Annotated in this window: 109 protein-coding genes and 1 pseudogene (2 of these 110 cut by a window edge); 74 read left to right on the top strand and 36 right to left on the bottom strand. The window is 69.3% G+C overall.

Annotated features, from left to right (window positions below; all coding sequences use genetic code 11):
- Both ABZU72_RS06555 and ABZU72_RS06550 read left to right on the top strand, forming a co-directional pair.
- Positions 1-954: the 3' portion of a bifunctional DNA primase/polymerase gene (locus tag ABZU72_RS06555; RefSeq protein WP_355018053.1), read on the top strand. 57 nt of this gene lie to the left of the window's left edge; the window shows 954 of its 1,011 coding nt (coding positions 58-1,011); its start codon lies off the left edge, out of view; it ends in the stop codon at positions 952-954.
- A 47-nt stretch (positions 955-1,001) separates the two neighbouring features.
- Positions 1,002-2,714, top strand: a complete 1,713-nt coding sequence (locus tag ABZU72_RS06550) for a hypothetical protein (RefSeq protein WP_355018052.1) — start codon at positions 1,002-1,004, stop codon at positions 2,712-2,714.
- Between the two features lie 392 nt (positions 2,715-3,106).
- Here the strand turns inward: ABZU72_RS06550 and ABZU72_RS06545 are convergent, their stop codons facing one another.
- On the bottom strand, positions 3,107-4,582 hold the full coding sequence (locus ABZU72_RS06545; RefSeq protein WP_355018051.1) for a recombinase family protein: 1,476 nt from the start codon (positions 4,580-4,582) through the stop codon (positions 3,107-3,109).
- Between the two features lie 71 nt (positions 4,583-4,653).
- On the opposite strand from ABZU72_RS06545, the gene ABZU72_RS06540 reads away from it, so the two are divergent.
- On the top strand, positions 4,654-5,391 hold the full coding sequence (locus ABZU72_RS06540) for a hypothetical protein (RefSeq protein WP_355018050.1): 738 nt from the start codon (positions 4,654-4,656) through the stop codon (positions 5,389-5,391).
- A gap of 79 nt (positions 5,392-5,470) precedes the next feature.
- On the opposite strand, the gene ABZU72_RS06535 is transcribed toward ABZU72_RS06540, so the two are convergent.
- The gene (locus tag ABZU72_RS06535; protein WP_355018049.1) at positions 5,471-6,649 is read right to left on the bottom strand and encodes an ATP-binding protein; all 1,179 of its coding nucleotides are present in this window, start codon (positions 6,647-6,649) and stop codon (positions 5,471-5,473) included.
- Positions 6,650-6,757: 108 nt separating this feature from the next.
- Here ABZU72_RS06535 and ABZU72_RS06530 point away from each other — a divergent pair.
- Positions 6,758-6,937 (top strand): annotated as a pseudogene (locus ABZU72_RS06530) (23S rRNA (adenine(2503)-C(2))-methyltransferase RlmN); the annotation flags it as partial.
- 27 nt (positions 6,938-6,964) lie between these two features.
- Here the strand turns inward: ABZU72_RS06530 and ABZU72_RS06525 are convergent.
- A complete protein-coding gene (locus tag ABZU72_RS06525; protein WP_355018048.1) occupies positions 6,965-7,399 on the bottom strand; it encodes a hypothetical protein in 435 nt (144 codons plus the stop codon).
- 187 nt (positions 7,400-7,586) lie between these two features.
- Between ABZU72_RS06525 and ABZU72_RS06520 the strand changes: the two genes are divergently transcribed.
- On the top strand, positions 7,587-8,747 hold the full coding sequence (locus ABZU72_RS06520; RefSeq protein WP_355018047.1) for a glycosyltransferase family 1 protein: 1,161 nt from the start codon (positions 7,587-7,589) through the stop codon (positions 8,745-8,747).
- Here ABZU72_RS06520 and ABZU72_RS06515 read toward each other — a convergent pair.
- Together ABZU72_RS06515 and ABZU72_RS06510 are read right to left on the bottom strand one after the other, a co-directional pair.
- Positions 8,722-9,834 (bottom strand): Rossmann fold nucleotide-binding protein, encoded by a 1,113-nt coding sequence (locus ABZU72_RS06515; protein WP_355018046.1) that lies wholly within the window; start codon positions 9,832-9,834, stop codon positions 8,722-8,724. The two genes, ABZU72_RS06520 and ABZU72_RS06515, sit on opposite strands and share 26 nt — an antisense overlap.
- Before the next feature lie 18 nt (positions 9,835-9,852).
- Positions 9,853-10,731, bottom strand: coding sequence for an oxidoreductase (locus ABZU72_RS06510; protein WP_355018045.1), 879 nt, complete (start codon positions 10,729-10,731; stop codon positions 9,853-9,855).
- A gap of 71 nt (positions 10,732-10,802) precedes the next feature.
- On the opposite strand from ABZU72_RS06510, the gene ABZU72_RS06505 reads away from it, so the two are divergent.
- Both ABZU72_RS06505 and ABZU72_RS06500 read left to right on the top strand, forming a co-directional pair.
- On the top strand, positions 10,803-11,396 hold the full coding sequence (locus tag ABZU72_RS06505) for a TetR/AcrR family transcriptional regulator (RefSeq protein ID WP_355018044.1): 594 nt from the start codon (positions 10,803-10,805) through the stop codon (positions 11,394-11,396).
- Positions 11,397-11,987, top strand: coding sequence for a hypothetical protein (locus tag ABZU72_RS06500; RefSeq protein WP_355018043.1), 591 nt, complete (start codon positions 11,397-11,399; stop codon positions 11,985-11,987). It abuts the gene before it with no gap.
- Between the two features lie 60 nt (positions 11,988-12,047).
- On the opposite strand, the gene ABZU72_RS06495 is transcribed toward ABZU72_RS06500, so the two are convergent.
- From ABZU72_RS06495 to ABZU72_RS06480, 4 genes are all read right to left on the bottom strand, one after another.
- Positions 12,048-12,920, bottom strand: a complete 873-nt coding sequence (locus ABZU72_RS06495) for an RIO1 family regulatory kinase/ATPase (protein ID WP_355018042.1) — start codon at positions 12,918-12,920, stop codon at positions 12,048-12,050.
- A 151-nt stretch (positions 12,921-13,071) separates the two neighbouring features.
- Positions 13,072-14,385: a hypothetical protein gene (locus ABZU72_RS06490; RefSeq protein ID WP_355018041.1), complete on the bottom strand. Its 1,314-nt coding sequence runs from the start codon at positions 14,383-14,385 to the stop codon at positions 13,072-13,074.
- 56 nt (positions 14,386-14,441) lie between these two features.
- A complete protein-coding gene (locus ABZU72_RS06485; protein ID WP_355018040.1) occupies positions 14,442-15,821 on the bottom strand; it encodes an FAD-dependent oxidoreductase in 1,380 nt (459 codons plus the stop codon).
- A complete protein-coding gene (locus tag ABZU72_RS06480) occupies positions 15,818-16,291 on the bottom strand; it encodes an Lrp/AsnC family transcriptional regulator (protein WP_008363265.1) in 474 nt (157 codons plus the stop codon). The genes ABZU72_RS06485 and ABZU72_RS06480 overlap by 4 nt, the downstream gene beginning before the upstream one ends.
- Before the next feature lie 124 nt (positions 16,292-16,415).
- Between ABZU72_RS06480 and ABZU72_RS06475 the strand changes: the two genes are divergently transcribed.
- Positions 16,416-17,804, top strand: coding sequence for an FAD-dependent oxidoreductase (locus ABZU72_RS06475; protein WP_355018039.1), 1,389 nt, complete (start codon positions 16,416-16,418; stop codon positions 17,802-17,804).
- 118 nt (positions 17,805-17,922) lie between these two features.
- On the opposite strand, the gene ABZU72_RS06470 is transcribed toward ABZU72_RS06475, so the two are convergent.
- Positions 17,923-18,096 carry a hypothetical protein gene (locus tag ABZU72_RS06470; protein ID WP_355018038.1) on the bottom strand — a complete coding sequence of 58 codons (174 nt, stop codon included), beginning with the start codon at positions 18,094-18,096 and terminating at the stop codon, positions 17,923-17,925.
- Positions 18,097-18,113: 17 nt separating this feature from the next.
- On the opposite strand from ABZU72_RS06470, the gene ABZU72_RS06465 reads away from it, so the two are divergent.
- Positions 18,114-18,728, top strand: a complete 615-nt coding sequence (locus ABZU72_RS06465; protein WP_355018037.1) for a hypothetical protein — start codon at positions 18,114-18,116, stop codon at positions 18,726-18,728.
- On the opposite strand, the gene ABZU72_RS06460 is transcribed toward ABZU72_RS06465, so the two are convergent.
- Positions 18,699-19,343 carry a TetR family transcriptional regulator gene (locus ABZU72_RS06460; protein ID WP_355018036.1) on the bottom strand — a complete coding sequence of 215 codons (645 nt, stop codon included), beginning with the start codon at positions 19,341-19,343 and terminating at the stop codon, positions 18,699-18,701. The two genes, ABZU72_RS06465 and ABZU72_RS06460, sit on opposite strands and share 30 nt — an antisense overlap.
- A gap of 82 nt (positions 19,344-19,425) precedes the next feature.
- Here ABZU72_RS06460 and ABZU72_RS06455 point away from each other — a divergent pair, with 82 nt between their 5' ends.
- On the top strand, positions 19,426-20,853 hold the full coding sequence (locus ABZU72_RS06455) for an amidase (protein ID WP_355018035.1): 1,428 nt from the start codon (positions 19,426-19,428) through the stop codon (positions 20,851-20,853).
- Here the strand turns inward: ABZU72_RS06455 and ABZU72_RS06450 are convergent.
- Positions 20,840-22,228, bottom strand: coding sequence for an aspartate aminotransferase family protein (locus tag ABZU72_RS06450; protein WP_355018034.1), 1,389 nt, complete (start codon positions 22,226-22,228; stop codon positions 20,840-20,842). The genes ABZU72_RS06455 and ABZU72_RS06450 overlap by 14 nt on opposite strands.
- 117 nt (positions 22,229-22,345) lie before the next feature.
- Here ABZU72_RS06450 and ABZU72_RS06445 point away from each other — a divergent pair, with 117 nt between their 5' ends.
- The 6 genes from ABZU72_RS06445 to ispG all read left to right on the top strand — a co-directional run bounded on the left by ABZU72_RS06445 (position 22,346) and on the right by ispG (position 32,544).
- The gene (locus ABZU72_RS06445; RefSeq protein WP_355018033.1) at positions 22,346-23,788 is read left to right on the top strand and encodes a gamma-aminobutyraldehyde dehydrogenase; all 1,443 of its coding nucleotides are present in this window, start codon (positions 22,346-22,348) and stop codon (positions 23,786-23,788) included.
- 141 nt (positions 23,789-23,929) lie between these two features.
- Positions 23,930-25,966, top strand: a complete 2,037-nt coding sequence (locus ABZU72_RS06440) for an acyltransferase family protein (protein WP_355018032.1) — start codon at positions 23,930-23,932, stop codon at positions 25,964-25,966.
- A gap of 247 nt (positions 25,967-26,213) precedes the next feature.
- Positions 26,214-28,835 carry a substrate-binding and VWA domain-containing protein gene (locus ABZU72_RS06435; protein WP_355018031.1) on the top strand — a complete coding sequence of 874 codons (2,622 nt, stop codon included), beginning with the start codon at positions 26,214-26,216 and terminating at the stop codon, positions 28,833-28,835.
- Between the two features lie 52 nt (positions 28,836-28,887).
- Positions 28,888-30,012: a 1-deoxy-D-xylulose-5-phosphate reductoisomerase gene (dxr, locus tag ABZU72_RS06430; protein WP_355018030.1), complete on the top strand. Its 1,125-nt coding sequence runs from the start codon at positions 28,888-28,890 to the stop codon at positions 30,010-30,012.
- Positions 30,009-31,367 carry a site-2 protease family protein gene (locus ABZU72_RS06425; protein WP_355018029.1) on the top strand — a complete coding sequence of 453 codons (1,359 nt, stop codon included), beginning with the start codon at positions 30,009-30,011 and terminating at the stop codon, positions 31,365-31,367. Before dxr ends, ABZU72_RS06425 begins: the two co-directional genes overlap by 4 nt.
- Before the next feature lie 22 nt (positions 31,368-31,389).
- Positions 31,390-32,544 (top strand): flavodoxin-dependent (E)-4-hydroxy-3-methylbut-2-enyl-diphosphate synthase, encoded by a 1,155-nt coding sequence (gene ispG / locus ABZU72_RS06420; RefSeq protein ID WP_355018028.1) that lies wholly within the window; start codon positions 31,390-31,392, stop codon positions 32,542-32,544.
- A gap of 8 nt (positions 32,545-32,552) precedes the next feature.
- On the opposite strand, the gene ABZU72_RS06415 is transcribed toward ispG, so the two are convergent.
- The 3 genes from ABZU72_RS06415 to ABZU72_RS06405 all read right to left on the bottom strand — a co-directional run bounded on the left by ABZU72_RS06415 (position 32,553) and on the right by ABZU72_RS06405 (position 34,309).
- Positions 32,553-33,392 (bottom strand): hypothetical protein, encoded by an 840-nt coding sequence (locus ABZU72_RS06415; protein WP_355018027.1) that lies wholly within the window; start codon positions 33,390-33,392, stop codon positions 32,553-32,555.
- 351 nt (positions 33,393-33,743) lie between these two features.
- The gene (locus tag ABZU72_RS06410; protein ID WP_355018026.1) at positions 33,744-34,157 is read right to left on the bottom strand and encodes a hypothetical protein; all 414 of its coding nucleotides are present in this window, start codon (positions 34,155-34,157) and stop codon (positions 33,744-33,746) included.
- Entirely contained in the window at positions 34,154-34,309 is a 156-nt protein-coding gene (locus ABZU72_RS06405) for a hypothetical protein (protein ID WP_355018025.1), read from the bottom strand. The genes ABZU72_RS06410 and ABZU72_RS06405 overlap by 4 nt, the downstream gene beginning before the upstream one ends.
- A gap of 221 nt (positions 34,310-34,530) precedes the next feature.
- Here ABZU72_RS06405 and ABZU72_RS06400 point away from each other — a divergent pair, with 221 nt between their 5' ends.
- From ABZU72_RS06400 to ABZU72_RS06385, 4 genes are all read left to right on the top strand, one after another.
- A complete protein-coding gene (locus ABZU72_RS06400) occupies positions 34,531-36,531 on the top strand; it encodes a hypothetical protein (RefSeq protein ID WP_355018024.1) in 2,001 nt (666 codons plus the stop codon).
- On the top strand, positions 36,515-37,297 hold the full coding sequence (locus ABZU72_RS06395) for an SDR family oxidoreductase (protein WP_355018023.1): 783 nt from the start codon (positions 36,515-36,517) through the stop codon (positions 37,295-37,297). Before ABZU72_RS06400 ends, ABZU72_RS06395 begins: the two co-directional genes overlap by 17 nt.
- 118 nt (positions 37,298-37,415) lie before the next feature.
- Positions 37,416-38,075: a hypothetical protein gene (locus ABZU72_RS06390; RefSeq protein ID WP_355018022.1), complete on the top strand. Its 660-nt coding sequence runs from the start codon at positions 37,416-37,418 to the stop codon at positions 38,073-38,075.
- 56 nt (positions 38,076-38,131) lie between these two features.
- Positions 38,132-38,977, top strand: a complete 846-nt coding sequence (locus ABZU72_RS06385) for a GNAT family N-acetyltransferase (protein WP_355018021.1) — start codon at positions 38,132-38,134, stop codon at positions 38,975-38,977.
- 12 nt (positions 38,978-38,989) lie between these two features.
- Here the strand turns inward: ABZU72_RS06385 and ABZU72_RS06380 are convergent, their stop codons facing one another.
- Entirely contained in the window at positions 38,990-39,997 is a 1,008-nt protein-coding gene (locus tag ABZU72_RS06380; RefSeq protein WP_355018020.1) for a hypothetical protein, read from the bottom strand.
- Positions 39,998-40,086: 89 nt separating this feature from the next.
- Here ABZU72_RS06380 and ABZU72_RS06375 point away from each other — a divergent pair, with 89 nt between their 5' ends.
- The 3 genes from ABZU72_RS06375 (at position 40,087) to ABZU72_RS06365 (ending at position 43,961) form a co-directional block, all read left to right on the top strand.
- Positions 40,087-41,847, top strand: a complete 1,761-nt coding sequence (locus tag ABZU72_RS06375) for a proline--tRNA ligase (protein WP_355018019.1) — start codon at positions 40,087-40,089, stop codon at positions 41,845-41,847.
- Positions 41,848-41,966: 119 nt separating this feature from the next.
- Complete coding sequence (locus ABZU72_RS06370; protein ID WP_355018018.1) at positions 41,967-43,211, top strand: acetyl-CoA hydrolase/transferase C-terminal domain-containing protein; 1,245 nt, start codon at positions 41,967-41,969, stop codon at positions 43,209-43,211.
- Between the two features lie 45 nt (positions 43,212-43,256).
- Positions 43,257-43,961 carry an HAD family hydrolase gene (locus tag ABZU72_RS06365; protein WP_355018017.1) on the top strand — a complete coding sequence of 235 codons (705 nt, stop codon included), beginning with the start codon at positions 43,257-43,259 and terminating at the stop codon, positions 43,959-43,961.
- A 215-nt stretch (positions 43,962-44,176) separates the two neighbouring features.
- Here the strand turns inward: ABZU72_RS06365 and ABZU72_RS06360 are convergent, their stop codons facing one another.
- Positions 44,177-44,608, bottom strand: a complete 432-nt coding sequence (locus ABZU72_RS06360) for a DUF4439 domain-containing protein (RefSeq protein ID WP_355018016.1) — start codon at positions 44,606-44,608, stop codon at positions 44,177-44,179.
- 76 nt (positions 44,609-44,684) lie between these two features.
- Positions 44,685-45,122: a hypothetical protein gene (locus tag ABZU72_RS06355; RefSeq protein ID WP_355018015.1), complete on the bottom strand. Its 438-nt coding sequence runs from the start codon at positions 45,120-45,122 to the stop codon at positions 44,685-44,687.
- A 178-nt stretch (positions 45,123-45,300) separates the two neighbouring features.
- Here ABZU72_RS06355 and rimP point away from each other — a divergent pair, with 178 nt between their 5' ends.
- The 16 genes from rimP to ABZU72_RS06275 all read left to right on the top strand — a co-directional run bounded on the left by rimP (position 45,301) and on the right by ABZU72_RS06275 (position 63,993).
- The gene (gene rimP, locus ABZU72_RS06350) at positions 45,301-45,783 is read left to right on the top strand and encodes a ribosome maturation factor RimP (RefSeq protein ID WP_355018014.1); all 483 of its coding nucleotides are present in this window, start codon (positions 45,301-45,303) and stop codon (positions 45,781-45,783) included.
- Between the two features lie 3 nt (positions 45,784-45,786).
- Positions 45,787-46,764, top strand: a complete 978-nt coding sequence (nusA, locus tag ABZU72_RS06345) for a transcription termination factor NusA (protein WP_355018013.1) — start codon at positions 45,787-45,789, stop codon at positions 46,762-46,764.
- A gap of 27 nt (positions 46,765-46,791) precedes the next feature.
- On the top strand, positions 46,792-47,625 hold the full coding sequence (locus tag ABZU72_RS06340) for an alpha/beta fold hydrolase (protein WP_355018012.1): 834 nt from the start codon (positions 46,792-46,794) through the stop codon (positions 47,623-47,625).
- A 94-nt stretch (positions 47,626-47,719) separates the two neighbouring features.
- Positions 47,720-48,082: a YlxR family protein gene (locus ABZU72_RS06335; protein WP_355018011.1), complete on the top strand. Its 363-nt coding sequence runs from the start codon at positions 47,720-47,722 to the stop codon at positions 48,080-48,082.
- Positions 48,083-48,175: 93 nt separating this feature from the next.
- The gene (gene infB / locus ABZU72_RS06330; RefSeq protein WP_355018010.1) at positions 48,176-51,106 is read left to right on the top strand and encodes a translation initiation factor IF-2; all 2,931 of its coding nucleotides are present in this window, start codon (positions 48,176-48,178) and stop codon (positions 51,104-51,106) included.
- Between the two features lie 78 nt (positions 51,107-51,184).
- Entirely contained in the window at positions 51,185-51,646 is a 462-nt protein-coding gene (gene rbfA, locus ABZU72_RS06325) for a 30S ribosome-binding factor RbfA (protein ID WP_355018009.1), read from the top strand.
- Positions 51,643-52,515, top strand: a complete 873-nt coding sequence (gene truB, locus ABZU72_RS06320) for a tRNA pseudouridine(55) synthase TruB (protein ID WP_355018008.1) — start codon at positions 51,643-51,645, stop codon at positions 52,513-52,515. The genes rbfA and truB overlap by 4 nt, the downstream gene beginning before the upstream one ends.
- Before the next feature lie 108 nt (positions 52,516-52,623).
- Positions 52,624-53,571, top strand: a complete 948-nt coding sequence (locus tag ABZU72_RS06315; RefSeq protein ID WP_355018007.1) for a bifunctional riboflavin kinase/FAD synthetase — start codon at positions 52,624-52,626, stop codon at positions 53,569-53,571.
- Positions 53,572-53,619: 48 nt separating this feature from the next.
- Positions 53,620-54,507, top strand: a complete 888-nt coding sequence (locus tag ABZU72_RS06310) for a hypothetical protein (protein WP_355018006.1) — start codon at positions 53,620-53,622, stop codon at positions 54,505-54,507.
- A gap of 104 nt (positions 54,508-54,611) precedes the next feature.
- Positions 54,612-54,938, top strand: coding sequence for a PadR family transcriptional regulator (locus ABZU72_RS06305; RefSeq protein WP_045548854.1), 327 nt, complete (start codon positions 54,612-54,614; stop codon positions 54,936-54,938).
- Positions 54,935-56,098 carry a hypothetical protein gene (locus ABZU72_RS06300; RefSeq protein ID WP_355018005.1) on the top strand — a complete coding sequence of 388 codons (1,164 nt, stop codon included), beginning with the start codon at positions 54,935-54,937 and terminating at the stop codon, positions 56,096-56,098. The genes ABZU72_RS06305 and ABZU72_RS06300 overlap by 4 nt, the downstream gene beginning before the upstream one ends.
- Before the next feature lie 300 nt (positions 56,099-56,398).
- Positions 56,399-56,674, top strand: a complete 276-nt coding sequence (gene rpsO, locus ABZU72_RS06295; protein WP_008363208.1) for a 30S ribosomal protein S15 — start codon at positions 56,399-56,401, stop codon at positions 56,672-56,674.
- Between the two features lie 126 nt (positions 56,675-56,800).
- Positions 56,801-58,888 (top strand): MMPL family transporter, encoded by a 2,088-nt coding sequence (locus tag ABZU72_RS06290; RefSeq protein ID WP_355018004.1) that lies wholly within the window; start codon positions 56,801-56,803, stop codon positions 58,886-58,888.
- 23 nt (positions 58,889-58,911) lie between these two features.
- A complete protein-coding gene (locus ABZU72_RS06285; protein ID WP_355018003.1) occupies positions 58,912-60,096 on the top strand; it encodes a molybdopterin-dependent oxidoreductase in 1,185 nt (394 codons plus the stop codon).
- Positions 60,097-60,364: 268 nt separating this feature from the next.
- Entirely contained in the window at positions 60,365-62,626 is a 2,262-nt protein-coding gene (locus ABZU72_RS06280) for a polyribonucleotide nucleotidyltransferase (RefSeq protein ID WP_355018002.1), read from the top strand.
- 5 nt (positions 62,627-62,631) lie between these two features.
- Positions 62,632-63,993: a pitrilysin family protein gene (locus tag ABZU72_RS06275; RefSeq protein WP_355018001.1), complete on the top strand. Its 1,362-nt coding sequence runs from the start codon at positions 62,632-62,634 to the stop codon at positions 63,991-63,993.
- 123 nt (positions 63,994-64,116) lie between these two features.
- On the opposite strand, the gene ABZU72_RS06270 is transcribed toward ABZU72_RS06275, so the two are convergent.
- Positions 64,117-64,584, bottom strand: coding sequence for a class I SAM-dependent methyltransferase (locus ABZU72_RS06270; RefSeq protein ID WP_336738557.1), 468 nt, complete (start codon positions 64,582-64,584; stop codon positions 64,117-64,119).
- A gap of 179 nt (positions 64,585-64,763) precedes the next feature.
- On the opposite strand from ABZU72_RS06270, the gene dapB reads away from it, so the two are divergent.
- Positions 64,764-65,510 carry a 4-hydroxy-tetrahydrodipicolinate reductase gene (dapB, locus tag ABZU72_RS06265; protein WP_355018000.1) on the top strand — a complete coding sequence of 249 codons (747 nt, stop codon included), beginning with the start codon at positions 64,764-64,766 and terminating at the stop codon, positions 65,508-65,510.
- Between the two features lie 18 nt (positions 65,511-65,528).
- On the opposite strand, the gene ABZU72_RS06260 is transcribed toward dapB, so the two are convergent.
- The 3 genes from ABZU72_RS06260 to ABZU72_RS06250 are packed head-to-tail and all read right to left on the bottom strand — an operon-like array spanning position 65,529 to position 68,298.
- Positions 65,529-66,179, bottom strand: a complete 651-nt coding sequence (locus ABZU72_RS06260) for a GerMN domain-containing protein (RefSeq protein ID WP_355017999.1) — start codon at positions 66,177-66,179, stop codon at positions 65,529-65,531.
- Positions 66,176-67,567: an ATP-binding protein gene (locus ABZU72_RS06255; RefSeq protein WP_355017998.1), complete on the bottom strand. Its 1,392-nt coding sequence runs from the start codon at positions 67,565-67,567 to the stop codon at positions 66,176-66,178. The genes ABZU72_RS06260 and ABZU72_RS06255 overlap by 4 nt, the downstream gene beginning before the upstream one ends.
- Positions 67,564-68,298, bottom strand: coding sequence for a response regulator transcription factor (locus ABZU72_RS06250; protein ID WP_355017997.1), 735 nt, complete (start codon positions 68,296-68,298; stop codon positions 67,564-67,566). The genes ABZU72_RS06255 and ABZU72_RS06250 overlap by 4 nt, the downstream gene beginning before the upstream one ends.
- 115 nt (positions 68,299-68,413) lie before the next feature.
- Between ABZU72_RS06250 and ABZU72_RS06245 the strand changes: the two genes are divergently transcribed.
- Positions 68,414-68,758 (top strand): STAS domain-containing protein, encoded by a 345-nt coding sequence (locus tag ABZU72_RS06245; protein ID WP_355017996.1) that lies wholly within the window; start codon positions 68,414-68,416, stop codon positions 68,756-68,758.
- Complete coding sequence (locus tag ABZU72_RS06240; protein WP_355017995.1) at positions 68,758-69,150, top strand: hypothetical protein; 393 nt, start codon at positions 68,758-68,760, stop codon at positions 69,148-69,150. The genes ABZU72_RS06245 and ABZU72_RS06240 overlap by 1 nt, the downstream gene beginning before the upstream one ends.
- Here the strand turns inward: ABZU72_RS06240 and ABZU72_RS06235 are convergent.
- The gene (locus ABZU72_RS06235; protein ID WP_355017994.1) at positions 69,141-69,725 is read right to left on the bottom strand and encodes a DUF3043 domain-containing protein; all 585 of its coding nucleotides are present in this window, start codon (positions 69,723-69,725) and stop codon (positions 69,141-69,143) included. The two genes, ABZU72_RS06240 and ABZU72_RS06235, sit on opposite strands and share 10 nt — an antisense overlap.
- 184 nt (positions 69,726-69,909) lie before the next feature.
- Between ABZU72_RS06235 and ABZU72_RS06230 the strand changes: the two genes are divergently transcribed.
- The 16 genes from ABZU72_RS06230 (at position 69,910) to ABZU72_RS06155 (ending at position 85,825) form a co-directional block, all read left to right on the top strand.
- Positions 69,910-70,692, top strand: a complete 783-nt coding sequence (locus ABZU72_RS06230; protein ID WP_355017993.1) for a PspA/IM30 family protein — start codon at positions 69,910-69,912, stop codon at positions 70,690-70,692.
- A complete protein-coding gene (locus tag ABZU72_RS06225) occupies positions 70,689-70,967 on the top strand; it encodes a hypothetical protein (protein ID WP_355017992.1) in 279 nt (92 codons plus the stop codon). The genes ABZU72_RS06230 and ABZU72_RS06225 overlap by 4 nt, the downstream gene beginning before the upstream one ends.
- A gap of 4 nt (positions 70,968-70,971) precedes the next feature.
- On the top strand, positions 70,972-71,880 hold the full coding sequence (gene htpX / locus ABZU72_RS06220) for a zinc metalloprotease HtpX (RefSeq protein ID WP_355017991.1): 909 nt from the start codon (positions 70,972-70,974) through the stop codon (positions 71,878-71,880).
- A gap of 175 nt (positions 71,881-72,055) precedes the next feature.
- A complete protein-coding gene (locus ABZU72_RS06215) occupies positions 72,056-72,652 on the top strand; it encodes a hypothetical protein (RefSeq protein WP_355017990.1) in 597 nt (198 codons plus the stop codon).
- 5 nt (positions 72,653-72,657) lie between these two features.
- Positions 72,658-73,437, top strand: a complete 780-nt coding sequence (locus ABZU72_RS06210; RefSeq protein ID WP_355017989.1) for a class I SAM-dependent methyltransferase — start codon at positions 72,658-72,660, stop codon at positions 73,435-73,437.
- A gap of 99 nt (positions 73,438-73,536) precedes the next feature.
- Positions 73,537-74,808: an efflux RND transporter periplasmic adaptor subunit gene (locus ABZU72_RS06205; RefSeq protein WP_355017988.1), complete on the top strand. Its 1,272-nt coding sequence runs from the start codon at positions 73,537-73,539 to the stop codon at positions 74,806-74,808.
- On the top strand, positions 74,805-75,515 hold the full coding sequence (locus tag ABZU72_RS06200) for an ABC transporter ATP-binding protein (RefSeq protein WP_355017987.1): 711 nt from the start codon (positions 74,805-74,807) through the stop codon (positions 75,513-75,515). Before ABZU72_RS06205 ends, ABZU72_RS06200 begins: the two co-directional genes overlap by 4 nt.
- On the top strand, positions 75,512-76,741 hold the full coding sequence (locus ABZU72_RS06195) for an ABC transporter permease (protein ID WP_355017986.1): 1,230 nt from the start codon (positions 75,512-75,514) through the stop codon (positions 76,739-76,741). The genes ABZU72_RS06200 and ABZU72_RS06195 overlap by 4 nt, the downstream gene beginning before the upstream one ends.
- A 31-nt stretch (positions 76,742-76,772) precedes the next feature.
- A complete protein-coding gene (locus tag ABZU72_RS06190; protein WP_355017985.1) occupies positions 76,773-77,654 on the top strand; it encodes a hypothetical protein in 882 nt (293 codons plus the stop codon).
- Positions 77,651-79,507, top strand: a complete 1,857-nt coding sequence (locus tag ABZU72_RS06185) for an efflux RND transporter periplasmic adaptor subunit (RefSeq protein WP_355017984.1) — start codon at positions 77,651-77,653, stop codon at positions 79,505-79,507. Before ABZU72_RS06190 ends, ABZU72_RS06185 begins: the two co-directional genes overlap by 4 nt.
- Before the next feature lie 60 nt (positions 79,508-79,567).
- On the top strand, positions 79,568-80,293 hold the full coding sequence (locus ABZU72_RS06180; protein WP_355017983.1) for a response regulator transcription factor: 726 nt from the start codon (positions 79,568-79,570) through the stop codon (positions 80,291-80,293).
- On the top strand, positions 80,290-81,711 hold the full coding sequence (locus ABZU72_RS06175; protein WP_355017982.1) for an ATP-binding protein: 1,422 nt from the start codon (positions 80,290-80,292) through the stop codon (positions 81,709-81,711). Before ABZU72_RS06180 ends, ABZU72_RS06175 begins: the two co-directional genes overlap by 4 nt.
- Before the next feature lie 109 nt (positions 81,712-81,820).
- Complete coding sequence (locus tag ABZU72_RS06170) at positions 81,821-82,588, top strand: ABC transporter ATP-binding protein (protein WP_355017981.1); 768 nt, start codon at positions 81,821-81,823, stop codon at positions 82,586-82,588.
- Positions 82,588-83,937 (top strand): FtsX-like permease family protein, encoded by a 1,350-nt coding sequence (locus ABZU72_RS06165; protein WP_355017980.1) that lies wholly within the window; start codon positions 82,588-82,590, stop codon positions 83,935-83,937. Before ABZU72_RS06170 ends, ABZU72_RS06165 begins: the two co-directional genes overlap by 1 nt.
- 17 nt (positions 83,938-83,954) lie before the next feature.
- The gene (locus ABZU72_RS06160) at positions 83,955-85,187 is read left to right on the top strand and encodes a histidine kinase (RefSeq protein ID WP_355017979.1); all 1,233 of its coding nucleotides are present in this window, start codon (positions 83,955-83,957) and stop codon (positions 85,185-85,187) included.
- Positions 85,184-85,825 (top strand): response regulator transcription factor, encoded by a 642-nt coding sequence (locus ABZU72_RS06155; protein ID WP_350718968.1) that lies wholly within the window; start codon positions 85,184-85,186, stop codon positions 85,823-85,825. Before ABZU72_RS06160 ends, ABZU72_RS06155 begins: the two co-directional genes overlap by 4 nt.
- 32 nt (positions 85,826-85,857) lie before the next feature.
- Here the strand turns inward: ABZU72_RS06155 and nadA are convergent, their stop codons facing one another.
- A complete protein-coding gene (nadA, locus tag ABZU72_RS06150; protein ID WP_355017978.1) occupies positions 85,858-87,030 on the bottom strand; it encodes a quinolinate synthase NadA in 1,173 nt (390 codons plus the stop codon).
- Between the two features lie 63 nt (positions 87,031-87,093).
- Complete coding sequence (locus ABZU72_RS06145; protein WP_355017977.1) at positions 87,094-88,143, bottom strand: DUF695 domain-containing protein; 1,050 nt, start codon at positions 88,141-88,143, stop codon at positions 87,094-87,096.
- Between the two features lie 94 nt (positions 88,144-88,237).
- On the opposite strand from ABZU72_RS06145, the gene ABZU72_RS06140 reads away from it, so the two are divergent.
- The gene (locus ABZU72_RS06140) at positions 88,238-89,323 is read left to right on the top strand and encodes a glycerate kinase (protein WP_355017976.1); all 1,086 of its coding nucleotides are present in this window, start codon (positions 88,238-88,240) and stop codon (positions 89,321-89,323) included.
- A gap of 64 nt (positions 89,324-89,387) precedes the next feature.
- A complete protein-coding gene (gene erpA, locus ABZU72_RS06135) occupies positions 89,388-89,741 on the top strand; it encodes an iron-sulfur cluster insertion protein ErpA (protein ID WP_350661565.1) in 354 nt (117 codons plus the stop codon).
- Between the two features lie 83 nt (positions 89,742-89,824).
- Here erpA and ABZU72_RS06130 read toward each other — a convergent pair whose 3' ends face one another.
- Positions 89,825-90,040 (bottom strand): hypothetical protein, encoded by a 216-nt coding sequence (locus ABZU72_RS06130; RefSeq protein WP_355017975.1) that lies wholly within the window; start codon positions 90,038-90,040, stop codon positions 89,825-89,827.
- A gap of 119 nt (positions 90,041-90,159) precedes the next feature.
- On the opposite strand from ABZU72_RS06130, the gene ABZU72_RS06125 reads away from it, so the two are divergent.
- Entirely contained in the window at positions 90,160-91,143 is a 984-nt protein-coding gene (locus ABZU72_RS06125; protein ID WP_350843680.1) for a carbohydrate kinase family protein, read from the top strand.
- An 85-nt stretch (positions 91,144-91,228) separates the two neighbouring features.
- Here the strand turns inward: ABZU72_RS06125 and ABZU72_RS06120 are convergent, their stop codons facing one another.
- Positions 91,229-91,465, bottom strand: a complete 237-nt coding sequence (locus ABZU72_RS06120) for a sulfurtransferase TusA family protein (protein ID WP_355017974.1) — start codon at positions 91,463-91,465, stop codon at positions 91,229-91,231.
- Positions 91,462-92,571 (bottom strand): aminotransferase class V-fold PLP-dependent enzyme, encoded by a 1,110-nt coding sequence (locus ABZU72_RS06115; RefSeq protein ID WP_355017973.1) that lies wholly within the window; start codon positions 92,569-92,571, stop codon positions 91,462-91,464. The genes ABZU72_RS06120 and ABZU72_RS06115 overlap by 4 nt, the downstream gene beginning before the upstream one ends.
- 175 nt (positions 92,572-92,746) lie before the next feature.
- Here ABZU72_RS06115 and ABZU72_RS06110 point away from each other — a divergent pair, with 175 nt between their 5' ends.
- From ABZU72_RS06110 to ABZU72_RS06065, 10 genes are all read left to right on the top strand, one after another.
- Positions 92,747-93,637: a cytochrome c oxidase subunit II gene (locus tag ABZU72_RS06110; protein WP_355017972.1), complete on the top strand. Its 891-nt coding sequence runs from the start codon at positions 92,747-92,749 to the stop codon at positions 93,635-93,637.
- Entirely contained in the window at positions 93,634-95,316 is a 1,683-nt protein-coding gene (ctaD, locus tag ABZU72_RS06105) for a cytochrome c oxidase subunit I (RefSeq protein ID WP_350661549.1), read from the top strand. Before ABZU72_RS06110 ends, ctaD begins: the two co-directional genes overlap by 4 nt.
- Before the next feature lie 5 nt (positions 95,317-95,321).
- On the top strand, positions 95,322-95,738 hold the full coding sequence (locus ABZU72_RS06100) for a cytochrome c oxidase subunit 4 (protein ID WP_355017971.1): 417 nt from the start codon (positions 95,322-95,324) through the stop codon (positions 95,736-95,738).
- 150 nt (positions 95,739-95,888) lie between these two features.
- Positions 95,889-97,097: an Ig-like domain-containing protein gene (locus ABZU72_RS06095; RefSeq protein WP_355017970.1), complete on the top strand. Its 1,209-nt coding sequence runs from the start codon at positions 95,889-95,891 to the stop codon at positions 97,095-97,097.
- 150 nt (positions 97,098-97,247) lie between these two features.
- Positions 97,248-97,985, top strand: coding sequence for a hypothetical protein (locus ABZU72_RS06090; protein WP_355017969.1), 738 nt, complete (start codon positions 97,248-97,250; stop codon positions 97,983-97,985).
- Complete coding sequence (phnD, locus tag ABZU72_RS06085) at positions 97,979-98,953, top strand: phosphate/phosphite/phosphonate ABC transporter substrate-binding protein (RefSeq protein WP_355017968.1); 975 nt, start codon at positions 97,979-97,981, stop codon at positions 98,951-98,953. The genes ABZU72_RS06090 and phnD overlap by 7 nt, the downstream gene beginning before the upstream one ends.
- Positions 98,950-99,753 carry a phosphonate ABC transporter ATP-binding protein gene (phnC, locus tag ABZU72_RS06080; protein ID WP_355017967.1) on the top strand — a complete coding sequence of 268 codons (804 nt, stop codon included), beginning with the start codon at positions 98,950-98,952 and terminating at the stop codon, positions 99,751-99,753. The genes phnD and phnC overlap by 4 nt, the downstream gene beginning before the upstream one ends.
- On the top strand, positions 99,750-100,583 hold the full coding sequence (gene phnE / locus ABZU72_RS06075; protein ID WP_355017966.1) for a phosphonate ABC transporter, permease protein PhnE: 834 nt from the start codon (positions 99,750-99,752) through the stop codon (positions 100,581-100,583). The genes phnC and phnE (ABZU72_RS06075) overlap by 4 nt, the downstream gene beginning before the upstream one ends.
- Complete coding sequence (gene phnE / locus ABZU72_RS06070; RefSeq protein ID WP_355017965.1) at positions 100,580-101,458, top strand: phosphonate ABC transporter, permease protein PhnE; 879 nt, start codon at positions 100,580-100,582, stop codon at positions 101,456-101,458. The genes phnE (ABZU72_RS06075) and phnE (ABZU72_RS06070) overlap by 4 nt, the downstream gene beginning before the upstream one ends.
- Positions 101,455-102,306: a MurR/RpiR family transcriptional regulator gene (locus ABZU72_RS06065; protein WP_091049949.1), complete on the top strand. Its 852-nt coding sequence runs from the start codon at positions 101,455-101,457 to the stop codon at positions 102,304-102,306. Before phnE (ABZU72_RS06070) ends, ABZU72_RS06065 begins: the two co-directional genes overlap by 4 nt.
- Here the strand turns inward: ABZU72_RS06065 and ABZU72_RS06060 are convergent.
- From ABZU72_RS06060 to ABZU72_RS06040, 5 genes are all read right to left on the bottom strand, one after another.
- The gene (locus tag ABZU72_RS06060) at positions 102,303-102,653 is read right to left on the bottom strand and encodes a hypothetical protein (protein WP_355017964.1); all 351 of its coding nucleotides are present in this window, start codon (positions 102,651-102,653) and stop codon (positions 102,303-102,305) included. The two genes, ABZU72_RS06065 and ABZU72_RS06060, sit on opposite strands and share 4 nt — an antisense overlap.
- Positions 102,654-102,772: 119 nt before the next feature.
- Complete coding sequence (locus ABZU72_RS06055; RefSeq protein WP_355017963.1) at positions 102,773-104,500, bottom strand: ubiquinol-cytochrome c reductase cytochrome b subunit; 1,728 nt, start codon at positions 104,498-104,500, stop codon at positions 102,773-102,775.
- The gene (locus tag ABZU72_RS06050) at positions 104,497-105,660 is read right to left on the bottom strand and encodes a Rieske 2Fe-2S domain-containing protein (RefSeq protein ID WP_355017962.1); all 1,164 of its coding nucleotides are present in this window, start codon (positions 105,658-105,660) and stop codon (positions 104,497-104,499) included. The genes ABZU72_RS06055 and ABZU72_RS06050 overlap by 4 nt, the downstream gene beginning before the upstream one ends.
- Complete coding sequence (locus tag ABZU72_RS06045) at positions 105,657-106,538, bottom strand: cytochrome c (protein ID WP_355017961.1); 882 nt, start codon at positions 106,536-106,538, stop codon at positions 105,657-105,659. Before ABZU72_RS06045 ends, ABZU72_RS06050 begins: the two co-directional genes overlap by 4 nt.
- A 13-nt stretch (positions 106,539-106,551) precedes the next feature.
- Complete coding sequence (locus ABZU72_RS06040; RefSeq protein ID WP_355017960.1) at positions 106,552-107,217, bottom strand: heme-copper oxidase subunit III; 666 nt, start codon at positions 107,215-107,217, stop codon at positions 106,552-106,554.
- 138 nt (positions 107,218-107,355) lie between these two features.
- Here ABZU72_RS06040 and ABZU72_RS06035 point away from each other — a divergent pair, with 138 nt between their 5' ends.
- Both ABZU72_RS06035 and trpD read left to right on the top strand, forming a co-directional pair.
- Positions 107,356-107,766 carry a hypothetical protein gene (locus tag ABZU72_RS06035; RefSeq protein WP_355017959.1) on the top strand — a complete coding sequence of 137 codons (411 nt, stop codon included), beginning with the start codon at positions 107,356-107,358 and terminating at the stop codon, positions 107,764-107,766.
- On the top strand, positions 107,763-108,800 hold the full coding sequence (gene trpD / locus ABZU72_RS06030; protein ID WP_355017958.1) for an anthranilate phosphoribosyltransferase: 1,038 nt from the start codon (positions 107,763-107,765) through the stop codon (positions 108,798-108,800). Before ABZU72_RS06035 ends, trpD begins: the two co-directional genes overlap by 4 nt.
- A 33-nt stretch (positions 108,801-108,833) precedes the next feature.
- Here trpD and ABZU72_RS06025 read toward each other — a convergent pair whose 3' ends face one another.
- Together ABZU72_RS06025 and ABZU72_RS06020 are read right to left on the bottom strand one after the other, a co-directional pair.
- Positions 108,834-109,112: an Lrp/AsnC ligand binding domain-containing protein gene (locus tag ABZU72_RS06025; RefSeq protein WP_141803873.1), complete on the bottom strand. Its 279-nt coding sequence runs from the start codon at positions 109,110-109,112 to the stop codon at positions 108,834-108,836.
- Positions 109,113-109,135: 23 nt separating this feature from the next.
- Positions 109,136-110,890, bottom strand: a complete 1,755-nt coding sequence (locus tag ABZU72_RS06020) for a DEDD exonuclease domain-containing protein (RefSeq protein ID WP_355017957.1) — start codon at positions 110,888-110,890, stop codon at positions 109,136-109,138.
- Between the two features lie 65 nt (positions 110,891-110,955).
- Between ABZU72_RS06020 and ABZU72_RS06015 the strand changes: the two genes are divergently transcribed.
- Positions 110,956-112,833 (top strand): hypothetical protein, encoded by a 1,878-nt coding sequence (locus ABZU72_RS06015; protein ID WP_355017956.1) that lies wholly within the window; start codon positions 110,956-110,958, stop codon positions 112,831-112,833.
- On the opposite strand, the gene ABZU72_RS06010 is transcribed toward ABZU72_RS06015, so the two are convergent.
- Positions 112,814-113,308: the 3' portion of an APC family permease gene (locus ABZU72_RS06010; RefSeq protein ID WP_355017955.1), read on the bottom strand. It continues 1,416 nt past the right edge of the window; only the last 495 of its 1,911 coding nucleotides appear in the window; its start codon lies off the right edge, out of view; the stop codon is at positions 112,814-112,816. The two genes, ABZU72_RS06015 and ABZU72_RS06010, sit on opposite strands and share 20 nt — an antisense overlap.

Here is a 113,308-nt window from a genome sequence, read left to right as displayed (position 1 = left end):
GTCTTCCCCCTCCAGCCCGACACCAAGCGGCCCGCGACCCCCGGCCACCGCGCCACTGACTGCGACGGCACCGACCCGTGGTGCCGCACCGGTCACACCGGCTGGGAACAACGCGCGACCACACGCCCCGACTGGATCACCCGAGCATGGTCCAGCAACCCCACCTACGGAGTCGGGATCGCCTGCGGCCCCTCGCGCCTGGTCGTGGTCGACCTCGACACCCACAAGCCCCGTACCGAGATCCCCGAGCCGTGGAAGTCATTCGAGATCACCACGGGCGAGGACGTGCTCGACCACCTCGCCGGAGTCCACGGAGGCACCATCGCCCCGACCTACACCGTGCGCACCGTTTCCGGTGGAATCCACCTCTACTACGCTGCGCCGGCCGATGCCGCGTACGGCAACACGGCCGGAAAGATCGGCTGGCTGATCGACACCCGCGCCCACGGTGGCTACGTCGTAGCTCCGCCAACCAGCATCGGCCCGAACGCGTACGAGATCACCAACGACCGCCCGGCCGCACCGCTCCCGATGTTCCTGGTCGACCTGCTCACCCACGACCGCCGACCCGTCGCCAGCACGTCACAGGACCGCTCTCAGGGCGGTCCTAGGACCCCGGCCCAGCCGCTGCGCCCGATCGGGTCTGGTGACTCACTGCGCAAACCGGATGCGTACGTCAACCGGGTCTTCGACATCGCGATTAACGGCGACATCACGAACGGTGTGGCGGGACTCGAGGACGCGACCGAAGGTGGCCGAAACGCCGCGCTCTACGTCGCCGCCGCCACGGTCGGGAAGTTGGTCGCACGCGGACTGATCACCGAGCACGCCGCACTCGATCGCCTCATGTCCGCCGCCGCTGGGCACATCGCCGCTGGCGCGTACACGCCCCACGACGCCGAGAACACGATCCTGTCCGGCTTCCGCCGCGCCGCCACCCGGAGCGCCGCATGAGTCCGGCCGCGTCACCTCTCAGGCCACCCGAGACGAAGGAGATCACCTTGACTACCGCCGCCAACCACGACGACGTCGACCAGGGGCACACCAACGAGCACACCGGCCCGAAGCTGCGGGCGGTCGCGGGCGGCCGGAGTCACCGGATCAAGGTCGGCTCCGACCCGCACACCATCCGCGAGCTGGCCCGCGAGATCGACGCCGGGTGCCTGCCCGAGACCTACGTCCACGAAGGGTCCCCGGTCGTCCTGGAACGTGTCTCTGGGACTGCCGAGGTCGCCGCCGGAGACGAGGACGTGACCCTCCCCGTCCGGCCGACCACGCTCCGGCCGCCGCTGCTGGCCCGGCTACTGGCCGAAGAGGTCGAGGTCTACGCCACGCGCATGGAACGCGGTGGCAGTGGGACCTATGACGAGGAAGTCACCCCCTCGGCCGCCGTCCTCGGCGCGGTCCTGGCCCGCCAGACCTGGGCCGGGCTCCCGGTGCTACGCAAGGTCATCTCCACCCCGGTCCTGCGCCCCGATGGGACCCTGCTGCAAGAGCCCGGCTACGACCCCGCGACCGGCTACTACCTCGCGGGCCGGATCCAGTGCGGGCCGATCCCTGAGGCCCCCACCCCTGAGCAGGTCGCCGAGTCGCGCGAGTTTCTGCTGAACACGTTCCTGCGTGACTTCCCCTGGCGTACGCCCGCCGACAAAGCCAACTACCTAGCCCTGCTCGCGACGCCGATCCTGCGGCCGATGAACCGCGCCCTGTGCCCGTTCGGCGTGGTCGACGCGACCATGCCCGGATCCGGCAAGACCATCCTCACTTCCTGTGTCGGCCTGCTGGTCGGGCAGCGGGTGTTGACTTGGACCGACTCCGAGGAAGAGCTGCGCAAGTCGATCACTACCGTCCTGGGCGATCAGGCCGGAGTCGTCGTCTTCGACAACCTGGTCGAGGGCTGCACGATCGACTCCGCCGTGCTCGCCCGCCTGGTCACCGAACGCACCTGGACCGACCGCCGTCTGGGCACCAACTCCGCCACCATCGCCGAGAACGACCGTCTCTGGCTGGCCACCGGCAACAACCTCCGCACCGGTGGCGACATGGCCTCGCGTGCCGTGTGGGTGCGCCTGGACCCCGACTGCCCGCGCCCTGAGGCGCGCACCGGGTTCGGGATCCCGCACCTCGACTCCTGGATCCTCGACCCCGCCAATCAGGCTACCGTGCTGCGCCATCTGCTCATCCTGATCCTCGACTGGACCCACGCGGGCGCGAAACCCTCCTACGACGTGCCCGCCATGCGGCAGTTCACCAAGTGGGCCCAACACCTCGGCGGATTCCTCGCCCACCACGGCGTGCCCGGATTCCTGGCCAACGCCGAGGAATCCCGCGACCTCGACGACGACCACGCCGAATGGCGCGCTTTCCTGCTCCAGTGGGAAAACGTCGTGCCCAAGGTGCACGTACCAGGTGAGGGCCCGACGCCTCAGCCTGTCGGCGCGACCATGCTCCGGAGAAGCGCTGAACCAGATGTAGGACCGGATCCCTGGGACGGCACATTCCCCACCACCAGCACCGGACGACCGCTCTCGGTCAAAGCCCTCGGAAAGCGACTCTCCGGACAGATCGGCAGGTGGCGCGGAGACATCGTCCTGCGCTCCGAGATCGACCCGGCCTCCAACTCCCGCACCTACTGGATCGAGCGCGAAGGAGACCAGAAGAAGCCCGCCAACCAGTCCGACAGCGAGCCCGACGAGGAACCAAAACTTCTCTGAGACCTCAGAACCAAACCCGGCAAACCCGGAAACCCGGGAAACCGCCTCTGACCAGGGGATTTAACTTCCGGGTTTGCCCTCCGGGTTAACGGTTGCAAACCCGGAAACCCGGCAAATCACCGGGTTTCCGGGTTTGGAGCCAAGGTGAACGATCACTAACCCGGCGATGTTTCCCCAGGTCAGATCCACAACTCCGGGTTTCCGGGTTTCCGGGTTTGATTCCCGCCCTCGCCCTATAGAGCAACACCCACTGGTCCAGCCCCTGAATCCAGACCGCCGTTCAATGAGAGGTCGAGCCGAGATGAGCAACGACGCCGCCGCAGCCCGGGAGGAGTGGGTGCGCAAGCAGCTCGCCGCCGCGCCCGCTCCCTCGCGGTCGCTGATCGCGTCGCTCAGTGCACTTCGCGCCACACCGGACGAAGCCGGTCGGGGTCGAACCGAGGTTGACCAGTTGCCTGAGAGCGCGTGACGACGATGGCAGAAAACAGGCGCTCGATGTACCCGCGCTGCTTGTGTGGAGGTAGCGCGTCCCACTCGGCCCGCGACATCTGCTCTGGCTTTGGCCCCGAGGTCTCGGCGAGCCACTGCCTGCGCTCCCGCTTCAAGACGGCGATCTCGGCGTCGAGGCGCTCGACCACGGGGAAGACTCGGGCTTCGGACATCTGCCCGCGCTCGAACGCGGCGAGCAGCGCTTTGGCGCGTTCGTCCTTGGCTTTCAGTTCGGCCTCGCGTGGCCATGCGGCCAGTGCTGGCTGGGTTGCAAGGCTGATCTGCGACATGTAACCCAGGGCAAGATCGACGACCGTCTCCTCAGTCTGCGCGCGATCGATGACCATGTAGTGCCTGTTTTCGGCTCCCAGGCTGCTCGTCATCAGTCCGCATCGATAAGCGGCGTTGTATCGCTTGGTCCGTGAACCATCAGGGCGGAGCTTCCCTCCGCGGCCCGAGACGGCGTGCATGCGGGAGTTGCAGATACCGCATCGAAGTACGCCGCTCAGCAGCGCCTTGTTGTCTCGGTCGCGCACCTGGGTGCCAGCCGCCTTATTGCGGTCGAGTCGCGCGCAAAGCCTCTCGAATACGTCCAGGCTGATGAGAGGCTCCCATTGCCCGCGCACCGGCTCCCCGGTGAGCGAGTGCAGGTAGAAGTCGCCGGCCTGGCCGACGTAGCCCGCGAGCCGCGGGTTGTGGAAGTACGTGAACGCGGTCTGGTAGGTCCACCTGTTGCCCCGGGTGGTCTGGAGACCAGCAGCGTTGAAGTTGCGGCAGATCTCGTGAAGGGACGCGCCCTCGATGAGCATCGCGACAGCGTCGCGCGCGTGCTGCGCTTCCTCGGGGTCGAGTGTCGCTCGATCCTCTTGCCAGCCGAACGGCCGAAATGCCGAGTGCGCCTCGCCCTTGTCGCGCTTCGCCTTTCGGGCCCGGGCGATTCGCTCGGCGGTGCGCTCTGCCTCGCCTGCATCGGCGGCGGCCTTGAAGCGCGCGACCATTCGGCCATCCGCCGTCGCGAGGTCGTCCTCACCCGACACCATCGTGATGATGCGCAGCGGCCGCTCCATGCGGATGCGGTGGTTGAAGAGATTGATGAAGTTCTCGAGCTCCAACGGCCGCCGGGTCAGCCGTGAGTTGGAGTACGCGATGATCGCGTCAAACTCACCCTTCCAGGCACGCTCCATCATCTCTTCGAAGGCGGGTCGCTTCTTCTTGCTAAGAGTCGACGCGCCAATGTCGTTGTCTTCGTACGACTGGACCAGCTCGAAGCCCTCGCGCTTGGCAAGGGTTGCGTTGTCCTGCCGCTGTCGACCGACGCCAATTGCCTGCCCCTCGGGGTCCTCGCTAATTCGGCAGTATCCGACCGCAACTTTCGCCATGGGTTTAAGGTACATCTGAATTCAGGTTGTGCTCTATCAATCTGACGCCGCCCGCTCGGCGCCGAGCACGTGTGCCGGTTCTGGCGCAGCAAATTGTCGGTGGTGCCCTCTACCCTCAGATCTGGGGGTACTTTCAAGAAGGGATCCAGAGCGTGTCAGATCTTCTCGCCAAGGTGCTCGAGCACCGCTATACCTACGTGCCACGTGGCGAGGTCAAGGACACCTTGGCACTTGGCAAGAAGCTCGGCCTGGCTGTCGCCCGAGCGCACGGGGTTCCGCTCACGGTGCTTTCGCCCCTGAAGAGTGGTGCGAGCCACCATGCCGAACTCGCCAAGCTGACCATCGTCACCGAGCGGAGTGGTCGCATCCGTGATGGCGGTGTCGTGCTTGCCTGGTGCCCGCGGTTTAAGACGATGGAGCAGCTCCAGCACGTCGAGAACTGCACCATCGTGCTGGTCGAGTGGATCCCCGGAGAGATGGAGGCTTGGGCGAAGGTCGCGGGTGCGTACAACGTCGTGACCGATGAAGTGATGACCGCCCAGCTCGATGCCAATGCCCGGAGGGCACTGGAGGGCATCGTTCACGAGGGCTACAAGGGCTGGACAGACAACATCTCCGATCGAGTCGTCCGCGGTTACCTCGACGACCTCCAGGCGGCCGACGCGTACGACCGTGATCTGGTGCTGGCGTACGCCCGCCAGACCAAATGGGAGCGGGCTATCGAGCGCCTCGAGAAAATCATCGACAAGTACGAGGCTTCGAGTGTCCCCAGCGCGACCACAGGAACGCCCCGTAGGCGGGTGCTGTAGCAACCATTTCGGCCCAGGCTGCGAAGGCTATCGTCAAGTCGCCCCTTACGATTCCCGTGCGGCGCATGGGATTTAGCCATCATTGAATGAGAGCCCGGAACTGGTTCGTCACACTTTCGGGATCGTCGACCTCTTGATCGATGTTGGTCTGGAGCGCTGTCCGGAGGTCAGGCAAGGTTGGTGGCCGATACGTCGGGCTCTCCAACAGTTCACGCACTTCCTTCACCACGCCGTCCCACCACTTTTGCGTTCCACGGCCCTTGTTTCTGGCTTTGCGGCTATCGAGGTAATCCTCCCAGAGGCAAAGCTCCCATGCGTTGCGAGCTGCGTCGATGGCGACGTCGCCCTGAAGGAGATCGCGCAGTTGCTCTGCGATGCGCGTCGCGCGCGGGGAGGTGTGGTCGAAGGTATCCACGGTGAATGCCCACCAAACCTGCCGGCGCGATCGGATAACGCGGGAAGCGAGGCTCTGAGGTTCCTCGTCGTGGATCTGCTCGACCACGTCGTGGAGATCCTTGACCAGGCGCTGGACATCCTGGACCTCGTATGACGCCCAGTCTGCTGCGGTCGCGGCCGAGTCGGCGGAGGAAGCCGCATAGTGAGCGGCATCCGTGGCTTCGACCGTGGTCGCAGTCATTCGTGCGATCGGATCGGCGATGTTCTTCTCAATGGCATCGGCGATCTGATCGATCTGGCTACCGACCGAGCCGACCGCCGACTGCAACTCCGTCGTGGTTTGTCGGAAACGCGTCGCGAAACTTCCCGCCTCCCGATCAAGGTAGATGCCGAGTAGCTCGTCATCGGTAAGTGCACGCGTCGACCGACCTTGCCTCGTTTGGCGCCGCCCTTCGTCGTCGAAGTGCGGCGCCATGGTCGGACGGATCTCGATGCGAAGGAATGGTTTGGGTTCTTCGACGCCCTCCTCGACGATGTGGACGTCGACTGGGATCGGCCGGGTCTTGCTCGCCATGTCCTGGATACGCGCGACGGCCCTGTCGAGTCCCTTCGGCAGCCCGAAGGGCACGCCGTAGACGAGCCCAGTGGACTTGTCTTCGACTTCGGCGACCCCGACCAGGAGGTGAGCGGCATCGCGCGTCGGATCGAGCGACACCCAGTTCGCCAGAGCCGCGAGCAACTTCGGCGTAACTGCATCGATGTCGCGCTTGAACTCGTAACGATCCGACTCTCCGACAGCTAGGATTCGCATCGCCTCAGGGCTCACCTGCATGAACCGGGAAGGCTGGGGATCCTCGCTCATGCAACTGTTCTAGCAGTCACTGGACGTGATCGTTGCGGAAGTTTCAGGGCCGGCGCCGTTGGTGACGTCGTGAGGCGAGAGGGCAGCGGCGGCGAGGGTGCACCTGAACTAATGTTGTGCCCCCTGAACCCGACCCCCGGCTCCAAGTGGACCGCCTCCGACCCGGAGGACGAGCGCGAGTTCGTACGCCGCCTCGAGGCCAAGGGCATCTCCACCACCGTCCGCGACACCCGCGGCCGCGAGATCGACGGGGCCTGCGGCCAGCTCGCCGCTCAGTCGGTGTCCTAGCGCGAGGCGGCTGTACGATCGGCCGGCTCAAGCCCCTGTCGCGGGCCGCTGCTCGTGGCCGTGTCGGCCTTGGGTGCGGCGTACTTCCTTCATCTCCGACTCGTAGAGGTGCCGCTTGCCCTCGACGAGAGTGTCGCGAGCCTCCTTCTCGAGCCGCTTGAAAGTGGCGTAGTAGCCGTCGTCGTACTCCTCGACGATCTGGAACGTCCACCTGCCATAGAGCACGTTGCGTCCGACGAGCTCCCGCTCGAACCTGTCCGCCAGGTCGGTGTGGCCGGCCTCGCGCAGCTGCTGGACACCCTTGCCGAGGGTGAGGTCGGCCGTGCCGGTGATGCGATGCATTGCGTACAGATGACCGCGGGCGATCTCGATCGCTTCGAGTGCCTCGCTGATGGAGCCGAGCGCCTCGACGGTGAGGTCGTCGACGCCTTCGGGCCGGATGTGCTCCTCATCGGTGGTCATGCCGCGATCGTGGCAAAGTGAGCGGGCGGGCGGCAAGCCCGAAATTTCTGAGAGTCACGCCACGTTTCCGCTGATGACACCGCCCGGACCAGCTGTCGCCCGGTACGGAGTTCTGGCCACGGGAGGTTCACCGACCCGTCAACCAAGTCGGGGGTCACGTTGCCGGACGGCGCTCACGATCAGGAACATGAGCATCAGCCTCGATCGGGTCCCGCTGGTCGCCGCCAACTCAGAGCCGCTCCGCGTCCTCATCGTCACGGAGTCGTTTCTGCCCCAGGTCAACGGCGTGACCAACTCCGTACGCCGCGTGCTGGAGCATCTTGCGGTCGACGGCCACACCGTCGAGGTCGTGGCCCCCACCGGGCCCACCGAGTACGCCGGGTTCCCGGTGACCCGCACCCGTGGTGCGACGTTCTGGGTCTACAAGGACTTCCGCGTCGGCCTGGAGACGCGGCGCAAGCTGCGCGCGGTGATGCGCCGGTTCAGCCCCGATGTCATCCACGTCGCCTCACCCGCGCTGCTCGGGCGGCAGGCGGTGCTGGTGGCCAAGGAGCTCGGGATCCCGAGCGTGGCGATCTACCAGACCGACCTGGTCGGCTTCTGGGACAAGTACAAGGCAGTCGGCGGCCCGCAGGCCGCGGCGATGCTCACCCGTCAGGCGCACTCGGCCGCCGACCGCACCCTGGCGCCGAGCTCGTCGGCCCTCACCCAGCTCGAGGGTCTCGGCGTACAGCGCACCGGGCTGTGGCCGCGAGGCGTCGACGTCGAGCTGTTCCACCCGAGCCGCATCGACCACGACCTGCGCGCCCAGCTCGCGCCCAACGGGGAGACCATCGTCGGGTACGTCGGCCGCCTCGCCCAGGAGAAGGAGCTGCACCTGCTGGCTCCGCTCGCGCACAACCCGGCGTACAAGGTCGTGCTCGTCGGTGGCGGCCCGCAGGAGCGCGAACTGCGGCACCTGCTCCCGAACGCGACCTTCATGGGCGTGCTGCAGGGGGAGGAGCTCGGGGCTGCGTACGCCTCTCTCGACGTGTTCGCGCACACCGGCTCTCACGAGACGTTCTGCCAGGCGGTCCAGGAGGCTCTCGCCTCCGGGGTCCCGGTCGTCGCGCCACGCTCGGGCGGGCCGCTGGACCTGGTCGCCGACGGTGTCACCGGGTTCTTCTACGAGCCCGGCAGCCGCGACGACCTCGCCTCTCACGTCGCGCTGCTCCACAACGACCCGCAGCTGCGGCTGCGGATGGGGCGCGCGGCCCGCAAGAGCGTCGCGCACAAGTCCTGGGGCGCGGTGAACGCCGCCCTGGTCGACCACTACCGCGACGTCATCCGGGCGCGCCGACTGCGATGACGTCGAGGACCTCCTCGTCGGTGTCGACGAGGTGGACGTGGCCCTCCATCGCGCGGCCACGGGCCAGGGCCTGCAGGAGCGGCCAGACCGGCAGCTCCTCGGTCCAGTAGCTGCGCCCGACCAGCACCATCGGCGCGACCGCGCTCGCGTCGGCGTAGTAGTTCTCGCAGGCGTCCTGGAAGACCTCCTGCACGGTGCCGCCGGCACCGGGGAGGAAGACGATCCCGCCGTCGCAGACCTCCAGCAGCACCGCCTCGCGGGTGGCGTTGCGGAAGTACTTCGCGATCGCCCCGGCGAACACGTTGGGCGGCTCGTGCCCGTAGTGCCAGGTCGGGATCCCCAGCGACCTTCCGGGCTTGCCGTCGAACTGGTTTCGTACGTCCAGAGCCACCTGCGCCCAAGACCGGATCGAGGGCCGGAACGACGGCACCGTGGCCAGCGCCGCGAGCGCGTCGTCGAGCGCCGTCTTCGGCGCACCCGCGAGGAAGGCGCCCAGGTTGGCGGCCTCCATGGCTCCCGGGCCGCCGCCGGTGGCGACGACATGGCGGTTCGCCAGGTGCTGGGCGAGGCGGGCGGCGGTCGCGTAGCCCTCCTCGCCGCGCCGCAGCGCGTGCCCGCCCATCATCCCGACGATCCGCGTCCCCTCGTCGCGTCGCGCCCGCACCCATGCCTCGAGCGCGGCGTCGATCGCGTGGTCGTGGAGGGTGATCGCGAGCTCGTCGTCGGCGTCGAGCGGCTGCTGCAGCCAGGCGTACGCCCTCGCATCCAGGCTCCGCGCATAGACCGGGTCGTCGTAGAGGTCCTCGGCGGTGTAGAGCCGGGACCGGTAGACGTCGACGGGTGTCTCGGGGATCACCGGCATCACCAGCGCGCCCTCGTCCTCGGCGTAGTCGCCGTCCCCGGGTGCGAAGGTGCACCCGAGGAAGGTGGCGCCGGCCAGCTCGGTCTCCCGCAGGGTCTCCGAACGCGAGCTCAGGTCCAGCGACCGCAGCCGCCATCCCTTGAGGCTCCCCGCCCCCGCCGCCAGATGCCCGTCGAGCTCCTCCACCGACTCGATGTCGACATGCCGTCCGCGGTGATGCTTCATACCGAGAAACCTACCGACTCACAGTGGCCAGGAGACTCCGGTCAGGCTCTCGGACTCGGTCCACAGCTTGCGGGCGAGCTCGGGGTCGGAGGCGACCGCGGTGCGGCCGACGAGCGTCGGGCTGCCGCGGTACTCGCCGAGCCCGTCCGGTCCGACGTAGCTTCCCGACGGCAGGTCCTGGCTGGCTGCGTACAGGGTCGGGAGGGCGCCCGCCTCCGCGGACTGCGCGACGACCCGGTTGCCGATCGCCATGAGAGCGTGCTTGACCAGGTTGCCGGTGTGGCCCTGCAGGTTGGTCGCGGCGTAGCCCGGGTGGGCGGCGTACGCGCGGAGCCCGGTGCCCTCCAGGCGCCGCTGGAGCTCGAGGGTGAAGAGCAGGTTGGAGATCTTCGACTGCCCGTAAGCCCGCTCCGTCCGGTAGTCGCGCCGCTCCCAGTTGAGGTCGTCGAGGTCGAAGCCGCCCCAGCGGTGGGCCGAGGAGGCGACGGTCACGACGCGGTCGGTGATGTGGGGGAGCAGCAGGTTGGTGAGCGCGAAGTGTCCCAGGTGGTTGGTGGCGAACTGGCTCTCGTAGCCGTCGGTCGTGAGGCGCTTGGGCACCATCATGATCCCGGCGTTGTTGATGAGTACGTCGATCTCACCCTCCCACTCCTCGGCGAAGTGCCGCACCGAGCTGAGGTCGGCCAGGTCGAGCGCCCGCACCTCGGCCCTGCCGCCGATCGTCGCGGCCACCTCCTCGCCGGCGGCGACGTTGCGTACGGCCAGGACGACGCGGGCGCCCTTCGCGCCCAGCTGGGTGGCGACGACGCGGCCCAGGCCGCTGGTCGCGCCGGTGACGATGATGGTGCGGCCGTCGAAGGACGGCAGCCATTCGGAAGTCCACTTCTGTTCGGTCATGACTCCAATCTAGGCGGTGCCAAGAATCTTGACAATGCCAATATCGGTCAAATCTCGATAAGGTGTGCCTGATGACCGAGACGATGACCCGCTACCACCACGGCGACCTGCGCGCCGCGGTGCTCCGCCGTGCGGAGGAGGTGCTGCGCGAGTCGGGCACCGACGCGCTCTCGCTGCGCGGCATCGCCCGCGATCTGGGCGTGAGCCATGCTGCGCCGAGCGCCCACTTCCGCGACAAGAACGCGCTCTTCGACGCGCTCGCGGTCGCCGGATTCCGGCGGCTGGGCGAGGTGATGGACACCGCGTTGGCCACCCGCGGCTCGCTGACCGATGACCTGGTGACCTTCGCCTCGGCCTACCTGGAGTTCGCCACCGACAACCCGGCACTGCTCTCGGTGATGTTCGCACGCAAGCACAGCGAGACCTCCGGCGCCGAGATCGCCGAGGCCGTCGCCGCCGCCTTCGCCCACCCCACCGCCCTGCTCACCGAGGGCCAGGCCCGTGGCGAGGTCGTCGACGGTGACCCCGAGGTCATCGGCGTCACCGTCCTGGCCGCGATCCAGGGCCTGGCCACCTTCGTCGGCTCCGGTTTCGTGACGCCCGAGCAGTCCCAGCGAATGCTGGAGGACGTCGTCGCCACCCTGATGCGCGGCCTGGCCCGCTAGATGCGCCTTCTTCGCGCGGTGGCGGCGCGCGGCGTGCTCGTGGAAGTGGGGATCGGCATCGCGATCCTCTGCACCCTCCTACTGCTCGCAGGGCTTGTCATCCGGGCGAGCGTGGATGAGAGCAGACAAGCGGAGGGCGCGGTCGTCACGGACCAGAAGGCGCTCGAGGTCTGGCGTGACAAGCTCGAACCCCACCTCGAACAGGTCAACTCCATCCCGACGCCTGACGGGCTCCGCTGGCCGCAGGATGCCGCGGTGGACGAGTGCCGCGTCGACGAGTCGGACCACCATCTGGTCCAGGTTGGTGCCTGGTTCGTGTGGGAGGCGACCGAGGAGGTTGCTTACGATGAGGTGAGCGAGGCGGGAGCCGCCGGATATGTCGAGATCCTCGACTACCTCGCCGACCACGGATGGCGGATCAGCAAGCGGGAGAATCGGAACGGCATGGTCTCCGGCGCCAACCGCGACTTCGACTCCGCCGATCTGGAGCATCCCTCGGGCGTCACGATGCGTACGCAGTTTCTCGGCAACTCGATCCTGGGTCACCTCTTCTTCAAAGGAGCCCCCAAGGTCTGCTCCTTCAGTGGCTGAACCGCCGCGCTGTGCTGCCAGGAGTGCGTCATCGCGTACTCTTGGCAGCACACGGCGGGCTCAGAAGGCGTGCGCCATCAGGTCGGCGTAGACCTCCTGCTCGTCGACCTCCAGGCCACGGGCCTGGAACCACTTCGCGACGTTGGTGATGTCGCGGAGCAGGAAGTCGAAACCCAGCGGGTTGCCGACCAGGTCGATGATCTGGGGGAGATCGATAATCACGAGCCGGTCCTGCTGGGCCAGGATGTTGTACGGCGAGAGGTCACCGTGGACCAGGCCGGCCTGCACCATCGTGGCCAGTGCGTCGACGAGCCCGTCCCACCACATCTCGAGGACGTGGTGCTCCGGCCGGGTCTGGGCGAGCCGCGGCGCCGTCTCGAGCTCGCCGTTGCCGTCGTCGACCGCGATCCACTCCATCAGGATCTCGGTCCCGTCGATCTGCACCGGATAGGGGACCGGGAGGCCGAGGTTCCAGCAGCGTACGAGGGCGTTCCACTCGGCGTTGGCCCACTCGGCCTTGGCGACCTCGCGGCCGAAGGTCGAGCCCTTCTTCAGCGCACGCTCGTCACGAGAGCGCTTGACCGAACGGCCCTCGGTGTAGCTCGCGGCCCGGTGGAAGGTGCGATGGTCGGCGTCGCGGTAGCGCTTGGCGACCATCAGCGCCTCTAGCTCCGGGAAGAGCGGGTCGCCCCGTACGACCAGGAAGGCGTCGGCCTCCTTGCCGGTCTTGAGGATGCCGAGCTCGGTGTCGATGGCGCCCTGAGAGGTCACCACCCAGTCCGGGCGAGGCTCCGGTCCACGGGAGAGCGGCTCCACGGAGAGCCAGGTGGACCAGCGTTGTCCGTCGTCCAGGTCGTCGTAGGCCTGGAAGTCGAAGACGAAATTGGGGTCGATCCTCTGGAGAGGATCAGCGGAGATGTTCTCCTGAGTCACTTCGGGTGCTCCTGATACGAGAGATGTGGTCTGTGGGCAGGCACAGGACAACGACAGTCATGGTCTGCTCCTCTCGATCAGGGGCGCCTCGTGGACGAGGACGCCGGTCGCGCTCCATGGTGGAGGACCGCGACCGGCGTATGCAACAGGTTTATTCGGGATCTGACGAGACGAGCCACACGTCGTCCCGCCCGAGGACGAGGACCCGGCCGTCCTCGAGACCGTGGGCGACAGAGCCGTACGGTGCGGCGAGCTTCGCCGACTCCTTGCCGGACTCGGAGTCGATGAAGGTGTGCGTGTAGGCCGGCAGGTCCCGCCCGACCGCGAGCTGCGCCACCGGTCGCGGGTCGTTCCCAAAGCGATCGATGACCGGGCCGCTGACCTCGACGCCGGGGTAGACCTTCTTCGTCTTCTCGAGGACATCGTGGGACGCTCGGTTCAGGTCCTCGGTCCACAGGCGCTTCCCGGTCGTCGGGGAGTACGCCGAGATCTGGTCGGTCACCGTGAGCACGACTGCGGCCGGGGTCGGCGACAGTTGGGTTCTGTCCGACTCCTCGATCGGTCCGGTACTGACCCGGAAGCTGGAGGCTCGCCGCCCCTCGAGGTCCGTGGTGACGATGTCATAGGCGTCGCCGGAGCGACTGTTGAGATAGATGCGGTCCGCGAACACGTCGACCTCGGGGAAGCCGAGCTCCGGGCACGGCGTGGTGCTCGTCCAAGCCCGGGTGCCTGCTCTGGTTGCGGTGAAGGTGCAGGTGCCGTTCTCGCGAGAGACGCCGACGAGGAGATCGCCGACCTGCGCCGCCGTGTGGTCATCGAGGAGCGTGATCGGAGCGCCCAAGGGTTTGCCGTCACGTAGCTGCCGAACGGAGTGGGTCTTCGGGTCGATGTCGGTCGCGATCGTCGGGACTCGCCGCACGTGCGTGTCCTCGAAGGTGCCGGAGCCTACGTACACGGGGGTAGCGAGGTCCGGCGAGAGCCGCGGAGTGCGAGTGGTCTCCTGTCCCGAGGCGTCGAAGTGAACCGTGGAGCACGCCTTCTCTTCGCATACGACGGCGTCGAGCTGCCCGTCGAGGCTGATGGCGATCGGATGGTAGAGGTCGTCCGTGGCCTGCTGCCACGCCAGCTTGCCGTTGCGGTCGTACATCGCGATCTGCTCGACCCCGACAGTTGCTACGTGGCCGCCATCCCCGACGTGAGCCCAGTTCCCGTCCTGGAGTTCCTCGGCGATGACCTTCCCGGTCCCCAGGTCGCGAATCATGAGCTGGTCGTCTTCGTAGGTGTAGATCCGGCCGCGTACGACAACTGCCTCGCCGGCCGCGCGGTCGACCTCCGTGTGCCACACGACGTCGCCGGCGACCAGATCGTGGGCTCGCCAGTGGCCGATCCCGACGAGCAGCACCCCAGCGACGGTCAATACACCAACAGCGATGAGCGCCTTCTTGGCACCGGGCGAGACAGCCATGATTCCTCCGAGATCCCGAGACCGACAGCCGCAGCCTAAGCCTCGCCCAGAACGAGTCAGTGACCGCCGACGAGCGGAGCGACGGCCCGGGCGACCAGGGAGCCCTTGCCTGTGGCGGTCTCCTCGGCGTCGGCCATGGTCATCGCGCGCAGGCCGGCGTTGACGCCGAGCCAGCGCAGCGGCTCCGGCTCCCAGCGCGGTGAGACGTGACCGACCCAGGGGAGTGCGGTGAGATCGGTCTCGGTGCCGAGGACCAGGTCGCGCAGCGTACGGCCGGCGAGGTTGGTGGTCGCGACGCCGTCGCCGACGTAGCCGCCGGCGTGCGCGAGGCCGCTGGCGGGGTCGTAGCCGACCGAGGCGTGCCAGTCGCGCGAGATGCCGAGAACGCCGCCCCATCGGTGGGTGACCTTGTGGCCGCGTACGGCCGGGAACATCTCGATCAGGGTCGCCAGCAGGCGACGGTGGGTGCGCATGTCGGAGGCGTCCGCGTGAGTGATCTTCGACCCGAAGGAGTACGGGGCGCCCCGGCCGCCGAAGACCAGCCGGTCGTCCGCGGTGCGCTGCCCATAGATCAGCAAGTGCCGGCCGTCGGAGAACGTCTCGCGCTCCTCCAAGCCGATGCTCGACCAGACCAGGTCCGAGAGCGGTTCGGTGGCGATGATGAGGGAGCGCACCGGGATGACCTCGCGCTCGAGGCCGGCCAGCGTCGGGGTGTAGCCCTCGGTGGCGCGTACGACGACATCGGCGGTGACCACGTCGCTGTCCGTCCTCACCTGGTGCGGACCGATCGACGTGACCCGGGTCTGCTCGTAGATCGTGACGCCGCGGGCCTCGACGGCGCGGGCCAGGCCGCGGACGAGCTTGGCGGGGTGGAGTGCGGCGCAGTCGGGGGTGTAGGTCGCACCGAGGGTGCTGGTCGCGGCGAGCCGCTTCTGGGCAGCGGGCTGGTCCAGCAGGGAGATCTCGGCGTCACCGAGCCCCCAGGAGCGGGCGTGCTCGACCTCGTCGCGGGCGCGCTCGAGCTGGGCGGGCGTACGGGCCACGACGACCGTGCCGCCCTTGGCGATGTCGGCCTCGATGCCCTCGGCATCGGCGACCCGGATGACCTCGTCGACGGTCGCCCGCATCGCCCGGTCCTGGGCGAGAGCGGCCTCCCGGCTCGAGCCCGCGGCCACCTTGTCGAGCGAGGCGGGGAAGAGGGCCGAGCACCAGCCGCCGTTGCGGCCCGAGGCTCCGAACCCGGCGACCTCGGCCTCGAGGATCGCGATCTTCAGGTCGGGCCTCGCCTCGGCCAGGTAGTAGGCCGTCCACAGGCCGGTGTAGCCCGCACCCACGATGGCGACATCGACCTCGATGTCGCCCATCAGCGCCGGCCGCGGCTCCCAGGTGTCGCCGGCGGTCTCGTGCCACAGGCTGATCTCGGGATACTCGCTCACCTGACGCCCCAGGCGTAGGTCTGCTTGTGCAGGTGGAGGTACATGAACGTCTCGGTGCTCACCACGCCCTCGATGGCGCGGATCTTGCTGGAGACGAGGTTGAGCAGGGCCTCGTCGCTCTCGGCGACGACCTCCACGAGCAGGTCGTAGGAGCCGGCGGTGATGACGATGTAGTCGACCTCGTCGAGCTTGCCGAGCTCGTCGGCGATCCCCTCGATCGGTCCCGAGGTGCGTACGCCGATCATGGCCTGCCGCGCGAAGCCGAGCTCGAGCGGGTCAGTGACCGCGACGACCTGCATGACGCCGCTGTCGACGAGGCGCTGCACGCGCTGCCGCACCGCGGCCTCGCTCAGACCGACCTCCTTGCCGATCGCGGCATAGCTGCGCCGCCCGTCCTGCTGGAGCTGCTCGATGATCAGCTTGTTGACCTCGTCGAGGTGAGCGCCCCCGTTGCGCTTGCGAGTGGTCATGGCGCCCAGTCAACCTGTTTGCCGTGGCCAGATGCAACGAAATCCGTCGTGTGTAACGAACAATTTCCATGATTCCGTACATTGTGTGTGGCTGAAGGGCTTTGAAGTTGTCATAGTGGGCGTCGTGAACCATGTCTCGCTGACCGATGCGAAGCCCGCCGTCTACTGGCTGGACGACCCTGCGAAGCCAGCGCCGCTGCCGCCTCTGCTCGGGGTGGCGTCGGCGGATCTGGTGGTAGTCGGAGGCGGATACTCGGGGCTGTGGACAGCGCTGTTGGCCCGTGAGCGGTTTCCGTCGTGGTCGGTGGTGCTGCTGGAGGCCGGCCAGTGCGGGGACCAGGCATCGGGCCGCAACGGCGGCTTCGCCGAGGCGTCGTTGACCCATGGCTTCTGGAACGGTCTGGAGCGCTGGCCCGACGAGCTCGCGACACTGGACCGGCTCGGCCAGCAGAATCTCGACGAGATGGCGGCGACTGTCCAGGATCACGGCATCGACTGCGACTGGCAGCTCACTGGTGCGCTGAACGTCGCCACCCGCCCGCACGAGGTCAACGACCTCGCCGAGTGGTCGACCGCGCTGACCGAGCACGGCATCAAGCACCGAATGCTGGACGAGACCGCGGTGCGGGACGAGCTCCGCTCGCCGACCTACCTCGGTGGCCTGGAGGTGGTCGGTGACACGGCCACGATCGAGCCGGCGCGGCTGGCCTGGGGATTGCGGCAGGCCTGTCTGGACGCCGGTGTGGTGATCCACGAGGGCTCCGCGGTCACAGGTCTCGAGCGTGACGGTTCGGGGATGCGGGTCTCGACGATCGCGGGGTCGGTCCGGGCCGGGCGGGTGGCATTGGCCACCAACGCCTTCCCGCCGCTGCTGCGGCGGCTGCGGATGATGACCGTGCCGGTCTACGACTACGTACTCATGACCGAGCCGCTCTCCGCCGCGCAGATGGACGCCATCGGCTGGGCGAACCGGCAGGGCGTCAGCGACTCGGCCAACCACTTCCACTACTACCGCCTGACCAGGGACAACCGCATCCTGTGGGGCGGCTACGATGCGATCTACCACTTCGGCTCGAAGATCTCCCCGGAGCTGGAGACCGGTGCCACCCACGACAAGCTGGCTGGCCACTTCTTCGAGACCTTCCCGCAGCTCGAGGGACTGCGCTTCACCCACCGCTGGGCCGGGATCATCGACACCTGCACCCGCTTCTCGGCCTTCTTCGGCAAGGCGTACGCCGGCCGCGTCGCCTACGCCCTCGGCTACACCGGTCTCGGCGTCGGAGCCACCCGCTTCGGCGCCCAGGTCATGCTCGACCTCCTCAGCGGCGAGCAGACGGAACGTACGTCGCTGGAGATGGTGCGCTCGAAGCCGCTGCCGTTCCCTCCTGAGCCTGCCCGGTACGCCGGCATCTCGATGATGGTCCGCTCGCTAGGGAAGGCCGACGCCAACGGCGGGCGCCGCGACCTGTTCCTGCGGACGATGGACCGGCTCGGGCTCGGCTTCGACTCCTAGCGGCGAGTCACTCGAACCTCATCCGTCACGGTGTACAGGCAATTCCTGCGCTTCTCGGGTGTTGCATTGCCTGATAAGTGCAGGGATACCCGGTTAACCGGGTATCCCTGCACCGGGCTCAAGCAGCGTCCTGCGCCGCCGCGACCCGCTCGCGGAGCTTCGCATGGATCTCCTCCGGCGTGCGCTGCGTACGCTGGCGGTGGTTGCGCGCGATGATGACGCCTGTCGCGGTGACCCCGGCCAGGCCGGCCATTCCCACGATCTTCCACACGCGTGCACTGCCGAAACTCATAGGACCCCCTGCTCACGATGTCTGATGACACCACTATCTCCCTTGCCGACGCCGTGGACCAGACCCGGACCGGTGATCTGTGGCTCTTCCGCGGGCGTTCGGTCGCCGACCGGGCGATCCGGATGCTCAGCAACGCCCCGGTCAACCATGTCGGGATGGCGGTGGTGCTCGATGACCTGCCGCCGCTGATGTGGCATGCCGAGCTCGGCAAGGGGCTGCTCGATCTCTATACCGGCACCCACCACCGTGGCGTACAGCTCCACGATCTGCGTGCCGCGGTCGAGCAGTGGGCCGGCCGCTACGAGCAGCAGGTCTGGCTGCGCCAGCTGACCGCCGACATCGACCGCCCGCGCGAGGACGCGCTGCTGCGGACGATCGCCCGGCTCGACGGCACCCCGTTCCCCTCAACCGCTGCCCTGGCCGGACGCTGGGCGCGGGGGAGGGTGCGCTCGAAGGCCGGGCTCGAACAGGTCTTCTGTGCCGAGGTCGTCGCTGCCACCTACCAGGAGATGGGTCTGCTCGACGACGAGCGCCCGACCAACTACTACGACCCGGGTCGCTTCTGGTCCGGCGACCACCTGACCCTGCAGGACGGGGCGGTCCTAGGTAGCGAGGTACGCGTCCTCGGCTGAGCCGCGGCCTGCGAGGCGGAGGGCGACGGAGACCTCGCCGCTCTCGACCAGGGTGCCGATGACGAGCGCACGGAGCCCACGGAGCAGGGCATCGGGGTCGACCAGGTCGGGCGCCGCGAGGGCGTGCAGCAGGTAGCCGTGCACGAGGGCGAGCAGGGAGTCGGGGTCGGTCCGGGTCGCGCCCGCCACGGTCGCCGCGCGGTCCGCGACGGCACGGCCGGTGGTGAGCGCCTCGGCCACCACCGGGCGGAACTGCGGCTCGCGGGCGGCATGGAGCAACCCCTCGAGGAAGGCGAGTGAGTCGGCCGGCGGGGACATCAGCGCCGCGGCGAACGCCTCGGCCATCGCGTCGGTGCCGGACTCCGTCGCGGCGAGCTCGTCGGCGAGCGTACGCAGCCGGGCGACGTCCTCGGCCACGCCCGTGCGCATCGCTTCGGCCGCCAGGTCCGTGATCGAGTCGAAGAAGTAGCCGACGGTGGCCAGCGGCAGCCCGGCGCGCTCGGTCACGGCCCGATGGGAGACCCCGGCCATGCCCTTCTCGGCGGCCACCTCGATCGTGGCGCGGACGAGGGCGTCGCGTCGCTGCCTGGCGCTGTCACCGTGCCGTCGCTTCATGGGCAGAGTGTTTCACGCGAGCCGGCAAGAAGTCTGGAAGATCTTCTAGACTTTTGGGAGCCGATCCAGCACGCTGTCCGACATGACCGCACCGGCCCGCGTACACGCCTTCACCGACGACGCCCTCGGCGACCACGACGCCGTCGAGCTCGCCCACCTCATCCGGGCGGGGGAGCTGAGCACGGCTGAGGTCGAGGCGGCGGCGGTCGCCCGGCTGCGACAGGTGGCCCCGGGGCTGCACGCGCTGGCGTACGAGGCCTACGACGCGCCCCGTCGCGCGGGGGCCGACACCGGCCTGCTCCATGGTGTGCCGACCCTGCTCAAGGACAACACCGACCTGCTCGGGATGCCGACGAACCACGGGTCGGAGGCGTTCCGCGCGCGTCCGGCCGCACACGACGGGCGCTACACGACCCAGTTCCTCAGTGCCGGGGTGACGGTGCTGGGCAAGAGCCGGATGCCCGAGTTCGGGCTGAACGCGACCACCGAGTTCCGAAGCGGGCCGCCGACTCCCAACCCCTGGAACACGCGCCACTCCGTCGGCGCATCCTCCGGCGGCGCAGCGGCGCTGGTCGCCGCCGGCGCCGTGCCGCTCGCGCACGCCAACGACGGCGGTGGCTCCATCCGGATCCCGGCCGCGGCCGCCGGACTGGTCGGGCTCAAGCCCAGCCGCGGCCGGCACATCGACGGCGAGATGGCCCGCACCCTCCCGATCAACATGGTCAGCGAAGGGGTGGTGACGCGTACGGTCCGCGACACCGCGACCTTCCACGCCGCGCTCGAGCGGCACTGGCGCAACCCGGCGCTGCCGCCCCTCGGGCTCGTCGAGGGCCCCGCGCGTCGGCGGCTCCGGGTCGCGTTGATCATGGAGTCGGTGACCGATGCCGTTGTGGACACGCCGACGAAGGCGGCCGTGGAACGCACTGCGACCCTGCTGGAGGAGCAGGGCCACAGCGTCGAGCCGGTCCCGATCCCCGTCGACGCGCGCTTCGGCGACGACTTCCTCAGCTACTGGGGTCTGCTCGCCTTCCTCGCCGGCAACCTGGGCCGCCTGACCATCGACCGTACGCTCGACCAGGGCCGCCTCGACGGCCTCACCGACGGCCTGCGTCGCGCCTTCGCCTCCGGCGGCTGGCGCCGGACGCCGACCGCACTGCTCCGCCTGCGGCGGGCCGCGGCGGCGTACGCCTCCGTCTTCGACCACCACGACGTGGTCCTGTGCCCGGTCGTCGCCGGTGTCACCCCGCCGCTGGGTCATCTGTCCCCGAACGTGCCGTTCGAGGACCTCGTCGACCGGCTCCTTCGCCACGTCGCGTTCACCCCGCTGCAGAACATCACCGGTGCACCGGCGATCTCGCTGCCGATGGGGCTCAGCGAGGAGGGGCTGCCGATCGGGGTCCAACTCTCCGCGGCGTACGGCGACGAGCGGACGCTTCTCGAGCTCGCCTATGCCCTCGAGGAGCAGTCGCCGTGGCCCCGGATCCACGACGGGCAGATCACAGCATCGTAGAGGCCTTCTCCAGCACCCGGCGCAGGATCTGCTCCATCTCGTCGAACTCGGCCTGGCCCACCGTGAGGGGCGGCGAGAGCTGGATGACCGGCTCGCCGCGGTCGTCGGCGCGGCAGTAAAGGCCCTCGGACCACAGCGCCTTGGAGACGAACCCGTAGAGGATCCGCTCGCACTCCTCCTCGGTGAAGGTCTCCTTGGTCGCGCGGTTCTTGACCAGCTCGATGCCGTAGAAGTAGCCGGTGCCGCGTACGTCGCCGACGACCGGCAGGTCCTTCAGCTTCGACAGCGTGGCCAGGAAGGCGTCCTCGTTGCGGCGTACGTTGCCGAGCAGGTCCTCGGCCTCGAAGAGGTCGAGGTTGGCCATCGCCACCGCGGTGGAGACGGGGTGACCGCCGAAGGTGTAGCCGTGGTAGAAGGTCTCCTCACCGGTCAGGAACGGCTCCATCAGCCGGTCGGAGATGATCGTGGCACCCAGGGGCGCGTACCCCGAGGTCAGCCCCTTGGCCGTGGTGATCATGTCGGGCACGTAGTCGAACCGCTCGCAGCCGAACATCGTGCCCAGCCGCCCGTAGGCGCAGATGACCTCGTCGGAGACGAGCAGCACGTCGTACTCGTCGCAGATCTCCCGCACCCGCTGGAAGTAGCCAGGGGGAGGCGGGAAGCAGCCGCCCGAGTTCTGCACCGGCTCCAGGAAGACCGCGGCGACGGTGTCGGGGCCCTCGGCGCGGATCACGACCTCGATCTGGTCGGCGCACCAGCGTCCGAACGCCTCCGGGTCGCTCCCGTCCATCAGCCCGCCGGTGATCTCCGAGGCCCGGTAGATGTTGGTGTTCGGCACCCGGAAGGTCGAGGGGACCAGCGGCTCGAACGGCGCCTTGATGTCGGCCAGGCCGGTGATCGACAGCGCCCCGTGGGTGGTGCCGTGGTAGGCGATGTTGCGCCCGATCACCTTGTGCTTGCCCGGCTTTCCCTTGAGCTTGAAGTAGTTCTTGGCGAGTTTCCACGCGGTCTCGACGGCCTCGGAGCCGGAGTTGGTGAAGAAGACCCGGTTCAGGTCGCCGGGGGCGAGTGAGGCCAGCCGGGCAGCGAGCTCGATCGCCGGCTCGTGCGCGTAGGACCACAGCGGGTGGAAGGCCAGCTGCTTGGCCTGCTCCGCGCCGGCGTCGGCGAGCTCCGCGCGCCCGTGGCCGACCTGGGAGACGAAGAGCCCCGCGAGACCGTCGAGGTAGCGGTTGCCCTCGATGTCGTAGATGTAGGCGCCCTCACCCCTGGCGATGATCGGCACGTCGGCCTCTGCATAGCTCGAATGCCGCGTGAAGTGCATCCAGAGATGGTCCTTGGCGTCGCGCTGCAGCTGCTCGTAGTTGCCGGTCATGACTCAATGGTCACCCAACGCCTCTCGCTTTCGCAAGCGAATCCGTTTCAAAGTGCGATTATCACTTCGGATTCAGTTGTGACATCCCTGTTACGGGAAGGAGTTAGTCTCTACCGCATGGCTGACCAGACCTTCAGGAACGTGATTGGCGGCGAGCTGCGTGAGGCCGCCGACGCCGCGACGTACGACGTCGTAGACCCCGCCACCGGCGAGGTCTACGCGCAGGCCGCGATGTCGGGGGAGGCCGACGTCGACCAGGCGTACGCCGCGGCCGCATCGGCCTTCGAGACCTGGGGCGAGACCACACCCCAGGAGCGCAGCCTGGCGCTGCTCCGGCTCGCCGATGCAATGGAGGCCCGGGCCGCGGAGCTGACTGCCGTGGAGGTCAAGGACACGGGTAAGCCGTTCCAGCTGACCCTGGAGGAGGAGCTGCCGCCGACGATCGACCACTTCCGCTTCTTCGCGGGCGCGGCGCGGACCCTGGAGGGGAAGAGCGCAGGCGAATACCTACCGGACCACACCTCCTGGATCCGCCGCGAGCCGATCGGCGTGATCGGGCAGGTCACGCCGTGGAACTACCCGCTCGCGATGATGTCGTGGAAGATCGCCCCGGCGCTGGCTGCCGGCAACACGGTCGTGCTCAAGCCCTCCGACACCACCCCGGCCAGCTCCGCGCTCCTGGCCGAGATCGCCCAGGAGTTCCTGCCGCCGGGCGTGCTCAACCTCGTCACCGGCGACCGCGACACCGGGCGCGCGCTGATCCGGCACAAGACGCCCCAGATGGTCGCCATCACCGGCTCGGTGCGCGCCGGGATGGAGGTCGCCGCGACCGCGGCGCAGGACGTCAAGCGTGTCCACCTCGAGCTCGGCGGCAAGGCGCCGGTCATCGTCTTCGACGACGCCGACATCGACAAGGCGGTCGCCGGTATCGCCGCGGCGGGCTACTTCAACGCCGGTCAGGACTGCACCGCCGCGACCCGGGTGCTGGTGCAGGAGGGCATCCACGACGAGTTCGTCGCGGCTCTCGCCGAGGCGGCCCGCAACACCACCGTCGGCCTCCCCGCCGACAACACCGATGTCGGCGCGCTCAACAACCCCGGCCAGCTCGCCCGGGTCGCGGGCATGGTCGACCGCCTCCCGGACCACGCCACGATCGCAGCCGGCGGCGCGCCGGCACGAGTCGTTGGCGGCGAGAACGGCTACTTCTACCAGCCCACGGTCCTGGCCGGCCTGCGCCAGGACGACGAGCAGATCCAGCACGAGATCTTCGGCCCGGTGATCACGGTGCAGCGGTTCGCCGACGAAACCGAGGCGCTCAGATGTGCCAACGACGTCGACTACGGCCTCGGGTCGAGCGTATGGACCAAGGACCACGCCACCGCGCTGCGGGTCAGCAAGCGCCTCGACTTCGGTGTGGTGTGGATCAACACCCACATCCCCTACATCTCCGAGATGCCCCACGGCGGCTTCAAGCACTCCGGATACGGCAAGGACCTCTCCGTCTACGGGTTCGAGGACTACACCCGGATCAAGCACGTGATGTCCTACTTCGGAGGCTGACACCAAAGGAACAGGTCGACCGGCGACCCTCGATACGCGAACAGACCATGTCCGTGAAAGCATCGAGGGCCGTTTCGCGCACCTCCGCGACACGGACCCAGCAATGGAAGCAGCCGAACCCCCACACGAGGTGCACCCCACATGTCAGCCAAGCAATGGCGGACAGATGTCCAAGGTCTCCGGGCCGTTGCCGTAGGTCTGGTCGTCGCTGCCCACGCGGGCGTCCCGCACACCGAGGGCGGGTTCGTCGGCGTCGACGTCTTCTTCGTCCTCTCCGGCTTCCTGATCACCACCCTGCTGCTGCGCGAGGCCGACACATCAGGCACGGTCAGCATCCCGCAGTTCTACGCGCGCCGCGCCCGCCGGATCCTGCCGGCAGCCACTCTCGTGATCCTGGTCGTCCTGGCGTACGCCGCCTGGCAGCTGCCCACCACCCGGCTCACCGACGCGGCCGCTGACGGCACCTGGGCGGCGTTCTTCCTGGCCAACGTGCACTTCGCGGCCGAGGGGGTGCAGTACTTCCAGCCCAGCGAGCCATCGCCCTTCCAGCACTACTGGTCGCTCTCGGTGGAGGAGCAGTTCTACCTCGTCTGGCCGGTCCTGGCGCTCCTGCTCATCCCCAAGCTCGGGCGCAAGGGCTTCACGATCGTCGCCGCGGTGATCGCGGTCGCGAGCCTGGCCTGGTCGATCCATGCCACCGGCGAGAACCCGACAGCCGCTTACTTCTCCACCCCGGCTCGCGCCTACGAGCTCGCCGCCGGCGCGCTGCTGGCCTGCTGGGGCGGCCGGCTCAGGGGAGCCGCCAGCGTCGCCGCCGGACTCGGCGGAGCCGCGGCGATCCTCGTCTCCACGGTCGCGTTCAGCGAGGCCACCCCGTTCCCGGGCTGGCAGGCGCTGGTGCCCACCCTCGGCACGGTCGCGCTGCTCGCCTCCGGCGCCAACGCCCCGACCGCGAGGCTGCTCGCGATCCGCCCGCTGCGCTACGTCGGCGACATCTCATACTCCCTCTACCTGTGGCACTGGCCACTGATCGTGCTCGCTCCCGAGTTCCTCGATCTCGGCAACGGCGCGCTCGAGATGACGGTCGCGGTCGCCGCCGCGCTGCTCCTCTCCGCGCTGAGTCACCGCTTCATCGAGCTCCCGTTCCAGCGCAAGCAGGTGCCCGTGCTCTCCCACGGGCTGCGCTCGCTGGCCCTGTGGCCGGCGGCGCTCGTGCTGGCGGTCGGCAGCGGCTGGCTGACGACCGGCTATGCCGCGTACGCCGAGAAGGAGCGGGCCGCCGAGGCGCAGGCGTGGTTCGCGGCCAACGAGGTCCCCGACACCGCCGCCGAGACTGGCGGGCCGCCGCAGGTGCAGCGCGAGCTCCGCGCCGCCCTCGACATCGCCGACCGCGGTGGCCCGATCCCGCCGGCCGTGCTCGGCGAGGAGATCACCGAGGACCGGTGGCAGAAGACGTACGGCGACTGCTACGCCAACTACGGAGACACCCGCGGCGCCGACTGCACCCTCGGCGACACCGACGCGAAGAAGACCGTCGCCGTCGTCGGCGACTCCCACGCCGGCATGTGGCTGACCGCCTTCGACGACCTCGGCAAGGAGAACGGCTTCCGGGTCGTGCCGGTCGTGAAGGTCGGCTGCGCCCCCTACCCGGTCCAGCACCGCGGCAAGAAGATGAGCCAGGCCGAGTGCGACGACTTCCGCGACTGGTCTGCGGACCAGCTCGAGCGCCTCGACCCCGACACGATCGTCTCGACGGCTCGCGGCCAGCTCTTCATGCCGAAGACGTACGACGGGATGGACCGTGACGAGCAGTGGTCGCAGGCGGTTCGCAGCACGGTGAAGGCGTATCGGGAGATCTCCCGCAGGGTCGTCGTCCTCGGCGACGTACCCGCCGTCGACCACAACCCCGCCGACTGCATCAGCGCCCCCGACGCCGACCAGAGCTCCTGCCTCAGCGACCGCGACTCGCGCGAGACCAGCAGCAACGAGATCACCGAGGCGGCGCTGGAAGGCACCAAGGCGGCGTACGTCGACACCCAGCGATTCGTTTGCGCCGAGGACCGCTGCCCGCTGGTCGTGGGGGAGAAGGTCACCTATTACGACAGCTCGCACCTGACCGAGTCGTGGGTCCGCCACGTCACGCCGCGGCTCGGCGTCATCCTCGCGCCGCTGATCTGACGCAAATTTAACTGGGACGCGCATTTCGGGATTTGCCTTTGCGTGCATCTTTGTGGCTTAATTGTGGGCAGACGTTGCAAAACGTTTCATGCGCAGCCCTGGACCCGTGGGGGAGTCCGGGGCTGTTGCTATTTCCTGGGTCGTCTGCCCTGTCGTCCTTCAGGCAATCGGGCTCTTTTCGCCGTGCGATTCGAATAGCCTTCACTAGACTCCGCGCGATCGGATCGATGCCCGCTAGGAGACTCGGATGGCGCAACACCCGGACCTGTCGTCCGCCAAGCCGTGGGCATTGACGTCGGTGGTGGGCGCCGTGACGATGGCAGCGCTCGCCTACCTCCAGTCCGTCTTCCAAGGTCAGGCCGGGATCTTCGCCGTCGTCGCGGGCATCGGCTGCGTCGTCGTCGCGGTCGTGCTCAACGCGCTGCTCGCCTGGGACGCGGCGAGGAAGCGCGCCATCCCGGCCACGTCAGCGGCCCTGATGATGACCGCAGCGGTCTATGACAAGGCTGAGGAGCTCGTCGGCTACGCGTTCCCGGTGACCAAGCGCCACCTGATGACCTCGGCGGCCGTCGTCCTCGCGGCGAGCGAGGCGACGACGGTCACCGACGGGATGTTCGTGCGGGTCCACTGGAAGTTTCCGGCGGAGTCTCGCGACGTCGCTGTGACCGCGCTGCCCGGTGGCTATGCGCTGCTCACCCTGATGCCCGAGGACAAGCTGCCCCGGCAGGTGAAGAGTGCCTCGCTGGTCCGGCGACACGTCGAGAACGCGTTGGTGGTCGCCGAGGCCTGGCACGGGGACGGCAACCGTGAGCTCGGCGGACGTGCGCACGCGGTGGGCGAGCACAACCGAGTCGTCAACCTCGACGCCGAGAAGACCGCGACCGGCGAGGAGTTGATCGGGGCGCCGCTGCTGCAGACGGGCAACCGGAAGGTCGTCGGACTGCTCGACGGCACCGACGACCGCGGTCCGCGCTACCTGCCGTTGACCCGCGACAAGGCGCGGGCCCTGGTGGGCGGTGCCTCCTGGTGGCGCAGCACCGGGTGGCTGGTCCCGGTCGCGGTCGCCGCGGTGATCGCCCTGCTGGCGGCGGTCCAGCCGATCCTCGGCTCCGGCGGTGGTGGTCTGGTTCCGGCAGCAGCCTGCGAAGGAGACGCGACCAGGCTGAGCGTCGTGGTCAGCACCGAGAAGGACGGTCTCATCGATCAGCTGGCCACCGACTTCAACGAGGAGTACCGAGGCGATGACGGCGCGTGCGCCGATGTCGAGGTGTTCGGAGTCAACTCGGGTGACGCCGCCGAGGCGATCGCCACCGGCTGGGCCGCGGCCCCCGACGACCGGCTGGAGTGCGCGGTCGACGACCCGGATGACTGCGAGGTCGTCGAGGCGCGCAAGCCGGACCTCTGGCTGCCGACGGAGTCGGTCTGGCCGGAGCTCCTGGGTGCGGGCGAGCTCGGTGAGGACGGCGGCGACGAGCTGGCCGACAACGACGGCGAGTGGACTTCGGTCGCCTCCTCCGTCCTGTCGATCCTGATGCCCGCGGCGAGGCGGGAGAAGCTCTCGGGCTCGCCCGACTGGGACGAGCTCCTCACCAAGGCCGCCGGTGGTGAGCTGTCGATCGCTATCGACGACCCGATCGGCTCGACCTCGGGGATGGCGACCTCGGTGGCCCTCAACGAGGCGCTGGTCGCCGACCACGACGAGGAGGACGCGGTCGGGCTGCTGCGCGACGCGATCGCCTCGGTGCCCGACGAGATGGCCGGCGAGGACATCACTCGGCTGATGAACCGCGTCTACCAGAACCCGGACCTCCTCGCCCAGATGGATGCCGTGGTGGCCCAGGAGCAGACCGCGTACCTCTACAACTGCCAGGACCCGCTCGGCTCCGACGACTTCTCCTGCCGCGACACGGTGGACGATGACCGCCGGATGGTCGCGGTGAGCCCGGACGACACGATCTACGCGTTTGACCACCCCGCGGTCCCGATGGCCTCCCTCGACTCCGACGAGGCCAAACGGTCGGTGTCGGAGGCCTTCGTCGACTACCTGAGGACGAAGAAGGCGCAGAAGGAGTTTCGTGCCTGGGGCTTCCGAGCCGCTGGTGAGCCGGAGAAGGTCACCGATCAGCTCCGGGAGGTGATCGACGCCGACGACGTCGAGACCGTGACTCCATGGCCGGAACCGAAGACGGTCAACCAGTGGCGGCACCAGTGGCAGAACGTACGCCTTCCCGTACGCGTGCTGCTCTCCGTCGACACCTCGGGCTCGATGGAGCAGATCGACGGTCAGGACCGCCGTGTCCGCCTCGACGGCTTCACCGACGCCTGCACCGAGGAGACGACCGACAACCCGACGTACCTCCAGGTTGCGAAGAGCGCGGCCCTCAATGCCATCGGGGAGCTCAAGGACGGCCGCGACTCGGTGGGCCTGGACTGGTTCCCGCCTGCCGGGAAGGACACCTCCACCGAGATCAAGCCACTGAGCGGTACGACCCGTGCGCAGCTCGAGCGCGAGATCTGTGACCTGAGGGCCTTGGGCGAGACGCCGTTGTACGACGCGATCCGCGACGCAAGCGCCTCGATCGACGCCTCCGAGACCGAGGTCTCGGACCGTACCGTGATCGTCCTCCTCTCCGACGGTGGCCAGAACCCGCCGCAGAGCCTCGACGCCCTGATGGACGAGATCGGCGGCGAAGGCGCGATCCCGGTCATCGCCGTCGGGATCGGGGACCAGGCACCCATCGGCGTGCTCGGCAGGCTGACGGAGGAGACCGGGGGAGCGCTGCGCAACCTGAGCGAGCCCGCGGACGTCGCCAACCTCGACCGCGTCCTGGTCGACGTCTTCCAGGGCCTCGCCGGAAAGGTCTCCTGACGAGGCCGCCCGCTTTTGGTGCCTTCTCAGCCTCTGCTGGGAGGATGGGTGGGTGAATGAGCAGCGACCACGCGACGTGGTGATCCTCGGCTCGACCGGGTCCATCGGCACGCAGGCCCTCGACCTGGTGCGGGCCAACCCGGACCGGTTCCGGGTCGTGGCGTTGACCGCGGGCGGGGCCAACAAGGAGCTGTTCGAGGCGCAGGTGGCCGAGTTCGCGCCCAAGCTCTCCGGGCTGGGGGAGGAAGCCTCGGTCGAGGCCGCCGCCCAGGCCGCCGACGTGGTGCTCAACGGGATCACCGGCGCCGTCGGTCTCCGCCCGACTTTGGCCGCGCTGGAGGCGGGCAACACGCTCGCCCTGGCCAACAAGGAGTCGCTGATCATCGGCGGCCCGCTGGTCAAGCGGGTGGTCTCGACAAGCTCGACCTCCGGCGGAACGATCGTCCCCGTCGACTCCGAGCACTCCGCGATCGCCCAGAGCCTGCGCGCCGGGCGTGCCGAGGAGGTACGCAAGCTGGTGCTGACCGCGTCCGGTGGCCCGTTCCGCGGCCGCACCCGCGACGAGCTCGCCCAGGTCACCCCGGCGCAGGCGCTCAAGCACCCCAACTTCGCGATGGGGCGGGTGATCACGACCAACTCCGCCACCCTGGTCAACAAGGGTCTCGAGGTCATCGAGGCGCATCTGCTCTTCGACGTACCCTTCGACCGGATCGAGGTCGTCGTCCATCCGCAGCAGTACATCCACTCGATGGTCGAGTTCACCGACGGCGCGGTGGTCGCCCAGCTCGGGCTGCCCACGATGCTGGTGCCGATCTCGATGGGGATGGCCTGGCCCGACCGGGTGCCGGACGCCGAGACGCCGATCGACTGGACCAAGGCCGCCGACTGGCGCTTCGAGCCGCTCGACGACTCCGCTTTTCCTGCGGTACGCCTCGCCCGCGAGGCCGGCACCCGCGGCGGCACCCACCCCGCGGTCTACAACGCTGCCAACGAGGTCTGCGTGGACGCCTTCCACGACGGCCGGATCCCGTTCCCCGGCATCGTGGACACGATTGCGGAGGTGATGGCGCGGCATCACGGCGTACGCTCTGAAAGCACCCTCACCATCGAGGACGTGCTCGCCGCCGACGCCTGGGCGCGCGAGGAGACCACTCGGATCCTGGAGACCCGTCCATGAGCTATTTGCTCTACACCTTGGCCGTGATCGGCTTCATTCTCGCGATCCTGGTCTCGATCGGGCTCCACGAGCTCGGCCACATGATCCCGGCGAAGGCGTTCGGCGGGAAGGTGACCCAGTACTTCATCGGCTTCGGGCCGACGGTGTGGTCCAAGCAGGTCGGCGAGACCGAGTACGGCCTCAAGGCGATCCCGCTCGGTGGCTACGTCAAGATCCTCGGGATGCTGCCGCCCGGTGCCGACCAGCTGGGGGAGCGCACCGAGGACGGTGCGCTCAAGGTGCGCAAGTCCAACACCGGCATGTTCACCCAGCTGATCAGCGACGCGCGCTCGGCCGAGTGGGAGCTGATCCGTCCCGAGGACGAGCCGCGGCTGTTCTACAAGATGTCGTGGTGGAAGAAGGTCATCGTGATGGCCGGCGGGCCCACGGTGAACATCGCGATCGCGTTCTTCGTGCTGTGGGGCGTCTTCGGGATCTACGGGGTCCGCGAGAACGTCGTCGACAAGGGACATCCGGTCGTCTCGAGCCTGCAGGAGTGCCTGCTGACCTGGGAGGACCAGGGCCGCGAGTGCCGCGCGAGCGACAAGCCGACCCCGGCCGCCGACGCCGGACTCAAGCCCGGCGACGAGCTGGTCTCGTTCAACGGCACCGAGCTGACCTCGTGGTCGGTCGCCCAGGAGCTGATCCGCGACAACATGGACGGCGAGGCCACCATCGTGATCGAGCGCGACGGTGAGCGGATGACGCTGCACACCCAGACCGTCGTGCAGGAGCGGGTCAAGGACCTCGACGACACCAGCGCCGACCCGGAGACCGCGAAGGTCGGCTTCTTCGGGATGTCTCCCGAGTCGCACGTGGTCACCACCAAGGAAGGGCCGGTCTATGCGCTGAAGGAGATGGGTGTGATGGCGGAGAACGCCGTCCACTCGCTGCTGAGGCTGCCGGTCAAGGTCTGGCACGTCGCGCTCGCGATCGTCGGTGTCGAGGAGCGCTCGGCCGACAGCCCGGTCAGCATCGTCGGCGGCGGCCGCATCGCCGGTGAGATCGCGGCCCACGAGGGCCTCGACGTCGGCGAGAAGGTCGCCAGCTTCGCGTTCCTGGTCGGTGGGTTCAACCTGTTCATCGGCATCTTCAACTTCGTCCCGCTCCTGCCCCTCGACGGCGGTCACATCGCGACCGCGCTGTGGGAGGGCATACGCCGCGCCTTCGCCAAGGTCTTCCGGCGGCCCGACCCGGGCCATGCCGACCCGGCGAAGCTGCTGCCGGTGGCGTACGTCGTGGCCTCGGCGCTCCTGGTGATGGGTGTTGTCCTGATCGTCGCCGACCTCGTCGTCCCACTTCATCTCCAAGCCTGACCCGCCCGTAAGATTGGTAGACATGACGTCGATCCCCCTCGGTATGCCGGAGGCTCCCGCCCCGGTGCTCGCCCCTCGCCGCAAGACCCGCCAGATCAAGGTCGGGTCGGTGGGCGTGGGCAGCGAGAGCCCCATCTCCGTGCAGTCGATGACGACCACGCTCACCTCCGACGTCAACTCCACGCTGCAGCAGATCGCCGAGCTCACCGCGTCGGGCTGCGACATCGTCCGGGTGGCCTGCCCGAGCCAGGACGACGCCGACGCGCTGCCCGCGATCGCGAAGAAGTCGCAGATCCCGGTGATCGCCGACATCCACTTCCAGCCGAAGTACGTCTTCGCCGCCATCGAGGCCGGCTGCGCGGCGGTCCGGGTCAACCCGGGCAACATCCGCAAGTTCGACGACCAGGTCAAGGAGATCGCTGCGGCCGCGAAGGACCACGGCACCTCGATCCGGATCGGTGTCAACGCCGGCTCGCTCGACAAGCGGCTGCTGGAGAAGTACGGCAAGGCCACCCCCGAGGCGCTGGTCGAGTCGGCGATCTGGGAGGCCTCGCTCTTCGAGGAGCACGGCTTCAACGACTTCAAGATCTCGGTCAAGCACAACGACCCGGTCGTGATGGTGCGCGCCTACGAGCTGCTCGCCGAGGCCGGCGACTGGCCGCTCCACCTCGGCGTCACCGAGGCCGGCCCGGCCTTCCAGGGCACGATCAAGTCCTCGGTCGCCTTCGGCCACCTGCTCAGCCAGGGCATCGGAGACACCATCCGCGTCTCGCTCTCCGCGCCGCCGGTCGAGGAGGTCAAGGTCGGCATCCAGATCCTGGAGTCGCTCAACCTCAAGCCGCGCCGCCTCGAGATCGTCTCCTGCCCGTCCTGCGGCCGCGCCCAGGTGGACGTCTACACGCTCGCCGAGCAGGTCACCGCGGGTCTCGACGGCCTCGAGGTCCCGCTGCGCGTCGCGGTCATGGGCTGCGTCGTCAACGGCCCCGGTGAGGCCCGCGAGGCCGACCTCGGCGTCGCCTCCGGCAACGGCAAGGGCCAGATCTTCGTCAAGGGCGAGGTCATCAAGACCGTCCCCGAGGCCGCCATCGTCGAGACCCTGATCGAGGAGGCGATGAAGATCGCCGAGGGCATGGAGCCTGTCGAGGGCGCTGGCGCGCAGGTCTCGGTCAGCGGCTGATCAACCAGCTAGTCGTACTGATCGAAGGTACGCCGAAGCGCAGCGATCAAGCCGTCGTCGATGACGTACGCCGCGTCGAGACGGACGTCCGCGTCAGCGACGGTGCCGCGTGCGCCGACGTCGGCACGCTCGAAGATGCTGACGCAGCGCCGGGTTGCGAGACCCGCGTGCGTCCGCAGCAGGTTGGCAGTGCGCGGGATCAGCGTGCCCATGACGAGGTCGTCGACGAGCAGTGCCTCGTGCCCCTCGGCGAAGGTGCCCTCTACCGGGAACCCGAAACGTGGCCGACTGAAGGTGCGCACCATCAGGAACACAACGCCGCACAGTTCGGCAACTCTGCTGGTGACCAGTGTGTTGCCCTCCCGCGGGGTGGCGATCACCGTCTTCGCGGCCTCGAGCCGGCCGACCGCGCGCTCGACCTGTCCAGCGAGGAACTGGGCAAGGGTCTCTCGGTTCCGTGGATCGCACGATGCGGTGTGCAGGTCGAGGTAGACCCCGATGGAGGTTTGCTCATGGTGGCCGATCAGGACCGGCTCACGCGCGATGTATACGTGCCTGGATGCGATCTCCCGCACTGCGTCGTCCGTGATCGGGGCCAACGCGGCCAGGGCGATCTCCGGCGCAAGGCGGCCGATCGTGTTCGGGACGGCCGGCGGAGCCGATGCGTGCTCGATGACCGGTGCCGGGGGGCGTGGTCGAGGCTGCTCACCGCGAGTGGCTGCCTCGGCAGCCTCCCAACGTCGGTCCCATTCCTGGGCCCATTCGCCGATCCAAGCTTGGCGCTGTCCGTCGTTCAAGGAAGGCGGTGCGGCGGCACGCACGACGGCACGCAGGAGGTCACGTGGCACGAGGTTCGATTCGGCCGTTGCGGCGTATGCGCGACTGTGGCTGATGTTTGCGCGCTTCGCGATCTGCCCGATCCCTTGGCCTGTCCAGTTCCGCACCCACGTACGTAGGTCCCGGTTGAGAGCGGCGGGGGCGTCGGGCTCCTCAGCCATCTCGTCCTCCCGGTCGGACCTGGTCGGTTCAGTTCCGGTCCTGGATCAGTCCTGCGCGGGTCCTGCTGGAGTCCCACAAATGTATCGCCAGTCTCCGGACAGCGTGTCCGGTTCACTGAAAAGGCCCGGTCCGTTCGGACCGGGCCTTTGCCCTTCTGCTCCGAGACGTCCCCCTGCGTACGTCTCGAAGATCTTGTGGTCTCACCAGTGCATCAGCCTGGAGACCACGCCGAGGAACCCGAGGTGGAGCAGTGCTCCGAGAGGGTCCGTGGTGATCAGGTGGCCCCAGGCGACCGCCGCCTGGCCCATCTGATTTCCGAGAGCCGTGGCGAACCCGTCCAAGCCGCCGTGGGTCCACAGGTGGACGACGACGAACCGGATGCCCGGCACGACCAGGAACAGGACGAGTGCGGCCTTGACCGGCAGGATCCAGGACAGCGAGCCGCTGCCGGTGGAGGTCAGGTTGCCGGTGCGCACCCAGCGAGTGCCGCTGCTGCCGTTGAAGCGGACCTTGGTGCGGCCTGCGGCGGTGGCGACGACGACACCGCGCTTTCCGGAGCGGGTGCCGCCGCGGGCCCGGACGGTTTCGCCGGGGCGCAGGAAGAAGCTGTTCATGACAGCACTCCTTCCGTGAGGACGACGGACACGGACGAGGTGCCGGCGGCTGCCTCGCACTTGGGCGGCTCGGCGCTGAGCAGCTGGTTGAAGCCGAACACGACAAGAAGCGTGACGGCGAAGGTGGCGATGCTGAACTTGTGGTTCCTCATGGTCATCATCTCCTTCAGCGGTGGGGCCCGTAGGTGGGGCCGGCGCTGTCCCGGTGGGGACATCTCCACGGTGGCGGAGGCCACATCCGTCCCACCAGAGGGCGGGTGGGAGTGGGGACGAAGTAAAGACAGTCCCAGGTCAGTTGGGACGTTTCTGGGACAGAATTGGGACGCCTGCGAGATACTCTCAACCGCGAACGCGGGCGACTCGGCGAGGGGCAATGACCGACGAATCTCTCTCACCAGAGCAGTTCAACGGCGAATTGCGCGCCTGGGTCCGGCAGGTGACCGGAAAAGCTGACGGTGGCGCCGGTGTGGCGATGGCCCGGAGCACCTTCTACCGGCGTACGTCCGGCTCGAAGCTGATGCCGCTCGACGAGCTCATCCGCGTGGTCGGCGGGGCGGTGCCACGCACCCTCGACCCGGCCCATCGGGGCGAGTGGATCCGGAAGAACACCGGCATCTGGCAGGCGAAGTGGTGGAAGGCGTACGCCTGGCGTGGCGAGGGCACCGCGGTGCCCGGGCCCGTGCTGGAACCTGCCATACCGGCGGCACCGGCCGCCACCGGCTCGCGGCTGACCTTCCCGCGGGCTCGGGTGGCTGCGCTGGGCGGACTGACGACGGAGCAGCCCACGATCCCGCTCATCGAGGCGCTGGTCCGGTGGCTGGATGACCCCGATTCCAACCTCTTCTTCCTCACCGGCCCCTCCGGCTCGGGAAAGACGGTGGAGACCCGCGAGTGGACCGCCTCGCAGGAGCCGGTGCGCTACATCAGCCTGCGCGACGGCGCGGTCGACTACGGCGCTCTCGTCGACGAGGACCGTTCGCCGATCGTGATCGACGACTTCGACCTGATCTCCTCCAGCGCCGAGGAGCACGGCGTCACCCGCCCCGATCTGAGCGAGCTGCGCTCGGCCTTCGGCCGCGGTGGACGGTTCGTGGTGATCAGCAAGCGCAACCTGCAGACGGAGCGCGACGAGCTCGCCGAACAGCTGCGCAGCCCGGCCCGGCTGGAGGACCTCGGGGTCGAGTCGGCGATGGTCGTACGCGTCGAGCCGATCTCCCCGGTCGAGGTGCGCGCTCTCGGCGAAGAGCGCGGGGGCGATGAGAAGCTGAGCAACCTGGCCGCCGAGATGGAGCGCGGCGGCGGTTTCTTCCCGGCGACGCCGTTGGTCCTCAAGCAGCTCTACGCCTCCATCGAGGAAGGCGCTCCTGCTCCCCGGACGCTGTGGGACGGCTACACCGTCCACCTCAAGCACATCTGCGGGCAGCCCTGGGACCGGAAGAGCTCACGCATCCCCAGCAGGGTGAGGTTCCAGACCTACCGCGACATCGCCTGGGACCTGTTCACAGGGATGGACGAACCGGGCTCGCAGGAGCAGGACCTGATCCCGGTCCCGCGCGTCTCGGAATGGCTCTTCGCCAACCTGCAGCGTGACCTCGACATCACCAGGCAACGTGACTTCCTGACGTACGAATGGATCGCCGACCTGCTCGACCACCCCGAGGTCTTCGGGGTGAGCGGGCGGACCAAGGACTCGGTGGAGTCCGCCGAGTTCGCCCACGAGACCTTCTACCGCTACTTCGTGGCCGAGAGCATCCGCGACCGGCTGCGCGACGGACGCGCGATGGCGCTCGACGGTGCCCGCTTCGTCCACATGCACCTCGGCGGGATGGTGATGAGCTTCCTCAAGGCCGGGTTCCAGCCCGGAGACCTGGATGCCGTGGCCCGGCTGAGCGTACGCGAGAGCCTGTCCTGGATGGACCGGCTGATCTGTCTCTACCTGACCGAGGAGCGCGAGGACTACGGCGATCTCCTCGGCCAGGCGCCGGAGCGCTACTGGGACGAGCTGGAGTTCGTGCTGGAGGCCTTCGAGTCGCTGTTCCTGCGGAAGGCGGCGATGTATCAGTTGATCCTGCGCGGTCGGGTACCGGTCGACGGCTACCTCCAGATCCTCGACCGTGAAGAGGATCCACGGACCGTCGGCCGAGAGCGCGACGCGCTCCGCGTGGACACCGACATCACCGAGGCGCTGGTCCGTAGGCTGGATCACCCGGTGCTCACGCCGGCGATTCCGATAACCGCATATCGGCTCGGGCAAATGGGTGATATCTCTTGCCTGAGCCATCTTGAAGCTCTCACTGGTCTGCCGCCCAGCCACGAGGAAGTGGTGAGGACGGCGATCCAACGGATCAAGGAGCGCCATGAGCACACTGCCTGAGTCGCCGGGCGCACAGCCTCGGCCACCAGTGCTTGTCCTCGGAGCCACCGGCGACCTCGGCAGCGCCGTCACGCGCCGGCTGAACGCCGAAGGCACCCCTGTGATCGTGCACGGCTACAGCCGCACCACCGAGCTCGCCTACCTCGCCGACGAGACCGGTGCGGTCGCGCGGGTGGAGGGTGACCTGACCACCGACGACGGTGTGGACGCCCTGGCCGAGACGCTCGCCGGGTTCGAGACCCTGTCGGGGCTCATCAACTGCTCCGGCATCAACCCCAGCCCCGACACGGTCGCCGAGATCGACCGGTCCGAGTGGCGGCACACCCTCGATCTCAACCTGACCTCGGTGTGGCGCACGGCCTCGCTCGCGCTGCCGAAGCTTCGGGCGGCCAGGTCCGGGGCGGTCGTCCTGGTCAGTTCCGTCTTCGGGATCCGTACGCCGTCACGACGGGCCGCCTACGGCGTGTCCAAGCACGCGCTGACGGGCCTCGCCCAGGCGATCGCGCAGGAGGAGGAGGGCATCGTCCGGGCCAACGTCGTCGCGCCCGGCCCGATGTGGAGCGAGTCGTCGCGGCAGGTCTTCGTCAAGCACGCCCGCAAGGAGGGGGTGACGGTCGATCAGTACATCTCCTACCGGGCCGCGCGCATCCCCGGACACCGGTTCGTCACCGCCGACGCCGTCGCGAAGGTCTGCGTCTTCCTCGCCTCCGACATGGCCAGCGCCATCAACGGCCAGTGTGTCGTCGCAGACGGCGGCGAGTACTGACCCCGCGGCGCGAAATCTGCAATTTACCCGAGATGCAACTGATGCGCCGCCGGGCTGTTTAGGCTTCGCCTAGCGCCTCCACACGTCTTTGTTTCCCCTCTTCAGACTGGCGACAACGTTGACCAATTTCTGGCTTGCCATCGATCACGCAGACGATGCGCTGTTCCGCACCCCGGACTCCTCCGACATCCGGCCCGACATCCTCGATCTGGTGGCCGACACCCCCGGTTGGGGCATCGTCGTGCGTCCCACGCAGGGCCACGGCGACGTACGCCGCGAGCTCGCCTGCGCCGGGCTCCCGGACATCGAGACCGTCGATGAGCTCGTCGTCCCGTCGAGGTCGACGGACGCGGTGAAGGTCGGGTTCGACGACCACCAGACCGAGTGCGCGCGGATGGCCCTCGACATCCTGGAGAGTCTCCCCGGCTATGACCGGGTCTTCCTCGAGCCGTACTGCACGACGCCGGGCTGTCTCGAGGATCTGGCCGCCCTCGCCACGCGGTCACGGTGCGGCGGCATCGTGCTCAAGCTCAAGGTCAACGACGATGGCCTGGAGAGCATCGAGCGTGCCGACCTCGGACGAGCCTCCTGGGTCGCGCGGTCCGACGGGATGGACTGGGACGACTTCAGCGATCGTCTGCCGCGGGTCAAAGCGCTCGGCGCCGGCGGCGTGATGGTGGGCCGGGCGGTCTGGGGAGACACCGGCGAGGCCGGCCAGGACGTACGTCTCAAGACCATCCGCGAGCGAATGCACACGATCGAACGCGTCTTTGGCTGACTCGGTCCGCGAGCCGCAGGGCGACGTACAACCGGATTGGCCCTAGGCTCGGTGACATGCTGACGACGCGCCAGGGGATCCGCCCGCTGCACGCGGGTGATCTCAGCGCGTTCCTCGACCTGACCGCGCAGGATCCGGTGGTCAACGTGTTCGCGGAGTACCGGGCGCGCACCACCAACCTCGAGCCGCGCTGGCTCGGCGGTGAGATCTGGGGCCGATGGGACGGCGGCGACCTGGTTGCGGCCTGTCATGTCGGCGCCAACCTGGTCCCCATCCAGGCCACCGAGGAGGATGCGTACGCCTTCGGCGAGCGGGCCCGCAGCCGGGTCCGCACGGTCTCGACGGTCGTCGGGCGGCAGGCCGCGGTGCGGGCGCTGTGGGGCTCGATCGGCGAGTCCTGGGGCACGCCGCGCGACCAGCGCTGGGAGCAGCCTCATCTCGAGCAGCAGCTGCAGAGTCTCGTCGAGCCGGACCCGTTCGTACGCCGCACCGTCCGCGCCGACATGGACGCCCTCTATCCGGCGTGCGTGGCGATGTACACCGAGGAGGTCGGGATCTCGCCGGAGACCGGCGGCGGCCGCGACCTCTACCGTGCCCGGGTGCTCCAGCTGATCTCGCGCGGGTGGTCCTTCGCCCGGATCGAGGACGACGAGGTCGTCTTCAAGGCCGAGGTCGCCTGCGCGACCCCCGAAGCCGCGCAGATCCAGGGGGTCTGGGTGCCCGAGCACCGCCGCGGCGAGGGCCTCGCCGCCCGCGGGATGGCCGCGGTCTGCGACATCGTCCGCGGCGAGATCGCTCCGCGCGTCTCGCTCTACGTCAACGAGTGGAACGCCCCCGCGCGCCGCGCCTACGAGCGGGCCGGCTTCCTCGAGACAGCCCGCTTCTCCACCATCATGTTCTGATCTGGCTCTGTTCTAGGAGTACGCCCGCCAGGCTCGCTCGCAGTCGGTGGCCTCGCAGCGCACCAGCCAGGGCGTGCCGCTGCTCGGGTGGGACCGCATCAGGATCCGGGTGTTGGTCTCCCAGCCGTACATCCACAGCCCGTTGGGGTTGCGGTAGGTGGTGAGCAACGTGCCGCGGAGGCTGCGGCGGCGGACCACGTCGGCGTGGTTCTCGTGCTCGATCGCGTTGGTCGCGAAGCGGGCGCCGTCGGGTGAGAACGACGCGACCGCCTCCAAGCACCCGCGCCAGAGAGTCGTCGCGGGCGCGGTGACGGTCGAGACCACCGAACAGGCGTCGAGGTTCGACGGGTCCTTCGTGTACGTGGCCAGCCGGTTGATGGCGAAGCTGCCCGCGTACGCCGCCCGGGAGGCGATCGTCTTGACCGTGCTGGCCTTCCAGTCCCACACCAGGGTGCGCGGGGTGCTGTAGGCGCCGAGGAGCACACGGGTGCCGCTCACGTCGATCGGATCGGGCCTGGTGGCTGCCCTGAAGGTGTGGCGGGCGACGACCGCGCCGGTGGTGGCGCTGCGAACCTGGGCCTGGATTCCGCCGCTGCTCAGGGTGGCCGTCTTGAGCAGGTAGCGGCCGTCGGCCGACAGCCTGGCCTTGTCCGCGTAGTACATGTCGGTGAGGGACCTCTGCGCGACATCGAGCTGCACCCGGATGATCCGGTCGATGTTGCGGTTGCGGACCCGCAGCACGAACCCGCTCCCTGAGCGGCCCAGAAGGGCGAACTCGTCGAGGTCGTCGCCGACGAGGGCGACCGGCGTCTTCATGCCGGTCGCCGGGTCGACCACCGAGACCGACTCGGACGACGGACGGTGCAGATAGGGAACGGTCGGGCTGTCGCCGATGGGCAGCGGAAGGGGACGTACGTCGACGGTCGGAGCCGCCGCAGAAGCCGGTGTCGTCAGGGAGACCGGGAGCATGAGAGCAACGAGGATGGCCGTGGCCAGTGCCGGGATTCGGATACGTCTCATGGAGGGACGACGTGTGCGGGAGGGGGTCGGTTGCAACACGCTCCTAACCGGTTCGCGGGAGGGGTGAGGTGCGCCGTACGCTTGCCCGCATGATCGCCCGTATGTCGACCCTGTTCGTGCGGACCCTGCGTGAGGATCCCGCCGACGCCGAGGTCGCGAGCCACAAGCTGCTTGTCCGTGCCGGCTACATCCGCCGCGCCGCTCCGGGGATCTACTCGTGGCTGCCGTTGGGCCTGCGCGTGCTCGGCAAGGTCGAGGGGATCATCCGCGAGGAGATGGCCGCGATCGGCGCCCAGGAGGTGCACTTCCCGGCGCTGCTGCCGCGCGAGCCCTACGAGGCGACCGGCCGCTGGACGGAGTACGGCGACGGCATCTTCCGGCTCAAGGACCGCAAGGAGGCCGACTACCTGCTCGGTCCCACGCACGAGGAGATGTTCACGCTCCTGGTCAAGGACCTCTACGGCTCCTACAAGGACCTGCCGCTGGCCATCTACCAGATCCAGACGAAGTACCGCGACGAGGCGCGTCCCCGCGCGGGGCTGCTGCGCGGCCGCGAGTTCATCATGAAGGACTCCTACTCCTTCGACTACACCGACGAGGGGCTGTCGGCGGCCTACGACGCCCACCGCGCGGCGTACGTCAAGGTCTTCGACCGCCTCGGGTTCGAGTACGTCATCGTCAAGGCCACCTCCGGCGCGATGGGCGGCTCGGCCTCCGAGGAGTTCCTGGCCGTCTCCGAGGCCGGCGAGGACACGTTCGTACGCTCGCCCGGCGGGTACGCCGCCAACGTCGAGGCGGTCACGACGCTGGCCCCCGAGCCGCTCTCCTACGAGGACGTGCCGGCCGCCCACGCCGAGGACACCCCCGAGACCCCGACGATCCAGACGCTCGTCGACCACCTCAATTCCGCATTCCCGCGTGACGACCGCCCCTGGGAGGCCGGCGACACGCTGAAGAACGTGCTGGTGACGCTGCGTCACCCCGACGGCACCGTCGAGCCGCTCGCCATCGGCCTGCCCGGTGACCGCGATGTCGACATCAAGCGCCTCGAGGGCCAGTTGGAGCCGATCGAGGTCGAGCCCATGGACGATGTCGAGCTGAAGAAGCACCCCGAGCTGATCAAGGGATACATCGGTCCCGAGGTGCTGGGGGAGTCGTCCGCATCGGGGATCCGGTATCTCGTGGACCCGCGCGTGGTCACCGGCACCCGCTGGGTGACCGGAGCCAACATCGAGGGCAAGCACGTCATCGATCTGGTCGCCGGCCGGGACTTCACCCCCGACGGCACCATCGAGGCCGCCGAGGTCCGTGAGGGCGACCCGGCTCCCGACGGCTCCGGACCGCTGACGCTTGCCCGCGGGATCGAGATGGGCCACGTCTTCCAGCTCGGCCGCAAGTACGCCGAGGCGCTGGGGCTTCAGGTGCTCGACGAGAACGGCAAGCTCGTCACCGTCACCATGGGCTCCTACGGCATCGGCGTCACCCGCGCCGTGGCCGCCGTCGCCGAGGGCACCCTCGACGACATCGGCCTCGCCTGGCCCCGCAACGTCGCTCCGTACGACATCCACCTCGTCGCGACCGGCAAGGACGCCGCCGTCTTCGAGGCCGCAGCGAAGCTGGCCGGTGAGCTCGAGGCCGCCGGCATCGACGTGCTCTACGACGACCGCCCCAAGGTCTCGCCTGGCGTGAAGTTCAAGGACGCCGAGCTCATCGGCGTCCCGACCATCGTCACCGTCGGCAAGGGCCTGGTCGAGGGCAAGGTCGAGGTCAAGGACCGCAAGAGCGGCGAGAGGACCGAGGTCGCTCTCGACGCCGCCGTCGCCCACCTCACCGAGATCGTCCGCGGCTGACATAACGGGAACTTCTCGGGTGTTTCCTGCGCTTCTCGGGTGTTGCAACGCCTGAGAAGCGCAGGAATACCCGGTTAACCGGGGATTCCAACCGCCGGGAATGCGGCAAGATCGACCCCATGACGGGGGACAGGATTCTTGACCGTACGCTCGCCTGGCGGGTGGCGAGCGCCGCGGAGGCGGCTGCGGGGATCGGGCCGGGGAAGACGGTGGCGTTCTCCGGGTTCGCCGGAAGCGGGCGACCGAAGGCGGTGCCTGAGGCCCTGGGGCTGGTCCGGGAGTGGCCGGAGGGCGTCGACGTACGTCACTCGCGGGTCGCCCAGCACGCGGCCTCCGGGTTCTACGGCGCTCTCGACGTCGCGGTGGTCGAGGTGGCGGCGATCCTGCCCAACGGGCTGCTCGTCCCGGGAAGCAGCGTCGGCAACAACCAGACGTGGCTCGATGTCGCCGACGCCGTGATCCTCGAGGTCAACAGCTGGCATCCGCGCGGGTTCGAGGGCTTCCACGACATCCATCACGGCTCCCAGCTGCCGCCGGCGCGGGCGCCGATCCAGCTGACGACGCCGATGCAGAGGATCGGTGACCCTTTCCTGCTCGTCGATCCGGCCAAGGTCGTCGCCGTAGTCGAGACCGATCGCCCCGACCGAGGCTCACCGCCGCGCGTGATCGACGAGGAGAGCCGGGCGATCGCCGAGCTCGTCGTGGACTTCCTCCGCTATGAGGTACGCCACGGCCGCCTGCACCACAGCCTGCTTCCGCTCCACGCCGGTGCGGGTCCCGTCGCCGACGCGGTTCTCACCGGGCTCCAGGACGCCGAGTTCGAGCACCTGACGGCCTACACCGACACCGTCCGGGACGGTCTCCTCGACCTGCTCGACTCCGGAAAGCTGATCGGAGTCTCGGCTACCTCCTTCGGCCTCTCCGAGGCGGGCGCGCGCCGGTTCAACGACGACGTCCACCACTACAAGGGCCGGGTCCTGCTGCGCACGCAGGACATATCGAACCACCCCGAGGTCATCCGGCGGCTCGGCCTCATCGCGATCGACTCGATGGCCGAGGCCGACATCCACGGCAACGTGAACGCCCTCGGTGGCTCGGGTGACTTCGCGAGCAACGCCCATCTCAACGTCTTCGCCGCCCCCTCCACCGCCGAGCGAGGCACCATCTCGCGCATCGTGCCGTTCGTCGGCCACGTCGACCACACCGCGCACGATGTGCAGGTCATCATCACCGAGCAGGGCGTGGCCGACCTGCGCGGCATCTCTCCCGCAGCCCGCGCTCGGCGGATCATCGACCGCTGCGCACATCCCGACTTCCGCGCGCAGCTCACCGACCTGGTCGACTCGGCGCAGCTGACCCGCTGAAAATCACGATGAGTCGGCGGGTGTCGCACCGCTAGGGTCGTGGCCATGGCGATCGACGCGGTGATCTTCGACTGGGGCGGCACGCTGACGAAGTGGCACGACATCGACTTCCACGCGGAGTCGCTGGCGCTCGCGCAGGCGGTGAGCGGTGCCTGCGACGACGACCACCCGGTCAACGCGACCAGGCTCCACCAGGCCGGCGAGACGATCTGGGCCCGCAGCCGCGACCACCAGCAGAGCTCGGCGATCGGCGACCTCTTCGACGAGGCCGGCCTCGAGCACGACCCGGACCTGCTCGACGCCTACTACGAGTTCTGGGAGCCGCACACCCTGACCGACCCCGAGGTCGGGCCGCTGTGGGAGGCGCTCCGCGCCGACGGCGTACGTGTCGGGGTGCTGTCCAACACGATCTGGCCGCGTGCGTGGCACCGCGGGTTCTTCGAGCGCGACGGGGTGCTCGACCTTCTCGACGGAGACGTCTACACCTCCGAGGTTCCCTGGACGAAGCCTGCCGCGGAGGCGTTCCACGCGGCGATGGAGGCCGTGAAGGTCTCGGATCCGTCTCGATGCGTGTACGTGGGCGACAGGCTCTTCGACGATGTGTACGGTGCTCAGAAGGCCGGTCTGCGGGCGATCCACATCCCGCACAGCAACATCCCGAGCAGCCAGGTGGGCCACAGCGAGGGCTCTCCGGAGGCCGTCGCACAACGACTGAGCGACATACACCAGATCGTTCGCTCCTGGGAATGACGCCGGGAAAAGTTGCAAGTTCTTGCAATGCGCTTTTGCGGGTCTGGGCCATTCTGAGCGGGGATTGCATACTTCTGCAAGAGAGGTTCAGCCCCAGGCGACTTCTCAGGCCTCGTGTCCAGGCCAAAACCTGGCCCGCGAGCCGCCCGGTCTCGGGAGACATCTCGGGAGTCTCCCGCGCCGGACGGTTCGCGGGCCATCTCGGCTTTTAGGGATCAGGTACCCGGGAACGCGCGCGGTTTCGCGCCCAGATCGAGCTGCCGCGCGGCCGCCCGGCAGAGCAGTTGGATGAGCAGCGTCCGGTCGGTGCCGGTCGCCTTCGGGGCCAACGAGAGATAGGTCGCGGTGGTGTCCTGCTCCAGCCGCAGCGCCGCGGCGCCGATGCCCGTCTCCGACCCGATCCGGCCGGGCAGGTCGTAGACGGCGGAGGGCGCGACCGGCTCGATCCCGGCGGCCACCACGTGCGCGGCCAGCGCCTCCCGGGCGTTCACGTGGTCGTCGTACGCATCGGTGAGCGCCCGCGCCAGAGCCGGCGAGGACGCCGCCGAGGTGCGCCCGCCCAGGGCGCCCAGGACATAGATCGCGGAGTGCTCGACCGCGAGCGCCGCCTGGACCGCTTCGGTCGAGGCCGAGGTCGCGGTCGTCATGCCGCCGCCTCCGTCGAGGAAGGGAGAGCATACGGAGTCGGCGGCCTGACCTCTGATGTCGCTCGCTGGCGCTCGCTCATGCGAGACCTCGTCCGTGCAGGAGCTGCTGCTGGCCGGCGGCGGCCGAGGCGAGCAGCGTGATCAGCTGCGGGTCCGCCGCGCGCCCGGCCGCGGCGGTGAGCGTCGTGACCAGGGCGAGCTGACGCTCCTGCCAGCGCCCGGCCGTCCGCGCCGCGGTCACGCCCTTGGTCGGCGCCAGCGCCTCGATGTGCACGCGATGGAGCTGCACGAACGCGGACGGGGCGCCTTCGTCGGCTCCGAGGATCTCAGCGACCGTGGCGTCGATCACACTCTGGTCGGGGTTGGTGGGGGCCGGGGGAGTGCTCGGTGGAGGGGCTTTGACAGGATCCAGCATCTCCGAGGCCGAACACGCCGAGGCGGCCAGCGGGGCAACCACGGCGACACCCACAGCGGTGCGCCGCGAGAGCATCCGGAGGGCACGTGCGCTGGTCACGTGAGGAACCCTAACCACACCCGGCGAGAGTCGCGTCAGCGGCTTTCCAACACAGCCGCGCGCTGTTCGAGACGCCCGAGGCGTACAGGTATGGTTTCATCAGCGGGGCCGTGTGCTCGGAGGCCCAAACAATTGGACCAGCCAACAGGACCGGACAACAGGATGCAGGGAGATCGCGTTGAGTGCTGAGCGGAAGGACGCGATCGCGAGTGCCATCGAAAAGGCCCTCGCAGACCCGCTTCAGGCCCTGGGCTTCGACATCGAGGCCGTGGAGATCACGCCGGCCGGCAAGCGCCGGATCCTGCGGATCGCCGTCGACAAGGACGGTGGGATCACCCATGAGGAGGTCACCGAGGCAACCCGTGAGGTCAACCGGGTCCTGGACGAGTCCGACGTCATGGGCGAGCAGCCCTACACGCTCGAGGTGACCTCTCCCGGGGTCGACCGGCCGCTGACCCTGCCGCGCCACTGGCGCCGCAACAAGGGTCGCCTGGTCAAGGTCACCACCGCCGACGGCTCCGCGTTCACCGGGCGGGTCAAGGAGTCCGACGAGGAGCGCGCGAGCCTCGAGGTGAGCGGCAAGCGCCGCGATGTGGCGTACGCGGACGTGAAGAAGGCGCTTGTGCAGATCGAGTTCAAGCGGATCGACGAGGGGGAGTAGGCCATGGACATCGATATGAGCATCCTGCGGATGCTGGAGCGGGAGCGGGAGATCTCGCTCGATGTGCTCGTCGAGGCGATCGAGCAGGGGCTGTTGACCGCCTACCACAAGACCGGCGACTCCCAGACCAAGGCGCGGGTCGACCTGGACCGCAAGACCGGGCACGTGCGCGTGCTGGCCGCCGAGATCGACGACGAGGGCAACGTCGTCGGGGAGTACGACGACACGCCCGAGGGCTTCGGCCGGATCGCCGCCACCACCGCCAAGCAGATCGTGCTGCAGCGGCTCCGCGACGCCGAGGACGACGTGAAGTTCGGCGAGTTCTCCGGTAAGGAGGGCGACATCCTCTCCGGCGTCATCCAGCAGGGCCGCAACCCCGACGACGTTCTCGTCGACCTGGGCCGGCTCGAGGGCGTCATCCCGCTCTCCGAGCGCGTGCCGGGCGAGGACTACAGCCACGGCACCCGGATCAAGGCTCTCGTGGTCAGCGTGCGCAAGGGCATGCGCGGCCCGCAGATCACCCTCTCGCGCTCCCACCCCAACCTGGTCAAGAAGCTCTTCTCCTTCGAGGTTCCAGAGATCGCCGATGGCACCGTGGAGATCTCCGCGATCGCCCGCGAGGCCGGCCACCGCACCAAGATCGCGGTCAAGTCGACCGTCCCCGGCGTGAACGCCAAGGGCGCCTGCATCGGCCCCATGGGCCAGCGGGTCCGCCAGGTCATGTCCGAGCTGCAGGGCGAGAAGATCGACATCGTCGACTGGTCCGAGGACCCGAAGGTGCTCGTCGCGTCCGCGCTCTCGCCGGCCCGGGTCTCCTCGGTGCAGATCATCGACGAGGCGACCAAGTCGGCCCGTGTCGTGGTGCCCGACTACCAGCTCTCCCTGGCCATCGGCAAGGAGGGGCAGAACGCCCGCCTGGCCGCCCGCCTGACCGGCTGGCGCATCGACATCCGCTCCGACGAGGAGACCCCGGTCGCATGACCATCACGGCTCGCTAGCCTGTGCGGCATGGCGAGCGTGCGTGAGACCACTCTGACCGGCTCCGAGGGCGTCCTGCTGGAGCCGGAAGGGGCCACCACCGGCGTACTCGTGCTGTCGGGGTCGTCGGGGCGGATCGAGACCGACCGGTGCCGGATGCTCGCCTCGCACGGGGTGGCTGCGGCGTCGATCCGCTACTTCGGCGGTCCCGGACAGCCGGGCGAGGCTCGGTTGATACCGCTCGAGACGTTCGACGACGTCCTCGCCGACCTCCTCTCCCGCTATCAGCGGCTGGTGGTGCTCGGGACGTCCTGGGGGGCCCAGGCCGCGCTTCTGCTCGGCACCCTGCATCCCGAGATCGACGCGGTGGTCGGGATCTCCCCGACGTACGTCTCCTGGGCGGGCCTCAGCGACGAGCGCCCGCAGCGGTCCTCGTGGACGCTGCGCGGCGAGCAGGTGCCGTTCGTGCCGTTCGACGACGAGGCGGTCGAGGACGCGGTGAAGGAGGCAGGCGGGGAGCTCCCGTCGTTCTGCGAGGCGTATCTCTCGGCCCTGGAGAAGTACGCCGACCGTGTGCCCGCCGCGACCATCCCCGTCGAGCGCATCGCCGGTGATGTCGTCCTGGTCGCCGGGGGAGGCGACGAGCTGTGGCCCTCGGTCCTCGCCGCCGAGGCGGTCCGGCGGCGGCGTACGGCCCACGACCTGGAGACGGTCGTGGTCACCCATCCCGACGCCGGCCACCGCGTCGTGCTGCCCGGCGAGCCGGTGCTCCCGCTCAGCCAGCGGCTCGCGTGGGGTGGTTCGGAGACGGCCGACCGCGAGCTCGGCCTGCGGGCCTGGCCGGAGATCGCCGCGGTCTTGTGATCGCCGCCATGTGGTGAGGACGGGTCACGGAATAAGAACGACCTGTGCCCCGGTTTCGTCTACCGAACCCCGGAAGCGGTAGTGTTAAGGATCGGTGGCACGCCTCGAAGAAACTACGCAGAACGGACCTGTCCGTACGTGCGTGGGTTGCCGGAAGCGAGCCGCCAAGCGCGAGTTGTTGCGGGTGACCGCCGGCTCGGACCGCAACGGCCAGCTGGCCGTGGTGCCCGATCCGACAGCCACCGCACCCGGGCGAGGGGCGCATGTGCACCCCACGCGTGAGTGTTACGAACTCGCGGTGCGCCGGAAGGCGTTCACCCGGGCCCTGTTCCCGAAAGGCAGGGGGGCCGAGGGCGGGCTTTCCAGCGCACCGGTGGAGGACTACCTCGACACGCGCCACACATCCACGACCGTCGCCGACGGTCAACTGACCAGGAACTGGAGCAAAAGCTCATGAGCACTCGATGAGTACTTCGCGATGAGCGTGTTCTACAACCATTAGTGGTCACAGTTTCAACCCGGATTTGGGTCTGTGGCCAGAAGGAGAAACGTGGCTAAGACCCGAGTCCACGAACTCGCCAAAGAGTTCGGAGTCGAGAGCAAGTTCGTTCTCGAGAAGTTCAAGGAGATGGGTGAGTTCGTCAAGTCGGCGAGCTCGACCGTCGAGCTCCCTGCGGAGATGCGTTTCCGCAAGGAGATCGGCCCCGGCCTGAAGGCCGGCGGCAAGGGTGGTTCCGCGTCTTCGGACGAGAAGGCCGCCCCCAAGCCCGGCCCCAAGCCGGCAGCTCCCAGGCCCGCGGCCCCCAAGAAGGCTGCGGAGACGGCGCCCGAGAAGCCTGTTGAGGCGCCCGCGGCGTCCAAGTCGGCTGCGCCCAAGCCCGGCCCGAAGCCCCCGGCCAAGAAGGCCGAGGCTCCGCCGGTCGCCCCCGCGGCGTCCGCTGCTCCGGCCGCTCCCAAGCCCGCCCCGAACGCTGCGCCGTCCGGTGACCGCCGCTCGGCCGCTCCCAAGCCGGGTGCGCCCCGGCCTGGTGCCCCGAAGCCCGGCGCCCGTCCGCAGACCCCCGCGGCTCGCGGTGGCGCGGGTGGCACCGGTGGTGCCGGTCGTCCCGGACCGCGTCCGGTCGGCAAGCCCGGCGCTCCGCGCCCGGGCAACAACCCGTTCTCCTCCAACCAGGGCATGGGGCGTCCGCGTCCCGGCGGCCAGGGTGGAGGCCAGGGTCAAGGTGGCCAGGGCGGTGCCCCGGCCGGCGGCGACCAGCGTCCGCCGCGTCCTGCTGCTGCCCGTGAGGGTGGCCAGGCAGGTGGCCGTCCCGGCATGCCGCGTCCCAACCCGGCGATGATGCCGAAGTCCCCGGCCGCGTTCGGTGCCCGTCCTGGTGGCGGTCCCGGTGGTCGTGCCGGTGCTCCGGGTCGTCCCGGTGGCGGCGGTGGTCGTGCTGGTGCTCCGGGTCGTCCCGGTGGCGGCGGCGGTGCCGGTCGTCCTGGTGGCGGCGGCTTCGGCGGCGGTCCCGGTGGCGGTCGCCCCGGTGCCGGTCGTCCCGGTGGTCGCGGAACGACCCAGGGTGCCTTCGGTCGCCCGGGTGGTCCCTCGCGCCGTGGCCGGAAGTCGAAGCGGGCGCGTCGCCAGGAGTTCGAGGCCATGGAGGCCCCGACCATCGGCGGCATCCGCGTACGCAAGGGCAACGGCGAGACCGTGCGTCTCGCCCGTGGCGCCTCGCTGACCGACTTCGCCGAGAAGATCAACGTCGACCCGGCTCAGCTGGTGCAGATGCTGTTCGGCCTCGGTGAGATGGTCACCGCGACCGAGTCCGTCAACGACGAGACCCTCGAGCTGCTCGGTGAGGAGCTCAACTACATCGTCCAGGTCGTCTCCCCCGAGGACGAGGACCGCGAGCTGCTGGAGTCCTTCGACATCGAGCTCGGCGACGAGGGCGACGAGTCCGACTGGACGGTCCGACCGCCGGTCGTCACCGTCATGGGTCACGTCGACCACGGTAAGACCAAGCTGCTCGACGCCATCCGTGACGCCAACGTCATCGAGGGCGAGGCCGGTGGCATCACCCAGCACATCGGTGCCTACCAGGTATCGACCGAGGTCGACGGCCAAGAGCGAAAGATCACCTTCATCGACACCCCGGGTCACGAGGCGTTCACCGCCATGCGTGCCCGTGGCTCGCAGTCCTCGGACCTCGCGGTCCTCGTGGTCGCTGCCGATGACGGTGTGATGCCGCAGACGATCGAGGCGCTCAACCACGCCAAGGCGGCTGGTGTCCCGATCGTGGTCGCGATCAACAAGATCGACAAGCCGGAGGCGGACCCGACCAAGATCCGTGGCCAGCTGACCGAATACGGCGTCATCCCCGAGGAGTACGGCGGCGACACCATGTTCGTCGAGATCTCGGCCAAGTCGCGGATCAACATCGAGGGCCTTCTCGAGGCCGTCGTGCTGACCGCCGACGCCTCGCTCGACCTGCAGGCCAACGCCAGCCAGGACGCGCAGGGCATCGTGATCGAGGCTCACCTCGACCGCGGTCGCGGCCCCGTCGCGACCATCCTGGTCCAGCGCGGCACGCTGCGCGTCGGCGAGTCCATCGTCGCCGGCCCGGCCCACGGCCGTGTCCGCGCGATGATCGACGAGTACGGCCACGAGATCACCGAGGCGACCCCGTCGCGTCCGGCGATGGTCCTGGGTCTCTCGGCGGTGCCGGGTGCCGGTCAGAGCTTCCTGGTCGTCGAGGACGACCGGATGGCTCGCCAGATCGCCGAGAAGCGCGAGGCACGCGAGCGTGCCGCGCAGCAGGCCAAGCGCCGCGTACGCCGCACGCTGGAGGACTTCATGGCCTCCATGGAGAAGGGCGAGAGCCAGGAGCTCAACCTCATCCTCAAGGGCGACGTGTCCGGTTCGGTCGAGGCGCTCGAGGACGCACTGGCCAAGATCGACGTGGGTGGCGACGAGGTCTCCATCCGGGTCATCGACCGCGGTGTCGGTGCGATCACCGAGACCAACGTCGACCTGGCTGCTGCCTCCGACGCGATCATCATCGGCTTCAACGTCCGCCCGCAGGGCAAGGCGACGGAGCTGGCCGATCGCGAGGGTGTCGAGATCCGCTACTACTCGGTCATCTACCAGGCGATCGAGGAGATCGAGGCGGCCCTCAAGGGCATGCTCAAGCCGGAGTACGAGGAGAAGGTCCTCGGCAAGGCGGAGATCCGTGCGATCTTCCGCTCGTCGAAGACCGGAAACATCGCCGGTTGTATGGTCACCGAGGGCCTCATCCGCCGCAACGCCAAGGTTCGCGTCCTGCGCGACGGCGCCGTGGCGGCCGACAACCTCGACCTGGCCTCGCTGCGCCGCGAGAAGGACGACGCCTCCGAGGTCCGCGAGGGCTTCGAGTGCGGTCTGGTCCTGAAGAACTTCCAGGACATCAAGGAAGGCGACATCATCGAAGCCTTCGAGATGGTGGAGATTCCCCGAGGCTGAAGATGAGCCTCTGACGTTGGCCGGGTCGCAGTCGCGGCCCGGCCAACGTCTCGATTTGCTTCGATTATTTGAGAGAGTGTGAACATGAGTAGCCCACGGGTTCGTCGGATCGCTGACCGGATCAAGGTCGTTGTCGCTCAGATGCTGGAGCGGCGGATCAAGGATCCCCGGATCGGCTTCGTCACCATCACCGATGTGCGGGTGACCGGCGACAGCCAGAACGCGACGATCTTCTACACAGTGCTGGGAGCAGACTCGGAGGCCGAGCTCGCTGGTACGGCGGCGGCGCTGGAGTCGGCCAAGGGGCTGATCCGCTCCGAGGTCGCCAAGCAGCTCGGCACCCGCACCGCGCCGACGCTGGAGTTCATCCACGACGCGCTGCCGGAGACCGCCCGCCACCTCGACGACGTGCTCGCGCGCGCCAAGGCACAGGACGACGCGGTCGCCGCTGCGCGTGGGGAGACCTACGCAGGTGAGGCCGACCCCTACAAGAAGCCGCGCGAGGACGACGATGTGTGGGACGAGGACGACGAGGAGTGACTGCTCCGTCAGGTCTCGTCATCGTCGACAAGCCTGCCGGGGTCACCTCCCACGACGTCGTCGCGCGCGTACGGCGGCTGGCCGGCACCCGCAAGGTCGGGCATGCCGGCACCCTGGATCCGATGGCCACCGGCGTACTCGTTCTGGGGGTGGAGCGCGCCACCCGACTCCTCGGCCACCTGATGCTGACCGAGAAGTCCTACTCGGCGACGGTGCGGCTGGGCGTCTCGACGACCACGGATGACGCCGAGGGCGAGGTAGTGGAGACGCGCTCTGCCGCGGGCTTCGACGAGGAGCGCATACGCAGCACCTTCGCCACCCAGGTCGGCGACATCCTCCAGGTGCCGACCGCGGTCTCGGCGATCAAGGTCGACGGGAAGCGCGCCTACCAGCGCGTACGCGACGGGGAGCAGGTCGAGCTGAAGGCCCGGCCGGTCACGGTGCACGAGCTCACCGTCGGCGAGATCCGCAGCGAGGGCGACGTGGTCGACGTCGACATCTCCGTCCGCTGCTCCTCGGGCACCTACATCCGGGCGATCGCCCGCGACGTCGGTGCGGAGCTCGGGGTCGGCGGCCACCTGACGATGCTGCGCCGCACCGCGGTCGGGCCCTACGGTCTCGACGTCGCCAAGACGCTCGACGAGCTCAGCGACGAGTTCGCCGCGCTCCCCTTGGCAGAGGCTGCCCGCGCCGCGTTCGCCCCCTACGACCTCTCCGAGGAGCAGGCGCAGGACGTCCGCTTCGGCCGGAAGCTGAAGATCACCGTCGACGGGCTCACCGCCGTCTTCGCCCCCGACGGCGAGTTCCTCGCGCTCTACGAGCCGGTCGGACCCGAGACCGCCAAGGCGACCGCCGTCTTCGTCGGCTGACGTCTCGGCCCGCAGGGGCGACGGCTCGGCGCGGTGGAACGCGTTCTGCTTGGTTTGTCAGGTGGCCCGGATCCCGGGAAGGGGACCGAGGGTGGATATTCTGGCGACGTGTTCTGGAGAAGTCTGAGCGAGGTGCCCGCCGACCTCGGCCGCACCTGTGTCGTGGTCGGCAACTTCGACGGCGTCCATCTCGGGCACCAGCATGTGCTGCGCCGGGGGCGCGAGGTGGCGGACGCCAAGGAGCTCACCCTGGTGGCGGTCACCTTCGACCCGCACCCGATGGCGGTGCTGCGCCCCGAGCACGCCCCCGGTGTGCTCACCAGGATGGAGGAGCGCGCCGAGCTCCTGCTCGCGGCCGGTGCCGATGCGGTGCTCGCGCTGCCGTTCGACATGGAGATGGCCAACTGGTCACCCGACGACTTCGCCCAGCGCGTGCTTGTCGACGCGCTGCACGCAGAGGCGTGCGTGGTCGGCGCCAACTTCCGCTACGGCTGCAAGGCCGCCGGCGACGTGGCCGACCTGGTCGCCTACGGCAAGATCCACGACTTCTCCGCCGAGGGGATCCCGCTCGACGGCGGGCCCCAGGTGTGGTCCTCGACCTACATCCGTACGTGTCTGGCGACCGGTGACGTCTCCGGCGCCGCCGAGGCGCTGGGCCGTCCCTACTCGGTGCGCGGCGTCGTCGTGAAGGGCGACCAGCGTGGCCGCGAGCTCGGGTTCCCGACGGCCAACGTGCCCACCGACTCGCTGACCGCGGTGCCGCCCGACGGCATCTACGCGGGCTGGCTGACGAGGCGTGACACCGGCGAGCGGTTCCCGGCCGCCATCTCGGTCGGCACGAACCCCACGTTCGAGGGCGTGGTCGGGCGCCGGGTCGAGTCCTATGTGCTCGACCGCGACGACCTGGAGCTCTACGGCGTCGAGGTCGAGGTCGCCTTCGTGGAACGGCTGCGCGGCATGGTCGCCTTCGAGGGGATCGACGCGCTCGTCGAGCAGATGCGCGCCGACGTGGTGCGGGCGCGACCCATCCTTCAGCAGGGTCTTACCGAGCCGTAGACCCCGCGGCCTGTTCAGCAGGGTCCAGGTGCGGTTGAATTGTTGGCTATGGATCCCCACCCCACCCCAACGTCCGCCTACGAGACCGAGGTCGAGGCCGAGCGCCCCCGCGGCGGCATCCCGGCCTTCCTCAACGCGGTCCTGGTCACCGGTGGCCTCTGGGTCCTGCAGTTCCTCTCCGGCTCCGCGCCGTTCTCGACCTGGATGGAGGAGAACGGCACCGACTCGGCCGGCTGGGTGGCCGCGCTGCTCGGCGACCGGCTCACCTACTTCGGCGACGGCTCCTTCAGCGGCCTCTTCTCCGGCGACGACCTGGTGAACTCCGCCGTCCTCACCGGCACCGTCTTCGTGCTCACCTGGCTGCTGACCTGGCTCGGCACCATCGGCATCTGGCCGCGCGCGTTCTGGCCGGTCTTCCTCGGCTGCTGGTTCGCCGCGATCGTCGCCACCGCCGCCGGACAGGTCGCCGGGAGCCTCTACTCCTACCTCGCCGGCAGCTCGGCGTCGTTCGTGGCCACGCTCGGCGAAGCGCTCGAGTCGGGTGCTGCGTACGGACTGACCTACGGGTGGGCGACCGGGTTCCTGATCGCGCTGATCTGGCTCGCGGTGCCGGGCAAGAGCGATGAGGTGGAGGAGTACACGCCGATGTCCTCGCTCATCTCCGGCGGATCCGGCGGCCCTGGTGGTCCCGCGGGTCCTGGCGGTCCCGGCGGACCTGGGGGAGCGCCGGGTGGCTACGGCCAGCAGCTGCGCGCCAGCGTCGCGGTGCCGACCGCCCAGACCCGCCTCGCGCCGGCCTCGCCGTCGGGGCGGCCCGTTCAGCCCGTTCAGCCCGTTCAGGTGCGCACCTTCACCGGCCCCACCCGGGCCACCGGTCCGGCCGGCGACACGGCCGCCTGGAAGGACTTCGTCCGCGACGTACGCGGCCGGTCCTAGTCGACCCGAATCCTCGGCCGGCTGCTCGACGTCGCTGAGCTCCTCGGCGGCGCGCGGTGCAATGCTCTGGCAAGTAGTGCGCACTGCGTAGTAGTGTGCCAAGCATGGATACCACCCAGCTGCTCAAAGGGGTGCTCGACCTGACCGTCCTGGCCGTCGTCGACGGCGAGGACGCGTACGGCTATGACATCGTCCGCAAGCTCCGCGACAGCGGGCTCACGGACGTCGGCGACGCTTCGGTCTACGGCACCCTGCGGCGGCTGTACGCCGCCGGCGCCCTGACCTCCTACGTCGTCCCGTCGGAGTCCGGTCCGCACCGCAAGTACTACGGCATCACACCTGCCGGCCAAGGCCAGCTCAAGCAGCAGAGCGAGGACTGGTCCCACTTCTCCACCACCGTCACCGAGATCCTCCGAGGGGCAAGCGCATGACGACCACAGATGCCGAGCCGAACGTCGCGCCGGAGGTGCGGCTCTTCCTGGCTCGCGTACGCCGCGAGCTCGACGACCTCGACCCGGAGGTGCTCAGCGACATCACCGACGGGCTCGAGGCCGACTTCACCGAGCTGGTCGAGGAGCGCGGTCCCGACGCGCTCGGGGACCCGGTCGAGTACGCCAAGGAACTGCGGGCCGCCGCGGGCATCCCCGTGGGCGTGAAGGCGCCTCGCGGGTTCGCGGAGTGGGTCGACGGGCTCCTGGACGCCGGCCACGACCGCTTCGACGCGGCGGTCGCCAAGGGCGGTGAGCTGCTGCGTACGGACCTGGGGCCCGTGGTCGCCTGGCTGCGGCCGCTGTGGTGGATCGTGCGTGCCTGGGCCGCGGCCTGGCTGGTCTCGGCGATGTTCGGGTGGAGCATGTCGAGCGCTCCGGCCGTGCTGCTCCTCATCGTCGCGGTGGCGGTCAGCATGTTCATCGGCGCCGGTCGCGTCTGGCCTGGTGGTGAGCGGGGGACCGCCGCACGTGTCGTGCTCCTGGGCCTGAACACGTTCGCCGCGTTCGTGCTCTTCATGGCCTGGGCGAGCGGGGGTAGCGGCGGCACCGACTACAACCGTGGCTGGAGCGACGGCTTCGACGAGGCCGGAGGAGGCAGCGGCTACGGTGCCCCGATCGATGAGCAAGCTGGGATCTACTCCGACGGGAAGTGGGTCAGCAACATCTACCCGTACGACGCATCGGGCAAGCCGCTGACCGGCGTCCAGCTCTTCGACCAGGAGGGGAAGCCGATCGACGTCGTCACCCAGCCCGACTGCACCTCGACGAGCGCCGCTCCGCTCCCGCCGGTCACCGGCGACGAGCTCGACATGGCCGAGGTCGTCTGCACCGACGAGATGACCGGTGAGCCGCTGCAGCCACGGATCTTCTACCCGTGGTCCAACGGTGCCGCGCAGCTCTACAACGTCTTCCCGCTGCCCAGCCGGGTCCAGCCGGGCACCGCGCTCGACCCGAACGCGTTCGCGGACGGGAGCGAGGACGCACCGGCGATCCAGGAGCCGCCGCTGGCGACCGTACCGAAGGCGTCGCTTCCCGGGATCACGGCGAGCTCGCCGAGCGCCTCGCCGAGCGCCTCGCCGAGCGCCGCTGGGAAACCATGAGCTGACCGATGCAACCGAACCCGGCTCCACAGCGTCGAACCCAATGGTGGGAGAGGCGAGGGGGAGAGTGATGAAGTTCTGGTGGAGGTTGCGCCGGCTGGTGGCGCGTCTCGTGATCGTGGCGTGATCCGGCGGCGATTCGGGGCGTACGCCGGCTCGCTGTTAATCTTCTCGGGTTGTCGACCCATGGGGGTCGGCGGCTCAAGCCGTGAAATCGGCCGCGGACCAAGAGTGCCCCGGTGAACAGGCCCGGGCGCGCCGCGCAACGAGTAGGCCCACGGGCCGGAAGGGAGCCTTCGCATGGCAGTTGGAACTGACGCGGAGACCAAGAAGAAGATCATCGCCGAGTACGCCACGACCGAGGGTGACACCGGCTCGCCGGAGGTGCAGATCGCGCTGCTGTCGCACCGCATCTCCCACCTGACCGACCACCTCAAGGAGCACAAGCACGACCACCACAGCCGTCGTGGCCTGCTGCTGCTCGTCGGCCAGCGCCGCCGCCTTCTCAACTACCTTCAGAAGAAGGACATCGAGCGCTACCGTTCGATCATCGAGAAGCTCGGTCTTCGTCGTTGATCTCTTGATCTTCGTACGCAGCGGGTCGCCCCTACGGGGGCGGCCCGTTCGCCTGTTTTAGGGAAGGTTGGGCCCGAGTGGGCATTCCTGACCGTTCTCGGGTGAATCAGGCGCAGTGTGGAGCCCGTGCATCGACAGATTGCGGGCAAACTGACCGGGCCGAAGACCAAGTACGTCGTGGTCGTGTTCTGGCTGCTCGCCGTGGTGGCCCTCGGCGGGTTCGCAGGGAAGCTGACCGAGGTGCAGAACAACGAGGCCAGCTCCTGGCTGCCGGAGTCGGCGGAGTCGACCCGCGGGTTCGACAAGATGAGCCCCTTCCAGAACCCCAACGCGATCCCCACCACGCTCGTCTACACCTCGACCACCACCACCGGAGCCGACCTCGCTGCGGTCGCCTCGGGTGACATCGCCGAGCTCGGCGGTCTCGACGGGGTCGAGGGCGAGATCGAGCCGCCGCGGTTGTCCGAGGACGGCGAGGTCGCCCAGCTCACCGTGACCTTCGACCTCGGCTCCGACGGCTGGAACAAGATGCCCGACCTCGTCGACGAGGTCCGCGGGATCGCCGACCACGACGGCGTACGACTGCACGTCACCGGCCAGGGTGGCTCCGCGGCCGACGCGGCGGAGGCGTTCGGCGGTATCGACACGACGCTCCTGCTGGCCGCGCTCGCGGTGGTCGTGGTCATCTTGCTGTTCGTCTATCGCAGCCCGGTGCTCTGGCTCTTCCCGATCGTCTCGGTGGTGGTCGGCCTGGGCGTGACGATGGGCCTGGTTTACTTCCTGGCGAAGGAGGCAGGGCTGACCGTCAACGGCCAGAGCCAGGCCATCTTGAGCATCCTGGCGATCGGTGCCGGCACCGACTACGCCCTGCTGCTGGTCTCCCGCTACCGCGAGGAGCTGCGCAACTTCGAGGACCGTCACGACGCGATGGCGCATGCCCTGCATCGTGCCGCCCCGGCGATCCTTGCCAGCGCCGTGACGGTCGCCCTGGCCATGCTCTGTCTGACCTTCGCGGAGATGAACTCGACCTCCGGGATGGGGCCGGTCGTGGCCGTCGGGATCGGGGTGACCTATCTGGCGATGGTCACCCTGCTGCCTGCCCTGCTGGTCATCTGCGGCCGCTGGGTCTTCTGGCCGAAGCGTCCGGCGTTCGGGTCGGAGGACCCGACCGATACCGGACTGTGGGCGAGAGTCGGCCGGATGGTCTCGGTCCGGCCGCGCAGGGTCTGGGTGGTGACGACCGGCCTCCTGCTCCTCGCCTGCCTCGGCCTGTTCCGGCTCGACGCCAACGGACTGGCATCGGACGAGACCTACACCAAGGAGTTCGACTCGATCACCGGCCAGCAGGTGCTGGTCGATCACGAGATGGCCGACCAGTCCAACCAGCTGCTCGTGGTCGCCGACGCGGCGGCGCAAGCGCAGGTGCAGCAGGCGCTCGACGGCGTCGACGGGCTGGTGCCCACCGAGACCCCGGCGGGGGAGATGGTGAGCTTCCCGCTCGGCCCGCCGCAGGACGGCGTCGTCGCGATCGCGGCGGTGGTCGATGCGGACGTGACCTCGCCCGAGGCGTACGACATCGTGGCCGCCGCACGCTCGGCGGTGCAGGAGGCGGACGGCTCGGGCGCGCTGGTCACCGGAACCTCGGCGATGATGCTCGACACCCTCGACGCCAGTCAGCGCGACAACCTGGTGATCATCCCGATCGTCCTGCTGGTCGTGCTGCTGGTGTTGATGGTGCTCCTGCGGGCGCTGCTCGCCCCGTTGATCCTGCTCGGCACGGTGATCCTGTCGTTCGGGGCGGCACTCGGCATCTCGGTGCTGCTCTTCGAGTTCGTCTTCGGCTTCGCCGGCACGGACCCGGGGTTCCCGCTGTTCGCCTTCGTGTTCCTGGTCGCGCTGGGCATCGACTACAACATCTTCCTGATGACGAGGGTGCGTGAGGAGGCGGAGGTCCTCGGCACCCGGGCGGGGTCGCTTGTCGGCCTGACCTCGACCGGTGGCGTGATCACCTCGGCGGGCGTCGTGCTCGCCGCGACGTTCCTGGTGCTCGGCTCGCTGCCGATGGTCTTCCTGGCCGAGATCGGGGTGACCGTCGCGCTGGGGGTCATGCTCGACACGATGATCGTCCGGTCGATCCTGGTCACCGCCATCAACCTCGATGCCGGCGACCGGATCTGGTGGCCGAGCCGGCTGGCGAAACCTAAACAAGAGTAAGTTGGTCATGTTAATATCCCGGCATGACGTCCCCAGGTCTGAACCGACGCACCTTCCTCACCACCGCGGCGCTCGGGGCGGCAGCGGTGGGCACCACCCAGGTCACTGACTCGGTGACGGCCGGCGCCGCCGCGGGTGCTCCCGCGATCCTCAAGCCGCTGCCAGTCGAGCGGTTCATCGACTACGGCACCAACGCCGAGACCCGCTGGGACTCGGTCGACCCGCGCCGCTACCTGACCCCGCAGGCCGACCTCTTCGTGCGCAACCACACCGCGACCCCGCAGATCGACCCCGAGACGTACGAGCTGGAGATCTTCGGCGACGGGCTGCGCGACCCTGCCGGCGTCCGGCTCACCCTCGACGACCTGAAGGCCTTCCGGCATGTCGAGACGACCTCGGTGCACGAGTGCACGGGTAACGGCCGCAGCTTCTTCCTCACCCAGCAGGGCCAGGAGGTCAGCGGCACCAAGTGGACGCTGGGCGCGGTGGGTGCGGTCCGCTGGAAGGGCGTACGCCTGGCGGACGTCCTGACCGCCGCCGGCATCCGTCAGGACGCGGTCTCGGTGCAGGCGAGCGGGCTCGACGCCGGCTATGTGGACAAGGGTGTCGACTACGGCCGGGTGCGGCGCCCGTTCCCGATCGAGAAGGCCTTCGACGACGCCCTGCTCGTCTGGGGCGCCAACGGTGAGGACCTGCTGCCCGACCACGGCTTCCCGCTACGGCTGCTGCTGCCCGGCTGGATCGGCATCGCGAGCATCAAGTGGCTCGGCTCGCTGGAGGTGTCCACGAGCGTGCTGACCTCGCCGTGGGACACGAAGTGGTACAACGTCGACGGCCCGCTCACCGTCAACCCGGTCCGCTCCGCCCTCGAGCTCGAGTGGAACGCCGAGATCCCGGCCGGTGACCGGATCGTGCTGAGCGGCCGCTCCTGGTCCGGTGCCGCGCCGATCGCGCTTGTCGAGATCAGCACCGACGGGGGAGAGACCTGGGCGCGGGCGGTTCCGCACGCGCCGGGCCGCCCGACCGGCGGCCACGGCCTCGGCTGGGCGCAGTGGGACCACACCTGGCGCAACCCCGAGCCGGGGGCGTACGAGATCCTCGTCCGGGCCACCGACCGGGCCGGCCGCAGCCAGCCCGACGTCGCCTCCCACAATCCCGGCGGCTACCTCTTCGACGCCGTCGTACGTCACCCCGTCACCGTCGTGTGATGCCCCGCCGGAGGCACGCGCGTGCCTCCGTTCCGCATTTCGGGCAGGGGACGGATAGGCTGAGCGATGAGTGCTAGCGCCAGCGGCGCGGGCACTCGGAAAACGAAACACATCACCAGGAGCGGCCCGCCCGTCCGGCTCGGTCCTCGGTAGTGATTCCCAGGTCTGTTCTGCCGACCTGAGGGTCTCGATCGAAGACCGGCCCCGTGCACAACGAGTGCACATGCCCGGCGCGGGGGCGCTCCGAGACCTAGACAAGGACGAATCCTTGACTGAACCAGTCATCACTGCCGTCGAGACGACCATCGACAACGGCAAGTTCGGCACCCGCACCGTCAAGTTCGAGACCGGGCTGCTCGCCCGGCAGGCCGCGGGTTCCGTGACCGCCTACCTCGATGACGAGACGATGCTGCTCTCGGCGACCACCGCAGGCAAGACCCCGAAGGAGCACTTCGACTTCTTCCCGCTGACGATCGACGTCGAGGAGCGGATGTACGCCGCGGGCAAGATCCCCGGCTCGTTCTTCCGCTCCGAGGGTCGCCCGGGCGAGGACGCGATCCTCACCTGCCGCCTGATCGACCGCCCGCTGCGCCCGACCTTCAAGAAGGGTCTGCGCAACGAGGTCCAGGTCGTCATCACCGTCATGGCGCTCGACCCCGACCAGCCCTACGACGTGCTCGCGATCAACGCCGCGTCCATGTCCACCCAGCTCTCCGGCCTGCCGTTCTCCGGCCCGGTCGGCGGCGTTCGCGTCGCCCTGATCGAGGGCCAGTGGGTCGCCTTCCCGTCGCACAGCCAGCTCGAGAACGCCGTCTTCGACATGGTCGTGGCCGGCCGTGTCACCGACACCGGTGACGTCGCCATCATGATGGTGGAGGCTGAGGCCACCGAGGTCGCCTGGGAGCTCGTCCAGTCCGGCACCCAGGCCCCGAACGAGGCCATCGTGGCCGGTGGTATCGACGCCGCCAAGCCGTTCATCAAGCAGCTCGTCGAGGCTCAGGCCGAGCTGGCCAAGCAGGCGGCCAAGCCGGTGCAGGACTACCCGGTCTTCCTGGACTTCCAGGACGACGTCTACGAGGCCGTCGAGGCCACCGTCGGCGCCGATGTCACCGACCTCTACAGCGTCAAGGGCTCGCGCGAGCGCGTCCTGACCAAGCTGGAGCGCGAGGAGGAGGGCGATCGGATCAAGCTCGCCCTGCTCGAGAAGATCGGCGCCCAGTTCGAGGGTCGCGAGGGCGAGATCGGTGCGGCGTACAAGGCCATCACCAAGAAGGCCATCCGCGAGCAGGTCCTGCGCGACAAGGTCCGCATCGACGGTCGTGGCCTGGCCGACATCCGTCCGTTGCACGCTGAGGTCGGCGTGATCCCGCGGGTCCACGGCTCGGCGCTGTTCGAGCGCGGCGAGACCCAGATCCTGGGCGTCACCACCCTCGACATGCTCAAGATGGAGCAGCAGCTCGACACGCTCTCCCCGGAGAAGCACCGTCGCTACATGCACAAGTACGTCTTCCCGCCGTTCTCCACCGGTGAGACCGGCCGCGTGGGCTCGCCCAAGCGCCGCGAGGTCGGCCATGGCGCCCTGGCGCGCCGCGCCCTCCTGCCGGTGCTCCCGGGCCGCGAGGAGTTCCCCTACGCGATCCGCCAGCTCTCCGAGGCGATGGGCTCCAACGGCTCCACCTCGATGGGCTCGGTCTGCGCCTCGACCATGTCGCTGCTGCAGGCCGGTGTCCCGCTGAAGGCTCCGGTCGCCGGCATCGCGATGGGCCTGATCTCGGGTGAGATCGACGGCGAGACCAAGTACGTCGCGATCACCGACATCCTCGGTGCCGAGGACGCCTTCGGCGACATGGACTTCAAGGTCGCCGGCACCGCGGAGTTCGTCACTGCGCTGCAGCTCGACACCAAGCTCGACGGCATCCCGGCCGAGGTCCTCGCGCAGGCCCTCAACCAGGCCAAGGACGCCCGCCTGTCGATCCTCGAGGTGATGTCCGAGGCGATCTCCACCCCGGACGAGATGGCCCCGACCGCCCCGCGGATCATCACCGTGAAGGTCCCCGTCGACAAGATCGGCGAGCTGATCGGGCCCAAGGGCAAGGTCATCAACCAGATCCAGGACGACACCGGCGCCCAGATCTCCATCGAGGACGATGGCACGGTGCTCATCGGCGCGACCGACGGCAACGCCGCCGAGGCCGCCCGTGCGGCGGTCAACGCGATCGCCAACCCGACCATGCCCGAGGTCGGCGAGCGCTACCTCGGCACGGTCGTGAAGACGACCAACTTCGGCGCGTTCGTCGCCCTGCTCCCGGGCAAGGACGGCCTGCTCCACATCACCAAGCTGCGCGCCCTCAACGGCGGCAAGCGGGTCGAGTCGGTGGAGGACGTCGTCGAGGTCGGCCAGAAGATCCAGGTCGAGATCGCCGAGATCGACGACCGCGGCAAGCTCTCGCTGGCCCCGGTGCTCGAGGAGGAGGCTCCTTCCGAGGAAGCTCCTGCGGAGACCGCCACCGAGGCCGCAGACGAGGAGTGACCTTGGTGTCACGCACCACCCGGGGGACCGGTCGACACGCAGGTGTCGGCCGGTCCTCCGGCTATAACCAGGAGCCCGGCACCACCGTCACGCTCGAGCAGACCGAGGTCAACGGCGCGGTGACGTCGCTCGTACGCCGCACGGTCCATCCCTCGGGCCTGCGGATCGTGACCGAGCAGATGGCCGGGGTCCGTTCGGCGGCCATCGGCGTCTTCATCGGCGTCGGGTCCCGCGACGAGACCGCGCGTCAGCACGGCTGCTCCCACTTCCTCGAGCACCTGCTGTTCAAGGGCACCCCGTCGCGTACGGCCTTGGAGATCTCCTCCTCGTTGGACCGCGTCGGTGGGGAGTTCAACGCCTACACCGCCAAGGAGTACACGTGCTTCCACGCGCGGGTGCTCGACGTCGACCTGCTGCTGGCGATCGACGTCGTGGGCGACATGCTGACCTCTTCGCTGATCACGGGGGAGGACGTGGAGGCCGAGCGTGACGTGATCCTCGACGAGATCGCGATGCACGACGACGACCCCGACGACGTGATCCACAACCTCGTCTCCGCGCAGGCGTGGGGTGCCGAGACACCGCTCGGGCGGGGCATCGCCGGAACGGAGGCCTCGATCGCCGCGCTGACCCGCGAGGAGATCAACGACTTCTACCGGGCCCACTACGTGGCGCCCAGGATGGTCGTCTCGGTCGCGGGCAACGTCGACCACGACGAGGTCGTGGCGATGGTGGAGAAGGCGTTCTCCGGCTCGGGCTTCCTGCGGGGATCGGCCGCGCCGGTGCCTCCGCGTGAGGGGTCGCCGCTTGAGGTCGCACCCGGCGAGATCAGCGCCCAGCGGCCGCTGGAGCAGGTCAACGTCATCCTGGCCCGAGAGGGTCTGCAGCGCGGCGACGACCGCCGCTTCGCCTTCGAGGTGGTCAACACCGCCGTCGGCGGCGCCACCTCCTCACGGCTCTTCCAGGAGGTCCGCGAGCACCGGGGCCTGGCCTATTCGGTCTTCTCCTACGCCTACAGCCACGCCGAGACGGGTCTCTTCGGGGTCCAGGTCGGCTGCCTGCCGGCCAAGCTCGACGAGGTCCTCGAGGTCGTACGCTCCGAGCTGGCCGCCGTCGCCCGCGACGGCATCACCGCCGAGGAGCTCGAGCTCGGCAAGGGCCAGCTCCGCGGCGGCCTCGTGCTGGGCCTGGAGGACTCGGCGTCACGGATGTCCCGCATCGGCCGCGCCGAGCTGGTCCACCGCGAGCTCTACTCGATCGACGAGGTGCTGGCGCGGATCGATGCGGTCACTCTGGAGGAGTGCCGTGAGGTCGCGGCCGAGATCCTCACCCGGCCCGAGATCCTCGCCGTCGTCGGACCGGCCTGACGTCGCCCCAGGAATACCCGGTCGACCGGGTATTCCTGGGGTTGACGGGCACTGAAACACCCCACAACCCCAAGAACTGCCCGCCCAGTTCGGCGAGGCGTCTCGCTATGTGGACGCAGAGAACTACCGCTTGCCGATGATCCCGACGGCGGCGGGGACCTTGGAGTCGACGATGGAGACGCGGAAGCCGGCGTCGGCCAGGGCCTTGCTCGACTTCTCGATGATCTCGGGGACCTGCTCTCGCTGGGTGGCCTCGTAGAAGAGGTTGACCGTGCCGCCGGGGAGCACGCGCTCGTGGAGCAGCGCTATCTCGGCGGATGCGTCACGCACCCAGAACAGGTTGACGTTGAACGCGAACACCTTCGTCAGCCGCTTGACCGGGACCCGCAGCGTCGCGAGGTCGATCTGGCGGACCGTGAGGCGTCCTGCCTCCAGGTACTTCGCGCAGCGTCGCTTCGTACGATCGACACCCGACTCCGAGCGGTCGATCGCAAACAGCTTTCCGGTCTCCAGCCGGCTACAGATCAGCTCGGCACCAGCCCCCGGGCCACAGCCGATCTCAAGGACATGATCGTTCGGTTGAATGTCCATGAAATCAACGGCCCAACGGATCCGAGCAGGGATCGTCTGCACCACCATGGGTCCAAGACTGCCAGATCCTCATACGGTTCCGCGCACAGCCCCTTCGACAAGCTCTGAACAAGCCTCGCAATTTGTTCACCGGATGGTGGTCGATCGTTGCTGGAGCGTGATCTATAAGGTGTGGCCTCATGACTAAGGTGGCTGTTCTCGGTGCACGTGGAAAGCTCGGTTCGGCGGTCTGTGAGGCCGTCGAGTCCGCTGACGACCTGGAGCTCGTCGCCAGGATCGGTCGCGACGACGAGCTCTCGGCGATCACCGACGCCGGTGCCGAGGTGGCCGTCGACGTCACCACGCTCGAGGCGGTGATGGGCAACGCGGAGTTCTGTCTGTCCCACGGCGTGCACACGGTGATCGGCACCTCGGGCTTCGGGCCCGACCGCGTCGAGCAGCTCGAGACCTGGCTGGCGAAGAGCCCGGGCGTCGGCGCGATGGTGGTGCCCAACTTCTCGGTCGGCGCGGTGCTGATGATGCGGTTCGCCGAGCTCGCCGCCGCCCACTTCCCGTCGGTGGAGATCGTCGAGACCCACCACGAGCGGAAGGCTGACGCCCCTTCGGGCACGGCACGCAGGACCGCCGAGCTCGTCGCTGCGGCGCGCCGCGAGGCCGGGGTGGACCTGGCGCCCGACGCGACCACCTCGGCCCTCGACGGGGCCCGTGGGGCCTCTGTGGACGGCATCCCGGTCCACTCCCTGCGGATGTCCGGATCGGTCGCCCACCAGGAGGTCATCCTCGGCGGTGTCGGCGAGCTCCTGACCATCCGTCACGACTCGCTCTCGCACGCCTCCTTCGCCCACGGCGTGCTCGCCGCGATCCGCGGCATCGGCTCGCGGCCGGGGCTCACGGTCGGCCTGGAGGAAGTCCTCGGTCTCGTCTGAGACCGCCGGGGAGTCAGGTCAGCCCGGGCAGAGGTCGCTGGGTTCGAGCGACTCGTCCTTGGGCTGCTCGGCGGGGTCGGCGAGCAGGCTGCGGTAGTCGTCGTGCCGCAGCGGTCCGTCGGCGAGCTCACCGGAGGACCGCGGAACCTGCAGCGGCCCGGCGTCGTACTCCATCTCCACCTGGTCCACGCCGGGGATCGAGGTCAGTGACAGCACCGTCTGCGCCGTCGCGAGCACGACCCGGTTGGTGGCGAGCGTGTCGTCGAGGGAGACGCGGAGGTGGGCGGTGCGATGGGTGATCGCCACGAGCTTCAGCCATCTCTCCGGAGGCAGGGCCGTGCCGAGCCCGGAGCCCAGATCGCGCGCCGAGGGTCCGTCGCCGAGCTGGTCGAGGATGTCTTTGGCGACCCCCCTCAGGGTCTTCGCGCAGAAGCTCGCCGCGGGCCGGCCGACGAGCCGGTCCTCGGCGTCGACCCAGTAGAGGCGGGGACCGGCGAGACCGCTCCCCGCGCCCGAGGGGACCTCGTCCACGTCCTCGAGCAGGTGGTACGGCACCTCCGAAGGGTCGACGGTGCGTACTTCGTCGTCATCGGGGACTCCGCACGACGTCACCGCGAGCAGGAGCAGGCCGGCGGCGCCCGCCGCCCAGGACGTACGCACCGCCCTCATGTCGTCTCGCGAGCCGCGGCGGTCCTCGCCGTGGGCGCCAGTGGGAAGGAGAGCACGAAGTCGGCGCCGCCGGAGTCGGCCTCGCGGCACCAGACCGAGCCGTCGTGGAGCTGCGCGGTCTGCTCGACGATGCTCAGCCCCAGCCCGCTCCCGGTGGTCGCGCCGCGGGCGCCCATCCTGGCGAACCTGTCGAAGATGCGTTCTCGTTCGGCGGCGGGGACGCCGGGTCCGGAGTCGGAGACATGGATCTCCGCGTAGCCGCGGCGTGCGATCGCGCGCACCGCGGTCAGGCCGCCGCCGTGGGTCTCCGCGTTGCGCACCAGGTTGGCCAGCGCCCGGTGCACCTGGAGCCGGTCGGCATAGATCGCGAGATCCGCGGGGACGTCGACGGTGACCCTGTCGTCGATCTCGGCCTCGGCGAGGGTGGCGGCGACCAGGTCCGCGACACCCAGCACCTCCCACTCCGACTCGCGCACGCCCGCGTCGAGTCGTCCCAGGGTGATCAGGTCCTCGAGCGCGCCGCGGAACCGGTCAAGCTCGCCGGCCATCAGCCCGACGGCGGTCGCCGAGCTCGGCGAGAGCGTGCTGTCGCCCTGCAGGACACCGAGACTCGTGGTGAGGGTGGCGACCGGCGTACGGAGCTCGTGGCTGACGTCGGCCGCGAAGCGGGCGTCATGGTCGAGGCGCTCGACGACGGTGTCGACCATCGTGTTGAACGACCCGGTGAGGGTCGCCAGATCGGGGTCGTCGGTCGCCTCGACCCGGGTGTCGAGCTCTCCGGCGGAGATCCTGGCGGCGGCCAGCGCGACCTGCCGCAGCGGCCGCAGCACCCGCCGGGCCGCGTACCACCCCAGGACTCCGCCGGCGAGGGTCGTGATGGCCGCTGAGATCGCGAGCGAGTAACCCATCGTGTCGAGGGTCTCGCTGAGCTCCTTGGCGTGGGTGACCTCGTAGTAGTCGGCGTCCACCCCTTCGAGCGGGACGCCGACCACGATGTTGGGCCGGTTGCCGGTATCGGTCCAGGTCAGCGCGACCTCTCCGGCCTCGACGCTGGTCGCGACGTTGCTGGTGGCGTCGTGGACCTGCGTGGTGAGATCGGAGGAATACCACTGGCCGTCCTGGTGGACGAACACCGTGGTTCGCCTCGGCGGGGCGATCTCGGACAGGACCTCGGCGACGTTCACGCCGTTCGTGCGCAGCCGCTCCTTGACCAGGGCAGCGTCGATGTAGGCCTGCTGCAGTGCGTTCCGCTCGCGCTGGACGATCAGGTAGTGCCGCGCGGAGAAGTAGGTGCTGAAGGCGAGGATCAGGCTGATCAACAGGGCGCCGGCAGCGAAGGCCGCCACGACGTTGGCGCGAAGCCCGCGTAGGACCGGCCGCCGGCTCATCGCGGATCCAGCCGGTAGCCCAGTCCACGCACCGTCGAGATGACCCGGCCGGTCACCGGGTCGTTGTCCACCTTGTTGCGCAACCGGCTGACGTGCACATCGACCACCCGGACGTCACCGTGGTGGCCCTCGGGCCACATCTGGTTGACCAGGTTCTCGCGGGTCATCACCCGGCCGGGGCTGGTCGCCAGCGCCAGCAGGAGCTTGAACTCGGTGCTGGTGAGGTGCAGATCCTCGGGGCCGCGACGCAGGGTGGCGGCCGCCGGGTCGAAGACCAGCGGCCCGTCGGTCGAGTCGAGCACGACACCCCCGATGGGGGTGTAGCCGCCCGAGGTGGGAGCGACCGGGTAGTCAGGGCGCCGCAGCGCGGCCTTGATCCGGGCTCTGACCTCGGCGACGTCGAACGGCTTGCGTACGTAGTCGTCTGCTCCTGCCTCCAGCGCCGCGACCACGTCCTTGGATCCGTCTCGCGCGCTGATCACGATGATCGGAGCGGTCGTCCGCGGGCGAACGTTGCGGATGAAGGTGAAGCCGTCGATGCCGCCGAGCATCAGGTCGACGAGCATCACGTCGAACGGCTCCGCGGCGGCCAGATCGAGGGCGATCTCGGCATCGTCGGCCTCACCGACCACGTATCCCTCCTGCTCGAGGAAGAGCCGGAGGGAGGTACGCAGCCCGTAGTCGTCCTCCAGGATGAGCACTCGCTTGGCTGCCTCTTGCACGTCTCGCATCGTCTCACCCGAACGGGTGGGAGGCCGACTCGTGGTGGCCTGCCCGCCGGAAGTGACACGAAACTGACACGAAACTGCGAAAGGACCTCCATACAGCCTGGGCAGTGTGTGCGGCATGAGCGAGGCGGACTTCTACCCGGTCGACGAGATCGTCGTCGTCCCGTTCTCGGACGCCACCTGCCTGGGGGCGATCCACAACCTGCGCTGGCGGCTGACGGAGATGCTCGGGGGAGGTCCTGAGGCGGTCGTGGTCGACCTGTCCGGCCTGACCGAGTTCTCCTCGACGACCGTCGCGGCGCTGCTGTGGGCCAAACGGCGCTGCGGGACGCGGGGCGTGCCCCTACGTCTCCGGAACGCCGATCCGGCGCTTGCCGGACGGCTTCGACGAGCCGGCCTCGACACCATCTGGGACATCCAGACGGCTCCGGCCGCACCAACCCCCACCCGAAAGGTCAATTGATGAGCAACTACGTCCACGAGACCGACCGCGAGGATGCGGCCGATCTGCTGACGCCGGACCAGGCGATGAGCCAGGTACGGGCGTGGACCGACTCACGGGTCGTCGGCAACCGCGCCGCCAACCGGCTCGAGGTGCTCGCAGCCTTCGGTGTCCATGTGGCCATCTCGAACCTGCCCGGCGAGATCTGGGTCAAGCTGGCATGGCGTACGCCGACCCGGGTCGAGCTCTCCACGGTCTGGACGCTCACCTCGATGCCCGCGGCGGCACCGGAGCCCTTCATCGCCGACAAGCTCACCGATCTGGCCAGCGCCTGGAGCTTCCAGCACCGCATGGGCGGCGCCAGCCTGATCTGCGAGGTCGAGGACCCTCCCGGGTCCGAGACTCAGCGGTAGTCGTCGGGGAGCTGCGTGCCGATCTTGACCTGCGGCTTCGGCAGGCGCAGGGGGCGGATCTGGATGGAGCGCATGATCGCGTAGTAGGTGGTGCCCTTGAGGTCGTTGTCGGGGAAGCGGCGCTTGAGCTCCTTGCGGAGCAGGAAGCGCAGCGCGATCAGGTTGATGATCACGGTGGCCATCACGACGAGGGTGAAGAGCTGGGAGTACATCGCCAGCTCGAGGCTGATGTAGGGCACCACGAGCGCGATGATCAGCACCGGGAGCACGATCTCGGCGAAGGTGAACCGGGCGTCGATCCAGTCGCGGATGAACCGCTTGACCGGGCCCTTGTCGCGCAGCGGAAGGTAGCGCTCGTCGCCGGTCTTCATCGCCTGGCGCATCTTGTCGCCCTGCTCGGAGCGCTGGGCGCGGTTGGCGGCGTTGATCTCCTTGCGGGAGCGCGGCTGCTTGAGTCGCGCCTTGCGGGCCGCCTCCGCTTCCTTGCGCGAAGGGGTCGGACGACCCTTACCGGTCTCCTTGACCGGGTTCTCGGGCTCGACGACCTGCGGGGCGGGGGACTTGCGACCGAACAACGGGTGACCTCTTACTGTTGGCTGGGACACATACAGGATATCCCGAAGGACCCTGACAGCGAGTTTTGTGGACCCGGCCTAAGGTGAGAGGCAACACTTGTCCTAGGACCACGAGAGTCCAGCGGCAAGCGACGACGCGGGGCGGCCGGCGGTCGGCCGCATATGAGAGGCGTAAAGGGAACCGATGAGTGTGATGAAGCGGCTGAGCCTGGTCTTCAAGGCGAAGGCAAACAAGGCGCTCGACAAGGCCGAGGACCCACGGGAGGTGCTCGACTACAGCTACCAGAAGCAGCTTCAGATGCTGCAGCAGGTGCGCCGCGGTGTCGCGGACGTCGCGACCAGCCGCAAGCGCGTCGAGCTGCAGATCAACGGGCTCAAGCAGCAGTCCGACAAGCTCACCCAGCAGGCCCAGAAGGCCATCGAGATGAACCGCGAGGATCTTGCCCGCGAGGCTCTTACGCGCAAGAGCGGTCTCACCCAGCAGATGAACGACCTCAACACCCAGCTCGCCACGCTTCAGGGTGAGGAGGAGAAGCTCACCCTCGCCCAGCAGCGGTTGCAGGCCAAGGTGGAGTCCTTCCGCACCAAGAAGGAGACCATCAAGGCGACGTACACCGCCGCCGAGGCGCAGACCCGGATCAACGAGGCGATCTCCGGCATCGGCGAGGAGATGGGCGACGTCGGCATGGCCATGCAGCGTGCCGAGGACAAGACCCTGGAGATGCAGGCTCGTGCCGGCGCCGTCGACGAGCTGCTCGCCTCCGGTGCCCTCGACGACCTCACCGCCGGTCCCACCGACGACATCACCCGCCAGCTCGACGCGCTCAGCTCGACCAGCGACGTCGAGGCCGAGCTCGCCGCGCTGAAGGGCATCAACGCCCCGCAGCAGACGCAGGCGCTGCCCGGTGCCGACGCCAACGCGCCGGTCATCGACGTGGAGTCGACCGAGAAGAAGGCCGAGCAGTGATCGTACGCATCCTGGGCGAGGGGCAGTACGACCTCGACGATGCCGCCGTCGACAAGCTCAACCAGCTCGACGCCGCGGTCGAGACCGCCTGCAAGGGCACCGACGAGGCCGTCTTCGACGCGGCCCTGGAGGCCCTGCTCGATGGCGTACGTTCGATGGGCACCGCCCACCCGGTCGACGCGATCGACTCCTCCGACCTGATCCTTCCCGGACCCGGCTCCACGCTCGCCGAGGTCTCCGAGATGCTCGGCGACGAGGGCCTCATCCCCGGTTAGAAACATGTCACGCTTCCAGGGTGACGCCGGGCTGACCGTCCGGATGACCACGGTGATGTTCCTGCTCGGCGCGCTGTTCGTCGGGCTCATCGTGGCGCTGATGTTCGTCATGCCCGCGCAGTGGGCGCCGATCATCGGCATCGTCGGGCTCGGGATCGCCTGGTGGCAGTGGTACGCCTCCGACACCCTCGCGATGCGCGCCATGGGCGCGCGCGAGGTGTCGGCCCAGGAGGCGCCCGAGCTGCACGCGATGATCGACCGGCTGTGCACGCTGGCCGACATGCCGAAGCCGCGGGTCGGGATCGCGCACACCGACATGCCCAACGCCTTCGCCACCGGCCGCTCGCCGAAGCGGTCCGCGGTCGTGGTGACCACCGGCATCATGCAGCGCCTGACCGCCGAGGAGCTGGAAGGCGTGCTCGCCCACGAGCTCTCCCACGTCGCCCACCGCGACGTGCTGGTGATGACGGTCGCCTCCTCGGCCGGCATCGTGGCCGGGATGCTGAGCCGCGGCTCCCAGTACGGTGCGTACGCAGGTGGCGGCCGCCGCGACAACAACAACGGTCTCCCGGTGTGGCTGGTGGTGCTGCTGGTCTCGCTGGCGGTCTACGCCGTCTCCTGGCTGCTGCTGCGGATGCTGTCGCGCTATCGCGAGCTGGCCGCCGACCGGGCCGGCGCGCAGCTGACCATGAAGCCGGGCGCGCTGGCCAGCGCGCTGCAGAAGATCACCGGTGAGATCTCCGCGATCCCGAGCCGCGACCTGCGGTCGTCGCAGGCGATGAACGCGTTCTTCATCGCGCCGGCGATCAGCGGCCAGTCGCTGCGTACGCTCACCTCGACGCACCCCTCGCTGGAGCAGCGCCTGGAGCAGCTCGCCCGGATCGAGGCCGAGCTCGGCCGCCCGACCCAGTAACGACGTGGGGATCAATAGGCGCCGAGTCCTGCGTCGCGAGGCGCGTGCGATGGCAAGGCGGCGCTCCGAGCGCAGACTGGGCGTCTGTGAAGGAGCGCCAACGCCGCCAGCGTGCGTGCATCGCGGCGCAGGGCCGGCGCTCTCCTATTGATCCCCACGTCGTAAAGTCGGCGACGTGGGCTTCTGGGACGTCATCACGGGTCGTACGCGGCCGAAGCAGGCCAACCTCGACGCACTGTTCGCGGTGCCGACGGCCGCGCTCACCATGCAGACCTCGCTCGGCCTGGTCCCGACCGGTGACGGAGCGGTCTGCTACCGGGCCGCGGCCGGCGCAGGGTTCGCCGGCACGCAGAAGGACATCGTCGAGCTGCTCGGCGCCTCCGAGAGCGCGCCGACGGTGACCACGAGCGTCGACGAGTTCGGTTTCACCTGGCTCAGCGTCGACCACGAGCCGCTGGACCCGGCCAACCCCGACATCACCGGCCTGGTCACCGACCTGCACGCGGTCAACACCACCCTGGAGATGAACGGCTTCGGCCCGGGGCTGCTGTGCTCGCTGATCGCCTTCCGTGACAGCACGGGCGCCGACGGGCGCAGCGTCGGCCTGATCTACCTCTACAAGCAGGGCACCTTCTACCCCTTCGTCCCGACCGGCACGCAGCAGCGCGACAACCTGCTCGAGATCAACGTCCGCAGCGCGATCGAGGGCGATCTACCGGTCGAGAAGGACCTCTCCCGCTGGCTCGCCGTCTGGGGAGCCCCCGGGCTCTGAGACCTATGGAACGTGCACGGAGCTTCGGAGCGGTCGCGGAGGACTACGAGCGCTTCCGGCCCGGCTACCCCGAGGACCTGGTCGCGCTCGTGAAGGACGTCGCCGACGGCCCGGTGCGACGGGCGATCGAGGTCGGTGCCGGCACCGGGAAGGCGACCCGGACGTTCGCGGCCGCCGGGATCGAGGTGGTCGCCACCGACCCCGACGCCGACATGCTCGGCGTGCTCCGGCGTGAGTGCGCGGGCCTGCCGGTGACCACCGTGCACGCTGCTCTGGAGGAGCTCGACGCGGCGGCGTACGAGCCGTTCGACCTGCTCTACGCTGCCGCCGCCTGGCACTGGACGGCGCCGGCGACGCGGTGGGACCTCGCCACCGCCCTGGTCCGCGACGGGGGAGCGGTGGCCTTCTTCGGCGGCCCGTTCGTGCTGGCCGACGACCAGGTCGCGGCCATCGAGGACGAGATGATCGCGGCGTACGCCCCGGAGGGCCGCCACCTGCCGCCGCCGTCCGCGGCTGACGCGCCGATGCTGTTCCCCGGGGACGAGATGCTGGCAGACGGTCGGCTGAGCGACGTACGCCAGCGGGAGGTGCCGCGCCGGTTCACCCTCGCCCGTGCGGACTACGTGCGCCACCTCGACACCATCTCCGCGATCCGGATCCTCTCGGCCGCCGACCGGTCCGCGCTCTTCGCCGACCTGGCCGCGGTTCTTCCTGAGCAGGTGGAGGTGCGCGCGGACCTGATGGTCCACACCGCCCGCCGGGCCGTCGACGCGCCTGATTCATAGGTTCCCCACAGCCGGAGCCGACCTCCCGCATAGCCACGCACACGACAGTCCTCTCGTCAGGCCTCCGGCGCCGCCGGGGCGTAGGAGAGAGGCAGTGTGGTGCGCAAGAGACTCACGGAGCGGTGGCGGAGGCTGGGGCGTACAGCCCGGATCCTGCTCGCCGCCGGGGTGGCGGCAGTGGTGGTCGGTGGCGGAGCGGGCGCGTGGGCACTCACCCGCGAGGACACCGCGCAGGCGCAGGCGATGCAGGTCCAGGCCACGTCCGGCACGGTGAAGGAGACCGTGTCGGCCAGCGGCACCGTGGAGGCGGCCGAGACCGCCGACCTGTCGTTCGAGGTCTCCGGCACGGTGACGAAGATCTACGCCGCCGAGGGCGACCCCGTGAAGAAGGGTGACCCGCTGGCCCGGGTGGACGACACCACCCTGGTCGCCGCCCGCACTGCGGCCGCGTCGGCCCTCACCGCCGCTCAGGAGCAGCTCGACACCGACGAGTCCTCGGGGGCCTCGGACGTACAGATCGCCTCGGACGAGGCCGCCGTCGCGGCCGCCGAGGCAGACCTCGACTCCGCTCGCGAGGCCGTGGACGATGCCGTGCTGCGCGCCACGATCGGCGGCACCGTGACCGCCTTCGACCTCGCCGTCGGTGACGTCGTGGGCTCATCGTCCGGCTCCTCGGGCTCGTCCTCCTCCGGCGGATCCGGTGGCTCTGACTCGCCGATGGGCGAGGACTCGGGCGGCGCGAGCTCTGGCAGCTCCACGGACTCGACGAGCACCGGCACCGTCTCGATCGTCTCGGCGGGAGACCACGTCGTCGAGGCGACCGTCAGCGCGGACGATGCGGACTCCTTGAAGAAGGGTCTGCAGGCGACTGTCACCGTCAACGGGGTCGGCGAGGAGGTCTTCGGCACCGTCGCGACGGTCGGCAAGGTCGCCGAGACGAGCTCCTCGGGCGCTGCGGTCTTCCCGGTGAGCATCACGGTCACCGGTGAGCGCGACGACCTCTACCCGGGCACCTCGGCCACGGCCGAGATCACCGTGAAGCAGCGCGAGGACGTGCTCACCGTGACCAGCGCCGCGATCACGACCGACGGCGACCAGGCGTACGTCCAGAAGGTCGTCGACGGCAAGACGGTCAAGACGAAGGTGACGATCGGCGAGGTCTACGGCGCCACGACCGAGATCACCGACGGGCTCGCCGAGGGCGACACGGTCGAGATCGAGGCATTCACCCGCCCCGGCGGCTCGAGGTCCGGGAGCCAGGAAGGCGGCCAGGAGGGCGGCTTCGGCGGTGACGGGCAGATGGGGGAGATGCCCGGTGGCGGTCAGTTCCCCGGTGGCGGGATGCCCGACCAGATGGGTGGCGGTCGGTGAGCGCGAGCGCCCCGGTCGTCTCCGTGGACGGCGTGCGGAAGACGTACCGGTCCGGATCGATCGAGTTCGAGGCACTGCGCGGAGTCGACATGGAGATCGACGCGGGGGAGTACGTCGCCGTGATCGGGCCCTCCGGCTCGGGCAAGTCGACCCTGATGAACATCCTCGGCTGCCTCGACGTGCCGACCGAAGGCAGCTACCACCTCGGCGGGGAGGACGTCTCGACGATGTCGGAGGCATCCCTCGCCCACGTACGCAACCGGCGGATCGGCTTCGTATTCCAGCAGTTCAATCTGCTGCCGAGCCTGCCGGCCTGGCGCAACGTCGAGCTCCCGCTGATGTACGCCGGTGTGCCCAGGTCCGAGAGGCGCGAGCGCGCCGCCCGGGCCCTGGAGCGGGTCGGGCTCGGCGACCGCCTCGAGAACCGTCCCGGCGAGCTCTCCGGCGGTCAGCAGCAGCGGGTCGCGGTGGCCCGGGCGCTGGTCACCGAGCCGGACATCATCCTGGCCGACGAGCCGACCGGAAACCTCGACTCCGGATCGACCGAGGCCGTGCTCGCGCTGCTCGACGAGCTGCACGCGAGCGGCCGGACCATCGTGCTGATCACCCATGAGCACGACGTCGCCGCGCGCGCCGGCCGCAGGCTGACCATCCGCGACGGCCTGATCACGGCCGACGAGCCGGTGCTCGCCGGAGGTGCACGATGAGCTGGGCCGAGACTCTCGCGACTGCCTGGGACGCGGTGCGCTCGCACCGGCTGCGGTCGCTGCTGACGATGCTCGGCATCGTCATCGGCATCGCCTCGGTGATCCTCACCGTCGGCCTCGGCCAAGGTGCGCAGGACCAGGTCAAGAGCCAGATCAGCGCGCTGGGGAGCAACCTGCTGATCGTCTCGCCGGGTTCCTCCACCGACTCCTCGGGCGTACGCGGCGGCTTCGGGTCGGCCTCCACGCTGACCCTCTCCGACGCCGAGGCGCTCGGTGACGACAAGGCCGCGCCGGACGTGAAGGGGGTCGCCCCGGTGACCACCTCGAACGCGCAGCTCGACACCGCCTCGACCAACTGGACGACCTCGCTGGTCGGTGCCACGACCACGTGGCCGCAGGTGCGCAAGCGCGATGTCGCCACCGGCCGGTTCTTCACCTCCGAGGAGGTGGCCTCGGGTGCGAAGGTCGTCGTGCTCGGCGCCGACACCGCCGCCGAGCTCTTCACCGGGCCGGCCAGCCCCGTCGGCGAGACGGTCTCGGTAGGCGGCACCGCGCTGACCGTGATCGGGGTGCTGGAGTCGACCGGGGCTAGCTCGTCGGGCTCCACCGAGGACGACACCGCGGTCACCCCGATGGGCACCGCGAAGTCGCTGACCGGCTCGACCAGCAGCTCGGTCTCGACGGTCTACGTCGAGGCGGTCTCCGACGAGGCCCTGCCGGCGGCCTACCAGGAGATCAATGCGCTGCTCCTCAACCTGCACGGCGTGAGCGCCGACGAGGCCGACTTCTCGATCTCCTCGCAGGACTCGCTGGTCGAGACCGCCAACGCCACCAACAAGACCCTGACGGTGCTGCTCGGCGGCATCGCGGCGATCTCGCTGCTCGTGGGCGGCATCGGCGTCATGAACATCATGCTCGTCTCCGTCACCGAGCGGATCCGGGAGATCGGTCTGCGCAAGGCGCTCGGCGCGACCCCGTCGGTGATCCGGCGGCAGTTCCTGGCCGAGGCATCCCTGCTCGGCCTGGCCGGTGGTGTCGTCGGCATCGTCATCGCCGCCGTCGGCGCCTGGGGGCTTCCCGGTCTGATCGACCAGCCCGTCTCCCTGTCCCTCCTGGCCACCGCCGCCGCGCTGGTCACCTCCTTGGCACTCGGCGTCGGATTCGGGGTCTACCCCGCCAGCCGGGCCGCCCGCCTGACCCCGATCGACGCGCTCCGCAGCGAGTGACACCACCATCTCGACGTACGAAGGAATCTCGATGACCAACACATTCACACCCGGCGCGCGACGGGCTCGCACGCTGTCACTCGTGGCCCTCGCCACGGTCGGGCTCGTCGCACTGGGCGGCTGTGGCTCCGATGGAGACGCGGCCACGGATCAGCAGGGGCAGGGGCAGGGGTACGGCCAGGGTCAGCGGCAGGGCCAGGGGATGGGCGGCGGCATGCCGGGGGCCTCCGGCGAGATCGCCGCGATCGACGGCAGCACGCTGCAGGTCCAGAGCAGCGACGCCCAGACCGCTGTCACCTACACCGACGAGACCACGATCAGCCAGCAGATCAGCGCCGCGCTGGCCGACGTCACGGTCGGCAGCTGCGTGATGGTCACGACTGCCGACGGCTCCGAGTCGAGCGAGACCGCCATGACCGCGGGCACCGTCCGGATCACCGAGAAGACCGACGGGTCCTGCGCAGGCGGCTTCGGAGGCGGTCAGCGGCCTGAGGGGATGCCCAGCGATATGCCTACCAATCTGCCCAGCGACATGCCTGAGGGGATGCCGTCGGGCGGTCCCGGAGGCTTGGGCGGTGACATGGGCGGTGGCATGGGCGCCTCGGGTGAGGTGACCGCGGTCAGCGACTCGGGCTTCACCGTGGCGGCGACCTCGCGCGACTCCGAGGAGACGACCTCGCTGAGCGTGACGGTCGGGTCCGAGACCACCTACACGACCACCGGGACGGCGACGAAGAGCGCTCTCGTGGTGGGCACCTGCGTCACCGCCACCGGCGAGACCGACGACACCGGGGCGGTCACCGCCGAGCGGATCTCGGTCTCCGACCCCGTCGACGGCGAGTGCGCCACCGGCATCAGAGGCCGCGGCGGGATGCCGGGCGGCTTGCCGGGCCAGGACGGAGCGTCCTCGTGAGGCGCGTCTCCCGCACCTGGGTCAAGGCGGCCTCCGGTGCCGCGGCGCTGATCGTGGTCGCGGGCGGTGGCTACACGGCGTACGCAGCGACCGCTTCGTCCTCGGCCGGCTACCGCGCCGCCGCGGTCACCACCGGCGATGTGGAGCAGACCCTCTCGCTGACCGGCACCGTCGCGCCCAACGGTCGCGCCGACCTCGCCTTCGCCACTGACGGGACCGTGGAGACCGTCGTCACCGAGGGCGACACCGTGAGGAAGGGCCAGGTGGTGGCCCGGTTGGACCGTACGTCACTGAAGAAGTCGCTCACCTCCGCCAAGGCCACGCTGGCCGCGGCCCGGGCGCAGCTGGAGAGCGACAAGGAGGCTCAGGTCTCCGGTGTCACCTCGTCGGAGAGCTCGGCGTCCTCCTCCGGGGCCACCGCCTCGCCGAGCTCGGTGACCGGCTCCTCGGGTGGGACCGTCGCCGCGCTATGGACCGGGGCGACGTCGGCCGTGCGTAGCTCCTCTACCGCCGAGCTCGTCGCCAAGGTCAAGGAGCTGCAGGACGCGGTCGTCTCGGCCCAGAAGGCGCTCGACACGGCCGACACCCGGCTCGGCACCGCGCAGACGGACCTCGCCTCGGCCCAGGAGAAGCTGGCCGCGCTGGTCGCCTCCGGCGGCACCCTCGACGAGGGCGGCGAGCTCGCTGCCGCGCTGAAGGCGGCGCAGGAGTCCTGTGCCGACGACACCTCCACCTCCTGCCAGGAGGACCTGGAGAACGCGCTCGGTGCCCAGGGCTCGGCCGGCGGGACCGTCTCCGAGGTCGTCGGGCTGCTCGGCTCGGCCCAGTCGTCCCTCAGCGACGCCAAGGCGGCGGTGAAGTCCGCGAAGGCCGACCTGGTGGACTACAGCGCGCAGCTCGACGAGACCCTCGCGGCCGCCGGTTCGTCCAGCGGTCAGAACCCGGACCAGTCCGGCGGCCAGCCCCAGCAGGGGGCCGAGCAGCCCTCCGGCGGTGCAGGCGGCGCCAGCGGGGAGCCCGGTGCCGGAGGCGAGTCCGGTGAGATGCCCAGCACCGGTGGCTCCCAGGGTGAGCAGAGCGGCCGGGAGAGCGAGAGCGGGTCGAACGCCTCCGGCGCAGGTGGGAGCGTGACCGCCGCGACCCTGGCCAAGGACCAGGCCGAGATCGACCAGGCGAAGGCCGAGGTCGCCGAGGCCGAGGCAGGGCTCGCGGGCGCGGTGCTGAAGGCGCCGGCAGCGGGCACGGTCGCCTCCGTCGCGGTGCAGGAGGGAGACAGCGCCTCGGCCGGCACCGAGGCGGTGACCCTCATCGCCGAAGGCCTGACCAGCGTCGAGCTGGACGTCAGCGCTACCCAGGTCGAGCAGCTCGAGACCGGCCAGGTCGCCGAGGTCACCCCGGCCGGCGGCGAGAAGGCGCTGCCGGGCAAGGTCACCCTGGTCGGCCAGGTGCCCGACACATCCTCGGGGAGCAGCACCTTCCCGGTGACCGTCACCCTCGACGAGACCGGTCTCGACCTCCTCGCCGGCAACATGGCCACGGTCGAGGTCGTGGTCGGCTCCGCGGAGGACGTCGTGACCATCCCGGCCTCGGCCCTCTCCAACGGCTCGGTGCTGGTCGTCGACGGCGACACGACCCAGCGTCAGCAGGTCACCACCGGCCTGCTCGGCACCACCCGGATCGAGGTCACCGACGGCCTCGAGACGGGTCAGCAGGTCGTCCTGGCGGACCTCTCCCAGGACCTGCCCAGCGGTGACACCTCCGAGCAGCAGGGTTTCGGGCGTACGGGCAGCGGTGTCGTCCAGATGCCCGGTGGTGGGCCCGGAGGACAGCTGCCGGGCGGTGGTCAGCGATGACATCGACACGCCACAGCGACCTCACAGGCACCACACAGCAAACAGCCGCATGATGGGGTCATGACTGCTGGAGGAAAGGACCTGACCCGCGCCGACGGCTCGCCCCTGCGGGTGCTGGTCGTGGACGACGAGGTGAACATCGCCGAGCTGATCGCGATGGCGCTGCGGTTCGAGGGCTGGGAGATCACCATGGCCCACTCCGGCTCCAAGGCCGTGGCCGCCGCGAAGGAGACCGCTCCCGACGCGATCGTGCTCGACTGGATGCTGCCCGACTTCGACGGGCTCGAGGTCCTGCGCCGGGTGCGGTCGACCAACCCGGCCGTACCCGTCCTCTTCCTCACCGCCAAGGACGCGGTCGAGGACCGGGTCGCCGGGCTCACCGCGGGCGGTGACGACTACGTGATCAAGCCGTTCTCGCTCGAGGAGCTCGTCGCCCGGCTGCGTGGGCTGATGCGGCGGGCCGGCGCGACCCGGGTCGAGGAGCACTCGGTGATCCGCGTCGGCGACCTGACGATGGACGAGGACTCCCGCGAGGTGCACCGTGATGGAGAGGAGATCACGCTCACCGCCACCGAGTTCGACCTGCTCCGCTTCCTGATGCGCAACCCCCGCCGGGTGCTGTCCAAGGCCCAGATCCTCGACCGGGTCTGGTCCTACGACTTCGGCGGCCAGGCCAACGTCGTCGAGCTCTACATCTCCTACCTGCGCAAGAAGATCGACGCCGGCCGCGACCCGATGATCCACACCATGCGCGGTGCCGGCTACGTGCTGAAGGCCGCTGAGTGAGTATTCGGCTCAAGCGACTGGTCGCACCGCTGAGCTCGCGCCTGGTCATCACCGCGGTCTCCCTGGTGCTGGTCGTCTCGCTCCTGATCGCCACCTTCGCCACGATCGCGCTGCGCGAGACGTTGATGGACCGCCTCGACCGGGACGTCAAGGAGATGGCGGGGTCGGTGAACCGCCCGAGGCCGGCGGGCATGATCAATGTTCCGCCGGGTGCGATCCGAGCGCTCATCCCAGCCTCCTCTGCCGCGGACAGCCAGGTCGGTGGTTTCGACCCGGACGCGGACGACGAGCTGTCCGACGCAGACCTGGAGGTTCTCGAGGATGTACGTGTCGACGCCCGCCTACACGATGTCGAGCTGGATCAAGGCAGCTTCCGCGTGATCGCCCAGTCCGGATTCCTCGACACCGGCGAGCAGGCGGTACAGGTCGTCGGGATGTCGACCGACGAGGTCGACAACACGATCGAGAGCCTGATCTTCTGGGAGGCTCTGCTGACCCTGCTGGGTGTCCTGGCCGCTGCGGGCGTCGGCTATGTCGTCGTACGCCGCCAGCTCAGCCCGCTGCGCGAGGTCGCGGCCACCGCGCACACCGTCGCCGCCCTGCCGCTCTCCTCCGGCGAGGTCTCGGTGACCGAGCGGGTGCCCGAGCGGCTCACCGACGAGGACACCGAGGTCGGCCAGGTGGGCGCCGCGCTCAACTCGCTGCTCGACCACGTCGAGACCTCGCTGGCCGAACGTCACCGCAGCGAGCAGCAGGTACGCCAGTTCGTCGCTGACGCCTCCCACGAGCTGCGCACCCCGCTGACCACCATCCGCGGCTACACCGAGCTGGCCCAGCAGCGGCCCGAAGCGGTCCCGACGGCCCTCGGCAAGGTCGAGGAGGAGTCGCTGCGGATGACCGCGCTGGTCGAGGACCTGCTCCTGCTCGCGCGCCTCGACCAGGGCCGCCCGCTCGCCCGCGACTCGGTCGACCTGACCCGGCTGCTCCTGGAGGCCGTCGACGACGCCCGCGTCGTCGCCCCTTCGCACACCTGGCGGCTCGAGCTACCGGCCGACGCCGACTCAGGTGACGCCGAGGTGATCGTCACCGGCGACGCCCAGCGCCTCCACCAGGTGATCAGCAACCTGCTCACCAACGAGCGCCGGCACACGCCCGCCGGCACCACGGTCACGGTCCGCGTACGTCCTGACGGCTTCGACGTCCACGACGACGGCCCTGGCTTTCCCCCGGCGCTGGTTCCGCACGCCTTCGAGCGCTTCACCCGCGCCGACGAGGCCCGTCAGCGCGACGGCGGTGCCGGCCTCGGGCTCGCCCTCGTCCACGCCATCGTCACCTCCCACGGCGGCACCGTGACCCTCGCCAGCGCCCCGGGCGACACCACGATCGCCGTACGTCTCCCGCGCTCGTCGCAGGGTTGAGGTGGGGTTTTCCCTACCCGGTTCGGCTCCTTGAGCCCATCGTGGGTGAGCGGCGGGTTCCTTAGCGTCGAAGGGTGACATCAGCCACCCGAAACCGCAGGAGCCACCCATGACCACACCCGCCCTCGAGGTCACCGGCCTCACCAGGACCTACGGCACCGGCGCGGCCGCCGTGACCGCGCTCAACGGACTCGACCTGGCCTGCGCGCCGGGCACGTTCACCGCCGTGATGGGGCCCTCCGGCTCCGGCAAGTCCACCTTCCTGACCTGCGCCGGAGCGCTGGAGCAGCCGACGGGCGGCCGGGTCGTCATCGCCGGCCAGGACGTCACCGAGCTGACCGAGGCGCGCCGGACCAGGCTGCGCCGCGAGCGGATCGGCTTCGTCTTCCAGGGCTTCCACCTGCTGCCCTACCTGACCGCCGAGCAGAACGTCGCGCTGCCGCTGCGGCTGGCCGGGGGCCGGATCGACGCGGCTGCCCGCCGCCGGATCCGCGAGCTGCTCGACCGCGTCGGCCTGGGCGATCGCACCGGCCACCTGCCGGCACAGCTCTCCGGCGGCCAGCAGCAGCGGGTCGCGATCGCCCGGGCGCTGGTGACCGGTCCCGACATCGTCCTCGCCGATGAGCCCACCGGAGCCCTCGACTCCCACACGGCGGCCTCGGTGCTGGCCCTGCTCCGGAGCCTCGTGCGCGAGCTCGGTGCGACCGTCGTGATGGTGACCCACGACCCCGTCGCCGCTGCCTACGCGGACAGCGTGGTCTTCCTCGTCGACGGCCGTGCCGTGGGGCAGATGGACAACCCCGCCGCCGAGGCCGTCGCCGGCCAGATGGCACATCTCGACGAGCTCACCGCCCGGGCCGAGCGGGAGATGGTGTGATGTTGACCCTGGCACTGCGCTCGCTGCGCCACCGCGCCACCGCCATGACCGCGACCTTCGTCGCGATCCTGCTGGGCACAGCGGTGATGGGTTCGTTCACGCCGTTCATCCAGGTCGCGCTCGAGCCCGGCACGCCGAGCGCCGAGCGGGAGACCCTGCTCATCCTCGGGGGAGTGGTCGGAGCCTGGGGCACCGTCATCGCGCTCTTCTCGATCGTCTCCACCGTCGGGATCACCGTCCGGCAGCGCGAGGCCGAGATCGGCCTGCTGCGCACCGTCGGCGCCGAGCCCCGTCAGGTACGCGCCCTGGTGCGGGCGGAGACGCTCGTGGTAGCGCTCGTGGCCGCCGTCCTCGGCGCCGTCGTGGCGAGCCTGACCAGCCGAGCCCTCCTCGACCTGCTGCAGTCCGGTGGCGTCGTCAGCGAGCAGGTCGCCCACTCGGGCGGCTGGATCGCGCTCGCCGCGACCGTCGTCCTGCTCCTGCTCGTCTCCCTGGCTGCTGCCGGCATGGCCGGGTCACGTGCCTCCCGGGGACCGGCGACGGTCGCCCTCTCCGAAGCCAGGACAGGCACCGGTCGGATCGCCTGGTGGCGCTGGGTGGTGGCCGTGGTCGCTGTTGGCCTCGCCACGACCATGGTCGTGATGACCATGGCAACGGGCAAGGACGCCGCTGACCCGTCTGACGCGATGGCGATGACCGGCTCCCTCGGCCTTGTGGTCGCGGTGGGTCTCGCCGCGCTGGCACCGCTGCTGCTGCGGGCCGGCAGCTGGGTGCTGCGGCCGCTGCTGAGCGGCACGAGCGGTCACCTGGCGGCGTACAACACCTCGCGCAGGTCCCACCTGCTTGCAGGGGTTCTCGCTCCGGTGATGGTGCTCTCCGCGGCCGCGGTCAGCATCCTGATGCTGGTCGGGATCGACGAGCGAACGCTGCCCACCGGTCTGCCCCCGGAGGTCGCCGAGGGCTTCGAGACGGCAAACCTGCTCAACAACGTGGTCACCGCGATGATCTGCGCGTTCGCCGCGATCATGGTCGTCAACGCCTTCGCCACCCTCCTCGCCGACCGCCGCCTGGAGCTGCACAGGCTGCGGCTGCTCGGCGCCACTCCAGGTCAGGTGCGCGGCTCCATCCTCGCCGAGGCCGGTGTGGTCGCCGCGGTCGGCACCGTCGTCGGGCTGCTCGCCGCCCAGGCGACGATCGTCCCGTTCGCCTACGTCCGGGGTGAGGGCCTGGTCCCCGACGCACAGCTCTGGCTGCCGCCCCTGCTGATCGCCGGTGCCGTGGCGCTCACGCTGGCCTCCGCGGCCGGCGCGACGAGCCGGGCATTACGCACGACGTCCGGCGCTCGCTGATGTCACACTCACTCCTGATGACCGACTGGGACGCACCGATCCGGACCGTGCGACCGGAGCCGTTCAGCGGGCAGGCGCTCGTCGAGCGGCTCCGGCTGACCGGACTGTCGCTGGGCTATGCCCTGATGATGGCCCCCGCCCTGGTGCTGGCGATCCTCACCGTGCTCTCGATCCCGCTCGGGCTGGTGTTCGGGGTCGGCATCGGGATCGCCCTGGGTGCGGTGCCGGCCACCCAGGCCGTCGCCGGAGTGCATCGCCGGGTGAGCGGGATGCTCCTTGGGGAGAGGATGCCGGAGACGTACGCGGACCTGAGTGCGCTGCCGGTCCTCGCCCGGCCGTTCCGGTGGCTTCGGGACAAGGCGCGCTGGCGCGACTTCGCCTTCTGCTGCTTCTCGGCGACCGGAGGCTTCGTGCTCTCCCTGCTGCCCGCGGCGTTCCTGACCGCGCCGCTGACCTGGCTGATCCTGGCGTTCGCCGGCATCACCTGGGTGGCCTGGCTGCTGCTCCTGCTCACTGGTCCGCTGCTGCTGGTGTGGTGGATGGCGACCCCGGGCCTGGTCCGGGCGCGGGCGCTGGCCGAGCGGGGCATCTTCGGCCAGGGGCAGGTCGCCACGCTGGCCGCCAGGGTGGAGAAGGTCGAGTCGACCCGTGCCGAGACGCTGGACCACTCGGCGGCCGAGCTGCGTCGCATCGAGCGGGACCTCCACGACGGTGCCCAGGCCAGGATCGCCGCCGTCGGGATGAGCGTCGGGCTGGCCGAGAAGCTGATGGCGACCGACCCCGACGCCGCCGCCGCGCTGCTGCGCGAGGCCCGCGAGACCACGGTGTCCGCGCTGGAGGACCTGCGTGGAGTCGTACGCGGCATCCTGCCGCCCGTTCTCGCCGACCGTGGCCTCGTGGGAGCCGTTCAAGCCCTCACCGCCGGACTGCCGCTGCCGGTCACCGTCGCCATCGAGCTGCCCGGGCGGCTGCCCGACCCGGTCGAGTCGGCGGCTTACTTCGCGGTGGCCGAATGCCTGGCCAACGCGGTCAAGCACTCCGGTGCAGACCGGGCGTTCGTACGCGGCAGCCACAACGGGCAGCGGCTGCGGATCGTGGTGGGCGACAACGGCCGCGGCGGTGCAGACGCGACCGGACACGGGCTCGCCGGCGTCGCGACCAGGCTGGCCGCCTTCGACGGCACCGTCGAGGTCGAGAGCCCCTCCGGCGGCCCGACCCTGATCACCCTGGAGGTGCCTTGCCGGATCTGAGGGTGGTCCTGGGCGAGGACCAGGCGCTGCTGCGCGTCGGCCTGACCCGGATCCTCGAAGCGGGCGGGATCGAGGTCGTCGAGGCCGTCGACAACGCGCCCGCCCTGGCTCGGGCCCTGGTCCGGCCGGACGTGGACGCGGCGGTGGTCGACGTACGTCTCCCTCCGTCCTTCACCACCGAGGGCATCACCGCGGCGATCGAGGCCCGGCAGGCGCGGTCAGGGTTTCCGGTGCTGGTGCTGAGCCAGTACGTCGAGCCGCTCTACGCGCGCGACCTGCTCGCCGGGGGCGAGGGCGCGGTCGGCTACCTGCTCAAGGACCGCGTCGCCGACGTCGACGCCTTCCTCGCGGCGGTGCGCCAGGTCGCCGGCGGCGGGACGGTCCTCGACCCGGAGGTCGTCGCCGCGCTCCTCACCCGCCGCGAACGCCCGCTCGACCGGCTCACCGAGCGGGAGCGCGAGGTGATGACGCTGATCGCCGAGGGCCGCTCCAACGCCGCCATCGCCGCCCGGCTCTTCGTCACCGAGAAGGCGGTCGGCAAGCACATCAGCTCGATCTTCACCAAGCTCGACCTGCCCCAGGCGAGCGACGACAACCGTCGCGTGCTCGCCGTCCTGGCCTGGCTCAACGACACCTGACCCGGCGCCATCTCGGCGCCGGGCGGACAGGGTCAGTCGTCCTGAGTCTTGCCGGGGAGGTCGAGCATGCGCTGCAGGGCGAGCTTGGCGTAGCGCTCGGTGTCGGGGTCGACCTCGATGCGGTTGACGACCTGGCCCTCGACGAGGGACTCGAGGGCCCAGACGAGGTGGGGGAGGTCGATGCGGTTCATCGTCGAGCAGTAGCAGACGGTGCGGTCGAGGAAGACGATCCGCTTGTCCGGGTGGGCGTTGGCGAGGCGCTTGACCAGGTTGAGCTCGGTGCCGATCGCCCAGGCCGACCCAGCAGGAGCGGCCTCGATGGTCGAGATGATGAACTCGGTCGAGCCGACCAGGTCGGCCTTGAGGACGACCTCGTGCTGGCACTCGGGGTGGACCAGGATCTGCACACCCGGGATCTCGGCGCGCAGGTCGTCGATGGTGTCGGGGGAGAAGCGGCCGTGGACCGAGCAGTGGCCCTTCCACAGGATCACCTTCGCCGCCCGCAGCTCCTCGGCGCTGAGGCCGCCGCCGGGCTTGAGCGGGTCCCAGACCACGCAGTCGCCCAGCGACATACCGAGCTTGAGCACGGCGGTGTTGCGGCCGAGGTGCTGGTCGGGGAAGAAGAGGACCTTGGCATCGTCCTTCTGGTCGAAGGCCCACTCCAGCACGGCCTGCGCGTTGGAGGAGGTGCACACGACGCCGTCGTGGCGCCCGCAGAACGCCTTGATGTCGGCGGAGGAGTTCATGTACGTCACCGGCACGACCTGCTCGGCCACGCCCGCCTCGGAGAGCGCCTCCCAGGCCTTCTCGACCTGGCCCAGGCGCGCCATGTCGGCCATCGAGCACCCGGCCGCGAGGTCGGGGAGGATGACCGCCTGCGACGGCGAGGTGAGGATGTCGGCCGACTCGGCCATGAAGTGCACGCCGCAGAAGACGATGTACTCGGCGTCCGGCCGGGCGGCGGCGTCGCGCGCGAGCTTGAAGGAGTCCCCGGTCACGTCAGCGAACTGGATGACCTCGTCGCGCTGGTAGTGGTGTCCGAGGACGAACACCTTCTCGCCCAGTTTCTCCTTGGCGGCGAGCGCGCGCTTGACCAGGTCGGGGTCGGAGGCGGCCGGCAGATCGCCGGGGCACTCGACGCCACGCTCGGAGTTCAGGTCGGTGCCACGCCCCAGGGGGAGCAGCGGGAGGTCGACAGTCGTCATGATGACGATAATACATGTCGAGGGCTCGGCGCCCTCGTGGCATGGGTCACATGGTGGTACGGATCAAGCCCGCAGGGGGCGTACGGCATCCCACGCCGGGTCGGTGTCGACCCGGGTGACGACGTCGCCGTGGACCCAGCCGTCGACCGTGTCCTCGAGCCGTTGCGGCGCCGAGGTGGTGGGGTCGACGTAGGCGTGGAGAAGGCGTACGCCGTTGGTGGTCTCGTGCGCCACGACGCGGCCGTCGGGGCCGAGGGTCGAGGCGAGCCGGTCCTCGAGCTGGCCGAGCTCGCGCAGGGCGTCGGCCGAGGGGAGACCCCGCTCGCCGAAGCCGACGTAGGGGACCATCACGCCGACGTGATGGGTCAGGTTGGGGGCGGTGACCGGGTGCAGGGGCACGACCGCGCTCGCGATCACCGGCCCCTGGGGGCTCTCCCCGTGGAGCAGCACCCAGGCCGGGTTGCCGTCGGGGTCGACGTACTCCTTGCGGAGGTTGCGTACGGCGACGCTCAGCCCGTCGAGGCCGAAGCCGTCGCGGGGTCGGGCAGTGGTGGTGTCGACCTCGCCGATCCACAGCTCTGTGCTGGACTCGCCCAGCGTGGTGTCGAGGGCGTGGAAGGCGACCTGGAGACGGGCGTCGTCGGCGAGGTCGGGGAAGGCCGGGTGGAAGAGGGTGAGGTCGAAGTGAGCGCCGTTCTGCCGGGCGGCGACCAGCATGTCGGCCAGCCGGATCGCGGCGCCGCCGGGGGTGGTGAGCACCGCCTCGACCGGATCGTCGACGGGCGGGCGCTGGTCGCTGAACTCCCAGGGCGAGACACCGTCGGGCTCGGGGGCGGCGAGCAGCCAGCGGCGTGCCAGCGCACGATGGTCGGGGTTGCCGCCGGCCGAGACGACCAGCAGCCGGTCGCCCAACGGCCCGGGGCCGACCTCCCAGCTCAGACCGGCCTCGATCGCGTCGATCCGCCTGGCCAGCAGCGCGACGAGAGCGTCCTGGTCGTCGGCGTCGAGCGCCGCGCCACAGGCCAGAGCGCCCTTCTGGGCCCACCAGGTCCAGAAGCCATTGATCCGCCTGGTCTCTGAGTCGCTGGCCCCGCGCCGCCCGAAGATCCGCACGAAACGACCTTAACGCGACGCATGCGGAATGGTTACGAGACTGAAAGCGTCAGGTGGAACACCTGGTGCTTCCGTGCACGGGTAGGTTTCGGCCATGCGAGTGCTGATCGCCCCCGACAAGTACGCAGGCACGCTCACCGCCGCCCAAGCGGCCGCCGCGATCGCGGAGGGCTGGCGGCGTACGGCGCCCCGCGACGAGCTCTCGCTCGCGCCGATGGCGGACGGCGGACCGGGATTCCTCGAGCTGCTGCACGAGGTACTCGGTGGCGACCTCCTCGAGGTCGAGGTCAGGGGCCCGCACGGTGAGCCGGTGACCGCTCAGGTGCTGGTCGACGGCGAGACCGCCTACGTCGAGTCGGCCCAGGCGGCCGGCCTGCACCTGACCGGCGGGAAGGGAGCCGAGCAGGCGAGCTCGTACGGAGTGGGCCAGCTGCTCCGCGCCGCCCGTGACGCCGGCGCGACCGCGGTCGTGGTCGGCCTCGGCGGCTCGGGCACCAGCGACGGGGGAGCGGGGCTGCTCGCCGCGCTCGGCGCCACCGCGGACCGGCCGCTCGATGCCGGGGTCGCCGGGCTCGAGGGCATCACCGAGGTCACGCTCCCCGAGCCGCTGGGCCTCGAGATCGTGATCGCCAGCGACGTGGACAACCCGCTCACCGGGCTCTTCGGCGCGATCAAGGTCTACGGCGAGCAGAAGGGGCTGGCCGAGGAGACCATGCCCCGCTGGGACGGTGTGCTCCAAGACCTGGCCGCCGCCACATCGCGTAAGACCGCGACCGAGAAGGGCGCGGGGGCGGCCGGCGGGATCGGGTTCGCGCTGCTGCTCCTCGGGGCCGCCCGACGGCCAGGGTTCGACGTCGTCGCCGACCTGCTCGGGCTGCCCGAGCTGGCCGCCCGGACCGACCTGGTGATCACCGGGGAGGGCTCCTTCGACCCGCAGAGCGCGGCCGGGAAGGTGCCGGCCGGGGTCGCCAAACTGGCCGAGCAGGCGCTGCGGCCCTGCATCGTGCTGGCGGGCAAGGTCAGCATGAGCGGGCGGGAGATGCGTACGCTCGGGATCGACGCCGCCTACTCGCTCGTCGACAGCGTCGGCGAGGAGCAGGCGCTCGGCCAGGCGTACGACTCCCTGGTCCAGGTCGCCGCCAGGGTGGCCCGAACGTGGTCCGCCGACCAGCGGGAATAACCGATGATGTGCGACGATTGAGCCTTAAGACACACCCGCACCCACGCACAGGGAGCCCAGCTACATGACCGAGCAGACGACCGAACGCCGCGAAGACTCCATCAACGTGAGCGACGTTGCCGCTTCGAAGGTGAAGAGCCTCCTGGAGCAGGAAGGCCGAGACGACCTCAGCCTGCGTATCTCGGTGCAGCCCGGTGGCTGCTCCGGCCTGCGCTACCAGCTCTTCTTCGACGAGCGCACCCTCGACGGTGACGTCGTCACCGACTTCGACGGTGTCTCCGTCGTCGTCGACCGGATGAGCGTTCCCTACCTCAACGGCGCCATGATCGACTTCGTGGACAGCATCGAGAAGCAGGGGTTCACCATCGACAACCCCAACGCCACAGGCTCCTGCGCCTGTGGAGACTCCTTCCACTGAGTCCCAGAACGTCAGCAGCCCCTGCCACGTAGGCAGGGGCTGCTGGTATTTGGTGGCCTCCACATTCCGGGAGGCCGAAACCATCAGGTCAGGGCGAGGTCGTTGGCGACATGGCCGCAGGCCTCGAGCATGGCGGTGTCGCCCGGCTCGCGGGCCTGCATCCGCATGGCGGGCGCAGGGCGGGCCGTTTCGCGTACCCGTGGCGCGGGCAGGCGCAGCGCGCTGTCGGCGGCGGCGCAGTCGGCGCAGAGCTGCGCGGGGCTGTCGAGGTCGTCGTACGGAACGCGCATGTCTGTCATGCAAACGACGGTAAGCACTACCAACGGGTAGCAGAAGGCGGACTCAGCGGTAATATTTCATCTCCTGTCTACGGTCGAGCCTTAACGTCGCCCGAGGTCTCGCCGGTAGGGTTCCGCGCATGTCCGGTTCACTCCTGATCGCAGGCTCCATCGCCACCGACCACCTGATGAGCTTCGGTGGAAAGTTCGCCGATTCGCTGGTCGCCGACCAGCTCGACAAGCTCTCGGTGAGCTTCCTGGTCAACGACCTCGAGATCCGCCGCGGCGGCGTCGGCGCCAACATCTCCTTCGGCCTGGCCAACCTCGGCCTGGCGCCGGTGCTCGTGGGCGCGGTCGGCGAGGACTTCGCCGACTACCGCTCCTGGCTTGAGCGCCACGGCGTCAACTGCGACCACCTGCACGTCTCCGAGACGCTGCACACCGCGCGGTTCGTGTGCACCACCGACACCGCGATGGCGCAGTTCGCCAGCTTCTACCCGGGCGCGATGGCCGAGGCCCGCGAGATCGAGCTCGGCCCGATCGCCGACAAGGTCGGCGAGCCGTCGTTCGTGCTGATTGCGCCCGACGACCCCGACGCGATGAAGCGCCACACCCAGGAGGCTCGCCAGCGCGGCTACACCTTCATCTCCGACCCGAGCCAGCAGCTCGCCTTCGGCGACGGTGAGCTCATCCGCGAACTGGTCGACGGCGCCGCCTACCTGTTCACCAACGAGTACGAGTCGCACGTGCTCCAGCAGAAGACCGGCTGGTCCGCCGACGAGGTCCTCGCCCGCGTCGGCACCCAGGTCACCACGCTCGGCAAGGACGGCGTACGCATCCAGCGCAAGGGCGAGGACGCGATCGAGCTGCCCGCCGCGAAGAACGTCAACGCCGTCGAGCCCACCGGAGTCGGCGACGCCTTCCGGGCCGGCTTCCTGGCCGCGCTGGCCTGGGACTGCGAGCTCGAGCAGGCCGCTGAGGTCGGCTGCGTCCTGGCCGCCTACTGCGTCGAGACCGTCGGCCCGCAGGAGTACTCCTTCACCGCCGAGGAGTTCGTCGCCCGGGTCCGCGAGTCCTACGGCGACACCGCCGCGGACCAGATCGCACCGCACATCAAGGCTTGAACTTCTCAGGCGTTTCCTGCACTTCTCTGGCAATGCAACGCCTGAGAAGTGCAGGAATACCCGGTTAACCGGGTATTCCTTCCGCTCAGCTCAGACGGCGTATCCGATAGACGGGTACGCCGTCTTCTGCTTCCGCCTCACCGACGAACTCCTGGCCGCGCATGCGGGCCCAGGCGGGTACGTCGTGGTGGGCGGCCACATCGTCGGCGGCGACGGCGATGACCTCGCCGACCTCGACGTCGCCGAGGTGGCGGCCGAGCTCGATGATCGGTCGCGGGCAGGCCTGGCCGCGGCAGTCGAGGGTGATGTTGGGCGCGCTCACAGGCCGGCCTCGGCGCGTAGGTCCTTGACGATCCCGGGCAGTGCGTCGAGCACGCGCTCCACATCCTCTCGCGTCGTGTCGCGGGTCAGCGATAGCCGAACGTTACCGTGTGTCAGCGCTCCCATGGCAGCAAGCACGCGAGAGGGTTCGCGGGTGTCGGAGGTGCAGGCCGAGCCGCTGGCGACACCGGCACCGATTCGGTCCAGCGCAGTCACCAGCGCCTCGCCGTCGACGTACAGCGCCGAGAAGGTCACCAGGTGGGGGAGCCGGTCCTCGGCGGGCCCGGCGACGTCCACGTCGGGGATCTCCGTCCGGACGCGTTCCCTGACCAGCGCGACCAGCTCGTGCTGGCGAGTGTTGACCTCCTCGCGCTCGGCGACGACCGCCTGGAGCGCCGCCGCGGCCGCCAGGGCCCCGGGGATGTTCGTGAACCCCTGATCCGTACGCGACCACTCATCGCCCGGGAACGGCCAGCGCCACCGGGCGGACCGGCGTACGACCAGCACACCCACACCACCGGGGCCACCCCACTTGCGGGCGGAGCCGGCGATGGCGTCTCCGACCGACGGCAGCGGCAGTCGGCCCATGGCGGCGCCGGCGTCGACGAAGATGGACGCCGGGCCGGCGGCGGAGGCGACCTCGTCGAGGGGCTGGAGCGTGCCGACCTCGTGGTTGGCCTGCTGGACGGCGATCACGTCGACGTCTCCGGTCTGCACCGCGTCCCGGACGGCGGCGACCTCGACCCGGGCCTCGCCGTCGACGGTCAGCTCGGTGACGGGGGAGCGCTGCGACCATCGGGCGGCGTCGATGACGGCCTGGTGCTCGACGGCGCTGTGACCTATGCCACGTGACCCGAGCCCCAGCAGGCCCGCGTGCACGGCGGCGGTCCCCGAGGATGTGAAAAGCACCTCATCTCGACGCACCCCGAGCGCCTGGGCGACGACCTCGCGGGCGTTCGCGAGCAGCAGCCCGGCGTTCCGGGCCGGCCGGTGGAGGCGGCGGGGGTCTGCGTACCCCTGATCCGCCGCGGCGAGCAGCACTTCCCGCGCGGCGGGATGGAGCGGTTCGGCCGAGGCGGCGTCGAGGTAGGTGAAGCGGTCGGTCACAGAACCCAACGGTAGCCATACGCGACATGAGGAACCCCTGAAGATGAATCCGGAGGCGCTCGCGGTAGTCTGCCGACATCTGAGTGTTCGCATGAGAGAGAGGCTCGTAGTGGGTCTGCACTTGCCAGGGGCCGGAACGACTCCGTCCCACGCCCGCGCCCGACGTGGTGCGCTGGTGGCGACGCTGACGGCCGGCGCCCTCCTGCTGAGTGGCTGTTCGGACGAGGCGGCGCGCTTCGGCTTCCCCGAGCCACGTTCTGAGCAGGGGGATCACAACCTCGCCCTGTGGCAGGGCGCATGGATCGCCGCGTTGATCACTGGTGTCCTGACCTGGGGGCTCATCTTCTGGGCGATCTGGCGCTACCGGCGCCGCAGCGACGCCGACGTCCCGGTCCAGACGCGTTACAACCTGCCGTTGGAGATCTTCTACACGATCGCCCCGGTCCTGATGGTGATTGTGTTCTTCGACCACACCGTCAAGGTCCAGAACGAGATGCTGGACGACGGCAACCCGACCAACGTGATCGAGGTGACCGGCCAGCAGTGGCAGTGGACCTTCAACCACGGCATCGGTGAGCCCGACGTGAGCGCGGACGAGAACCTCGTCGACGACGAGTTCGCCTACGACAGCTACGGCTACGTCGTGGGCACCGGCTCGCACATCCCGACGCTGGTCCTCCCGGAGAAGACCACCACGCGGTTCAACCTGCGCTCGGCCGACGTCATCCACAACTTCGGTGTCCCGGACTTCGGCATGAAGATGGACGTCATCCCGGGTCGGGTGAACCACTACTCGATCACCACGAAGGAGGCCACGGCCACCTTCGACCCGAGCGCGGAGGACCTCATCGAGGGCACCACGTTCCGCGGGGCCTGCTACGAGCTCTGCGGCGTCTACCACGCCCGGATGATCTTCAAGGTCGCGATCGTCTCCGAGAGCGACTACAAGTCCTACGTCGACACGCTGGCGCAGAACGGCTTCGAGGCCGAGCGCCCGCTGCTCGGTGGTGGCAAGTCCACCCGCCCCGCCGACGACATCCCCACTGACGAGGAGGAGGGCGAGTGACCGCCACCGCTGCGCGCCCGGTCACCGAGGGCCGCAAGCCGCTCGGAACGCAGATCTACCAGCTGCTGACCACCACCGATCACAAGCTGATCGGCAAGATGTACCTGGTCACGTCGTTCGTCTGGTTCCTGATCGGCGGCCTGATGGCGCTGCTGATGCGCTCGGAGCTGGCCTTCCCGGGACAGCAGGTCGTCAACGACGAGCTGTTCAACCAGCTGTTCACGATGCACGGCACGATCATGCTGCTGCTCTTCGCGACGCCGCTGTTCTTCGGCTTCTCCAACGTCATCATGCCGCTGCAGATCGGCGCTCCTGACGTCGCCTTCCCGCGGCTCAACATGTTCAGCTACTGGCTGTACCTCTTCGGCAGCCTGATCGCGGCCAGCGGCTTCCTCACCCCGACCGGCGCGGCCGACTTCGGCTGGTTCGCCTACACGCCGCTGTCCAGCGCGCAGTACTCGCCGGGTGTCGGTGGCGACCTGTGGATCATGGGTCTCTACATGGCCGGTCTGGGCACCATCCTCGGCTCGGTCAACTTCATCACCACGATCATCTGCATGCGGGCGCCGGGCATGACCATGTTCCGGATGCCGATCTTCACCTGGAACACCCTGGTCACCGCGCTCCTCGCGCTGATCGCGTTCCCGATCCTCGCGGCCGCGCTGCTGATGCTCGAGTCCGACCGCCAGTTCGGCTCCCACGTCTTCGACGCCGCCCATGGTGGCCCGATCCTGTGGCAGCACCTGTTCTGGTTCTTCGGTCACCCCGAGGTCTACATCATCGCGCTGCCGTTCTTCGGCATCATTTCCGAGATCCTCCCGGTCTTCAGCCGCAAGCCGATCTTCGGCTACGTCGGTCTGGTCGCCGCGACCCTCGGCATCGCGATCCTCTCGGTGGCCGTGTGGGCGCACCACATGTTCGTCACCGGCGCGGTCAACCTGCCGTTCTTCTCCGGCATGACCTTCCTGATCGCGGTGCCCACAGGGGTGAAGTTCTTCAACTGGATCGGCACGATGTGGGGCGGATCGGTCAGCTTCGACACCCCGATGCTGTGGTCGATCGGCTTCTTGACGACCTTCCTCTTCGGTGGTCTGACCGGGATCATCCTGGCGAGCCCGCCGCTCGACTTCCAGGTCTCCGACTCCTACTTCGTGGTCGCGCACTTCCACTACGTGGTCTTCGGAACCGTCGTGTTCGCGATGTTCGCCGGCTTCTACTTCTGGTGGCCGAAGATGACCGGCCGGATGCTCGACGAGCGCCTCGGCAAGGTCCACTTCTGGCTGCTGTTCGTCGGCTTCCACGCGACCTTCCTGGTCCAGCACTGGCTCGGTGTCGAGGGCATGCAGCGACGCATCGCCGACTACCTGCCCAGCGACGGGTTCACCTTCCTGAACCAGTTCTCGACGGTGGGCGCGTTCCTGCTGAGCCTGTCGATGCTGCCCTTCTTCTACAACCTCTACATCTCCCGCAACGCCCCCAAGGTCGAGGTCGATGACCCCTGGGGTTGGGGTCGCTCGCTGGAGTGGGCCACCGCCTGCCCGGCGCCGCGCCACAACTTCGTCTCCATCCCGAAGATCCGCTCGGAGTCCCCGGCCTTCGACCTCCACCACCCGGAGATCGCCGCGCTGGAGCACGATGAGGACGATCTCGCCTCCACCAGCTCCAACAAGGAAGGCTGAGCCCGATGAAGTCTGAAGCCTGGATCTTCGTGGTCTGCACCGCCTTCATGGTGCTGGTCACGCCGGCCTACTGGCTCGTCACCGCGGCCTCCGAGGAGGGCGGCGACTGGACCGGCACCTCGGCGCTGGTGATGTGCACGCTGCTGTTCGCGATGATCACCGTCTACCTCGGCTTCCACGCCATCAAGATGGACCCGCGTCCCGAGGACCGTGAGGACGGCGAGATCGCCGAGGGCGCCGGGGAGTACGGCTTCTTCCCGCCGTTCTCCTGGTGGCCGCTGTGGGCCGGCCTCACCTTCGGTCTGGTGGTCCTCGCCGTGGCGATGGCCGCCTGGTGGCTCCTCATCATCGCCGCCGTGCTCGGCCTGCTGGCCCTCGCCGGCTGGAATTTTGAGTACTACCGAGGCGAGTTCAAGCACTGAGCAGATGAACGTACGCGGGGCCCGATCCGAGATGGATCGGGCCCCGCTTACCTTCTTGGGAAGCTCTTGGTGATGCCCGGTAGGGTTATCGCGCCCACGTCCCGGTTCAGGGCGTCGGGGTAAATGAATCAGGTCTGGAGCAGTCTCACCGTGTCAACGCAGTCACCGTTTCGCCGCCCGTCCGTTCTTGCCCGCCGCCGGGTGCTGTTGACCACGGCAGCGGCGGCCATCGCGCCGGTGCTTGCCGCGTGCGGGGCGGACCCGGCCTCGAAGGAGCCCAAGAAGCCCGCCGAGCCGACGGTGCAGATCACGCCCAACATCGAGAACAACGCCACCGGCGTCGCGGTCGACAAGGTCGTCAAGGTCGATGTGGCCAAGGGGCGTCTAGACGAGGTCATGCTGACCGGCGCCAAGGGCACCAAGGTGCGGGGCACGATCACCGAGGACGGGCTCAGCTGGAGCGCGGGTGAGGTGCTCGAGCCGACTGCCTCCTACACCCTCGCGGTCACCGCCACCGGCGACGACGGTCTGGAGCAGACGAGCGAGATCAAGTTCTCCACCGAGGATCTCGGCCTGGACCGCCAGACCTACCCATCGATCGCGCCGCTCGACGGCGAGACGGTCGGCGTCGGGATGCCGATCATCGTGACGTACGACCTGCCGGTGAAGAACAAGGCCGCCTTCGAGAAGAAGATGATCGTCGAGTCGACCCCGAAGCAGGAGGGGTCGTGGTACTGGGTGAGCGACAAGGAAGTGCACTACCGCCCGCGCACCTACTGGCAGGCCAACTCCACGATCAACGTGAAGCTCAAGATCAACTCGGTCCCCGCCGGTGGCGGCATCTTCGGCCAGAAGGACCGCGAGATCACGTTCAAGACCGGTGACGCCCACATCTACCGGGCCAACGCGCAGACCCACCAGATGGAAGTCTTCAAGAACGGGCAGAAGATCAGGACCATCCCGATCACGACCGGTAAGGAAGGGTTCATCACCCGCAGCGGCGTGAAGGTGATCATCGAGAAGTTCAAGCGCAAGACCATGAACTCCGAGACCATCGGGATCAACCAGGGCGACCGGGAGTACTACAACATGGAGGGCGTGAAGTGGGCCATGCGGCTGACGTTCTCCGGCGAGTTCATCCACGGCGCGCCGTGGTCGGTCGCGCAGCAGGGCAATGCCAACGTCTCCCACGGCTGCACCGGGATGAGCGACGAGAACGCCAAGTTCCTCTACGACATGACCCGCCGCGGTGACGTCGTCGAGACCGTCGGCACCAACCGCCAGATGACCTTCAGCAACGGCTGGGGCGACTGGAACACCTCCTACGGCGAATACCAGGCGGGGTCTGCACTCGCCTGAGTCGATATTGTGCATTGCAGCAATTAGCGTGCGACATCATGCGGTTGATGCTTGCGTCCGTCAGCGCCTTTACTTACTTTCCACCTAACACGTAATCGCGTTGCGCAGGGCTGACCCCGACGGCCCGCGCCGCCTTGGAAGGTGGACTCGTTGCCTCGGCCTGTGCTGGTGCTCGACCTGGACGGCACGGTGTGTCTCGGAGACACACCGGCACTTCTCTACGCCACCCGGGTGGCGGACCTCACCGACGCCCCTGAGGCGCTCCTGGAGACCGCAGCGGCCTTCCTCGGGCAGAGACTGCCGGAGACCGCCCCGAAGACGCTGACAGGCGCTCAGGACGGCTATGAGGCGGTCAAGATCCTGGGCCTGGCGGCCGGGGTCTCCGAGGAGCAGCTCAGCGCTGCGTACGTCTCGAGCCGGGCGGCGATCAGCGAGCACCCGGGTGACATCCGCACGCCCGAGGGGCTCGTCGACCTGCTCGACGGGATCGACGCGCACCGGGTGATCCTGACCAACTCGCCCGGTGGCAGCGGGCTGGACGCGATCCTGGAGCACCTCGGCGTACGCGACGTGGTCGACGAGGTGTGCACCGACGCGCTCAAGCCGACCCGGATGAAGGGGCACCTGGACGCCTTCCTCGACCACGTCGGCGCCGCCGACACGCCGGAGTGGTTGATGTCGGTCGGCGACATCTGGCGCAATGATCTTGCTCCCGCCGTCGAGCGTGGTTGTGTTGCTGCATACGTTGACGCCTTCGACCGCCGGCAGGGACCGGCCCATGTTCGTGCAGGATCGTTCGTGGAGCTGTACCCCGCAGTCTCGGACTGGTCGAATGACCCGTCATCCTTCATAGCAGCTCACCCCCTCAAGGAGTCTGTCCAATGTTGAGAACCCCCAGGAACCGGTTGCTGGTGGTCGGTGCCGCCGCATCGCTCGCCCTCTCGCTCGCCGCCTGCGGTGGGGAGGAGAGCACCGCGCCCGCGGAGGACCCCGAGGAGATCGTGCTGTCGCTGGTGCCCTCCGGCGACGTCGACTCGATCACCCAGAGCGCGAAGGGCCTGGAGTCGTTCCTCAGCGACAAGATCGGGATCCCCGTACGCGCCGAGGTGACCGAGAGCTATGCCGCCGCGATCGTGGCGATGAAGGCCGACCAGGCGCAGGTCGCGATGCTGGGTCCGATCGGCATGGTCCAGGCCGAGGACCAGGCCGGTGCGGTGCCGGTCCTGCAGTCGGTGCGCTTCGGCTCGGGGACCTACCACACCCAGTGGTTCACCAATGACCCCGAGACCTACTGCGCCGACGAGGTCAAGGTGGTCGAGGGCTTCAAGTACTGCAACGGCACCGACGCCGCCAAGACCGGTCCCGCCGGTGAGGAGGCGCTCGCCAAGATCAAGCCCGGGACCTCGATCGCGTTCGTCGACCAAGGCTCCGCCTCGGGCTACTACTACCCGGCCACCCAGTGGGGTCAGGTCACCGGTGGCGACGCCCTGGTCGACCTCGACGCGCAGTTCGCCGGCGACCACGACGCCGCGGTCCTGGCCGTGGCGCGCGGTGACTACCCGATCGGGGTGAGCTTCGACGACGCCCGCGAGGAGGTCGCGGCCGACGAGCCGAAGGTCGCCTCCGAGGTCGTGGTCTTCGCCTACTCCACCGAGATCCCCAACGACGGCATCGTCGTCGCCGCCGGCCTCTCCAAGGAGCTGCGTACGAAGGTGACCAACGCGTTCACCGCGATGGCGAAGGACCCCAAGGGCCTCAAGACGCTGAAGGCGGTCTACGAGATCGAGGGGCTGGAGAAGGTCGACACGGCCGCGCTGAAGAAGGCGAAGTCCGTGGAGGAGAACTTCGGCGAATGAGCGGCTCGGATCCCGGGGGTGCGACCGGTGGTGGGCACAGCATCGTCTTCGACGACGTCTCCGTGGTCTACCCGAACGGCACCCGCGGCCTGGACAAGGTCTCTTTGACCATCCCGGCGGGGGAGTTCGTCGTGGTCGTCGGGCTCTCCGGTGCCGGCAAGTCGACGCTCGTCCGCACGATCAACGGCCTGGTGCCGGTCACCTCGGGATCGCTGTCGGTCGGCGGGACCGAGGTGGCCACGGCGCGCGGGCGCCGGCTGCGGCGGCTGCGTGCCGAGATCGGGATGATCTTCCAGGGGTTCAACCTGGTGACCCGCCGCTCGGTGATGGGCAACGTGCTCACCGGGCGGCTGCACGCCCAATCGTGGTTGCGGTCGGCCTTCGGGCTGCACACCAAGGCCGACAAGGAGATCGCGTTCGAGGCGCTGGAGCGCGTCGGGATCGTCGAGAAGGCATGGGTACGCGCCTCCCAACTCTCCGGCGGGCAGCAGCAGCGGGTCGCGATCGCCCGCGCGCTGGCGCAGCAGCCGTCGGTGGTGCTCGCCGACGAACCGGTCGCCTCCCTGGACCCGCCGACGGCCAACCTGGTGATGCGTGACCTGCAACGGATCAACCGCGATCTCGGTATCACCACTGTGGTCAACCTGCACTTCCTCGATCTCGCCCGGCGCTACGCCGACCGGATCATCGGCATGCGCGCGGGTGAGGTGGTCTTCGACGGTCCTGCGGCCGACGCCGACGACGCCGTTTTCGAGAGGATCTACGGGCGCTCGCTGACCGCCGAGGACGTCTTGGCATGAGTCAGGTGACCCTCGACCGCCCGGACCGCCCGGACGGCCCGCCGAACCCGGTGCGTCCGGCGCAGCCGCCCCCGAGCCCGCTGCTCATCGGGGGCATCCTCGGCGCTGTCGCCGTCACCGTGGTGGCGGGTTGGGCGATCGACTTCTCGCTCGCGCCGGTCATCGAGCAGTGGCCGATGCTGACGATGATCCTCGAGGAGGTCGTGCACCCCGAGTGGGCGGAGATCACCGACCCGTCCTCGCGGCTGTGGACCGCGCTGAAGGAGACTGCGGCCATCGCGATCATCGCGACCTTCGTGGGTTCGCTGATCGCCCTCGGCGTCGCTCTGCTGGGCTCCAAGGTGAGCGCACCTCCCGCGGTCTACCGGGTCACCAAGCCGGTGATGTCGGTGATCCGGTCGCTGCCGGACATGGCCTACGCGCTGGTCTTCGTCGCCGTCGTCACCGGCCCGCTTCCGGGGATCCTGGCGCTGACCATCTTCAACATCGGCATCGTCGCCAAGCTGACCGCGGAGAGCATCGACGCCGTCGATCCCGGCCCCCTGGAGGCGCTCGACGCCGCCGGGGCCACCCGCTGGCAGCGGGCCCGGGTCGCGATCGTGCCTGCCGTGCTGCCCAACTACGCCTCGTACGTCCTCTATGTCTTCGAGCTCAACATCCGTGCCTCCGTGGTGCTGGGGGCGGTCGGGGCCGGCGGGATCGGGCAGCTGATCATGCTCTACTTCAACCGGGCCGACTATGCCCGGTTGGCGGCAGTCGTGATCGTCATCTTCGTGGTGGTCATCGCGATCGACCTGCTCTCCCAGTTCCTGCGCCGGAGGCTGGTATGACCTCGGCGACAGCGACGACGCGGCCGAAGCCACCCCCGAAGTGGCCCTACACCGCGGTCGGCCTGGCGCTGATCGGCATCGTGCTGGTGGCCGGATGGTCGCTGGACGATGCCAAGTGGGAGCGGCTGCCGCAGTTCCCCGGGGAGATCCTGCAGTACGCCGGGCAGATGCTCGACGGCGTGCTCACCTGGCCCGGAGTGCATCCCGAGGGCCAGGCCGACCCGGAGCTCACCTACGGGGACTGGTGGCTGCAGTCGCTGAAGCTGATGGGGGAGTCGGTGGCGCTCGCCTGGATCGGCACCTGCGTCGGGGCGCTGTTCTCGTTCCCGCTGGCCTTCCTGGCCGCCTCCACCACCGCGCCGCTGGTCGTACGCATGCCGGTGCGGCTCTTCTTCAACGCCATCCGCGCTGTCCCGGAGATCCTGCTGGCGGTGATCGTGATGCTGCCGCTGTTCGGGCTCAATCCGATGGCCGGAGCGATGGCGATCGGCATCCACTCGATCGGCTCGCTCGGCAAACTGACGCTGGAGAACATCGAGTCGGTCGACCCACGTCCCGTCGAAGCCGTCACGGCGGCCGGTGCGACGTGGTGGCAGCGGATCCGCACGGCGGTGATCCCGCAGATGATGCCGGAGACCGTGGCGTTCTGGCTCTACCGCTTCGAGGTGAACATCAGGGCAAGCGCGATCCTCGGCGTCGTGAGCGCTGGTGGAATTGGTGCGTTATTAAACCGTGTCCTTCGGGGCCGTGAGTGGGAGTGGGGTGGAATCATGCTAGCTGTGATCATCATCGTGACGATCCTGGTCGACCAGCTGTCAGCAGCGCTGCGTCACCGGATCCTGCACGGCGCCGAAGCCACTGCGGTGGCGGCATGACAAGTGCGCCGGTCCTTCCCGCCATCCGGGCCGCAATGCCGCGGCTCAACCCTTCCGAGCGCGCGGTCGCCGAGGTCGTGCTGACCCGTTCGGAGTGGGCCATCGAGGCGACCACCGCCGAGATCGCCGCCGAGGCCTCCGTCTCGACCGCGACCGTGGTCAGAGCCGCGCAGAGACTCGGGTTCCGCGGCTTCCCGCACCTCAAGGTGCTGCTGGCGCGTGACCTGGGCACGGCCAAGACCGAGACGACCGAGGGAGGCAGCCCGCTGACGGTGGTGCGCTCCTTCTTCGCCGACATCGCCGACTCCGCCTCCGACATGGTCGGGCTCCTCTCCGAGGAGCAGGTCACCCGGGCCGTGGAGCTGCTCGCCGAGGCGCGCTCGATCCTGGTCGCCGGGACGGGCGTCTCCTCGCCGGTCGCCCAGGACATCGCGATGAGACTGGGCTCCCAGGGGCTGAGCACCGTCGCGCCCAGCGACCACCTCGACCAGCTCATCCGCGCCCGTCTGCTCCAGCCGGGTGACGTCTGCGTCGTCGTCAGCGGCACCGGCGCCACCGCACCCACCATCCAGGTCGCCCAGGCGGCCGTCGCCGGGGGAGCGGCCGTCATCGCGCTGACCTCCTTCACCGGCACCCAGCTGACCAAGCTCGCCGAGGTCGAGCTGGTCACCCCGCAGGGCGGTCGCGCCGGGTTCCGCCAGGAGCTCGACTCGATCATCCGGATCCCGCAGCTCATCCTCGGCAACGCACTCGTCGCCGCCGTGGCAGCCCGCGACCCCGAGGCCGCGGCCAACGTACGCGCCCGGGTGCTCGAGGTCGTCGGCGGCGAGCTCGACCCGCAGGGCTAGAGATACTTCGCGAGCAGCTCCGCCTCGGCGCGGAGCTGCTCCGCCTTCTCGTCCGCGCCGTGGGACTCCAGGTCCGTCGCTGCGGCGAGCCGCTCGCTCTGCTCGCCGGAGATGATCTCGCGGACGTCGTCGTTGGTGAGCTCGCGTCGGGCAGCCTCGGTCGCGCCGACACCGATGGCGGCACCCGCGATCGGGCCATCTGCTGCCAGCGAGGCCTCCTCCACCGGCTGCGCCTCGGCATTCGAGACCGCCGCCAGGGTCGAGCGCAACACGGCTGTCGCTGCAGTGTCACGAGCCTTGCGGGCGGTGAGGAGGTCGGCTCGGAGGCGGGCCTGGAGGTCGGTCATGTGCTGGACCTTAGACGCCAACGTGGCGATTGGTAAAAGGGGTTTCCAGCCCACCCGGGCAAAACGCACGTGGCGCCGTCCCTCGGAGGAACGGCGCCACGTGGCGTACGGATTCGACCTCAGTGGCTGAGGGGCTCCTCGATCGCCGAGTGACGGTGATCGTCGAAGTCGTGACCGTCGACCTGGTGACCCTCGTGGGCGGCCAGCTCGTGGGCCTCGTGCTCGGCGTGGTGGTGCGCCTCGCTGAGCTCCTCGGGGGTCGGCTTGTCCACGTCGTGGTCGTAGTAGAAGGCCCGGAGCTTCGCGCGGAACGTCGGCTTGCCGTTCTTCTTCAGCTCCGGCTCCTCGCCGGCCCGGCCGCGGTCGCGGACGGTCATGGCGTAGGCCTCGTCCTCGGGAAGCGGGAGGTGCTTCTCGTGGTAGGCGCCCTCCGGCGTACGGATGACCGTGCCGGTCTCGTAGCCGTGCAGCAGCTTCTCGTTGTCGTGACGCTGCAGCGAGATGCACCAACGACGCGTGATGATGAACGCCGCGATCGGACCCAGGAACACGAACGCCCGCAGGAAGTAGGTGATCTGGTTGATCGAGAGGTCGAACTTGATCGCGATGATGTCGTTGCCGCCCGCGGCCCAGAAGCCCGCGTAGAACGTCATCAGCGCGACGAACGTGGCGGTGCGGGTCGGGGCGTTGCGCGGGCGCTGGAGCAGGTGGTGCTCGCGCTTGTCGCCGGTGATCCAGGCCTCGATGAACGGGAGCATCAGCACGACCATCCAGGCCGCCATGGGCAGCACGATGACCGGGAAGAAGATGTTCCACGACCAGGTCGAGCCCCAGAAGTGCGACTCCCAGCCCGGCATGATCCGCAGCGCGCCGTCGGGCCAGCCCATGTACCAGTCAGGCTGCGAGCCCGCGGTGACCTTGGTCGGGTCGTAGGGGCCGAACTTCCACACCGGGTTGAGCGAGAAGAAGGCGCCGAGCAGGGCGGTCACACCGAAGGTGATGAAGAAGAAGCCGGTCATCTTGGAGATGTAGTTCGGCACCATGGGGTAGCCGACGACGTTCTTCTCGGTGCGTCCGGGTCCAGGCCACTGGGTGTGCTTGTGGTAGATCAGCAGGATCAGGTGGGCACCGATCAGCGCCAGCAGGATCGCTGGGATCAGCAGCACGTGGATCGTGAACAGGCGCGGGATGATGTCGTCGCCTGGGAACTCGCCTCCGAACAGGAAGAACGAGAGGTACGTCCCCACGATGGGGATCGCCATCATGAACCCGTCCGCGGCCCGGATGCCGGTGCCGGAGAGCAGGTCGTCGGGGAGCGAGTAGCCGGTGAAGCCCTCGAGCGTGCCGAGGAGCAGCAGCGTCGCGCCGATGACCCAGTTGATCTCACGCGGCTTGCGGTGCGCGCCGGTGAAGAACACGCGCATCATGTGGATCATCATCGAGGCGATGAACAGCATCGCCGCCCAGTGGTGGACCTGGCGCAGCAGCAGGCCGCCGCGTACGTCGAAGGAGATGCGCAACGTCGAGGCCATCGCCTCGGACATGTCGATCCCGCGCAGCGGCGCATACGACCCCTGGTAGGTGATCTCAGCCATCGAGGGCGTGAACCACAGGGTCAGGAAGACGCCGGTGACGAGCAGGACCACGAAGCTCCACAGCGCGATCTCACCCAGCATGAACGACCAGTGGTCGGGGAAGATCTTGCGGGAGAGGAACTTGCTCAGGCCACCGATGCCGAGGCGCTCGTCGGCCCAGTTCGCGGCCGCGCCCGCCTTGGTCGGCTTGCCCGCCGGGGCAGCGGCTTCGGTGCCGTTGCTGGCGGCAACCTTGGACGTGTCGGTGCTCACTGTCCGCCCTCCTTGTAGCCGAACTGCTCAGCATCGGCGGCATAGTCCTTGGACCAGTCGTCGAAGATCTCGTCGATGTTGTAGGTGTTGCGTTCCCAGAAGCTGACGCCCACAGGCTCAGGGTAGTCCGAGAGGGCAACGAGGAAGCCGTCCGCGTCGACGCCCAGGGGCAGCTGCGGGAGGTGGCGGCCGGCCGGCCCGAAGATGACCTTGCCGTGGTCGGCGAGGTCGAAGGTCGACTGGTGGCACGGGCACAGCAGGTGGTGCGTGGTGCGCTCGTTCAGCGAGATCGGGCAACCGACGTGGGTGCAGATCTTGGAGTAGGCCACGATGCCGTTGACCGACCAGTTGCGGGTCACGTCGTTGTCGATGTCGTTGGGGTCCATCCGCAGCAGGATGGTGGCCGCCTTCGACTTGGCGATCTGCAGCGGCGCGCCGTGCAGGCTGCCGTCGAAGATCGTCGCCGGCTCGGCGTTGACCAGGTCACCGATCTCCAGGTCGCCCGGACGGATCGGGGTGCCGACCACGTCGCGTACGACGCGCACGCCGGCATCCCAGACGGTGTGCTCGAGACCGGCGCCGGGGTAGGGCTGCGCCTCGGTGATCTGGGCGTTGGTCTCGCCCAGGTCCCTCAGCATCACGATCGCGGGCAGGCCGAGCAGGGCGGCCGAGCCGATCATCGCGTTGCGGATGAACGGCCGGCGGGCCATCCCGGACTCGTGCAGCGCCGCCTTGAGGTCGGCGATGGCGGCCTCGCGAGTCGCCGGGGAAGACGCCGCGGGGTGGCGCTCCTCGGAGACCTCGATGTCGACGACGAGCTTGCGGGCCCACTGGATGACGCCGATGCCGAGGAAGAGGAGCGCGAAACCGAGGCTCGCACCCAGGGCCAGGTTGGAGGCGCCGAAGCCCAACCACACGTCACCGTCGTAGCCCGGCTCGATGGCGAAGTACGCAACGACGAACAGCACCGAGCAGAGCGCGGAGAGACCGAAGAAGGCGCTCACCTGGCGCTCGGCGCGCTTCTCCGCCTTGGGGTCGACGTCGGTGGGACGCCAGTGATGCTCGTGCATGCCCGGGTCGGGCAGCAGCGCGTCGGTGTGCGCGTTGAGCTCGGGGTGCGAGTCGTCGTGCTTCTCGATCTCGCTGAGGTCGCTGCTCACTTGGCAGATCCCTTCTTGGTCTGGTTGGTGCGCGTGGTGTGCGCGGCGATCCAGGTGGCGAAGGCCACCAGGACGCCGAGCCCGACCACCCAGGCGACGATGCCCTCGGTCACCGGACCGAGCGAACCGTTGTTGAAGCCGCCGTAGTCGGGCTGCTCCTTCATCGTCTCGATGTAGGCGATGACAGCCTTCTTCTCCTCCGGGCTGATGTTGCCGTCGGAGAAGGTGTCCATCGACTGCGGACCGGTCAGCATCGCCTGATAGATGTGCTTCGGGTCGGTGTTGAGGATGCTCGGAGCCTCGCCGCCGCGCGGCATCGCGCCGCCGGCGCCGGTGAAGTTGTGGCAGGCGGTGCAGTTGGTCAGGAAGATCTGGCCACCGAGGGCGACCGCGGCCTCCCTCTCTTCCTCGGACTCGAAGGTGTCCGGGTCGTACTGCTCCGGCTCCGGGACGGCCGGGCCGGGGCCGAGGCTGGCGACGTACGCGGCCAAGGCGTCGATCTCGTCCTGGTTGAAGCTGGGGTCCTTGACCTCGACCTGGGCGCCGGGCTGGGCCATCGGCATCCGGCCGGTGCCGACCTGGAAGTCGACGGAGGCGGCACCGACACCGATCAGGGAGGGGCCGTAGAGCTTCCCGTTCTGGGTGGTGATGCCCTCACCGTTGGAGCCGTGGCAGGTGGAGCAGTTGATCATGAAGAGCTCTTTGCCCTCGGCGACGAGAGCAGCGTTGTCCTTCTCCTGCTCGGCCTGGGAGGCCGGGGCGAGCGCGGCGTACGCGCCGCCGGTGCTCAACAGGGCGACCAGGAGCACGGCGGCACCGGCCAACGGGCGGCGACGGTGCCGCGACAGTCGACCGACGGAGCGGTTCAGTAGACGCACATTCAGTCCTTGGTCACTTGAGGAGGTAGATGGTCGCGAACAGGCCGATCCACACCACGTCGACGAAGTGCCAGTAGTAGGACACGACGATCGCGGAGACGGCCTGCTCGTGGGTGAAGCGCTTGGCGACGTACGTCCGGCCGAGCACGAACAGGAAGGCGATCAGGCCGCCGGTGACGTGCAGCCCGTGGAAGCCCGTCGTCAGGTAGAAGACCGAGCCGTAGGGGTCGTCGGGACCGGTGATGCCGCGGTTGAGGGCGATGCCCTCCTGCACCAGGGCTGCGTACTCGGTCGCCTGACCGGCGATGAAGACCGCGCCCATGAGGTAGGTGAGGATGAACCACTCACGCAGGCCCCACAGGCGGATCGCGAGCAGGGAGCCCTTACGTCCGACCTGGCCGCGCTCGGCGGCGAAGACGCCGAGCTGGCAGGTGAACGACGACAGCACGAGGATGGTCGTGTTGACCGCCGCGAACGGGATGTTGAGCCCGGAGGTGTTGGCTTCCCACACCTCGGGGCTGACCGCGCGGATCGTGAAGTAGGCCGCGAACAGCGCCGCGAAGAACATCAGCTCGCTTGCGAGCCAGATGATCGTCCCCACGCTGACCATGCTCGGACGGTCGTGATGCCCGTGCAGGCGGGCTGTTGGAAGAGTCGATACTGTCGCCACGCCCGCCATTATGTCCTGCCCCTTTCCCAGAGTCTTCTTGGGACCCTGTGTGTCGTGTTTCAGGGTGCTGCTACACCTCTAGACACCGCTCAGGTTCGGTGTGTGACATGTGGCCGCAGGGCATGGTGTTGGCGCTAGCATCAGGGTGTGACCGACACCACCTCGAATTCACTGAAGATCCTCGTCTACAGCGACGACGTCGACGTACGTAAGCAGGTGATCCTCGCTCTGGGGCGCCGCCCGCACCCCTCCCTCCCGGAGGTGGAGTACGTCGAGGTGGCCACCGAGCCGGCCGTGCGCGCGCAGCTCGACGCCGGTGGCCTGGCTCTGGCCGTGCTCGACGGCGAGGCCGCTCCGGCCGGTGGGCTGGGGATCGCCAAGGCGGTCAAGGACGAGGTGAAGGACGCTCCGCCCATCGTGGTCCTCATCGGTCGTCCTCAGGACGCATGGCTCGGCACCTGGTCGCGTGCGGAAGCCACCGTGCCGCACCCGCTCGACCCGTTCGAGCTGGCCCGGACGGTCGTGGGACTGCTGCGGCCCGTTAACGTTGACGCATGACGTCCGCGCCCCACTCCTGGCCCGAGGTCCTCACCACGCTGGTCGCGAGACAGTCCCTGTCCGCGCACCAGGCGGCGTGGGCGATGGGGGAGATCCTCTCGGGAGAGGCGACGCCCGCACAGATCGCCGCCTTCGCGGTGGCGCTGCGTGCCAAGGGCGAGACCGTGGACGAGCTCGCCGGGGTCGCCGACGGGATGCTGGCCAAGGCCAACCCGATCTTCGTGCCCGGGCGCGTGCTCGACATCGTCGGCACCGGTGGTGACCGGTCCTTCTCGGTCAACATCTCCACGATGTCCGCGATCGTCGCGGCCGGCGCCGGGGCCAAGATCGTCAAGCACGGCAACCGGTCCGCCTCCTCCAAGTCGGGATCGGCCGACGTGCTCGAGGCGCTCGGCATCCGGCTCGACCTCGACGTCTCCCGGGTCGGCGAGGTCGCCGAGGAGGCCGGGATCACCTTCCTGTTCGCCGCGGCCTTCCACCCCGCGTTCCGGCACACTGCTGTGGCCCGTCGGGAGATCGGCATCGCCACCGTCTTCAACCTGCTCGGCCCGCTGACCAACCCGGCCCGCCCCGCGTCCTCCGCGATCGGCTGCGCTGACGCCTCCGCCGCGCCGGTCATGGCCGGCGTCTTCGCCCGCCGTGGCGTCGACGCCTGGGTCTTCCGCGGCGACGACGGCCTCGACGAGCTCACCACCACCACGACCTCGCACGTGTGGATGGTCTCGCAGGGTGTCGTCACCGAGGCGACCGTCGAGCCGCTCGACCATGGCATCGGCCGGGCCACCGCCGAGGACCTGCGCGGCGACGACGCCGCCTACAACGCCGCCGTCGTCCGTCGCCTGCTCGCCGGGGAGAAGGGCGCCGTACGCGACGCTGTCGTGCTCAACGCCGGTGCTGCTCTCGCCGTCCACGACGCCGGGTCCGGCAGCGTCGACGAGCGGCTCGCGGGCGGCATCGCTCGCGCGGCCGACGCGATCGACTCCGGTTCCGCTCAGGCTGTGCTCGACCGGTGGGTTGCCGCGACCGCTCGCTGAGCTACTCGGCTACACACGACGGGCTTGCGCCCGTTAGTCCAGGCCGATGGAGAAGGCGGCTTCCAGGTCGACCTGGGAGTAAGTGCGGAAGGCGATGTGGGTCTCGGTCTCGAGCACGCCGGGGACCTTGTTGACCTTGTCGGCGACGACGTTGGCCACGTCCTCGTGCGCACGGACGCGCACCAGGGCGATCAGGTCGATCTGGCCGGTGACGGAGTAGACCTCGCTGACACCGTCGATGGCGGCGACGGCCTCGGCCACCTCGGGGATCTGGGAGACCTCGGCATTGATGAAGACGATCGCTGTGATCACGCAGGTCACGTTAGCGGATCCTCCTAGAGGGCCGCTGCCCGCCGGCCGGCACCGCCGATCGGACAGGTCCACTCGCCCTCGACGTGGGCGAGGCGTACGCCTGGGGACTCCAGCCAGCGCAGCACCAGCTCGGTCTCCTCGGCGCTCGCGGCCGGCACCGGACCGGGGGCGGCCAGGACCGTCTCGGCGCTGAGCTGGAGATCGGCGACGTAGGCGTGGGCGCTGGCCTCACGCGGGATCACCCCGGCCCCGGCGAGGCGCCCGTGACGGACCACGTGGACCGCCCAGCGGCCGTCGTCCTCACGCCGGATCGCGGTGAGGTCGGGCAGCCGGGTCAGGCCGGTGAGCCGTTGGGTGCGCGCGGCGGCGCGCAGGTAGGAGGTCAGCCGATCGCGGTGGACGGCCGCCTCCTCGAACCGTTCCTGCTCGGCCAGGCCGGTGAGCCGCTCGGTGACCGTCTCGACCACCTCGTCGGGCCGGTGGAGGAGCGACTCGCGGACGCGGGACACCAGAGCCGCGTAGGTCTCGGAGGGGATGCTCTGGTCGCACGGGCTCAGGCAGCGGTGGAGCTCGGCGAGGACGCACGGGGTCCGGCGCGGCAGCAGCGGGAGCCGGTCGGAGCACTGCCGGATCGGGAAGGTGTCGTGCAGCGCCTGGAGCGCCTTCTCGGCGACCTTTTTGGAGCCGAACGGGCCGAGATAGTCCGCGTCGTCGTCGAGCACCTGCTTGACCAGCGACAGCCGGGGCCACGGCTCCTGGGTGAGCTTGACGAAGTGCATCTTCTCCGGGCGTCGCGAGCGGCGGTTGTAGGGCGGCTTGTGCTCGGCGATGAGCCGCAGCTCGCGCACCCCCGCCTCCAGCGCCGTCGCGCACTCGATGCCCTGCACGGTCGCGGCCAGGCCGACCATCTCGCCCATCCGGGAGCGGGTCTCGGAGGCGGTGAAGTAGGTGCGTACGCGGGTGCGGAGGTCCTTGGAGGTGCCGATGTAGAGCGCCCGGCCCTTGTCGTCCTTGAACAGGTAGACGCCGGGGGCGTGCGGCAGGTCCTCGGCCAGATGGCGCTTCTTGCGCTGGGCGGTGGTGACCTTGGCCGAGAAGACGGCCAGGTCCTCGAGAGTCTGCACGCCGATGTTGCCGAGGCGCTCCATCAGGCCGTGGAGGACGTCGACCGTCGCGCGGGCGTCGGAGAGGGCGCGGTGGTTGGGGGTCGTGGGGGAGCCGAAGACCCTGGCCAGCGAGCCGAGCTTGTGGTTGGGCGCCTCGTCGCGGGTGACCACCCGGCGGGCGATCTTCACCGTGTCGAGCACCTCGAAACGCGGCCAGGGCCGCTCCTGCTTGGCGGCGAAGTGCTTGAGGAAGCCCACGTCGAAGGGGGCGTTGTGGGCGACCAGCACACAGCCCTCGGCGAACTCGAGGAACGCCGGGAGCACCGACTCGATGGTGGGGGAGGAGGCGACCATGGAGTTGGTGATCCCGGTCAGCACGGCGATCGAGGGCGGGATGCCGGTGTGGGGGTTGACGAGGGTCTGGAACTCGCCCAGCACCTCGCCGCCGCGCACCTTGACCGCGCCGATCTCGGTGATCATGCCGCCGTTGTCGGGGCTGTTGCCGGTGGTCTCCAGGTCGACCACGCAGAAGGTCAGGTCGCGCAGCGGCCTGCCCAGCTCGTCGAAGCCCCGCTGGGCCTCCCAGCCGCCGGTGGCCTGCTCGCGCTGGCGACGGGCCACGGCACGGGCCCGCATCTCCTTCCGCGCCTCCCGCACCGCCGAATCAGCCATGCGAACACATTAGCGAGTGCCGCCGACAGTCCTTCGCCACTAGGGTGTGGCCACCGACAGGGGAGGTGTGGGCGATCGCTGCGAGAAACAGCGGCACCGAGGGGTCGACGTCCGGCAACGAGGACCGTCCCTGGGCGCGCTGGTTCGCTCGCTCGGGAAGGTTGCAGGCCGAGCCGGCCGAAGCCGGCGAGCAGTCCAGGACCCTGCTGAGCGAGGACGGACAGACCGCGGCGCTGCGGTTCAACGAACGTGTGCTCGACACGCTGACCGGCGATCTGGCCGGCCTGGTCGAGTACGTCACCGTCCTCGACGGCGCCAAGGCCGACGAGGTCCTCAACACCCAGAAGCTGATCGACAACGCCTTCGCCCGGGTCTCGGCCCAAGGTGTCGACCGGTTCGTGGCCTGGCTCGCGGAGCTGCGTACGCAGGGCCATCCGGCGATCGCGGTCCAGGCGCTGCACGCCTATGGCCGGCTCGCGGACGGCGATCTGGCCGCCGTGGCGACGTCGCTGGAGTCCGCCGCGGACCGGGTGATCCTGATCGCGGCCGCGGCGCTGCACCGCCCGCCCGAGGACGCGGCCCGGCTCGCGATCGAGACCGAGCACGACGCCTCCATCGCCTACGCCGTCATCCATGACGTACTCCGTCAGCGGACCGTCCCCGACATCGCCCGGTTCCTCCGGGCGCTGCACCTGCTCGGGGCGCCGGACCTGGTAAACGACACGGTGAAGCAGTTCGCAGCCCCTGCCAGCGGTCGCTCGAACCTCGACAAGGCCCTGCTCTACGTCGCGCTGTGCGCCAGCCCGAGGCTGAGTGAGATCGCCCTGGACCTGCTCTGGCGCACCCTCGGCGCGATCGGTGACCTCGGCCGGGCGCCGGGTCCCGCCCAGCAGCAGGATCTCGTCGCGGCGTTCTGGGAGCTGTGCCCGGGCGGCCGCGTGCTCGAGGACTGGTTCAAACTGCGTCTCGACGGCAGCGAGAACGCCGAGGAGGCGCGCGAGCACGTGGTGCTGCTGCTGCGGGGCAGCCGGGGACCCGGCCGCGACAGCCTCCTGGCAGCGATGGCCGGCGACGCGACGCCGATGAACCTCAAGCGCATCTGCGAGACCCTCATGGAGGAGGGCGACGAGGCCCAGGCGGCGATGCTCGTCCGCGCGCTCGCCCACAGCGGCCACATCGAGCGGCTCGGCGACTTCCTCGACCGCTGGTCGTGGGCCCAGCCGTCCGCCGATACCACCCGGAAGCTGCTCCACTGGGTGCTCACCCCGGAGGGCGCGGACCGCGAGCCGATGGCGTCCGCCGTCGTGGAGGGCATCGCCGGCTATCTCGCCGATGGCCACGGCAAGACGCTGGGCGAGGACCTTCGTCGCCACGCCGCGACCCTGGTCCGGCTCCGCCCCGCCGAGGAGATCGTGGGTCTGCTCGGGCACGTTCCCTCCCGGGTCGGCAGGCGGGGCCGGTCGGCCGTCGCCGCCGACGTCGGCTGGAGGCTGGCCGAGGATCTGCTCGTCTACCCGGCACCGACCGAGGAGACGTACGTCGCCTGGTACGCCGAGTGCCTCGCCGCCCTCGAGTCGGCCGGGTTCACCGACGCGGTGCGTACGTCCTGGCATCACCTCGCCGACGAGGCGATCAACCGCCGTGGCGCCGGGCCGACGATCGCCGAGACCGCCCATCAGCTGCTGAGCAAGGAGCTCGCCGGCACGGCCGACCGGCTGCTGATCCGCTATCTCGACCAGGCGCAGAGTGTCACCCCCACCGACATCGTCGGCATCACCACCCGGCTGCGCCTGCACCGCTATCCGGAGGCGAGTCGCGCCGGGGTCCTGCGCCGCTCCGTGGGGCGGTGGCAGGACCGGGCCCGGGTCGATGCCGTGGTGGAGGCCCTGATCGCCGCCGGCCAGGAGGAGGAGGCCGAGTGGGTCAGGGCCGGGTCGTCGTGAGCCGGGTCTGCCTGAGGTAGCGGCGCCCGGCACCGACCAGGAGGACGAACGCGCCCGAGGCGACGATCATCACCAGGGCGCGCAGGCTCCACACGCTCCACACGGAGTCGTCGTCGATCCGGTGGCGGACGGCGCTCAGCAGCGTCAGCGCGACCAGGTACAGCGCCAGCACGACGAACGGGCGGTTCGCCGGGTCGCGCGAGACCAGGCGCGCGCCGTGGTTCTTCGCGTCGTACCAGCCCAGGCCGGGGACCCGGAGATGATGGAGCCAGGGGAGCACGAGCAGGACCAGCGATCCCCAGCCGATCACCGCCACGCCCTTCCACACCCGGTCCCACGCGGACTCGTTGACGACCAGCGCGATGGCGACGAAGGCTGCGTACGCCGCGAACGGGAGGAGTCGCTGGGCACCCGTCCCGAGCAGGTCGGAGCGCACGGCCAGGACGACGCAGGTGACCGCGTACAGGATCAGGAT

This window comes from Nocardioides sp. NPDC004968, from assembly GCF_040608935.1.
Lineage (GTDB): Bacteria > Actinomycetota > Actinomycetes > Propionibacteriales > Nocardioidaceae > Nocardioides.
Note: the sequence above shows the minus strand (reverse complement) of the source record. Positions and strands in the feature narration are given on the sequence as shown.

Coding starts and splice junctions, on each gene's coding strand:
- ABZU72_RS06360 (WP_355018016.1), bottom strand. CDS start 44,608: ATGACGACCGCGACCTCGGCCTCGACCGAAGCGGTCCAGGCGGCGCTC.
- ABZU72_RS06180 (WP_355017983.1), top strand. CDS start 79,568: ATGACTGCTGGAGGAAAGGACCTGACCCGCGCCGACGGCTCGCCCCTG.
- ABZU72_RS06245 (WP_355017996.1), top strand. CDS start 68,414: ATGAGCGAGGCGGACTTCTACCCGGTCGACGAGATCGTCGTCGTCCCG.
- ABZU72_RS06480 (WP_008363265.1), bottom strand. CDS start 16,291: ATGACCACTCGCAAGCGCAACGGGGGCGCTCACCTCGACGAGGTCAAC.
- ABZU72_RS06380 (WP_355018020.1), bottom strand. CDS start 39,997: ATGAGACGTATCCGAATCCCGGCACTGGCCACGGCCATCCTCGTTGCT.
- ABZU72_RS06020 (WP_355017957.1), bottom strand. CDS start 110,890: ATGGCTGATTCGGCGGTGCGGGAGGCGCGGAAGGAGATGCGGGCCCGT.
- ABZU72_RS06435 (WP_355018031.1), top strand. CDS start 26,214: ATGGCGCAACACCCGGACCTGTCGTCCGCCAAGCCGTGGGCATTGACG.
- ABZU72_RS06170 (WP_355017981.1), top strand. CDS start 81,821: ATGACCACACCCGCCCTCGAGGTCACCGGCCTCACCAGGACCTACGGC.
- ABZU72_RS06365 (WP_355018017.1), top strand. CDS start 43,257: ATGGCGATCGACGCGGTGATCTTCGACTGGGGCGGCACGCTGACGAAG.
- ABZU72_RS06195 (WP_355017986.1), top strand. CDS start 75,512: ATGAGCTGGGCCGAGACTCTCGCGACTGCCTGGGACGCGGTGCGCTCG.
- ABZU72_RS06545 (WP_355018051.1), bottom strand. CDS start 4,582: ATGGCGAAAGTTGCGGTCGGATACTGCCGAATTAGCGAGGACCCCGAG.
- ABZU72_RS06410 (WP_355018026.1), bottom strand. CDS start 34,157: ATGAACAGCTTCTTCCTGCGCCCCGGCGAAACCGTCCGGGCCCGCGGC.
- ABZU72_RS06250 (WP_355017997.1), bottom strand. CDS start 68,298: ATGCGAGACGTGCAAGAGGCAGCCAAGCGAGTGCTCATCCTGGAGGAC.
- ABZU72_RS06190 (WP_355017985.1), top strand. CDS start 76,773: ATGACCAACACATTCACACCCGGCGCGCGACGGGCTCGCACGCTGTCA.
- nadA (WP_355017978.1), bottom strand. CDS start 87,030: ATGACGACTGTCGACCTCCCGCTGCTCCCCCTGGGGCGTGGCACCGAC.
- ABZU72_RS06515 (WP_355018046.1), bottom strand. CDS start 9,834: ATGAAGCATCACCGCGGACGGCATGTCGACATCGAGTCGGTGGAGGAG.
- ABZU72_RS06140 (WP_355017976.1), top strand. CDS start 88,238: ATGCGAGTGCTGATCGCCCCCGACAAGTACGCAGGCACGCTCACCGCC.
- ABZU72_RS06395 (WP_355018023.1), top strand. CDS start 36,515: ATGAGCACACTGCCTGAGTCGCCGGGCGCACAGCCTCGGCCACCAGTG.
- phnC (WP_355017967.1), top strand. CDS start 98,950: ATGAGCGGCTCGGATCCCGGGGGTGCGACCGGTGGTGGGCACAGCATC.
- ABZU72_RS06375 (WP_355018019.1), top strand. CDS start 40,087: ATGATCGCCCGTATGTCGACCCTGTTCGTGCGGACCCTGCGTGAGGAT.
- ABZU72_RS06285 (WP_355018003.1), top strand. CDS start 58,912: ATGACGTCCCCAGGTCTGAACCGACGCACCTTCCTCACCACCGCGGCG.
- ABZU72_RS06260 (WP_355017999.1), bottom strand. CDS start 66,179: ATGAGGGCGGTGCGTACGTCCTGGGCGGCGGGCGCCGCCGGCCTGCTC.
- ABZU72_RS06470 (WP_355018038.1), bottom strand. CDS start 18,096: ATGAGTTTCGGCAGTGCACGCGTGTGGAAGATCGTGGGAATGGCCGGC.
- ABZU72_RS06450 (WP_355018034.1), bottom strand. CDS start 22,228: ATGACCGGCAACTACGAGCAGCTGCAGCGCGACGCCAAGGACCATCTC.
- ispG (WP_355018028.1), top strand. CDS start 31,390: ATGACGTCGATCCCCCTCGGTATGCCGGAGGCTCCCGCCCCGGTGCTC.
- ABZU72_RS06500 (WP_355018043.1), top strand. CDS start 11,397: ATGCGCCTTCTTCGCGCGGTGGCGGCGCGCGGCGTGCTCGTGGAAGTG.
- htpX (WP_355017991.1), top strand. CDS start 70,972: ATGTCACGCTTCCAGGGTGACGCCGGGCTGACCGTCCGGATGACCACG.
- ABZU72_RS06370 (WP_355018018.1), top strand. CDS start 41,967: ATGACGGGGGACAGGATTCTTGACCGTACGCTCGCCTGGCGGGTGGCG.
- ABZU72_RS06455 (WP_355018035.1), top strand. CDS start 19,426: ATGACCGCACCGGCCCGCGTACACGCCTTCACCGACGACGCCCTCGGC.
- phnE (WP_355017966.1), top strand. CDS start 99,750: ATGAGTCAGGTGACCCTCGACCGCCCGGACCGCCCGGACGGCCCGCCG.
- ABZU72_RS06230 (WP_355017993.1), top strand. CDS start 69,910: ATGAGTGTGATGAAGCGGCTGAGCCTGGTCTTCAAGGCGAAGGCAAAC.
- ABZU72_RS06440 (WP_355018032.1), top strand. CDS start 23,930: ATGTCAGCCAAGCAATGGCGGACAGATGTCCAAGGTCTCCGGGCCGTT.
- ABZU72_RS06255 (WP_355017998.1), bottom strand. CDS start 67,567: ATGAGCCGGCGGCCGGTCCTACGCGGGCTTCGCGCCAACGTCGTGGCG.
- phnE (WP_355017965.1), top strand. CDS start 100,580: ATGACCTCGGCGACAGCGACGACGCGGCCGAAGCCACCCCCGAAGTGG.
- ABZU72_RS06210 (WP_355017989.1), top strand. CDS start 72,658: ATGGAACGTGCACGGAGCTTCGGAGCGGTCGCGGAGGACTACGAGCGC.
- ABZU72_RS06160 (WP_355017979.1), top strand. CDS start 83,955: ATGACCGACTGGGACGCACCGATCCGGACCGTGCGACCGGAGCCGTTC.
- ABZU72_RS06520 (WP_355018047.1), top strand. CDS start 7,587: ATGAGCATCAGCCTCGATCGGGTCCCGCTGGTCGCCGCCAACTCAGAG.
- ABZU72_RS06460 (WP_355018036.1), bottom strand. CDS start 19,343: ATGAAGCGACGGCACGGTGACAGCGCCAGGCAGCGACGCGACGCCCTC.
- ABZU72_RS06425 (WP_355018029.1), top strand. CDS start 30,009: ATGAGCTATTTGCTCTACACCTTGGCCGTGATCGGCTTCATTCTCGCG.
- ABZU72_RS06340 (WP_355018012.1), top strand. CDS start 46,792: ATGGCGAGCGTGCGTGAGACCACTCTGACCGGCTCCGAGGGCGTCCTG.
- ABZU72_RS06125 (WP_350843680.1), top strand. CDS start 90,160: ATGTCCGGTTCACTCCTGATCGCAGGCTCCATCGCCACCGACCACCTG.
- rpsO (WP_008363208.1), top strand. CDS start 56,399: ATGGCAGTTGGAACTGACGCGGAGACCAAGAAGAAGATCATCGCCGAG.
- ABZU72_RS06130 (WP_355017975.1), bottom strand. CDS start 90,040: ATGACAGACATGCGCGTTCCGTACGACGACCTCGACAGCCCCGCGCAG.
- ABZU72_RS06100 (WP_355017971.1), top strand. CDS start 95,322: ATGAAGTCTGAAGCCTGGATCTTCGTGGTCTGCACCGCCTTCATGGTG.
- ABZU72_RS06445 (WP_355018033.1), top strand. CDS start 22,346: ATGGCTGACCAGACCTTCAGGAACGTGATTGGCGGCGAGCTGCGTGAG.
- trpD (WP_355017958.1), top strand. CDS start 107,763: ATGACGTCCGCGCCCCACTCCTGGCCCGAGGTCCTCACCACGCTGGTC.
- ABZU72_RS06400 (WP_355018024.1), top strand. CDS start 34,531: ATGACCGACGAATCTCTCTCACCAGAGCAGTTCAACGGCGAATTGCGC.
- ABZU72_RS06270 (WP_336738557.1), bottom strand. CDS start 64,584: ATGGACATTCAACCGAACGATCATGTCCTTGAGATCGGCTGTGGCCCG.
- ABZU72_RS06165 (WP_355017980.1), top strand. CDS start 82,588: ATGTTGACCCTGGCACTGCGCTCGCTGCGCCACCGCGCCACCGCCATG.
- ABZU72_RS06525 (WP_355018048.1), bottom strand. CDS start 7,399: ATGACCACCGATGAGGAGCACATCCGGCCCGAAGGCGTCGACGACCTC.
- nusA (WP_355018013.1), top strand. CDS start 45,787: ATGGACATCGATATGAGCATCCTGCGGATGCTGGAGCGGGAGCGGGAG.
- ABZU72_RS06040 (WP_355017960.1), bottom strand. CDS start 107,217: ATGGCGGGCGTGGCGACAGTATCGACTCTTCCAACAGCCCGCCTGCAC.
- ABZU72_RS06305 (WP_045548854.1), top strand. CDS start 54,612: ATGGATACCACCCAGCTGCTCAAAGGGGTGCTCGACCTGACCGTCCTG.
- ABZU72_RS06065 (WP_091049949.1), top strand. CDS start 101,455: ATGACAAGTGCGCCGGTCCTTCCCGCCATCCGGGCCGCAATGCCGCGG.
- ABZU72_RS06385 (WP_355018021.1), top strand. CDS start 38,132: ATGCTGACGACGCGCCAGGGGATCCGCCCGCTGCACGCGGGTGATCTC.
- ABZU72_RS06535 (WP_355018049.1), bottom strand. CDS start 6,649: ATGAGCGAGGATCCCCAGCCTTCCCGGTTCATGCAGGTGAGCCCTGAG.
- ABZU72_RS06505 (WP_355018044.1), top strand. CDS start 10,803: ATGACCGAGACGATGACCCGCTACCACCACGGCGACCTGCGCGCCGCG.
- ABZU72_RS06300 (WP_355018005.1), top strand. CDS start 54,935: ATGACGACCACAGATGCCGAGCCGAACGTCGCGCCGGAGGTGCGGCTC.
- ABZU72_RS06240 (WP_355017995.1), top strand. CDS start 68,758: ATGAGCAACTACGTCCACGAGACCGACCGCGAGGATGCGGCCGATCTG.
- dapB (WP_355018000.1), top strand. CDS start 64,764: ATGACTAAGGTGGCTGTTCTCGGTGCACGTGGAAAGCTCGGTTCGGCG.
- ABZU72_RS06465 (WP_355018037.1), top strand. CDS start 18,114: ATGTCTGATGACACCACTATCTCCCTTGCCGACGCCGTGGACCAGACC.
- phnD (WP_355017968.1), top strand. CDS start 97,979: ATGTTGAGAACCCCCAGGAACCGGTTGCTGGTGGTCGGTGCCGCCGCA.
- ABZU72_RS06310 (WP_355018006.1), top strand. CDS start 53,620: ATGGATCCCCACCCCACCCCAACGTCCGCCTACGAGACCGAGGTCGAG.
- ABZU72_RS06060 (WP_355017964.1), bottom strand. CDS start 102,653: ATGACCGACCTCCAGGCCCGCCTCCGAGCCGACCTCCTCACCGCCCGC.
- ABZU72_RS06405 (WP_355018025.1), bottom strand. CDS start 34,309: ATGAGGAACCACAAGTTCAGCATCGCCACCTTCGCCGTCACGCTTCTT.
- erpA (WP_350661565.1), top strand. CDS start 89,388: ATGACCGAGCAGACGACCGAACGCCGCGAAGACTCCATCAACGTGAGC.
- ABZU72_RS06510 (WP_355018045.1), bottom strand. CDS start 10,731: ATGACCGAACAGAAGTGGACTTCCGAATGGCTGCCGTCCTTCGACGGC.
- ABZU72_RS06490 (WP_355018041.1), bottom strand. CDS start 14,385: ATGGCTGTCTCGCCCGGTGCCAAGAAGGCGCTCATCGCTGTTGGTGTA.